This is a genomic window from Paenibacillus sp. LHD-38, assembly GCF_031157315.1.
Classification (GTDB): Bacteria; Bacillota; Bacilli; order Paenibacillales; family Paenibacillaceae; genus Pristimantibacillus.
Map to the genome: position 1 here is coordinate 57,672 of NZ_JAVIFU010000006.1, position 115,343 is coordinate 173,014.

The window sequence follows — 115,343 nt, forward strand, 5'->3', positions numbered from 1 at the left end:
TCAAAAAGGACTAGAAACGGAACTGATTACAGATAGTTTGTATTTAGACGACATAGTTGCACAAATATTAAACTCAACGTATAACAGGAATTTTATCGGAGACAATTATAATGAAGCCTTTCTAGCATTTAAGCAGGTATCAGCTTCTGGAGCAAACAATATATACTTGAAAGAGAAAATATTTATACCTGAAACCGAATATTTTATACCTGAAAAATCAACTATTACGGGTGTTGTAGTAATCGCACAAGGAAAAAAGATAGATGATATAAATAGATTAATGAAAACTTACAAGTTTAAAAACCCTGCTATTGAAGATTGGAAGAAGGTACGTGGAACAGTAATTGTAGAAAAAGGTTCTAAAAGAAAAAAAGCAGAAATACATTGGTATCAATGTAAAAATGTCGGGAAAGTTGAATTCAAAATAAAAAAATGGTATAGCGAGGAGTGATAAAATGAAAGCTAAGTTTTGTGGCTCAAGTGACGAATCAAGATTCATCCATGGTCACATATATGAAGTCCTTGATAAATCAGATGATTTGTATTATATAGTTGATGAAACGGGAGATAAATACTTATATTCCTTAAAAAACTTTTGTATCATGAATGATAATGAAAACAACAATAAATGAACTATTGTTAAGCCTTCGAATATTCTGAAATGCAAAATATCTAAATGTATATACTGAAACAAAATTATAGTACAGAGATAGAACTTTTCGAAATTATTAGTATTTGATTTTGATATTTTGGATTGTGAAATTGATTCTATCTTACAATAAATTAACACTTTTAGTATGAGAGAATATACATTTTATGAGGACGAAATAGATTGTAATTATAAAATTGCGGTTGGACGTTTGATGGATTACGGGACCTCACGACGAAGTACAAGTTGTAGCTTGGCACCATATGCATTGTATAGATGGAAGATCGATGTGGAACATTTCTCAAAGTTATGGCATTAGTAGTACATCTTTGCAAAAGCAACTTCAAAAGCAGGATTTACCGTTTCGTAAATAGTGTAAATTAAGGTAAGGTTATTTGATTCTTATAATTATTTATGAAGAACAAGACATTCCACTTCCCATTATTATTTAACACTTTATAATTCCACCACTTCCCACTTTTATTTAACCATTTTCAATGGGTGTTTCAAAAACTTCAGTTATAATGCGTAGTTTCACTTCCCAGTATTATTTGGCGTCATCAGATGTTTGTCCGGAGACATTAAAGTTTGTGTCTGGACATTATAGTTGGTGCCTTTACACTAAAGTTGGTGTTTTTACAAAAGAGTTGGTATCTGTAGGTTTATGAAACAGTAACTGTTGGGTAAAATGGAAATATGACTGTTTAGGATGACATCAACAAATATTATTTAATGGCTTCGCCCTTTGTTAACAGTGGGTGAAGCCATTAGTCGTTTTTAGGGATAATAGCGAGCTGCTCGCTATAGGCCGTTTTATGGAAACCGAAATGGTGGTAGTATTTTGTCTAAACGAGGTGTAGATGTCCATTTAAGTCCACAACTCCACACTTAAAGTCTGCCACTGATCACTTAAAGTTTACCACTAAGCCGACGAATTTCAGGTATCTCCCGCCTGATTTTCGCTCGGGTTTTCTTTCTTTGGAGCAGGGGAAAGGGCGTAGGGAATAGGGTAGATCCTAAGCCCAACAAGCCATTGCATCACCCTGTGATACCCTGACCCGATCCTCTGTTTCCTCAACCCTTTTCTCAGCCATCAGCCCAAAGGATAACGGCTTAAAGCCTTGATACATAAGGATTCTGCCTCATTAATGCAATGTCTTTTCCTCATTCTTTTCCCCGATCAATTAAAGTGATTGATGCCATTAATCAGCGGTTGTCCCAGGCATTTTCTCAGTCTCTTTTTCTGCTTTTTCCCTTCAACCCTGTGCCCTAAAACCCTGGTCTTCCCCCTGATTTCACGTCAAACTTATTTTGCCTTTTCGGCTCTGATTTTTCTCGATTTTTTGTGATTTGCTCGGTCATTTTGCGGGCTTCAGTGGCAAACTTATTTTGCTTCAGGGATTAGGGCGAAGGGGGGAGGAAGAGCTGGGAAGTCTTGTGGGACATGGGATTTGGGTGGTTGGAGGGGAATGGGAGGGAGGCGTAAACTATAATAGATGTTGACAATGGCTCCGGAAGACCCAGTTATCGATCAGAGTTCATTAACCAACTTCCGCAAACTGCGGCTGAAGGCCGGGGTCAGGCTCATTGATCGGGAGCAACACATTACATTGATGGCGCATCAAGAAGAAAATCGAACCTCTCATTATAGTTTGAACTAATGGGGAATGATAGCTTAAATTAAAAAACACGGCAGCCGGTCAAATGATCGCCGCCGTGTTTGTTTTGCAAATGGTAAGTTATATTTATAGTTCAACTGTGATAAAATGGAATTTGAGATGAAATCAATTATGAAAAGAATTGTGATTACTTCCTCACTACTTATAGGTGCAGTGCTTATCTTTATTGCGACAATACCCCTTTTCTTCGATATCCAATTTAGCGACGCTCCCAATTCTGATATATTAATATTAATTTGAATGAGACTAAATGATTAATGAGAGGTAAATGTTTATGAATATTTGTTATCTGATTACTGAAACTCCTACGGATACCATGATCATTAGATCACTTCTTCAAAAAAAAGGGATTAAAGTTACAGATCTTTACGATTATGATGTTGACCAGGATTCCATGTTGTCTCTAAAAGAAAAGATTCAAAAAGCTGATTTTGCAATAGCAGTATTAAATGAACCGTCGTCTGAGATGTTTTATGAATTGGGACTATGCGAAGGAATGGGGAAACCGATTTTAATATTATCCGAGAAAGATCAAAATCTACTTTATTTACGGATGTATCCTTATGTAAAGGTTAAATTGGCCAATCAAGATATATTAGATATGGCATTAACACAATTTATTAATTCTCAAAGTTCAATCAAACCTAAAAGTAAGAAAGAAAAGAAAAAGTACATTACTCAAAATCAAAGAGCGAAGCTTCAAATGCTATTAGAAAAGCTACCGCGCATAAGAGAAAATGGAACAGGATACGATTTTGAGCTCCTAGTAAATGAGGTATTTGATACTGCAGATTTTGGAGCAGTCAAGAATGATTATTCTAAAGGGGATAATGGAACTGATTTTGCAATCTGGAATGATCAATTAACAGCGATACTGGGCAATCCAATTCTTATTCAAGTGAAATATGGAAATGTTGTAGATAAAGAGATTCATTTTGTAGAAACACTTGCAAAGAATTTAATAAATACTTCTTCCAAAGCAGCGATACTTTTTTATTTAGATCGAAATAACAAGCGTTTGAATTTCAAAGGAAATATAGCACCATTGATATTAGCATGGGATTTTGAAGATTTCCTCAAAATGTTAATTAGAAATAGTTTTGAAGATATTATTATGAAACGTCGAAATCAACTCGCTCATGGAGTATCTAACTAATGGCTATTTATTCTAAAAAGAAAATTCTACAGCTATTAAAAGAATCCGACGAAGCTCCTAACTCAGATATAAAAGGAGATAAGTTAGAGGAACTAGTTAGATATCTTTTTGAAAAAGTCCCCAATGTGAGTTTTTTTGCAAAAAACATTATCGATTCGAACAGAGCTCAAGAGATAGACGTTGTATTTTGGAATTTGCCATTTTCAGCAATTCATTTTCTAGATACAGTTTTAATAACTGAATGTAAAAATACTGCTGAGCCAATTGGAAGTAATGATGTTGGATGGTTTGTTCGTAAACTTCAAGATAAAGCAGCCCAAACAGGTATAATAATATCACTAAATGGAATTACTGGTTCTGCTAATGGTGAACGCAATGCACATAGTGAAATAAGATCAGCAATTGTAAGAGATAGAATTGCAATCTTGTTAATAACAAGAGATGAAATCCTACAACTTAATAATACAAATGATCTTGCAGCAATACTTAAAAACAAGTATTTAAAACTAAAACTACAACAAACTGTTGTATAAGCCACCGAGAGCTAGATGATCAGGTGCTTGTTGCTGGCGTCCCTGTACGCCGCTGGTTAATTGTGCGCGGCGATGTCTCCTTGGTTCGTCCTAAGCAAGACGGTGCTATTGTCAACAAAGCAGCGTACATGGTCATTGGTATTGACCTGGACGGAAGCAAGGATGTATTGAGCATGTGGTTCGGTGAGAACGAGTCAGCGAAGTCCTGGCTCAGCGTGCTGAATGAGCTGAAAACCCGTGAGGTACAAGACATTCCCATCACCTGCGTCGACAACCTAACGGGCTTCTCGCAAGCCATTGCCGCCTGCTATCCGCAGGCCGAGATTTAGAAGTGTATGATTACCAAATCCGCAACTCGACACGCTACGTCTCCTACAAAGACTCGAAGAAGGTGACGGCGGATCTGAAGCCGATCAACAAGGCGACAACAGAAGACGCTGCTCTTGCAGAGATTGATCGATTTGAGGAAATATGGGGTACAAAGTATCCGCTTATTGTCAGTTCCTAACGTAATAACTGGGATGAGCTGGCAATCTTCTTCAAGTACCCACCTGAGATCCGGAAGCTAATTACACAACAAACATCATCGAAAGCTATCACCGTCAACTTCGCAAAGTAACGAAGGGCAAGAGCATCTTTCCTTCGGACGAAGCCCTACTCAAAATGCTCTACCACTCGACCATGGATGTCGTTCGCAAATGGACCGGTCGTGTTCAGAACTGGGGGCAAATGCTGCTCCAACTCTCCGTTTTCTTTCCGGATCGAGTCGGACAGCACCTACGCTAAAAGGCATATTCCCCCTCGGGGGAATTCCTTATAAATGAGTTTACACAAAATTATTGACAGACCCTTGGAAAGTGACTCAGCCAAGCGAAATTGAATTTTCAGTTAAAATGGGCCCAGCCAACCTTGGTTACCCGCCAACAAGACTAGAATGGATTATGGAAGAACTAAAGAAGCGTGGTGTTTACGTGGAGGGGTATACGTCTCTTATTCAGGCACGTGATAATAATATTGATTCTGAGCGATGGCTAGCTCGGTATAAAGGCTGGAAGACAGAACGTATTCATCACACCTTATCGGAGGATGAGAGGTAGTATCTATACTACTGTGAGTGGTTTGATGGAATTGTAGTCCGCAATTTAAGTCTGAATCTATCCCACAAACCCTGCTCTATACCAGTTAAATTTTTTCTATTTTCTGAATGAAACTAAAGTAGCTACTCCTGATTTTCGCTCGGCATTTTCTAGCTCTTTTCCCCAAGCATCTTGTATCTCAGGCTCTTCCTCGAAGTTTTCCCAAACCATCTATCTGCCTTTTGAAGAATGCCGCTCTACAGCTGTATTCTCAAGCCTTTCCGTAGTCTTTTTCCCGGCTGTGAAGAGCCTTTCAGTTGTTTCCTCGACTCATTTTCCCGATTTTTTAACAGATTCATATCTTCCTAGAATCAGTATTTCCCTCAGAGGAGAATGAGCATAGTGGCGAATGCTCATCTTACCTCGCCTTTACGGCGGGGTTATTTAAAATAAGCTGTCACTCCATGGAAGGCAAGGACTTGTAGTGTGATTTGTCGAAATATTACAGAATATGTTTTGTGAGAACATACCTTCAGTGACAGAGTGTCGTCATGTCGGTGTGATTTAATAAAGGCATATTTCAAATTATGGGTATTGTGAAGAAATCTAATTTATTTTGTGGATAAATACGTCAATGACTTTCCATTGGGCTATTAGCTCACACACAAACGCAACTAAAAAGGGTGATGGTTTTTGAAAGACCTGATAGCGCTATTTATCGAAACACATAAACCTAAAACAATCCGAGCAGATGATCTTGAAGTCTTTCTGGTACGTAATCATAAATTACGTTATGAAAGAGAAGGCGGATTTCCAGCTTTTGTTAAAACGATTGAAGATATCTGTAGTGATGGAGTAATATCCCCTGTTATCTCAAGAGGTAAGACAGGCACGAAACTATACAATGTTTACCGGAAAATTGAACAAGCAGCTGAGCCAGTGGAAGAAGCATATGTTCGAATGCTGCTCAATGAGTATCATCCTAAAATGGCGTTATCGTCCTACGCAAAAGATTATGAACTTTTCATCATAGATAAACCGTATCTGGATGAAATTAATAAGTTCCTAAAAACTGGGGATACGGAAGTTATTTCGATTAACGAACGATCTTTCGAACTTTTTTATGATGAAAAGTGGTTAGACCAAAACAGGGGAGCCCTCCAACGAATCAGTATAACTTTAGATGATTTATGCTGTTATCCTACTTATGAGCCTTTTTTTGAATACCGTCGTACCTGTAATAGTAAATCATCTTACCACATTCTGATTGTAGAAAATAAAGATACTTATTACACACTCAAACGGCTCTTTATCGAAGGAATCTACACATTTGGAGAGATTCCCTTCTCCATGCTGATTTATGGGGAGGGGGATAAGATTCTAAGGAGCTTCTCTTATATTAACGAGATCGAAGAGCTGAGAGATATTAATTATCAGGTTCACTACTTCGGGGATATTGATCCTAAGGGGATGAGTATTTTTTCTTCTCTACAGAAAACCGTAGATGTTCAACCTTTTTTCTTATTCTATTTTGCATTGTTAAGCAAATATGAACATAGGGTGCCGCCTCGACGTAAAAAGGAACAGGCAAAAACTAAACCATTATCCTATGCGACCTTCCTTGAATGTTTCAACGAATCCATAAGGACAAGTATTATCTCGATTGTGGAACAATGCAATGGATATCTTCCTCAAGAAGGATTGAATCGTAAAGATTTTATAAAGCTAAGCCATTCCGAAGGAGACTTATAGCATGGATAGTTACGACAATATTTTCGTTGGTTTCCGGGAACGTATGAAGAACTTAGGGGTGTTTTCACCAATTCTTTATATGAAAGATAAGATTCGTTTTCGTGAACTGCCTCTTGTATCGCTGGCGATTGCTGTCATGCTCTACACTTTGGAAAATATGCTGATGAATCGGCCTACCACTACTGATGGTATTCACAGATTCCTAAAAACTACTTTATGGGAACGGTGTGACATCCAATTGAATAACGAGGAAATCGAGGAACTACGGGATGTCCTTGTCGATGAATTCCTCCGAAACTTTGGTCGCAATCATGAATTTGAGTATTTCGATTTGGAACAGAAGAGTAAGGAAATAATATCATTCCGGTTATTTGAGTACGATGAGGACATGAACCTAGACATGCTTCAAGAGCGGAAAATTAGTCTCCGTTTATCAACCGAGGGTATTGAAATGCTCTTTAAAACGAAAGAAATGTATGGTGAGCTTCAAATCTCAATTGCTCAACTATATTTCAAACAGCAAATGCAAAAGGGACTGTTCCATGAAGCGCTAAATGCAATTAACGATATTACAATAGCAATTAAGAAAGAGCGCTTCGCTCTTCGCGACTTACAGGGTGAAATTGTTAAGGATGCCATTTCGGTTTCAAAAAAAGAATTACTGAAAAAACAGCTTGAGAGTGTTCACGACAAATTAACTCGGGAACGAGAAGTTTTCAATAGCTTGAAAAATCTAGTGGATGAAAAAATCCATAGTTACCATATGGGCGAACTTACAGCGAAGGAAATTAAGGGTATTGAGCTTGTGATGCAAATTCAGCGGAAATTGGCGAGTGTAATCGCAGTGCATGAATCGTTGTTTACTGATAAACAAAAGCTGCAGATGGTCATGACTCACTCCATGGAATCGCTAATTCTCAATGCCTTTTCTGTAAAACTAAATTTCGAACGCGAAATTTTGAGTGAAATTTCCGCAAGGCCCATAGATTTAGAGACATTAAAAATCATTTTAAATCCCTTATTACCTTTCCGGAGAAAGCCTATTTTCAATCCTCTTGAAGTATTTCAACCGCAGCGGCGCATTATTCGCAAGCAAGAGCAAGATGTAGAAGTGCATGAAGTCAGTGAAGAGGAAATGTTAATTATTGAAAAAGCTGAAGAGATGCAACGAGTACAAATGGAAGCCAAAGTGGTAGAATACCTTCGTATTTTAGGTGAGCCGATACTTACCAACAGTAGTGTTACAATTTCCGATATCCTTTCAAATATAAAAAATGAGAATTTTGACTTGTATCAGGAACTTACAAACACGATGCATTTTTACTCCTTCCTTGTTGATCTGCATCAAAGCGACTATACGTCATTCCAACGAATTGAACATGAGGTTATTCCTCATTTACCAGTGATTCCTAGATGCTTAGCCCGTGCTGTAGAGGCATATCCGGAGCTTGAAGCCATAGGATACTTTTCTTTCGAGCCGAATGGGAGTGTCATTACTCTTCCGAACGGCTTTGTTCTTTCTGATTTTGCAATACGAAAGGGGAATTTATATGGGAACACTCAAGGATGAATTTGCGGATGCATTCTCCGTCTTTATTGCACTGCAAAAAGAAGGACGTATTACCAAAGATAATGAGGAGATCTACGGTACTTTTAAGCGCGCTGAGATACAAGAAATGATCCGTGATGTTATTGAACCGAATGCACAAGTGAAAATATTTGAGTATGAAGATAGCGGTATTATATATATGGTTCCTACTTTGGAAAATCGAGTACTCTCTTACACGAACGAAGAACTGCGTAAGGAAATGGGACTGAAGAATAATGAGCATCTCTATTTGGCGTATTTCTGTATGCTGGTTTTATTGTCAAAATTCTTTAATAGTATGGACCAGACAGTATCTACACGACAATACGTGCGAATTGAGGAAATATTAGAGACAGTGGGCAAGAGTATGGATTATTTTAAGTCACTGGATGAGGATGACTTAACCTCCATTGCAGAGGATCTTGAACTGGATCTAAAAGGAATTATTAAATCATGGGATTCTGTGCCTGAGTTTAATGAAACGGTTAAAAATCTAAAGAAATCAAAGTACGATAAGCACCATTTTGGATTTTTAAATAAAGTGCTGGTTTTTTTAGAAAAGGAAGAACTTGCCGTTATCATGGAAGGTAAAGAGGTAAGAATTACAGAAAAGCTTAATCATGTTGTTATTAAATATTATTTTAATACTGGACGAAAAGAACGAATTATGCGCTTTATTACAAATTCACAAAAGGGGAGAGGTTGAAATGCCAGTCATAACTCGAATTCGTACGGTCGGCCTGAAGTTTGATGAAGGGAAGAAGATTATTCCCGATAATATTTGGGAGCCGCGAGGTAAGAATACAATTTTTTTGCTTGAGAATGGCGGCGGTAAGACAAGCATCATCCAGACCTTAATGCAAACAGTGCTACCCAATTCGAGTCTCGCTGGGCGAAATATAAAGGATACCTATGCCAAAAAGTCATATGGACATATTGCGGTAGAGTGGTTACTAGACGGAGAGAAAGAAAAGTATTTATTGACTGGTTTTTGCTTTAAGAATGCAGAGACGGATAAAGACAAGCTTGATTATTTCAATTATCTTTTTACTTACGAGAAAGACTCTGAAGTCAATATTGCTACGTTACCTTTTACTACGGATAAGATGGTGACAAGATATACGGAGTTCAGAAAATACTTACTCAGTTTAGATTATCCCTACGTTGAAATCCCAGATTCTAATAAAAAGTATAAGGAAAACCTAATGTTATACGGTATACTCCCGGAAGAATGGGAAAGCATCCGAAAGATTAACGGTGATGAAGGTGGGGTAGAAGGCTTTTTTCAAAAAGCGAAGACAACGGAAACGTTGATCACGAAGTTGCTGGTACCTACCATGGAAAATACTATCTTTCAAACTGAGGAGGATAAAAAGGAAATAATTGAGGCCTTCAAGGGATATAAAGAAAACCTTCTAATCATTCCAGAATATCAGAGTGATATTGAAGACTTTAAAATGATTAAATCTTTGGCTGAAATGGTCGTCTCGAGCGTTCAGGAGCTAGAGAATAAGAGGCAAATACATAATTCAGAACTGGTGAAAATTGAACGTCTTCGCTCTACGTTACAGATGCACCAGGTAAAATCTACAGAAGCCTTGCGGAGGATGGAGGATGAGAAAAAGAGGATTTCTCAAGAGTTTCAGGATTGGAACTGGAAAAAGGATAGTATTAACATTCAAACAAAGCGAGGTGAAATGCAGGAGCTTCAACTAGAAGCAGAACGGTATGAGGAGGAGATTAAATCCCACCGTCAACAGTTGATTGTACTTGAGCAAAAAGAAAAAGAACTTCAATCGTTTATGCATTATGCGTTGTATGACAAGGAGAACCAAGCTGTCATCTCCTACACTCAAGAGCTAGAAATGATGAAAAAAACCCAGCCAGAGTTAGAGGAGACCGTTCGAAATAAGACTGAAGAACTGCAGGATGTCTGGTCAGCAATTCTTCATCAGAAGATGAAAGCAAGAGATGAAGTCTCTGAAAAAATTGGAGATATTAAAATTAAATATGATAAAACAATTGCTGAGCTTAATAGATGTCAGAATGACAAGGGTGAGCTTCAAAATGAAATAGGTTCTCTCAATGAGTACGTACGAAACTATGAGAGTGAGTTGGAACGGACGAAACATATTTGTGATTCGGGCGCTCTTGATAGCCCCCCAATGTTGTTAGAAAACTTTGTTCAGAGATTGGGAGAAATCCAGGCTCAAATTCAAGAATGTTCAGATCATCTTCAAACATATGAGGAAGAACTCTCCACGTGTCACTCTAAGGAGAAGGAACTTAGCTTAGAGGAATCAATAATTCACACTGAGCGCAATGATAATCAAACAGCAACACAGGAATATGAGAACAAGTATGCCATACTTGCAGATACCCTAACCAAGCAGGGGAAAATGGTTTTTGATTTGTTTGCCGAAAAAGACGAAGATCTTGCTTGGCTCGATAAAGAGATTAGTACAAGGGGTTACCAACGGGATGAGCTTAAAGTTGGGATAGAGGAGCTTCGTAGAAAGATTAGACATCTCACTGAGAATGAATACTTTGTTCCCCATCATACTCTTCTTGAGATTAAGAACCGACTATATCGAGGAGGTACGCTTGTTACGCTCGGAAGCGAGTGGTTAGCTGACCAAAACGTTGATGAGGAAACTAAGGAACAATATTTGCAAAATCATCCGCTGCTCCCTTATTCATTTTTAATAGAGGAGGCTCAGACAGCAACGATTGTTCGTGAAATGCAAAGAATTAAGAACAACCGCGAAATGTTTGAAATTCCAGTAATATTTCAACTTAAAAATAAACTGTCTGTGAATACATCTCATGAAGAAGTTATCCTTGCATCTTTCCAAGACGGCCTTATGGCCTTTCAGGCATTGGATGGAAAGCTGTTTACTTCCCGAGAGAAAATCGAATCTATGATTAGGGAGTTAAAACAGGAGCTTAACCGTAAGGAAGAGAGACTTAAACAAGATCAACACGAATTATTTTTCCTTGATGATACGTTTCGAACTGCAAAAGATTTTTTTAAAACCTATGACGCCTTTTCTGCAAGGAGATTTGCTCAATGTGAATCTGAGCTAACAGACAGACTGAATTCCATCGCGTACGAACTTTCAGCTAATACAGAAAGTATAGCTGCTCTACGGAAAGCACAGACTTCTATACAAAACAAAAGAGAAGAATACAGGCAAGAACAACAAAAAGTACATTTCAAAACAGAACATCTAAAAAATTTCATTGATAAATACCCAGAACCGGATGTTAATTTTAAAATATCGACCCTTAAGGCAACGAAGTTTGCGCTTGAAGCCATCACCACAAAAATAAATGAAATTGAAGTTGAATTAGATGGACTTCGTGAGGAAAATTTGCAGCAGTTAGTTCTAATGCAAGAGAAGGAACGAACTCTTGATGAGCATCTTAAAATTGGAAAGGAATATCAGTTAGATCAAGAGTACAGTTTTGAAAGCGATTATTCAGAAGAAGAATTTCAAGAGATTCGAATTATCTTGGATAAGGCACGAAAAGAACTGAACGAAAAGAATGCGGGGTATGAGACTAAGCAAGAGCTTCTATTGAAGTGCATTGAAAACAGGGATAAGGCCAAAAGTGTAATAGAAGATACAGGGCTTGAGTTTACTTGGGTACAACTGAATTACCGAGCAGTTTATCAGAGTGAAAGGGTAGAGCTCAAAAAGAAAACAAATGATAAAAGAGATGTCGTTAGATCTCTTGAAGAATCTTTTAATGATAAAAAGATAGAAGTTGCTAAAGCAGAAGGAACCGTTAATAACATGATTTCTACACTCGGTAACGACTTTGGTAAGGCTCCTTATGGTGATGGAGAAGGGGAGTTACCCTTGACTATCCATGAGATTCAAGAAGCAATAAAGAAAAACCGAGAAAATAATAAAGCGAACGAAGAATGCTTAGAAGCGGAAAACAATGTTATGAAGGATATTCATTCTGCACTCGATCGCTATCAAGCACAGCGAGAATTACCAACTGGTAATATTTCAAGGCCAATATTTAACGAACAAGAATGGAAGACATTTGGAGATACTCGTGTTGAGGCTATAACTGTTGTATCTAGCGCATATTTGAATTCCAAGAATAGCTTGAATTCACAGCGAAACGCTGTGACAAAGGCATGTGAATCCTACGTGAAAACACTACTTGAGACTAACAATTCTAAGGTAAGCCGATTTGCGACCGAGTTTAATTCTGTTGTCATATTGCAAGAGAAGCTATTTGATTATTACTACATTATCGAAGCGTTTGTGAAGGTGTTTGATGCTCTAGACGCGATGGAAAATGACTTACAGAGTAAGCTAACTGAGTTGAGAAAAGATAAAGATAATCTTGTGGATATTGCGCACCGTCGTGCCGTTATTATTCATGAAAATATTTGTGAAGTTTCAAAGCACTCGAAAGTAGATCTATTTGGGAATACGATACAGATGGTGAAAATCAAGTGGGATGCTAATCCGAAGGAAGTATCTCTACATAATACTAACTTGTTTGTGGAGAAGATCATTTATGAACTCAAAAGACTGAAAGGTGAGGGAAAAACCGATGATGAAGTAAATGTATACCTTGAGCAGCAAATGAATAGCATGAATCTCCTTAAGAACATTTCACCTTTGGAGAATTGTTACATTGAAATTTTTAAACCGCGAAAGAAAACACTTCTTGAATTAGGTGTTGAATATTTCTCGTGGGATGAGGCAGCCTCTTGGTCAGGCGGGGAACGATACACCTCCTATATGATTATGTTTATGATAATTGTGACACACATCCGTAAGAAACTACACGGCAAAGAAAGTGTCTGGATAACAATTGTTGCTGACAATCCATTCGGAGCTGCATCATCTGAACACGTAGTCCGACCGATCATTGAGCTTGCACTGAAAAACAAGATTCAGTTATTCTGCCTTACTGCAATTCGTGAAGAAGAAATACGAAGTCACTTTGAGGCTGTTATTAGCAATCGATATTATAACCGTGGAGGAGTAGAAATCTTGAAATCTGAATCGGAATACATGGAGCTCAATAACATTTATGCTATTAAGAATTAATTATCGTCAGGAATCCAGGAAGTTTCCAGCAACGATGACGTACATCGGAGCTTCCGATGTGATGCCGTAAACGTTTGTCAATTCCACTGTCGATTCACCGACTGGAATGCCCCGCGTCGTCTACGACATCACGAGCAAGCCGCCGGCGACGATCGAATGGGAGTAATGAAAGAAACTCCGAAAACCCACTATATTCAAGGGTTTTCGGAGTTCTTTTTTTTAGAGTCAACCTTGCGCAGGGCTGGTCTTCATTTGATAGATTTTTTGGAGCGTATGGACACGCTTCGTCTTCTCGTCATCGTCTTCTGTGTGGAGATACCACTCCACAAGCCTGTACCCGAATACGAGAAGGATCAGCTCGTAGACGCAATGATCGGCGATAGGGGATACATCCGCATACTCCGAAAAGCCTTTGTAATACGCGGGGACACATCGCTGGTAGTATTCGACCATGTGATCGATATCCGCTTCATCCGTAATCAGGCTTGCGAGATCCTCGCCCAGGTAGCCCCATCCGGATGTATCCCAGTCGATGAGCGCGATTTTCCCGTCGGCATAGATCAGGTTGGTCACCCAGAAGTCCCGGTGGCATAGCACGAGGGGCAATTTTTCGATACGGGCGAGTATCTCGTCTGCATGCTCATCGATGTCGATGAGCATTTGCCGCACGTGCTGCGGGAATCCGCAGTCCTCCGAGCGTATATAATCGTAGACGACCGGCCATGACCGGTAATGCAGATACGTATTCTTCATGAGATCCGCATGGCTCAGGTTGGTCAAGCTCTGCAGCACAGCGGGCTGCAGAGCATACAGCTTGCCTTGATAGCGTCCTAACTCCAACGCAGCCTGTTCATACATGTCACCGGTCAAGTCTATACCGGTTACGCCATCGATATATTCCAGCCACAGCTGGAATTCATTTTCTTCGGTATTGATCTCGGCGTGATAACATGTCGGCCAGCGGAAGGCATCCGAGAACGTCGATCCCAAGTCAGACGCATAGAGATCATATTCCCGGCGCCATGAACCCGGATCGCCGTAACGCTCCCATTTCTTCTGGATTTTCAGCACGATACGGTACGGCAATTTTTCGCCATCCGCGGTTTCGGCGATCCCCGTTACCAGGGACACATTTCCCACAGTTCCGCCCTGTAACGGCATGGTTTGGCAGTCGGCTGAGATGATATCCTTCTTGAACCGTCGGCTTAAGGCATAGATCAGCGTTTCGAATTTAATATTCATTTGTTCCATCCTCCGTTTTTCTTCGTTTGCTTGCTCCACATGGCGATCGTTTTGTTTCGAGCCCTCTTGTCGATGAGGTAGCTCGTTTTATCCTGGACATACTTGTTCTCATACTGCTGGGCAACATAATGCTCCCACCGTTCACGCGGCAACGAACCGTCGGCAAGCGCGGCGAGAACGGCACAACCCGGCTCGGCCTGATGGCGGCAATCCGTAAATCGGCATTGCGGGAACCATTCCTCCACATCGGTAAAGCTTGCGCGTATGCCTTCGTCGGCATCAAAAAGCCCAAGCTCACGCATACCCGGCGTATCGATGACCATCGCACCGGAGGGGAGCATGAACAGCTGACGGTGCGTTGTCGTATGCCGCCCCCGGCTGTCGACCTCCCGGATCGCCTGAACCTTCATTACGTCCTGTTCTATCAACACATTGAGCAGAGACGATTTACCGACGCCGGACATGCCGAGAAAGACGACTGTTTTACCAGGCATCAAGTAGGGATCGAGTTCGTTCAGCCCGAGGCCTGTATGACTGCAGATCGCGTGAACCGGCACATCGGGGATGCTTTGTGTGACTTCTGCGAGCGGGAGATTATAATCTTCAACGAGATCAGCCTTGGTCAGAATGACGACCGGCTGGCCGCCGCTCTGCCTGGCTTGTGTCAGGTACCGCATGATGCGGATAACGTTGAAATCCCAATTCAGAGAAGAAAGGATAAACACATAGTCAAAGTTGGTTGCGACGACCTGTTCCAGCACGGTTTTGGCATAGCCTGCGGCATGCCCTGAGTAATCCGCGCGTGAGAACTTGGATCGGCGGGGCAGTACCGTAACGATGAGAGAATCTCCGCTCTCGTTGTAGTGCAGCAAGACAAAATCACCGACGCACGGAAAGTCTACGCGAGTTTCTGCGCTGTGATAGAATGCTCCTTTGAGCACCGCCGTTACTTCGCCGCGCTCGGTCATGACCGTGAAGCGCTCGCGTCGAAGCTCCGTCACCCTGCCGGGCAATAATCCGTCGGGAATTGCTTCTATTTCTGTGTAGCCATAGGTTTTCAAATCCATCATGGTTTTTTTGTTAGCTCCTTTAATGTTGTTTTTTGGACGCAAAAATGCCACGGACAAGCAGCCTCTAAAGAAGCTGCTGTCGCGCGGCATCAGGACGCAAAAAAAGATACGACCTTCATCGTATCCTGCAAACAGCAATATTCACGAAAGGTTACTTTGGATGGCATACCAAATAATACGGGCGTTTTCCCGCTTTCTTCGCGTATGCCTGCTATTCAGTTTTAAGACCAAACCACCATATAAGTAGTTGCCATTAAAACACATCTCCCTTCGTGTCAGGAACTTGCTTATCGCTAAGCTGTCTATAAAATAACCTATTTTGGAAAAAAAATCAATGCCGGACAGCGCAGATTGTGGCGGCCTGCTCCATCGAGTCTGCCGTTAAATCCCAAAGAATTATTGACTCAGCATCAGCACGTACTTTCTTTCGCACTACACTACGATTAAAGAATGGGTTATCGGAGCATCGAGAGAACTGTAAATAAGCTAATCTATGCGATAAATTGTAGGATAATTCACGGTGAACCGTATCACAAGTAACGGCAAGTTTTTTCGGAAAATCTCGCAGCGGGCTTGGAAAGGGGCATTGCCGGGCATGGGTTTGGGATGGGCCACGCTAGGTGGCAAAGTCGGCGCAAACGGGCTTCTGCGAGCTTTTTGAGGTCACAAAACGATGCGGTATCTGGAGGGGGACTTTTGCTTGCGGAAAGCAAAAGCCCCCTCTTGGCGAACAGAAGCCCACGCACCGCGTCCGCATCGTCCTGCGAACCACGGATGCCCAAGATGGAACGGTTGTGACTTGATGATCCTCATTCTTACATCCCTCCTGAAAATGAAAATGACCCCCCGAAAAGGGGTCTTAACGCTTAATCACAGATATGATATATATCTGATTCTCAATTTGATGCGAGAATTGAATTATTGTAGAAAAAAGGAAACCCCCGAAACATGCAGAATTTTATATGCATTGTAGAAATTAATACATTCTACAAGAAAGGAGATATTTATGGAGGGCGTTTTAATAGAGGTTCGAGGAAAACGATTGTATGTGGAAATTCACGGTAATGAAAATGCTCCATCGCTTTTATACCTGCACGGTGGACCAGGAGAAAGTTGTTATGAATTTATGTTACATCAGACACAGCGGCTTTCAGACAAACTTCGATTAATTAGTATTGACCAACGTGGGGTATGGCGTTCTGATATAATTGAGGAAGATGAACCATTGAATCTTCAGGATTTGGTGGAGGATTGTGAGCAACTTCGTAAAAATCTAGGTATTCAAAGATGGTCTGTACTTGGGCATTCATTTGGAGGTTTCTTAGGAGTGCTCTATGCTAGCTATTATCCGAACTCAATTGAATGCCTGATTTTGGAGGGACCATCTTTTGATTTTATTAAATCCTTTAGGAATTGGTTACGAAAAGCTGCAAGTCTATACGAGTCAATAGGGAAAGTTGAAAAAGCACGAGAATGTTTGGCGGTAGCAAACGGGAATCAGCCACCGCACGAAACCTTAAATGCTTTTATTGAATTAGGTCAAGGATTAGGCGAACTAAGAATGAAAGTTTATACACCAAATGACGGTAATAACTACACCAAGATGCTTTATTCAGACAGTCAGATGGAGGAGTTTGGAAGACGTAGCAACATACATTTTTCCAAATTAATTGCCGAAGGGCGTATTTTTGATTCATTACTTCCCAAACTTAAAGACCTGTCAGTACCAGCTCTTTTGATTAAAGGCAGACATGACCCCGTTATTTGTGAAGAGCAGACACAAACATTTGTAAGAGACGTTAGGAACGGGTTTATGAAGATTTATGATGAGAGTGGTCATTTGCCTCATTTTGAAGAACCAGATAGATTTGCGATGGATGTTATTCAATTTGTCCTAGAGCAAAACGACAGTTCAATTTGATGATTTTCGAAAAGGTCATCCAGCAAAGGATGGCCTTAAAACTTGCCGTTACAGACAGCGCGGAGAACCGTATCACAAGTAACGGCAAGTTTTTTGGAAAAAAGCTCGCAGCAGGCTTGGAAAGGCGCTTTGCCGGACATGGGTTCAGGAAGGGGCACGCTTGGTGGCGAAATCGGCGCAAACGGGCTTCTGCGAGCTTTTTGGGGTCACAAAATGTATGACCTGGAGGGGGAATGGAATCCGCCATGCTGTCCTCCAGTTGGCGCTCGACCTCGTTCCTCCGGGACAACAGCCGTTACTGATAGTCTTTCAACTCGCCGAGGCGTACGAAGAACAGGTCGTCATCGACGCCGTTTCCTTCAAACAACTTGAGGAAGCGCTCACGCTGACTTTTGATGCTCGCGAGTTCTTTACGGTAACTTTAATTCAATGCATCATGGAGCAGATTGCGATCCGTAGCTGCTCCATTTTCATTGAGCTAAAGGGTAGGTTACTTTGAATAATCTGGAAGGATATTTAGGGAATGTATCGAATTCTAATTTGTAAATTGGACACAAATAGAGGGGCATTTCTCAATGAATATGGACGAAAAGTTATATAACTATTACCTTGAACTTAAAAGTCCTGAAGCTGGCGAATGGAACTCATCCCCACAATGCATACATACAGAATTGATAACAAGGGATTACATAAGAAGAACATTTACAGTTACTGATGGTATTCAGGTTTGTAATATTGGGATTGGAACAGGAGATTGGGATGATTACCTCGGATATTGGCTAATGGGCAAAGGGAACATAACAAGTATTGATATTAACAACGAAATTTGCGAAATATTCGCTTATAGACAACAACGGGAAGGTCATCCTCATCCTTCTAAAGTGCTGTGTAAAAGTATATTCGATTCTGACTTACCTAAAGAGAAATTTGATATTGTAACCTTATTAGGCTCTGCAATCAACGAGACTGGTGACTTCAAGAGGTGTTTAGATTCGTGTTTTAGCTTATTAAATACCGGTGGATACCTTATGTTTATGGCTAACTTAAAATACTCTTCGTTAGATATGTTAGAAGAATACTTGAAACATACGAATTATCAATTAGAACAAAAGAATTTGTACGAAGCTTTTCATGAGTACCCTTTCTTCATTTGTAAAATCAAAAAATGATTAAGCTCCCTCGGTACGATAGTTGAATGATAACAGCGGCAGTCTAAAACTTATTTTTCAAAAGCTGAAGATTTTTCAATTTTAAATTCGCGTTAAATCAAAGACTCCAGTCTAATACTTTATTTTCACCGAACAGGATTTTTATTTGTCCAGTGACATTAAAGTTAGAACTATTAAGTCCCGAGGAATATTTCTCGGGACTTTTTCTGTACTTAGTATGATGAATGGAAGTAGGGTTCGATTGCTCTTGGTCATCATCGTTTTACGCTTCGTGCAGATTAAGGTCCAGTACGTAACCAGTGGTTGAGTCTATTGAATTTACTGTCCTCGCAGAATGAAATAAGCTAATTACAAAGAGGTTGTCCAAAAGTCATCGATGATGACGGAGGGCAGCCTCTTTTTATTCTTAAGGAGTGGTCTGTTTTAAAAAAAGTCGAAAAAACACTAGTCAAGTTGTCGTTATATCGTTAGTCACCTTTCCTGCATTGCAATATGATGAGGGAAGTGAGTGAAGTTTAATTGAAAGGAGTAATAACATGTTGAGGAAATCTTTTAATGAAAAATGGAGCTTTTCAAAAGGAACGATAAGTTTTTCACTTTCGAGATCGGCTCCGGAAATGGAAATTACCTTGCCTCATGATGCGATGGTTCTTGAAGAAAGAGACCAAGACTGTGGCAACCAGCACAATACGGGTTATTTTCCGGGTGGAAATTATACTTATAAGAAAAAATGGTACGCTCCAAAGGAATGCGAGAACAAAAACATCGTCCTCGAGTTCGAAGGCGTTTATATGAATGCAATGGTATACATCAATGGAGATTTTGCAGGGAAATGTCCTTACGGTTACAGTAACTTCTACGTGAAGGCCAACCGCTTCTTGAAATGGGGCGCGGACAATGAAATCAAGGTTCTTGTGAAAAATGGCGCAGAACCCAATTCAAGATGGTACACGGGCAGCGGAATTTACCGCAATGTAAATATGATGATTGGTGAACTGCTTCACATTAAGGAGGATGGGGTCAGGATTACAACGCCGGACATCGCAGAAGATCAGGCCGTTGTAGAAACTAGTACCGTCGTTCGATACGATGGGATCGCAACGCAGAAAGCATATGTTTTGACAGAGATAAAGGATGCGGATGGCAGCATCGTTGCATCGGACAAGACGCCTTTAACTATTTTTTCTGGAGAGTCAGTGACAGTTAGACAAAGGCTGTATGTTCAAGAGCCCAAGTTATGGTCGGTAGATGAGCCGAATCTATATTACTGCTATTCGAAGATCCTTGTAGATGACAAAGTAGTTGACGAAGATAGGAACCATTTCGGCATTAGAAAGCTGCAGCTGGATACACAGCACGGTCTAAGAATCAATGGCGAAGTCGTTAAACTAAGAGGGGCCTGTATTCACCATGATAATGGCGTAATAGGTGCATGTACGTTGGAGAGAGCAGAAGAGCGGCGCGTTGAAATATTGAAAGAAGCCGGATTCAATGCCATTAGAAGCGCTCACCAGCCTATATCCAAGGCGATGCTTGATGCTTGCGACCGGCTCGGCATGCTGGTGATGGATGAAACCTTCGATATGTGGAATTCGTGCCAAACGGAATATGACTATGGCCTGTATTTCCAGGAATGGTGGGAGAGAGATGTACAAGCGATGATCGACAAAGATTACAATCATCCAAGCGTCATCATGTATTCGATTGGCAATGAAATTCGGGAAGTTGCAACCGGGGATGGAGCCAGCATGAACCGGCAAATAGCCGAGAAGCTCCGTTCCTTGGATGGAACAAGGTTTATCACCAGTTCCGTTAATGGATGGTTGTGTATTATGGATCGACTGGGTGAAATCATGGCCAGCTTCGCCGGGGAAAATAAAGAAGCAGCGGCTAGTGCAGAGCAGCCCGATTCTAACGAGATTAATACGGTGATGACGACTTTAATGGGAAAGATGAACCAAATCGTTAAGCATGAAAGTGTAGGTGCAGTGACGGAAGAAGCGTTTGCAGCAGTCGATTTTGCTGGTTATAACTATATGAATGGCAGATATGAGATGGATAAGGAGCTGTACCCGAACCGGATTATTTGCGGTACGGAGACGATGCCTAATGATATTGATATCAACTGGAGGATGACCAAGGCGAATAGTCACATCATCGGCGATTTCGTCTGGACAGGCTGGGATTATCTTGGCGAAGCGGGTATAGGTAAGATCGATTACACGTTAGATGAAAGCAAAGCAATTTATGGCCCGTATCCATGGTATGTCGCGTACTGCGGGGATATTGACATTATCGGGAATCGCAGACCGGCCTCCTATTATCGTGAAATCGTATGGGGCCTCAGAAATGAGCCTTACATTGCCGTTCAAAGACCGCAGCATTACAATCAGAAATTTATGAAGTCGGCTTGGTCCTGGAGCGATTCGATCTCCAGCTGGACATGGCCGGGTTCGGAAGATAACGCTGTGAAGGTTGAAGTTTATTCGGATGCCGAAGAGGTGGAGCTGCTGTTAAACGGCGATTCTATCGGAAAAGCAGCTGTGGGAGAGGCGAACCGTTTTAAAGCTATTTTCGATACGGTGTATATGCCTGGTGAACTTACAGCTGTTGCTTATGTCGATGGAGAAGAAACAGGCCGTATGGTGCTGAAGACGGCTGGTACAGGGCTCGAGCTGAAGCTGGAAAATGATCGCGATGAGCTGCGAGCATCAGGGGCGGATTTGGCTCATATTATGATTTCCTTTACAGACGAAAACGGAGTCCTGCAGACTGCAGAAGACAGAAAAGTTTCCATTACGGTAGAAGGTCCGGGAACGCTGCAAGGGTTTGGCAGCGCGAATCCGAAGAGCCAGGAGAATTTCTATGATACGGAAAGAACAACGTTTGACGGCAAGGTGCTCGCGGTTGTCCGCTCCATAATGGAAGCGGGTACGATTACGGTAACCGCGTCGGCAGAAGGATGCGCTCCAAAGAGCATAATGATTCAGGTTTTGTAAACAGACGAGGAGGGGGATTATTTATGGAACTTCACGCTTCGCAACCAGTTGCCCCGCTCTATGACGGAACACAAGACCCTCAGTTCCAGCGGCCCTATGTGGACATCGATGAATGGCGGGATTTGCCGGTGCGCCATCGGTACATCCATGGTGGATTCGAGGGGACGGGCACCAGGTTTTCATTCTATTACCCGCCTGAGGAGGGCTATGAGAGACGTTTCTTTCATTTCGTCTCGCCTGTTCAAGGCAGTGAAAACGCAAACCAAGGCAACGATGGCGCAATTGGCTTTTCCGTTTCCAGCGGCGCTTATTTTGTAGAATCCAACATGGGCGGAATGTCATCTGACATTACTCTTGTTTATCGCGCCAGCGCAGCCGTGGCGCAGTATTCGCGGGTCAAAGCAGCCGAGCTGTATGGCCCCCATCGCCCTTACGGCTATATTTATGGCGGAAGCGGCGGCGGATACAAGACCATAAGCTGCATAGAAAGCAAAACAGGCGTTTGGGATGGCGCGGTGCCATTTGTAATCGGAACGCCAATGGCAATGCCTTATAACTTTACGGTACGCGTCCATGCCATGCGTATCCTCAAGGATAAGTTTCCTTCCATTATTGACGCACTGGAGCCCGGAGGAAGCGGGGATATGTATGCAGGATTGAATGAAGAAGAAAGACAGGCTCTTGAAGAAGTGACCCGGATGGGTTTTCCGCCTAAGACCTGGTTCGCCTATAACGAGATTGGTGAGGGTGCACTGTCGGTTCTTTCTCCCGCTGTGTTCCAGAGTGACCCCTCCTATTTCGAGGATTTCTGGACGGTACCTGGTTACCTTGGCGCTGACCCTAGCAGCTCGGCTTCTAGGGTACGCCTTCATTACAAGACCGTCATAACAGAGGTCATTCGGCACGAAAAGCAAGGAGACTCAGATTCTGATCGATCGATGATGATGGGCGTTGACGAGGCCTGGAAATCGCTTCAGGGTGCTTCCGGATCCATGTCCGCTCCGACATTCCGGCTGGAGAGCGCGCCTAGCGGGGATCTATATATAGACGGAGCCTACATCGTCTTTACCAGCGGCGAGGCCGCTGGTCAGAAGGTGCCAATCGGTCAGATCAACGGTGATGTCGTTACGATTGGATCGGCTTTCGGATTTCACGAGTCGGTGCAATATTTGGATAAAATCAAGCCGGGAGACGAGATCATGCTCGATAACTCGGATTATATCGCCCTTCAAACCTATCACCGTCATCAAGTACCGACTCCAGATTTTTACGTCTGGGACCAGTACCTTGATAAAGACGGTCAGCCGCTGTATCCGCAGCGTCCCTTCCTGCTTGGGCCGGCCATCGCTTTCGGCGGAGCCGGCTCGGTTCAAAGCGGCCGCTTCGAAGGAAAGATGATCGTCGTGGAAACACTGATGGACGAAAGCGCGTTTCCTTGGCAAGCCGATTGGTATCGAACCAAAGTCAAAGAAGCGCTGGGCGAGAAGCTGGATGATCGTTTCAGGCTTTGGTATATTGACCACGCCATACATGCTGACTCTTACGATACGCTGGATGATCTGCATATCGTTAGCTATCTCGGCGCGCTGCATCAGGCGCTTCGCGATCTGAGCGCCTGGGTGGAAAGAGGCGTCGCTCCTCCCGCAAGCACCGACTACGAGATCGCCAGCGGTCAGGTCAGCGTCCCTCCGGAAGCAGCCCAGCGCAAAGGGATTCAACCGGTCGTTACCCTAAAAGCTAACGGGGGTCTGCGTGCCGATGTTTCAGTAGGTGAGGTAGTCTCCTTCTCGGCAAATATCGAGTTACCGCCGAATACGGGTAAGATCGTGTCTGCCGAATGGGATTTTGAAGGGGAAGGCACCTATCCGATCGAAGGAACTTTCAGCCGCGTTAATGAAGACGGCTCACAGGTTGTTATCGAGGCGTCGTATGCGTTCTCCAAACCGGGCACATACTTCCCGGTATTGCGGGCTGCGTCGAGCAGAGAAGGAAATGACAAGTACACTCAAGTACTGAATCTCTGCCGTGTACGGGTCGTGGTAACCTAAAGCAATATACTAGCGCTCTAAAAGGTGCATGGGTAAGCAGCGGCAGATTAGGATGGACTTTATCATCCTAGTCCGCCGCTGCTTTTTAAGCATTCATAGCCACTAATTATACCTAATCGAGCATTGCAAACTTAAATATGTATAATAAGGGGACAGGATTTTTTTGCTGCAAGGCCCTGAAAAACGACGAAAGCAGATGAAATCATGCGATTCCTCCCACACAAAAACGTAACCAAAACGTTGACTTTCAAGCTTACGATTGGCTCGCAGCTCATTATCATTCCGCTGATCTTCTTCCTCATCTTCGATAATTGGTATTCCATAAATGTGCTGCACAAGAAAGTATCCGAGTCCAAGAAGGATACTATTGCACTATACATGAACGAGATCGACTCTGAATTGAAAAGTGCGGATGATTACCTAGTCAAAACGTTAAGTTACGATATGAGCATTTCTAATCTGGAGAATAACGATTCCGGCACGAGAGAGATCGCGAAAGTTAATTTAAAAGAAGATATTGTAAGGGCCATCGGTACCTATAAACTGGTTGACGGGATTTTTGTCTATTCAAGCACGACGAAGGACTACTTATATTCCTTTAGTTCACGCACCAGCTACGATGAAAGAATTGCAGTTGCGGAGTATACGTCGGATAAGATGGATAATGGCGGAAGCCTTAGCGGGTTGAAGTGGTTTTCATCACCGGTTGATTCCTCCAATTACATGTTCAGAATCTTAAATATAGGCAGTGTGTTTGTAGGTGCTTGGATAAACCTGGATACTTTTATTCAATACATTAATGATTTGGATCTTAGTCAGAAGGAATCGTTTATTATGGCTTCTTCGGTAGGAGTGCCGTTAAATAACGCTGATTTCATTCGAAGTTATGAGATCGACCTGTCGGGAGATTTAAGCAGCTATTACTTTACCGGTACGAATAAAAACTACATGGTGATTGGGCAGGATTCAAAGAGGGGAGACTTGCGATTAACGGTCGTAGACAGCGAAAACAACATCCTCGAAGGGCTTGACCAAATTCAGATCGTTATTATTAGCATCGCTTTGCTTTCGATTTTGTGTATACCTCTAACCTTCGTCATACTGATGAAATGGATATTCAAGCCGGTAACGAAAATAAAACACGCCATCAAAATGTTTGAAGGCGGGGATCTAAGCTATAACATTAAAGTAGAAGAGCATCCCTATGAATTTATGCTGCTGATTGATACATTCAATCATTTCACTTCACAGATTCAGCAGCTCAAGATTGACGTCTATGAAGAGCAAATTCATAAGCAGAAAGCGGAGCTCCAGTATCTTCAGATGCAAATCAAGCCGCACTTTTATCTGAATGCCTTCAACACTATCTATAGTATGGCTCAAATGAAGGACTATTCGTTGATTCAGGACATGGTCAGGAGTTTGTCGGATTATTTAAGGTATATGGTTAGGGGGAATTTTACGCTTGTCCCATTCAAGGATGAGCTAAAGCATGTCCAAACATATCTTCAAATCCAGAAGATCCGCTCAGGGGAAAATTTGATTTGCCATGTCGATGCCGACCAGCAGTTGATGAACTTGCAAATGCCGCCGCTTATTTTGCATACGTTTATCGAGAATATCATGAAGCATGCCCTTACGATGTACGAACCGATAACGGTATACATTAATATGGCTTTGATTGAACAGGAGAACGGCAAGTTTGCATGCATCACGATCCAAGATAGCGGGAAAGGATTCTCAGCCGAGGCTCTGGACGATATTAATTCGGATAACGATCACCACAAAGATGACGGAGTGAGTATCGGGATCTGGAATATTAAACAAAGGCTCAAGCTGATGTATGGAAACAAAGCCAGCTTAACCGCAAGCAACAACGCCGGTGCACGAATCATGATAATTTTGCCGACAGAAACGGAGCCGATTCAAAATGAATATTTTAATCGTTGATGATGAAATCCAGACCGTCAGAGCTATTAAACACAGCATCGACTGGGACATGCTCAAGATTAATGAAGTCTATACGGCTCACAATATTACGCAAGCCAAGGAGATCTTGTCCACGAACGCAATAGACATCGCAATTTGCGATATTGAGATGCCGCAGGGCAATGGATTGGAGCTGCTTGCGTGGATCAAAGAGCATTCTCTTGATACGGAAAGTATTTTACTCACTTGTCATGCCGAATTTGAATTTGCCAAAAAAGCGATTGAGCTTGGAAGCTTCGATTATTTGGTCAAGCCGATCCCATTCGAAGACTTGGAGCAGGTTATTTACAAAGTCGTGTCCAAGATTTCCTCAACGAAACGGTTAAAAGAATACAGCGAGTACGGGGAGTACTGGATTAACAACCAATCGATGATAGAAGAAAGCTTCTGGTCCGATCTATTGCAAGGACAGCTCCCAAATAACCCTACGGAAATCGCACAAAACGCAAAAAAAAGAAATGTTGAGTATAAAACGGATGAACGGTATAGATTAGTATTGATCAGCAAAAAAAGACTCGTAACGAAGCTGGACGCATGGAACCATCAATTGCTCGATTACGCTTTGAAAAATATTGCGGGTGAAATCATATTCGGAAATGTGAACTCAAGCTCCCTCTTTATATTGAACGGTCAAATGATAGCCATCCTACCGGAGGTTAAGAATAGGAAGCGGCATGAGGAAGAGATAAAGGAGGTATGCAAGGAAGTCATTGCTGCTTGCAATACCTACTTAGGATGCAGTGTAAGCTGTTATATAGGCGACTTCGTTTACGGCGAGCAGCTTTCCGAAAGCTATAAAAAACTGCTGGAAATCGACAAAAACAATGTCGCCTTAACGAGCAAAATCTTTGATTTAAACGAGTGGGATCGTGATGTCGATACTCCAATCGCCGCTTTGGAGACCCTTATTCAAGAGTGTACGGTCATGCTGCACCAGGGCCAAATAGAAAAATTGCAACAGAAAATCATTGGTTATCTTCATGCTTTGGCAACCGAGGAAAAACTCAATCTGGATGTCCTGCGCATTGTGCAGCATGATGTGCTGCAAATGGTGTATGCTTTCCTGCAGCAAAAAGAAGTTCAAGCCCATCAACTTTTCAAGGACCCGCAATCGCAGGAGCTGTACCGGAATTCTGTTAGCAATATCGATCATATGAGAAACTGGATTCACTATTTTATCGGCAAGGCGGTCGGTTACACGGAAGAGATCGCTAAATCACAGTCGGTTATCGGGAAAGTGAAGGAATATATGCAGGCGAACCTGAAGAACGACATCACGAGAGAAGACATCGCCAATCATGTATACCTTAATCCCGATTATTTGACCCGAATATTCAAGAAATCTTCGGGACTATCGATCATCGAATATTTGACTGATGCCAGAATCAAAAAATCGATTATTTTGTTGAACGATTCGAATTTGCCAATTAGTACGGTGGCTAGTGAAGTCGGTTATGATAATCTCACATACTTCTCCAAGCTATTCAAGAAAGCAGTCGGCAGCAGCCCTTCGGAATTCAGAAAACAGAGCGCAAAGTCGGAAAATGAATAAATATGGTCGGATAATAACAAATCCCAGCTATCTGGGGTTTGTTTTTTTGTATGAACGTCTAGCATGTTCCGGATCGTGGTCGGAAAACGTCCAACAGAGGTCTGAGGATTTAAAGAGTAACAGGCGGAAACGCTTATATAATGATGGTAACCTGTCACAGAGAACCTGATTAATCATCAATTCTAGGGTTGTTTGTACGGTAATTGTTAACAAAGGGGAAATCAAGGTGAAAAAGAAAAGAAAAGTGATAACACTGTTAGCCATGGTTGCCTTGCTTGTTTCCGCCTGCAGCGGTGGAAACGGCGGCAGCAATAAAGGCGAAAATGATTCGAAAGAAACAGAAAAAAACGTCAAGCCTGTCGAAATCGTATACGCTTATCCCGTTTTTGGTAACATACCAGCGGACATGCAGCGCATTGAAGACGAGGTTAACAAAATATCGATCAAAGAAATTAATGTGAAAGCAAAGCTGCTGCCGATCAGCGGCGGAAACTGGGGACAGCAAATCAATCTGATGGTCACCAGCGGAGAGAAACTTGACGTGATGCCAACGTTGGGTAATTTCAACAACATGGTAGCCCAGAAGCAGCTGCTGGATATGACGGATTTAATGGACAGTCTCGGTCAGGGGATCACATCTGCTGTGGGAGACAACTTCTTGAAAGGGACAAAGGTTGATGGAAAAGTCTATGGCGTAACCGTTGGAAATGGCAAAGCAGCCGTCCCAAATATTGCGATGAGAAAAGACATATTGGACAAATACGGCTTAAGTATTGACAGCGTGAATACGATTGACGATATTGCCAAGATTTACGAGGTGATATCCGAAAAGGAACCTCAAATGGCTATGCTTATTCCTAACGGGATAGGAAACGTTACATTGTCGCCGGCATCGCTATTGTTTCAATCGACATACGATAATCTGGGCGATGGCTTAGGGGTGCTTCTTGGCAACGATAACCACAAGGTTGTTAATTTGTTTGAGACGGAAGAATATACATCCATCCTGAAAACGATGAATGACTGGTATCAAAAGGGATATATTTTGAAGGATGCGGCAACATCAAACGAGAGTGCTGTTAATTTGCTCAAAGCAGGTAAAGGTTTCTCGGAATTTACGAACGGCGAAGTTGGCCTGGATGCCCAATTGGCGAGAAACACGGGACATCCGTTTGTCACGAAGAAGCTGCAGGACCCTTTGATTACTTCGGGAATCATTCAAGGTCTGACCTGGGTTATACCGGTTACCTCAAAAAATCCGGAAGCAGCTATGAAATTCCTGAATTTGACCTATACGAATGCCGATGTTGTTAACTTGATTGACTGGGGCATCGAGGGCATGCATTACGAGAAGAAGCAGGATGGAACAATAGGTTACCCAAGCGGTGTGAATGCGAGCAATACAGGCTATGCCTTCGGCCAGGATTGGTTGATGGGTAACCAGCTGATCGCCCATGTATGGGACGGCAATGATCCGAATAACTACAATATTCTCGAAGAAAACAATAAAACGGCGCCGATCTCCATCGCTCTCGGTTTCTCTTATGACAGTTCGAAGGTAAAGACGGAAATCGCGAATGTTAATAATGTTATTGATCAATACAGACCGGGGCTCGATACGGGAAGCTTGGACCCTGACAAGTACTTGCCGGAATTTAACGCGAAGCTGAAAGCGGCAGGGCTGGATAAGATTATCGCGGAAAAACAGAAGCAGCTAGATGCCTGGTTTGCCGCAAACGAGAAGTAAAATCATCTTGTCATCAGGTACAACTATGCAGATATTATAGCTGCTTAGTTGTACCCCATTTCATCCAGACATGCAAAAGGAAGGAAGGAGGATTGCTTTGAACACAACGATTAAGAAAAGAAAAAGTATGCTGCCCATGTATGTGATGATGCTGCCTGGGCTGTTGTATCTGTTGATTAATAACTATATCCCGATGACCGGTCTTTTTATTGCATTTAAGAATATTGATTACGCCCAAGGCATCTTTCATAGCGGTTGGGCAGGGTTAGAAAATTTCAAATATTTATTCAGCACATCGGATGCATGGGTGATCACGCGAAATACGCTTTTGTACAATGCGACATTTATTATACTCGGAACGGTGTTTGGAGTAACAGTCGGCATTATGTTAAGTGAGCTTTCCAGAAAATTTCTGTCCCGTTTTTATCAAACGGTGCTGCTACTGCCGCAATTAATGTCCATCATTATCGTCGCGTATATTGCATACGCCTTTCTAAGTGTCGACACCGGTTTGATCAACAAATCGATATTGCCTTTGTTCGGCATAGAACCTATCTCCTGGTATATGGAATCTTCTTATTGGCCCTTTATCCTAGTCATCATCTACCTTTGGAAGGGCTTGGGGTATTCATGCATTATTTATCTTGCGTCGATTCTCGGTATTGATAAATCTCTCTATGAATCTGCAGAAATCGATGGAGCCGGAAAATGGAGACAGATTATCTCTATTACGTTGCCCATGCTTAAACCTACCATTATTACTTTGGTGTTGATGTCGATAGGAACGATCTTCTATGCGGATTTCGGTTTGTTCTATCAGATCCCGATGAATTCCGGAGCGCTCTACAATACGACCAATGTTATCGATACTTATGTTTACCGTGGATTACTTCAGATGAACGACATCGGAATGGCCTCGGCCGCAGGCGCGTACCAGTCCGTGGTCGGATTCATACTGATTCTCCTGGCCAATTTTATTGTCAGGAAAGTAGACAAAGACAATGCGCTTTTCTAAGAGGTGAAGAGATGAAGAAGTTAACCAATAAGCAACCGATATTTCAAATCAGTATTAACATCATATTGTCCATCTTGGCACTGGCAAGTATTTTGCCGTTTTTGCTGCTCGTGATTTCCTCCTTTACGGAAGAGACGACTCTAACCCTTAACGGCTACTCATTTTTTCCCGAGAAATTCAGTCTGAACGCCTACGAGTACTTGTTTCAACAAAGCAACATGTTAGTGAGGGCCTACGGGATTACACTTCTGGTAACCGCTGTCGGCACAAGCTTGGGGCTGCTGTTGACATCCTTGCTTGCCTATCCGCTCTCAAGAAGAGACTTTTCGAAAAGAAATATGTTTTCCTTCATCGTGTTTTTCACCATGCTTTTCAACGGGGGGCTGGTGCCTTCCTATCTGATGTGGACTGGATTTTTTCATATTAAAAATTCGATTTTCGCCTTGATTTTGCCCAATTTATTAATGAACGCCTTTTACGTGCTGCTTATGAAAAATTATTTTTCAAACAACATCCCGCCGGAATTGATCGAAGCCGCGGAGATAGATGGAGCGGGGGAATATAAAGTATTTTTTCAACTCATTCTTCCGCTTTCCTTGCCGATCCTGGCAACGGTAGGTCTCATGGTCGGGATTAACTACTGGAACGATTGGACAAATGGATTATACTACTTGACTGATCAGAATCTGTTTAGTCTGCAGAACGTACTAAACCGCATTCTGAGCAATATCCAGTTTCTCAGCTCAAGCAACGTAGGCCAGAAGGTAACCACCGAGCTGCCAAGCACCAGCATTCGAATGGCGATCGCTGTTGTGGGAATATTGCCAATTCTGGTGCTGTATCCGTTCTTCCAGAGGTACTTTGTAAAGGGAATTACCATTGGCGCCGTAAAAGGATAGAAAGGGTGGATATACATGGATCTGTCTATCGTTAACAGGAAAAGCAAATGGATCTGGACCGCGGGTTCTTATGATCGAGACAGCGCATCATTTCTATACTTTCGGAAAGAAATTCATTTGGATCAGAATGTGAAATCCGCGGTTCTTCGCGTAAGCGCAGACTCCAGATATCGCCTTTATGTCAATGGCGTTTCCATTGCGCAGGGGCCTTGCAAGGGAGACGATCAAGTCTGGTTTTATGACGAGGTGGATATCGGAACAGCGCTTCGGCCAGGTGTGAATGTATTCGCAGCGGTCGTCCTCCGTTACCCCCAGCAGCATGACCGGGGAAACCATTCTATCTGGAGAACGGATATGCCAGGCTTGTATCTGGACGGAGCAATCACGTTGGAGGAAGGGAACGAACTTTCCTTTGAAGCGGATGAGACTTGGAAATGCTTCTATGAGGATCGCATTCAACTAGGGCAAGCGAATCCTTATTTCGACCCGCTGTATATTACGGAAACCGCGAAAGGGAATATTCGCTCGCAGGGCTGGAAGCAAGCAGGCTTTGACGATCGTGATTGGACGGAGACGAAGGCCTATCCGATCAACCAAGTAAGAAAAGCCATTAGTCCAGGCGGGTTGACCCCTAGACCAATTCCTTTCCTTTATGAGAAGCCGAGCAGTTTTGAAAGCGTGGTGTGTGCAAGAACGCCAGATACGAATACCGACGAGTGGGCGAAGCTGATCGAAGCGCAGAGTGTCGTAACGATTCCGCCGTACACAAAGGCGATTGTCGAAATCAGCACGGGCAGCGAGGTAACGGGCTTTCTGGAAACGGCTTTTGCCGGAGGAGCTGGAGCAAACGTGTCTATTCTTAGCACGGAATCCTACGTGTATCCGGCCAAAGATAGGAAAGGGCATCTTCCAACTCCCGCGAAGGGAGACCGGACCGACTATATCCATGGACATCTGGAAGGCATGCCGGATACCTACCGGGTCGGCGGCTTCGGCACGATGGAGCAACCGGAGGAGTACGAACCATTCTGGTTTCGGACTTTTCGATTTGTCCAGTTCACCGTGGAAACCGAAGCGGAGCCTTTGTCCTTCATAAGGCTAAGCTATCGGGAAACGGGGTATCCGCTTGAGGTTCAGACCAAGGTGGAAACTTCGGATGAATCCTTACAAGCCATTTGGGAGATCAGCGAGCGAACCTTGCGCCTCTGCATGCATGAGACCTATGAGGACTGCCCGTATTACGAGCAGCTGCAATATGCGATGGATTCGAGATCCCAAATCCTGTTTACGTATAATATCGCCGCCGATGATCGGTTGGCAAGAAAGTGTATCGATGATTTCTTCCGTTCCCAGCGTTACGACGGTCTGACTAACAGCTGTTATCCGTCTACTGGACCTAACGTCATTCCCGGCTTCGCCATCTATTATATTCTCATGATCCATGACCATATGATGTACTTTGGCGACAAGAAGCTGGTTGAGAAGTATATGCCCTCCGTCGAAAGAGTCCTTCAGTTCTTCGACCAGCGTTTGGGAGAAACGGGATTGACGGCAAGGACATCCGAGGGAGGGATGGGGAACCCCTATTGGTCCTTTGTCGATTGGGTAGCGACATGGAATACCGGCGTACCGAATGCCATCTATAAAGGGCCTGTAACCTTCGATTCTCTTCTGTACCGGATGGGGCTTCAGGCTGCGGCGGAATTGGCCAGATACGTGAATCGATTCGATTTGTCAGTACGCTTCCTGAAGAAAGCGGAAGTCATTAAGCGGGCAGTACTCGAATGCTGCGCGGGCAGAGACGGCTTGATTCAGGATGGTCCCGGCTTGGAAGAGTACAGCCAGCATGCCCAAGTGTTTGCGGTATTGACCGATGTGGTGACGGGAGCGAATGCGAAGGGATTGATGGAAAAAGCATTGACGGATGAAACTTTAGCGAAGTGCTCCGTTGCGATGGCTTACTACCTCTTCCGCGCAGTGGAGAAAGTCGGCCTTTATCACAAAACCGATGAGTTATGGACATTATGGAGAGGGATGCTGGCCAAAAAATTGACGACATGCGTTGAAGATGACGTGATGGAACGAAGTGATTGTCATGCTTGGGGCTCTTTGATTCTGTATGAATTGCCAGCCATCGTTCTTGGAGTGCAGCCGGCAGAACCAGGTTATGCGAGTGTCAAGGTAAGTCCTACTCCAGGCTATTTATCTTGGGCGAGAGGCGAAGTCGTGACGCCGAAGGGGCTGGTCAAAGTGAGTTGGGAAAAGGCAGAAGATAACGACAACATCAATCTCGCTGTTGAGGTACCGGAAGGGATAAAGTATGTGGTTTGATTGAGATTGACAAAGAGGCTGTCCAAAAGTCATTGAAGATGACGAAGGGCGGCCTTTATTTTTATTTTCTATCTAACATGCAATATAATGTCGAGATATCGCTATTCACGATGTCGTGATTTTGTTAGTTGGCAACGAACACTGTAGCTATAATGAAGTTGTAAGCACACACAATCCTATGGGGGGATCATATGAAAAGGAAGATGAAGGTTGTCTCGTTATTGCTAGCCGTTTCGCTTATCACAACAATGGTTACCGCATGCTCAAGCAACAACAAAAACAACAGTAATCCATCTAATGAAGCGAATGCAGGACAAGCAACTGAGAATACTGGAAAGGCTGCATTGGAGCCTTACGAAATTACGATGGCATTGCCGATATTCGGAGCAGAACCGAAGGACATGGCTGAGGTAGAAGCGGCAATCAATAAAATTACGCAATCGAAAATTAATGCTACCGTTGATATATTACCAATCAGCATCGGTGCGTATTCACAACAGATGAACTTGATGTTTTCGGGCGGCGAAAAGCTGGATCTAGGCTTTACATTCGGTTCTGGCGGGATGTACAACGCGGCTGCGGCATCCGGGAAATTGTTGCAAATCGATGATCTACTAAAGGAATATGGACAAGGCATCACTGAGGCTGTTGGTGAACAATATGTAAACGTTCCTAAGGTGAATGGGAAACTCTACGGTGTTCCAATCGTCGACGCCTACGCGAAGGGTACGGATTACTATCTGCGCAAAGACCTAGTCGATAAGCATCAGATTGACGTTGCATCGATCGAAACCTTAGATGATGTAGAGAATGTTCTGAAGACGATTAAGGAGAAAGAGCCGAACATCATTCCGCTTGGCGTATCACCGGGCCTCGGACCTGTTACTTCTTTTGCAGATTACGATGGGTTGGGAGACAGACTTGGCGTCCTTCCGGGTTATGACAATGCTCTGAAAATCACTAACTTATTTGAGACTGAGGAATATGCCGATAAACTGTGTCGGGTACACAAATGGTTCAAAGCCGGTTATATCAATAAAGATGCGGCAACGACAACAGTGCTTCCAAATGCACAAATCAAAGCTGGCCGTACATTTAGCGCAATCTATCCGAGTTCTCCAGGGCAGAAAGAGGGAATCGAGCTCGAAGTGGGCTATGAGCTTGTAAGAGCTGAATTATATCCTCCACATGCAGCGACTGGCAGTGTAATGAGCGGATTGTGGACCATTGCCCAACATTCGGAAAATCCAGAGCGAGCAATGATGTTCCTAAATTTAATGTATTCCGATAAGGATATCGCCAATCTACTCGTATGGGGTATCGAAGGTAAACATCATATTAAGATATCGGACACAACAGCCGATTATCCGGAAGGTCTGGACATCAATACGGTAGGTTACAACATGAAAAGCTTTGTTTGGATTATGGGAAATCAAAGACTCTCTTACCTATCGAAGACGGACAACCCGAAATTGCGTGAGATTGAACTAGGATATGAGGCACAGAGTATCCCTTCCAAGGCAATGGGCTTCTTATTTGACGAAGGACCTGTCAAGAATGAGGGAGTTGCTCTGAAAAATGTCATTGAACAATATGCTCAAAGTTTGGAGACTGGTACGGTCGATCCAGAGAAGAGGCTGAAGGAATTCAACGACAAGCTCAAAGCAGCAGGCATTGAGAAGTACATGGCAGAGAAGCAGAAGCAGCTTGATACTTGGGCTTCGACCAAGTAAAAGAGTAGTGTAGTGAATGCTAAGGCAGGATCTAAATGGTCCTGCCTTTTTTCTAGACACCGTGGCAAAATCTTATATAAAGGAAGGATCTATCATGCAAATATCGATTAAACCGGGACAGGTTTGGCTGGACACCGATGGAAAACGAATCCAGGCTCACGGAGGCTCCATATTCTACGAGAGCGATACGTTCTATTGGTACGGTGAGAACAAAGAGAAAACGACACCTGGCAGCGGGATCTGGCACTGGGGAGTACGCTGTTACTCTTCGAAGGACCTTTACAACTGGAAGGATGAGGGAAACATCATCTTGCCAGAGGAGGACGATATTGCATCTGCTCTTCACCCGACAAGCCATATGGACCGGCCACATATTATTTTCAACAAGGAAACCGGAAAATATGTATGTTGGCTGAAAATCATGGAAAAGGATCATACTCAGACGCTAACTATCCTGACTGCAGATCGACTGCTGGGACCTTATACGATCGTGAAGACAAATTACCGTCCATTAAATATGAGCGCTGGGGATTTTGATTTAGTCATTGCAGAGGACGGAAAGGCTTACTACTATTTCGAGCGGATTCATTGTGAGCTCATATGTGCGGACTTGACGTCTGACTATACCGACGTTACGGGATATTACTCCACTCATTTCCCGAATATTCATCCGCCCTTCGTTCGTGAAGCACCTGCTCATTTTGAACGTAGAGGCCTTCAATATTTAGTGACATCGGGAACGACAGGCTATTATTCGAATCCATCAGAAGTCGCTTGCGCGAGAACCTATCACGGTCCTTTCGAAATTTTGGGCAACCCGCATGTTAACGACACGACGAATACATCCTTCCGGTCCCAGATCTCATCCGTATTTAAGCATCCGCTGAAGAAAGATCTCTATATCTCGTTGGGAGATCGCTGGATTACTAATGAAGCAGGGTTTATTCCTTATGAAGATATTAAGAATGGCTTTGATCGAATGTACAATCCTGATCGAGCGGACGAGCCATTCCCTACCACGCGGACAAGCCAGCCCTATAATGCAGAAGAGAATACGAATAAAGCCGATTATGTATGGCTGCCATTCCGCTTTGACGGGAAAATGGCTTATCTGGACTGGAAAGAAGAATGGCGGACTGAAGATTACGAATAGGAAGCGCAGGCCAGCCGGATTACTTGGTTGGCCTTTCTTATACGCTGATCCCCTCGTTGTTACTTCCATGTTAGGGCAGGTACGGTTTTATAACATAGTGGTCAACATCGATTCCAGACAAGCGGGTATGCAGAATTGTAAAGGGAGGTTATTTTATGGATGCGAGGGAAATGGTTTCGCTTAGTGAAGCACATAAAAAATTTTTTCAGGTTGGTGCCTGTCTTAGTAATGAGAGCATAAAAAGACATGATGCCATCATCAAAAAGCACTTTAATTGTGCAGTTGCGGAAAACGCAATGAAATGGGGCCCAATAGAGCCAAAAGAAGGGATCTTTACATTTGCAGAGGCCGATGAAATTGTGAAATATTCGCATGATAACCAGATGGCACTTCGTGCACATGCGCCAATATGGCATATGATGGTGCCGGATGATGTATTTATGGATGGAGGCAAGCCTGCTTCCAGAGAACATCTTATTGAGCGTATCGACAGCCACACAAAGGCGTTCTGCGAGCATTTCAAAGGACAGTTTTCCAGTTGGGATGTAGTAAACGAGGCAATAAACGATTTTCCCGGGGAAGATTTGAGACAGTCCAAGTGGTTGGAATTAATCGGCCCCGATTATATCGATATAGCTTATCATATTGCAAGACAGTACGCACCCGATGTACAGCTTTTCTACAATGATTACAACGAATTTGTTCCCTATAAGCGTGAGCGCATGTTGAAACTAGTAAAAGGGATGTTAGACAGGGGAGTACCGCTTGATGGTATGGGATTACAGGCTCATGTCAATATCGTAGAATGCAATCTGGATGAATATGAGCGTACAGTGGAAGCATTTGCTGCCTTAGGATTACGGATCCATATTACTGAGATGGATGTCAATCCCTATTCTCTTCGGGACCGTGTATTCCCGCCATCCTCTCCAATTACCGAGGAAATGCATCAGAAACAGGAACAATTATATCGCGGAATATTTGATATCTGCCGTCGTTACTCTGATGTGGTAGACGCAGTATTGACCTGGGGTGTTGCAGATGACATGACCTGGCTAGACCGTGAGTTCTGCGCTGGACGTGAACATCAGCCCCTGCTATTTGATCAGAATAACAATATAAAGAAGTGGACAGAGCAAATTATTGAAGATGCCATGAGGTACAACGGTTAAAAGTGATAAAAAAGCATTGTGGTCACATCCACGAAAAGGAGCGAGTTGTGTATGCAATCGAAACTGTATGATGTGCTAACAGGAAACGAAGATAATTATATTTTGCCATTCTTCTGGCAGCATGGGGAAGAGGAAGAGATTCTCCGGGAAGAAATGGCTCGAATCCATGAGTCGGGAATTCGGGCGGTTTGCGTGGAATCGAGACCGCATCCAGACTTCCTAGGAACCAAATGGTGGAAGGATATAGACGTGATATTGGACGAGGCAAGAACGCGCGGCATGCGGGTATGGATCTTGGATGATGACCACTTTCCAACCGGTCATGCGGCAGGCCGAGTGAAAGAGGCGCCTACAGAGCTTCGCCGTCTCTTTTTGTCAGAAAGCCATGTTGATGCCATCGGACCACGAGATCACTCTTCGTTCATCGTATCCGCTTTGCCTTATGCACCGGGCTACAGCAACGGAGGCACATTGTTTGCAGTCGTTGCGGTTAAGCGTGATCCGGTAACGGGCGTATTAACAGAAGAGTCCATCGATTTGACTCATTTGGTCGAGAACGGAATGTTGTACTGGAACGTTCCAGAAGGGTACTGGAGGATCTTCTCGCTGATCGAAAGCGAGCATGGAGGCGACCCGGACAAGCGCGACTATGTCAATCTGCTTGTTGCGGAATCCGTCCGCATCCTGATCGATACGGTACATGAATCCTTCTACGCACGCTACCGTGATGATTTCGGCGATACCTTGGCTGGCTTTTTCTCCGATGAACCAGGGTTTTATAACGATAAAGATACATGGGACTTTAATTCCAAACCAGGAAAAAAAGGAGTCTCACTGCCATGGAGCAAGGAGATGTTCAGCTTGATGGAGTTGGAGTTCGGCTCCGATTATAAGAAGCATTTACCCCTTCTTTGGCACGAGGGAGGCGAGAGCATGTCGCGAATGCGTTATAGCTACATGAATCTGGTAAGCAGGCTTTATGCGGACAATTTCACCACACAGATTGGCGATTGGTGCCGGGAGCGTGGGGTTGAGTATATTGGTCATGTACTGGAAGATAGCAATGTTCATGCTCGGCTCGGCAGCGGCGCGGGTCACTTCTATCGGGCGCTTGGTGGACAAGATATGTCAGGACTGGATGTCGTGCTCTGGCAGCTCAGACCCGGATTTGATGATATTCCGGCAAGAGGGTTTGTAGGTGAAGGGGATTCAGAGTTTTTTAACTACGGTATGGCAAAGATGGCTGTATCGCTTGCTCATCTGGATCCGAAGAAGAAGGGGCGTACCATGGCAGAGGTGTTCGGCGCTTATGGCTGGGCGGAAGGGCTGAAGCTGATGAAATGGCTAACAGACCATATGCTTGTACGTGGCGTGAATTATTTCGTTCCGCATGCCTTCTCACCTAAAGAATATCCGGATAGAGATTGCCCTCCGCATCTCTATGCCAGAGGTAAGAATCCACAGTTTCGTTATTACAAATACTTGAATGATTATACGAACCGACTGAGTCATCTGCTGTCGGGAGGCACGCATGTTGCGACGGCGGCCGTTCTTTACCATGCAGAAGCAGAGTGGTCAGGTGACTATATGTATTTTCACAAGCCTGTTAAAGAACTGTTGAGAAATCAGATCGATTGTGATGTATTGCCGTGCGACACAATTGTTAACGAAGTTAGCGTGCGGGACGGGAAACTCGTGATGATGAATGAAACCTTTGAATGCTTGATAGTTCCGTACAGCGAGGCACTTCCAGGGAATGTGCTGACTCGTATGGTTAGTTTGGCTGAGCAAGGATTGCCCATCTTCTTCATTAACGGTCTTCCGAGCCGATCGAGCGAGGGGAAACTGAGCCCGGATCAGATTGATCTCCTCACAACGAACGAGAGAGTAGAGGTTGTTCCGCTTGAGGAGCTTGCGGATAGACTGAAAAAATCCGGCTACTACGATATCCAGCTCAAGGACAGTGAACCGTATTTACGTTCCTATCATATGAGACATTCGGACATGGACGTCTTCATGTTCTTTAACGAGCATCCGAGTCTAAATGTGGATACGGAGGTTCATCTGCCCGTTTCCGAATATGTGCAAGTATACGATGCCTATACCAATAAGGTTCTTCATTTGGATAGTGTGAAAGAGGGAGATCGTACGGCATTGAGACTCAAACTGGAGGCTTCAGAAACGATCGTTGTCATTGCAGGAGCACAGATTGGTGAAGTAGATGCACCAAAGCAGATGGTAAATGAGAAGCAAATCATGTCGATCCAAGGACCATGGTCAGTGTCAACGTCAACCTCCGAACAGTACCCGCTATTTATTCCTTGGAAAGAGATAGACAAGGTCACCGATTTAAGCAAACCAGGTCTGCTGCCTTCCTTCTCCGGGACGTTTCGTTATGAAACTAACTTGAGTTGGTCGTCAGCATCCGGTAATCGCGCCGTGATTGATCTTGGGGAAGCATTCGAAACGGCCGAAGTGTTCTTGAATGGCGTATCAGCGGGTGTTCGTATTTCCGCTCCATATCGTTTTGAACTAAGCGATCTCATCCAGGAGGGCAATAATATGCTTTCCATTGAAGTTACCAATACGCTCGTTAAGGAAACGCCTGATTTCTTCTCGCGCCTAGGTCAGCTTGAACCAAGCGGATTGTTAGGCCCTGTACGATTATTTGGTGCTTAAATGTACAAGAGACGAAAGCGCCACATCGGTTGTGGCGCTTTCGTCTGTTACGGCTCGATAGATGTCGACAATTCACTATTGAGAAAGTCGACATACTGTTAGTTACACATCGGATTGTCCCTTATGATGAGAGTATGAAACATAAGATAAGGACAAGGAAGGGATTCGCTTATGGAACAAATCACATCAACTGCCGTCCTGCAGGACACCAAGAAAATGAAAAAGAAGAAGATCAATTACAGGAAATATTCACCGCTGCTGATTATGATGATTCCCGGTCTTCTTTACCTGTTAATCAATAACTACCTCCCCATGCTGGGAATCGTTATTGCCTTTAAAGACGTGAATTTCGCCAAGGGTATTCTACAAAGCGATTGGATCGGACTCGCTAATTTCGAGTACCTCTTCAAGACTTCAGATGCTTTCATCATTACGCGGAACACCATTCTATATAATGTTGTGTTCATTGCGCTCGGAACGACGCTGTCGCTGACATGTGCGATTCTGCTGAACGAGATCAAAAACAAGGTATTGTTAAAGACGTATCAAAGTCTCATTACACTACCGCATCTGATATCCATGGTTATCGTCAGCTATCTAGTATACGCCTTGCTCAGTGCGGATACGGGGTTCATTAATAAAACCGTACTTCCGTGGTTTGGCATCGAGGATGGGATCTTGTGGTACAGCGAAGCGAAATACTGGCCCATCATTCTGTCGCTGGTGAATTTCTGGAAGGGTGTCGGCTATTCCAGCATCGTATTTTTCGCCGCTTTACTGGGGATTGACGAAGAGTATTATGAGGCGGCAAGGCTAGATGGTGCGAACCGCTTGCAGCAGATTCTCCGCATTACACTGCCGATGCTTACTCCTATCATTATTATGCTAACGCTGCTAAACGTCGGCAGGATTTTCTACTCCGACTTCGGCTTGTTCTATCAAGTGCCAATGAATTCTGGGGCATTATTCGACACAACGGCTACTATCGATACTTACGTATTTAGGGGATTAACGGGCAACGGCGATATCGGGATGTCTACGGCTGCCGGTGTTTATCAGTCCATCGTCGGATTCGTTCTTGTCGTGCTGGCGAACTATACGGTAAGACTCTATAACAAAGAAAACGCACTGTTCTAAGGAGGTGGCACATATGAAAACGGAAAGCAGAGCTTTAACATGGTTTAGTCATATCGTAATGTTCTTATTCGCGGTAGTCTGCATCATCCCGTTCATTCTACTCATTTCAGCATCTCTGACGGATCAGGATGCCATTATCGCGAATGGTTACTCTTTTATTCCTAAACAATTCAGCACCGATGCGTACACCTACCTGCTGGAAAGAGGCTCGGATATTGCACGAGCTTACGGCGTTACCATATTTATTACCGTTGTAGGAACGATAATTGGCCTGACGATCATTGCACTTCTGGCGTATCCGCTTGCTAGGAATGAGACGCCGCATCGGAATGTTATTATGTTTATCGTCTTCTTCACGATGCTGTTCCATGGCGGTCTTGTACCGACTTATCTGGTGTATACGCAGCTCTTCGACATTAAGAACACGATCTGGGCACTGATCGTTCCAGGGCTGCTCATGAACGGATTTTACGTCATGCTGATGCGGACGTTCTTCCAGACCACCATCCCGCCGGCATTGATCGAATCTGCACAATTGGATGGAGCGGGGGAATACCGGACCTTCTGGTCGATCGTACTTCCGCTATCAACGCCAGTAGTTGCAACAATTGGCTTGTTCACAACGATTATGTACTGGAATGATTGGCAGAACGGTATGGTCTATATTACCAAACCTGAGTATTTCAGCATCCAGAACTTGCTCAACCGAATTATGCAGGATGTTCAGTTCATCAGCACAAATATGAGTGCATCCGCAGGCGATGCCATGCAGCAAATGCCTTCCGACTCGGTGAAGATGGCAATTGCGGTTATCGGTGTACTCCCTATTCTTGTTGCTTACCCGTTCTTCCAGAAGTATTTCATTAAGGGCATTATGATCGGTGCCGTAAAAGGCTGATCATAGCATGCCATACGTCCGATACGCCATAACTGGAATCATTCCGGTTGTGGCGTTTGGTTTTACTTGCTTGTATGATGAGGTAAAGAGCGAGCGCGACAAGGAGCTGTAGGACATGAATCTCTTTAAATGGAATTTATCCACCAATTCATTGCGAATGAAACTAGCCTTAAGCGTAGTAATTATGACGCTGCCGCTTGTCGGCATGCTTATCTACAACAATTTCTATGCGATAAATGTCGTGCGCGAACAAGTTGCTGATTCCTACAAAGATACATTATCCCTATATATGGATCAAATAGATGTTAGCTTGAACGATGTGGATTCGTATATGAATACGATAGCCTTTGGTAATGACTTGTTGTCGATTGGCCAATCGGTGACGGATGACGAATATTATACGGCGAAAATCTTTATGTTCAAATCACTATCCAAAGACATTGCTTTGTATCGTTCAGTAAACTCGTTTTTTGTGTATGAGGAGAAAAGACAAGAATATATGGATATTCCCAATACCTTCAATTTTTCAAACGAGGAGAAAGAGAGCGTTAAAAATTATATCATCGAATTGATTCAACATCAGGCGATTGTAAAAGGAAACTTAACGAAAAGATGGCAGTATTACCAGATTGGAAATGATCATTACCTAATCGATATCGTCCAAGCGGGAGATGCTTATCTTGGCGCATGGATTAGCATGGATACGTTATTGGCACCGCTCCGGTCTCTTAAAATGGGAAAGGAAGGCGAGATCCTGTTCGCTAATGATCAGGGTGAACCTATTACGGATACGACCATCGTACAAGATTATGGAATTGAGCTCCATCAGAACTTGACGGACTATTATTTGTCCGGTTCGAACAAGAAATTTCTTGTTGTAGGCGAGCACTCCAATCGAGGGAATTTCAGCATGATTACCCTTATTCCTGATAAGAACATCTTAGCTAACCTTCCGTATCTTCAGCGGATTATTTGGATTATTACAATCGGATCGATGTTTTTTATCCCGATTGGTCTTTATTTGATGAGACGAGCGTTCCTGACTCCTATCAGCCGAATGTTGCTTGCCATGAAGAAAGTGCGTGGCGGCAATTGGAGCACGCAGGTCGATATGCAGAAGTCGTCAGATGAATATATTTTGCTGGGCGAATCATTCAACGCTATGATGACCGAGATTCAGAAGCTTCGCGTCAACGTCTTCGAAGAACAATTGAATAAACAGAGAGAAGAGTTGCAGCGTTTGCAACAGCAGGTGAATCCTCACTTCTTCCTTAACGCTTTGAACATTGTTTTTAATCTAGCCAAAGTTAAGAACTTTGAATTAATAATGGAAATGACAGAGGCTTTAATACACTATTTCCGTTTCCTGTTCCGTAGTACGACTTCGTTTGTGAAGCTTAGTGATGAGCTTGAACATACCCGTAACTATCTGAATATCCAGAACTTGCGTTTCCCCGGCCAACTGGCCTGGGTCATCGATGCTCCTTATTATTTAATGGATACTCCTGTACCGCCTCTTATCGTGCAGTCGTTTGTCGAGAATTCCATTAAGCATGCTGTTACAATGGATGACGAACCTATCGATATAGCCATGCGGATCAAGTTCTTTGATGAAGAGAGCGGTTCGAGGATGAAAATAACGATTAAAGATACAGGATGCGGTTTCAACAATCGGGTGCTTGAGGAATTACAAGCAGGAAGAAGCGTCCAGAATGATAAAGGCGAGCATACCGGTATTTGGAACGTTCAGCGCCGTTTAAGCTTGCTGTATGACGAGACCGTATCCGTTCAATATTATAATGATAAGGAAACCGGCGGCGCGGTAGTGGAAATGATCCTTCCTACCAATCCGAAAATGGAGGAAATGTCATGACTTATCAAATGCTCCTTGTTGACGATGAAGTTCATGCTATAGAGGGCGTGAAATCAGATCTTGATCTGAACAAGCTGGGAATCTCGGGATTGTTTACGGCCTATAGTATGAGGAAAGCGATGGAGATCTTCGAGCGAGAGAACATTGATATTATGATCTGCGATATTGAAATGCCTAAAGGCAGCGGCTTGGAGCTGTTAGCATGGGTCCGGGAGCGTCATCCGAATACGGAAACAATCTTTCTGACCAGCCATTCCGATTTCAAATATGCGAAGGAAGCGCTGCAGCTCGGGAGTCTCGATTATCTGCTTAAGCCCGTGCGCGCCGCCGATTTGGAACAAGCTATTCGCAAAGCACAGAGCGTGATCGATCGGAACACCGAAATCAGCAGGAATAGCGTTTCTCATCAACTATGGATGAAACATCATTCCCTGATCATACAGCATTTTTGGCTTAATCTTATCAATCACTCGACAACCATTCACCCGGCTGCGGTCCGCGAACAGATCACGCGTCATCATATTCCGATTTCGGAAGATTCACTGTTTCTCCCCATTTTGATTTCCGTTCAAAGATGGAACAAAGCGCTCAAGCGCAGTGACGAGAAGATTCTGGAGTATGCGCTTAAGAATACGGCCGAAGAAATTATCATTAGCCATCATGCGAACGGCATTTGTTTTCATCTTGACCGTGGGATGCTTCTCGTCATCGTTTCTGCCGATGGCGAGACGAATGAAGCTCTTAAACAAGTACATGAAGCTTGCCGTAATTATATTGATGCTTGTAATCGGTATTTTTACTGTGATTTATCTTGTTATTGCGGTGGGCCCGTCCAAGTCCATGAGATGGCAAACATGGTGGCGGATTTAAGGGCACGGGACCGAAACAACGTCGCTTTTGTTAACAAAGTTCACTTCTATCAGGATGCCAAACAGGCCGACCAGCTTATTTCATTGCCTAATTGGAGCGTATTGTCTTCCCTGCTCAAGACAGGTACGAAGGAATCTGTGATTCATGGCGTTGAAGCGTTTCTTGCAGATCTCGTACGGAATGAAGGGCTGAACGCCAATTTTTTACATCAATTTAACCAGAACTTTATGCAGGCGATTTACTCCTACTTGAACAGTAGAGGGGTTCATGCCCACCAGCTATTTGGAGATGAAGAATCGAGAAGAATCTCGGAAACCGCAGGCCGCACCATAACAGATATGTTGGTTTGGGTTAAACATGCCGTCAGCAAGGCGATGAATCAAGCGGAAGCGGTGAAGGAAACCGACTCTGTCGTTCAGACAGTCAAACGATATATTGCCCTTAACATTGACCAAGATCTGTCTCGAGAAACGGTTTCCGAACAGGTATTTCTGAATCCTGATCATCTGACAAGACTATTTAAGAAGGAAACGGGCCATACCATAACCGATTATGTCCTGTTGGAAAGAATCAAGCTGGCGAAGGAACTGTTGACCCAAACGAACATCCCCATTAGTTCCATTTCATCATCCGTTGGGTATTCGAATTTCTCCCATTTTACAAAAGTATTCAAGAAATATGCGGAAATGGGGCCAACGGAGTACAGAAGCCAATTCCGTGATCATAAGTGAGTATCAAGCCAATAAATGGCAGGTTGTAATAACTATCCAAAACACAAAAGCCGGTAATTCCTTGCGAAGGAAATACCGGCTTTTTTTGTCTGCAAAATTACATGGTTAATCATTTCCATCATTAACGATTTTGAATCTATGTTAAGGCAAGCTATACGGCTAATTTTAATAGATGGTAAAAATATTTCATTTTCACATCATTCTCTCATTTTCATTAGATATAATTGCAAATGACTTCGGAATGATTATCATTATCAAGCAGATAATAAAATATGACCCAAAACGGTTTGCATCGGAGGATGGTGGTGGAGAGTTGGACGTTCAAACTAGGTACAAGTCCGGAAAGTATCATCGAAACGCTAAATTGAAACACCGGTCACAACGAAGCAAATATAGAGTACTCGGAATCCTGATTGAACGAGGAACCCTAACGTCCGAGGAACTCGCGGTGCTTCTGATGATGCCGGCCCCATCCTTGAGCAAAGTGACCCAAAGTCTAACCGTTAGCGGATTAATAGCGAGGGCTGAGAAGGACGACCAATTTATTGTCATTACAGATAACGGAGTACGGGTCTGGGAGGAGGCGAACCGTGATTGGCAAAAGTGGTTGGAACGCTACCCGGATCTCGTTTTCACTCAAGAACCTGAACCGTCGAACGGCGCCAACGCGGGATGATGAGAAAACTCAGCGGATTCGCCGGTCTTATCCTCTTCATTGTTTTTTTGCTGCTAAGCTGGCGGTTGTTCGACCTGCATCAACTGCTTGAACGGTTACGCATTGTACTCGTTCAGCCGGGATGGCTGCTATTCATGTTTGTCGTTTATCTTTTATCTTTTGTTCTCAAAGCAGCAGCCTGGCAGGCGTACACAGGCCGTGAACACGCAATCGGAATGTACTTGCATGGCATTTTTTACAGCTTACTGTTCAATCACTTGCTGCCAATCAAGGTCGGTGATCTTGTACGCACAGGCGTTTTAATGAAGAAGGCGAGTATGAGGTGGGATACTGCTCTCCACTCCGTCGTGATTATGCGTTTGACGGACTTACTTGTGCTAGGAACGATATCGGCCATTGGCATGCTGTGGTTTGGAATGAAGATGTCATGGCTAGCGTTTGCTGTCATGGCAGCATTGGTCATTCTTGCAGGAGTTGCTTTGAGATGGTTTCCGATTCGGCGCTGGCCATTTGCCAATCGGCATTGGGAGCAGCTCAAGTCAATCGTTATGTCAAGGCAAGGCCCTTATATCCTAGGTCTTGTTGCCGTAAGTTGGATACTGGAAGCGGTAATCTTGTTCGGTATTGCCCATATGGGAGGCATACAGTTAAGCGCCGCTTCATCCATTTGGGCCAACAGCGTTACAATCGGAGGCCAAATCTTTCATGTTACACCAGGTGGGATAGGTACCTATGAGAGTACGTTAAGCGGCTCGTTGGCGGTGCTTGGAGTTAGCTGGGAAGAAGCCTATACCACCGCTTTGCTGACACATACATTTAAATTCGCTGTGGCCTTTATTTTGGGTTCCTATTCTTTGATCCGAATGCCGATTGGTTTGCGCGAAGCCAAGGAATGGATCCAAATACAGCGAAAGCCTTCCCTAAATACGAATCATGCGCGTGAAAGGACATCCTTATGAAACAAGCTTCGCCTTTTGAGATTGTAGCGGCTAGATGTTGGAACCTTCTGAATGAGGGCAAACCGTTTACGCCGATTTTTGCCACATCCGTATTCTTGCTGTATCGGTCTGATCAGTGGCTGGACAGTCGTTTTTGGACAGGTACCGGCTTAAGTCTTCTGCTGATATTACCTTTGTTTTTTTTATTCTATTATTTCGATTTCCCGCTTTTTCTAAGGAATTACTTATGGTTGCCGCTTGTAGCTTCTTTACTTTTATGGGAACCCCAAAATCTTTCCCTTCATGCGGCGGCAATCGGATTGTATTTCTTCTTCACCGTGTTCTTCTGGGGAACGTTTTATTACCGAATGCGGATCGGAACGTCATGGTGGAACTTTAAACGCTTCTGGAAGCTTGTGCTCAAGAACAGCGATTCGACAAGCGGTAATGCACAGGAACAACTGCCTAAGCTGCTGCTGCTCTTGTTATTGTGGAATCATTTTTACAGCTTGCTGATTCCTTCGTCAGAAGTCCCTTGGCCCACTGCCGGGTTCGCGGATGCTGTTATTTTATTGGGCATTTTCACAGCGTGCTTGTGGCTATACAGCTGGATTCTGCATGCAAACCTTTTTGATTGGAAACCCAAAGAGACAACATTATACACAGATGGGCCTGATATGACGGGAAAGGCCACCAATGAGAAGGCCATCGTGATTGTCATTGACGGTATGCGCAAGGAGCGCTTTGAAGAAGCCGATGCTCCGTTTCTGAAGAAGCTGCGGTCGGAAGGAACAGAGTATACGCAGATGGAGACGGTCTATCCCGCAAGAACGGTCGTTTGTTTTTCATCCATGTTTACCGGTGCCCATCCCAAAGACCATGGTATACGTTCCAATATGGTTTGGAAGCTGGGAATTCGGGTGGAAAGTATTTTCGATTCGCTGCGGAAGGTTGGGAAGCGGGGGCGCTTGCTTGGTATTGCCCATCTGATTGACTCCATGGGCGACGATGTGGAAAGCGTGACTGCCGTTATGCACAATGACAAAGCTGACCGCAATATCATCGACCGCTCCAAAAAGATAATGGCCGAGCAGAATCCTGATTTGTTCGTCGTTCAGATGATTGCCGTTGACCAAACCGGACATAGCATGGGTGTGCTGTACGATGAATATTTAGAGAAAATCGCCGAGGCTGACAGGTTGGTTGAGGAGTTTGTCGGTTGGCTGACAGATCAAGGCATGATGGAAAATACAACGCTTATCCTTTGCGCCGACCACGGTCAGGCTGACGGTATCGGCGGACATGGCCACCTGGATGAAGGAGAACGGTTTGTCCCTTTCTTCCTGCATGGTCCAACCATTCGCCAAGGCTGCAGAGTCGATGAGAGACACTCGTTAATTTCCATGGCACCAACGCTCGCCTATTTATTGGGAGCACCGTATCCAAGAGCAAGCCGCGGGCGGGTGTTGACGGATGCGTTCAAGCGTTAATACCTCAACCTCAAGGAAATGGCTTAATGAAAAGAGGAATCCCATGAAATCAACAGGTAACAAAAAGCTTGTCGTATTCATACCTGCACATAATGAAGAAGCAAACATTGCAAGCGTCATTGCTCGTGTCCCGAGAGACTTCCATCCTAAGTATGACGTAAAGGTCATCATTATTGATGATGGCTCGACCGACCGGACAGTAGAGGTAGCGAAGGAAGCGGGAGCGGATTATGTACATTCCTTTGGGGAAAACAGGGGCTTAGGGGCTGCCGTTAGAGAGGGATTGAGGCAATCCTGCCTGCTGAACGCGGATATTGGTTTGATGATTGATGCTGACAATGAGTACCCGCCGGAGCAAATTCCTGAGGTGGTCGCCCCAATTATGGATAGGGAGGCGGACTACACGTTCGGTTCGCGATTTAAGGGGAGCATTGCAGGGATGAAGCTGCATCGCAGGCTGGGAAATTATTTTTTCACGCTGCTCCAGTCCGTGCTGCTGCGCAAATGGATTTATGACGGCCAATCCGGCATGCGAGGTTTTTCCCGGGAAGCGATGGAATGCGCGGAAATCATTCATGATTACAATTACGCCCAAGTGTTAACCTTGAATCTGCTGAGGAAGGGCTTTCGTCTGCAAGAGGTTCCTATTGCCTACAAGGTGAGGACACAGGGGCAGTCTTTCATTAAATTCCGGCAATATGTCAATTCCGTCATTCCGGCTATTTATAAGGAGATGAAGCGGCCCGCTCTTCGCGGTGCCTCCCTTGCCCGAAACAGGAAAATGCAGGATACCTCGGGTCAGCAAGCGTAACGGTTATCGCAACGAGAGGGGGTCAGAGAATATTGCATCGGCTCGTTCGCCGTATATCGATAAGCGCTGCTATTATCGCCCTACTCTTCATTTTCTGCTTCAATCTGTTTTTCTCTAGTACCTTTGTACGTTCATGGGATGAGGTTGATTTTGTGCTCGCGGTGGACCGGTACGACCTGCTCGCCATGCAGCCCCATTTTCCGGGATACCCGTATTTTATTGCGGGAGCAAAGCTGGTTCATGAGTGGGTGACTGACCCGGTCCAATCCTTGATTATATGGAATGCGATGCTTGCCTTAAGCGCAGCGTTTCCCATTACGTTGTTAGCCAGGCGATACATCGGGCTGGTTCCCGCAGTATGGGCAGCGGTGGGCGTTCAATCTTTGCCTTATTTATGGCTTATGGGCTCACGGCCCATGTCCGAATGCGCGGGCATCGCCGTGCTCTGGTGGTATCTTTGGAGTGTCCGATGGGCTGCGGACCGTCCTAAATCCAACGCTCGCCTGGGGACCGCGTTACTATTGTTTAGCGTTCTAATGGGGATTCGATTATCCTACTTCCCTTTTGGCATTGCCTTGGTACTGCTGCTTGTTTTCCAATTTACGAGTCTTACGGACAGCCGCAATAGGCTTCGAAGATTGGTTATGGCAATTGCAGCCGCTGGAGGCGCGCAGCTCATTTGGATTGGCGGCCTAATCCAGTCCGAAGGTACGCTGCAAGGTTTCTGGAAGCTGTCCCTAGCATTTGTCTCTGGACATTTCTCCGAATGGGGTGGCGGGGTCGCAGACTCGAAGGTACCCCTCGGCACGCGCTTTGTAACGCTAATCGCCGATCACCTGATTCGCGACGTATGGTTTAGCCGTTCGTCAGCACTGGCTGTGCTTTATTTACTGCTTTTAGCTTTGATGGGCTTTGGGATGTGGAGGCTAAGAGGCTACATACGGGATGCTACTGCGGATAGGAAATTCGGCAAATGGCTGTGGGTTTGCCTGGCAGCATATGGAGTATGGGTTTTATTGGGCCAAAATATTGAAAAGCCTCGCCATATTGCGCCCATTGCTGGTCCAATGCTTCTGGTCCTTTATGCTGCAGCATTAAAAACAGCAGCATTATTAAACAGAGCTTCGGGAGATATCCGCCGGTGGAAGTGGGATAAGACAGCAGCAGCAATCTATCTTGCCTTAGCTGCCGTTATTGCCGTTCAAATCGCAGTAGGAGCTCAATTGCTAAAGCTTCAAGCCGAGCAAAAGCCTGCTGTATATCAATTGAACGACTATATGGAAGCTTTGAACCAACCGTTCGTTCTGTACACATGGGAAGAAACCCGGGTACTCCGCTATTTAAAGGCCGGATATGAGCATCGAAAAATTTTGACATTCGATTACTTTCATTCCTTATCGCAGACGGGGGCTAGGCAGCGGATATTTTTGACGGATCATGTGCTAAATGGTTTTTTGCAGCAAAATGCCAATGCGGGATCACAGGTAATCCCCGTTGCAAAATTTGTGTCAGATGATTTATTTGACCCGGTCTATTCCCGGATTACCCTTTACGAATGGATTGGATCAAATGAGCTCCAAATGGAAAAAGAGTAAGGCAGAAGGAGTGTGTTCAAGTGTCAAGATGGTTTCGAAGCGGGCTGGCGGTGGTTGCCTTATTATTATGGCTATCTCCAGCTCAGGTATCGGCGTACTCCTATGGGGATGCGAATACGGAGGATGTTGCCGAGACTTTTAAGATCATTGTCGGTGCAGCAAGCGGGAATAAGCCGGATTGGAAAGTGGTCGAAGAGACTCACAAAGTAAGACGTTCGGAGATCAAATCGCATTTTGGCGAATCCGTTGCGGTCACGCTGGACAAGAACATTGAAGCGAAGGATAGCAAGCTTCTGACGGCTAATTACAAGGCCGTTCTCGTTATGAATTTGGACCGCCGCTTCACGTATGCGTTGAAGGATGTAAGTGACTATGCCGGAGCCAAGCTGCTTCTGGCCAAAGCAAAGGCAACCTTCGATACGTTAGCGCCCTATATGTCATCTGGTACGGATGACATCAACGGTGCTTTCGAAGAAGCCTTGGAAGCGCTCGGAAATCCCGGCTTGTTCGGCGTAGGGGAGAAGGAGGTCGATCCGGAAACCTTTAAACAAAAGGTAAACTTTATTTACGGGAAGGTTAAACCGCAGTTTCCTTACAAGGCTTATGTCAAGCCGCCGGTTGCGAAGCCAAACGAGGAGAAGTCCGTCAAGGAACCGGCAGCAACGCAGAAGCCTTCTCCAACCAAGGCGCCTACTGCTGCCGTTAAGCCTTCGCCGAGCGTGAAGCCGAGTCCCGCCCAAGAGGAAGAGGCAGCCGCTTCGCCAACGCCTAGCACGGCTCTAAGTCCAGATCCGGAGGAATTGGCATCGGCTAGCCCTGAGGCAGAACCAACGTCTGAGGTGCCAGTAACCGAGGAGACAGGGGGTGAGACAGCGACATCCGCCGAATCTGGCAGTGAGGACGCATCGGAGCAAGTGTTAGAAGAGCCGATATCCTCTGATGGGGCGGTTGCTGCATCTGAACAAGCAGCGCAGGAAGAAGGGCATTCTCCGATGGAGCGAACCGATAAAACAAATTCCTTGGTAACGGTATTCGTTATCGCAGGGGTAATTATCGTTGGCGCTGGTGTCATATGGTTTATTCGCAAAAAGGGCTTAATGTAAAAAAAACTAATTTTAGGAGAGATGAAATTGCGTAAATTATTATCCTTAGTACTCAGTTTGACTTTGGTATTTTCTTCCGTCTTGATGCTGGCTTCCGTTGTCAGCGCAGAATCTAAATTCAAAATCACGGAGGATGCGGATATCGCCGCAAAAATAAAAGCCTTTACGGATATCAAAGCCTTATTCACGGACAAGACGGATCTCAATGCGGTTAAACAATTTTACGTGAATCAGTTCCAAACGGATGTTAAACGCATTGACGCAACAATCAAGCCTGACGATCCTAAGATCGATGAGAATATTTCTTTCGTGTTAGACAATGCCATTAAAGGAACGCTTAACGTGGCCCAAGCGAAGCAAGCCGTAGACAAAGGGCTTCAATGGTACTTCTACTTCAGCCTGCGTGACTTGATCAGCAACAAGGTCAGACCGGCATTGGCGAAAGAAGATTTTAATACCGCTACGACTGAATTCTACAAAGTCGTGCAAATTTATGAGGGAGTTATTCAGAGCACGGTAACCAAACGCGATGGCACTTATGGACTGGACATGACCGGTATTTTGAAAGGCACGATCGAGCAGCTGCTAGCGGATCTTGCAGAAAAAGACGCCAATGATTTCAACGTACACCGTCAAGTTTTGGATAAAACCATTATTAAAACCTACGCACTTGCAACCTTTACTTATGCGACGAATATCCCGACGAAGCCTGCTGCTGATCAGCCTGCTGCCGTTACGGAAGGCTACTTCCTTTACCTCCCTGTATACACCTATTTAAGAGGTGGAAGCGTGGAGGATGCTAATTACGTTTTGAATGTATTCGCATCTGGAGATGCTAGTAAGGTAGATAAAGATAAGATTCAGGCTGCGCTTCAAAGAACGATGATTGGTAAAGTATCGGAATACGTAACGAATGCCTATACGAAATTAGCTGACGGTGATCTGCAAGGCGCACGCGGTTATGCAATGGAAGGGAATATGTTCTTGTCGACGCAGGAAGTATTCTTTACGAAGGAAGAATATGCGGCAGCCGCGGCGCATGCGCAGCAGTTCGCTGAAGCAATCGACATGTCGGATCTTGCGAAAGCAAAAACAGCTTCCTTTAAGATGCTGAAGTATCTTGCAGCCAAAGACGGCACTCAAATTTCAGTCAATGTAAAAACGTATAAAGTTGACGGGCAGTCCCGTACGGCGGCCAGCGCTCCATTCATCAATAAGAAGACTTCCCGCACACTGGTTCCCGTTCGCTTAATTGCGGATGCGATCAATGCAGAAGTTAGCTACGACAATAGCACGAAGACGGTTAGCATTGTGAAAGACGGCAAGAAAACTGAACTGAAGCTTGGTTCTGATCAAATCATCCAAGACGGTAAACTTAACGAAACGCTTAAACTCGATCAGCCGGTCGTCGTGGACAAAGGCAGCTCATTTATTCCACTGCGTGCGGTCGCTGAATTGTTCGGAAAAGGTGTTTTTTATGATAAGGGTGAAATCATTATTCTCAGATAATTCATAATCTCTTTACGGGAGACGCCTGCGCTTAAAACGCAGGTGTCTTCCGCTATTATATTTATCTTATGGAGTGGGGGCTTAAGGATGAATTTGCAGTCCTTTTTAATTACGTTTCGCGAAGCGCTCGAAGCGATTTTGATTGTTGGGGTTATCATGACCTATTTAAAGAGGATCGGCCAGACACAGTGGAACAAATGGGTATGGGTTGGCGTTATCCTCGCGTTGGCAGCAAGTTATGGCACTGCTCTGGTGTTCCAAACGGTGCTAACCGGATTCGCAACGATGGGCAGCCAAAATTACTTGAAAATTGGTATTATGCTCGTCTCATGCGTACTCCTGTCTCATATGGTTTTATTCATGAGCCAGCAGAGCCGCAATTTACAGGGACAGGTTGAGAATAAAATATCTGCAATTCTCACCGTCGGCGGGGTGATGAATATGATCATCCATTCGTTCCTGGTCGTTGTAAGGGAAGGCGTGGAGACCGTATTTTTCTTCGCTGCGATTACCGGCGGAGATATTCAACAGGCGCTTCAAAGCTGGGGAGCATTGTTTGGCCTGATATTGGCCTTCGTTGTCGGTTATTTGTTTTTTAAAGGTACCAAAAGAATTCAGCTTAAAACTTTTTTCCGGATCACCAGCATATTCCTCATGATGATTGCAGGAGGGCTTCTTGTACAGGCTGTCGGGATCATGCAGGATATTGGAATAATGGGCACGGTTTTCAAAACGCCTGGCGGCGAGGTTGGCGAGATCTATAACCTTACGGCTATCATGCCTGAGCATCCTCTGGACGAAACGCAGCATATTCGCGATACCGGCGAACGCCCTTTGATAAACGGACAAGTCGGAATTTTCTTTAAAGCATTCCTCGGCTATACACAGAACCCGTCCGTTGAAGAATTTGTCCTTTACTGGGCATTTTATCTGATTATTTTCATTCTGCTAGGTTTACAGAAAAAGCGTTACATAAACATGCAGTCTACAGAGTCGATAAAGGGAGTGTGAACATGTTGAAAATCGGAATTATAGGTTTTGGCCATGTCGGTAAAGCGATGTATAAGCAATTTTCGAATGCGGTCGTTTATGACGGTCCCTTAGGCATTGGAAGCAGGGAGGAGCTTACCGGCTGCGATGCCGCTTTCATATGCGTGTCTACGCCGGAAGCGCCGGACGGCAGCTGCGACACAGCGCAAGTGAAGGAAGTTCTTTCGTGGCTTGAAGCCTCGGTTATTATTATTCGCTCTACCATCCCTGTTGGTTTCACCGACAGTCAGATTAGGGATACGGGCAAGCGGATTGTCTTCCAGCCCGAATATTACGGAGAAACGGCTGCGCATCCGTTTGCTGACCTCAATGCGAGAAGTTGGTTGACGCTGGGAGGTTCAGCAGGGGATGTCAATTTGGCTGTAAAAGCCTATCAAAGCGTATGTAACGCAGAGGTTAAATTTGTTCTGACGGAGGCCCGTACCGCGGAACTGGCCAAATATATGGAAAACTGCTATTTGGCATTGAAGGTCGCTTTTTGCAACGAGTTTTACGATATTGCCGAAGCCTTTGATGTCGATTACTCCAGACTGAGGGAAGTGTGGCTGGAAGATCCGAGAATAGGCAGAAGCCATACCTTCGTATATGAGGACAATCGCGGTTTCTCGGGGAAGTGTCTCCCTAAGGATTTGAACGCGATTTTGCATCAGGCGGATGAGAAAGGCTTAAATGTAGGGTTAATGCACGCTCTGCGGTCGAGAAACGAACAGTTTATGAAAAACAATGATTGATTGGTGTACGTTTTTCGAATAGAATAGACTCATATATAATAATGATAATCATTTTCAATTAATGGAAATAAGCCCTATAATCATGTCGCGGTCAGCATTAGGACATGGCTTTAGCCTTGCGGGAGGAAAAGGCGTAATGAAAAAAGTATTGCTGATTGAAGACGAGAAAAATATGTCGCGATTTATCGAGCTTGAGCTTCAGTACGAGTCTTTCTCAGTAACCGTTGCTTCTGAAGGCAACACAGGACTGAACTTTGCGATGTCTGAAGATTGGGATATTATTCTCCTCGATATTATGCTGCCTGGGATCGATGGACTCGAGATATGCCGGCGGGTTCGTTCTCTTAAACACACCCCGATTATTATGCTAAGTGCGAGAGACAGCATATCTGAACGTGTATACGGATTGGATTGCGGAGCCGATGATTATTTGCCAAAACCATTTGCCATTGAAGAGCTGCTGGCACGGATGAGGGTAGTCTTCAGAAGGCAGCATGAAGCGTACAAGGAACAGGATAAGGATCGGCTGCCCATCCTGGCTTACCTTGATTTGACTGTAGACCCGAATAGGAGAATGGTTACCCGAGCGGGTTCGCCAATAGACCTGACCAAACGGGAATATGATTTGCTCACGGTGTTTTTAAGCAATACAAACCGGGTGCTTGACCGCGAGACATTGCTTGATAAAGTATGGGGGTTTGAGGTAGCGGTTGATACGAATGTTGTGGACGTGTACGTCAGGTATTTGCGCCGCAAGATTGATTATCCCGGTGAAACCAGCTACATACAAACCTTGAGAGGCATTGGTTACGTGATGAGAAAATGAGCTTGAAAAAATGGACGGGCTTCTACTTTCGAATGCCGATTAAGTTCAAGCTGACTTTATGGTCAACCGTGTTAATCATGGTGCTGTTCGCCGGATATAACACGCTGCAGTACGTGATTATGGAGAAATGGATCATTCACCGCGAGAAAAAGAACGTACAGCACAGCATGAATGAAATTTTGAACTATTTTCTGGAACAGGAAGTGGAGTTTAAGCAAGAGAATTTAACGAAAATAAGACAGTATTTGGACAAAATCAACCGAGACGATCAACGGATCCGTATCATTGGAACCGATAATATTCCTCTTATAACAATAAACGATAATGTGCCGGACGATCGGTTGGAGCACCAATCGATCCCACCGCAAGAAATCGGTATTTACAGGCAGGGCGGTTATTCCCAGTTAATCATGCAAAGTCCGATCACCATTTTCGAGTTTTCCGGATCAGTCGAAATTGTCAAAAGCCTGGCCCAATTCGAGGAAATGAGAAAGACGATTTCACAGGTTATGTTTTATTTCACTTTGGGTGCGGTCGTATTAAGTATTTTGGTCGGTTGGCTGCTCACGCGTAATGTGCTCAAGCCGCTGCAGGCAATGGCTCAGACGATTAGAGACATTAGTAACAAAGGGATGCAGGAAAGAATGCGGCCTGCATTAAATGGCGATGAAATATCAACTTTAATGATCATGTTTAACGACATGATGGATCAGGTGGAAGAATCGTTCCATCAGCAAAGCAGATTTGTCGAGGATGCTTCCCATGAGCTTAGAACGCCGGTGGCCATCATCGAAGGCCATCTGTCTCTGCTTCGAAGATGGGGGAAGGAAGACCCCGTTATTCTAAGCGATTCGCTTGATGCTTCTCTTCACGAGTTTGCACGGTTAAAGGGGCTTGTCTTGGAATTGCTTGCCTTATCTCGGGCGGAGCAAAACACGCATGTCCTCGAATCATTGTTGAAGAACCCTTCGAAAGCAATCGAAAGAATAATAGATCGGTTTGCTTTGATTCATCCTGATTTCTCTCTGGAAACCGATTTAGAACGGATTGACGTTACGAGTTTGAAGATTTCCAACGAACATCTGGAGCAAATTCTACTCATTATTTTGGATAATGCCATTAAATACTCACTACATCAAAAAGTGCTATCCGTCAAAGCCTACGTGAGTGAGAAACAGGTCCATATTGAAATCATCGATTACGGCATGGGAATTCCTGCGGAAGATTTACCGTACGTTACGGACAGGTTCTATCGGGTAGATAAAGCAAGAAGCCGTGATCAGGGCGGCAATGGGTTAGGTCTTGCAATTGCCAAGAGATTGATTGATCGTTATCAGGGCACGCTTGCCATCCGTTCCGAGGAGCTTTCCGGCACAACGGTAACCATCGGCTTGCCATGTTTATTTCACGAATAGAAACCGGGTACGGTAAATGATGGAGGAGGAAGAAGGTTGAAAAAGTTGTCGATCATTTTATTTCTTTCTATAGTCTGTACGGCATGCGGGCTTGGAGGAAGTAGCGGTGAACCTCAAAATCATTCCGAGCCAACGGTTACAGCTATACAAGATACTGGCGATACAGACATGAAAAACGGCGATGTGACGGTATATACAGCTAGGCATTATGAAGCCGATTCCATCCTATTCGAAGCCTTTACGAAGCACACGGGGATAAAGGTCAATGAGATCAAAGGCACGGCGGAGGAATTGGTCGCGCGGCTAAAGCAGGATGGAGAGGATTCCAAGGCGGATCTGTTCTTTACCGTGGACGGAGGCGTATTAAACTATGCCAAGCGAGAGAATGTACTGCAGCCTCTAAGTTCTGAGGTCGTTGACCGCCAGGTTCCGGCCAAATGGCGTGATCCGGATGGTTATTGGATTGGCATTGCTACGCGTGCACGGGTAATCGTATATGCGAAGGATAGGGTTAAGCCGGAGGAGTTATCGACTTATGAAAGCTTGACCGACGATAAGTGGAAAGGCAGAGTGCTGGTTAGATCTTACTCCAATCTATATAATCAGTCATTGCTTGCTTCGTTTATTTCTATTAACGGAGAAGAGCAAGCGGAACAGTGGGCCAGAGGGATCGTGAACAATTTCGCGCGTGTTCCAGAAGGCGGGGATCGTGATCAAGCCAAGGCCATTGCTTATGGCATTGGTGATGTGGCGATCATGAATACGTATTATGTCGGGCAGCTTGCCGCTTCTAAAGATTCGGAAGAATCCCGGGTAGCGGAAGGCTTGGGTGTGTTCTTCCCCAATCAGGAGACGACGGGGACGCATCTCAACATAAGCGGAATTGGGCTGGTTCGTTATTCGAAAAACAGAGAAAATGCATTAAAGCTGGTTGAGTATATGACGAGTAAGGAAGGCCAAACGCAATTGGTGCAGGGGAGTTACGAATTCCCGGTTAATGAAGAGGCCGAAGCAGCAGAGCCTATCAAATCCTGGGGGGCTTTTAAGTCGCAGCAGCTCGATTTCGCAGATTTAGAAGACTACCGGCAAAAGGCGATTGAGATTTTTAAAAAAGTGAATTGGATTTAATGATTTAATTAGGCGATGAGGCCTGTTACTTAATGAAAGAAAGAGCATGTTCCGAATGGAGGCAGGCTCTTTTTTGCGTATCATGATTATTAGTTTCATATTAAAATATGTCTTGGGAGGTGAGTTTGCTTGGTTGATATCGAAAAGAACATTAAACATAACGAATATGCCTCACTCGAAGGCATGTTATTCAAGCTTCGGGAAATTGAACATATCAAGAGCCTTTCGAGTGAATGGAAATTAAGGCTTCAGTTTGTCCAGTCACACATGATTTTTGTAGCGTCAAGCGGTCGAGGATGGCTTACTATTGACGGGCAATTCACCGAGATGCGGCAAGGCGGCGTTTATGTTTGTACGCCCGGTCAGCTCATCGAAGCAGCCGCGCACTCGTTTGATGAACGCGGGTTTTATCATATGCGATTCGATATTATTGAGGATGACGGATCGTCAATCGATTCGATGCGGATTATTAAGCGGAATAGCAAGTTCCCGGTTAAGGGGGAAGTTACCGTCTCGTCTCTGGTTTCCTTTAACACTTTGTGCAAATCCATTTGCCAATGTTTGCAGGACGAGGATCGATTAAAACGATTCCGCGGTCAAATCCTCTTTCAAGAAGTGCTGCATACCATCCTGCAAGATGCTCTTCTTGTAAAAGGAAACGATTCGGAAGCGGCACTGGAATACGTGAAAGGCTATATCGAACAGCATTATCAGCAAGAGCTGACAATTGATCATTTGGCTAAGGTGGCGGGGATTAGTACCCGTCATTTTATGCGATTGTTTAAAAAAAGATATGGTTGCAGCGCGATCGACTATTTGGCCTTCTTTCGGATTAAAGAGGCGCAGCAGTTGATGCGGACGAGCGGGCAAAATCGTCTCCGGGATATTGCACGGCATGTAGGTTACCATGACGATATTTATTTTCGGCGCAAATTCAAACAGGTATCGGGTATGCCTCCAGCGGCATTTATGAAGATCAGCAGGCAAAAAATAGTCGCTTACCATTTCCCTAACATTGGACAACTGATTACGCTTCAAATAAATCCTTTTGCAGCACCAGCCGATCATCCCTGGACTGATTATTACAAGCGAAAGTATCAAATGGATTCAGTGCTCCCGCTAAGTTCAAATCAATCGATAAAGAGAGAAGAAATTCGGCTTGCCGAGCCTGATTTCATTATTGCTATCGACATCCTTGTACCTGCCGAGGAACAGGCCATGCTCAAGGAAATCGCACCCGCGTTTTTTGTACCTTGGTTGGAGAACGATTGGCGTACGCATTTGCGTTTGATTGCACAGTTTCTGGGTAAGTCAGCAGCATCGGAAGTCTGGCTTGAAAAGTATGATCGAAAAGCCCTTTTTGTTAGAGAGCAGATTAAACATGCTTTCAAGGATGAAAGTCTCCTTATTCTGAGAATTACAGGTGATCGCTATCACGTATTGGGCAGCAGGAGCATAGGTACGGTTTTTTATGACGATCTGCATGTTGTGCCCGCTCGTGGCGTCGATCGGATGATAATGGATCAGCAGGTGACACCGGATCAGCTGGCGGATTTTGATGCGGATCGGTTTTTGCTCATCGTGGACGAGGACGCACTATCGCAATCAAGTTGGAGAACTCTCATGAACTCTGAGCTATGGCGCGGTCTGAAAGCCGTAAAGAACAGCCGTGTGGATTTCCTCCCGTCGTATCCATGGGTAGAGTATACGGCATTCACCCATGATCTTATGCTGGATGAAGCGCTGAAGCTTTGGCGTAATCGTGCATAAAAAAATGTCGTTATCGTCGATATTCTAAAATTGAAAATTCATCTATACTCCTCATATGTGATAATGATAATCAATTTTAATAAGCGATTATCATTAATAAATTAGATTTTCAGGAGGATCATCGGAGAATGAAGCGTAATGGAAGATTGTTTGCGGGATTAATTATCGTATTGTTAGTCATGTTAAGTACTGCCTGTGCGGCTAATAATACCGAGTTGAATAAGAACAGCAATGCTGCTGGGAATTCTGGTAAGACGAATGCGGGAGTATCCGATAAAATGCGTGTGATAACAAGCTTGAAAGGAGATATCAGCATTCCAACTGAGCCCCAAAGGGTCATTGGGCTTTCTGTCGTCTACCCGGAGTTTTTATATGCGCTTGGCGTTACGCCCATTGCGGTACAAAACTATCATCAGGATTTCCCATCCTATCTAAAGGAACCGTTTAAAGATACGATGAAGATGGGGATTGCGCAAACGCCTGATTTTGAAGCGATTCTAGCCTCAGAGCCGGATTTAATTATTGCCCCGACTTGGTGGTCCGATAAAGATTACGATCAGCTGTCCAAAATCGCGCCAACCGTGCTATTGCCGCAGCGTGATAATTGGCGCGATGAATTGCGGGATATTGGCGAGGTTCTCGGTAAGAAAGATCAGGCAGAAAAGGTCATTCAGGATTTAGAAGCGGAAAAAGAAGAAGCCAAGAAGAAGCTCGACACCCTTGTTGGAGACGAGACAGTCATGTATATGATGATTATGGCCAAAGAAATCGTTATTTACGGTGAAAATATCGACAGGGGCACTTTCATCCATAAGGAGTTAGGCTTGAAACCAATTAAAGAGTTTCCTCAGAACGAGCCAAGCCTTTCTATTTCCTTGGAAAAAATACCGGAATATAATCCTGACCATATCATCCTGCAGCTAGATGATGAGACCAGCGAAGAAGTCCAGAGCAGGTATAAGCAAATGCTGGATAGCTCATTGTGGAAAAACATGACGGCGGTAAAGGAAAATCAGGTCTACATTATGGGAGGCAAGGAATGGTTTAGCCTGGGCATGTCTCCTTTGGCAGATAGCCATGCGATTGATGAAGTCGTTCATGCTTTTGAGAATAAACAAAAATAAGGGGAGGGTATGCAGTGGGCACGATTGACCTTCGACAGCTGGAAGAGAAGTTTTTCCTGACTTTGTATGAGCCGGAAAACATCGTGCTTACGTTGCCTGCATCGGATCTATTAATAGAAGAAAATTTGATGCGATTGATCGATACGTACGGCCTGCTCATTAAAACAGAAGAACGATCCGCTGCGGCAGCGTTTTTTATGAGTTGGTATGCGGGGATATGCAGTGCGATGCAGCACATGTTGTTTCGCGGCGATGAATTGCTTCTGGATTTATCATTATCTAATGTATCCGTTCAATTATATGCAGGTGACCACTATCCCCTTTTTTCATTTAAAATCAATGAACCGCGTTTCAGGGAAATTCCGATAACGGGCGGCGACGCTTGGCGCAAGAAAGCGCTCGATTCATTTTATAGGGAACACATAACGCCCTTGATCGTAACATTATCCCGACTAGTCCAAATGAGTGCCATTCCTTTATGGGGACAAATTGTTAATGCGTTGTATAGTCAAATGGAAGAAGAGTTGGGCGAGGCTTCGGATGAGAAGAGCAGGAAGATGATCGATTATCCATTTCAAATGTTGAAATGGGGAATCGATGCCAGCGCGTTCGGACTCCGTAAAAATCCGTTTGATATTAAACTACGATACATTGAACATCCGACTATCCCTGAGCAAAAAAAACGATTGAAAACAGCTTGCTGCCTTGCCTATCGCTTGAATTCGGAATTTGACTATTGTTATGAATGTCCGCGATTAAATGAAAAGGATCGGGCATTAAAGAGAGAGAATGGTCACTGTTGAGGCGGCACCCAAATGGAGGGTGCCGCCTTCAGCGTTTTATAAGCAAATCATCATCAATGACAGCCATTAAGCTGGCGGACGCTTAAAGTACACCGCCGCCGTTGACTAGTGTCACTTCCTTCTGGAATATGACCTTTGCCTTCCCGCCGTAAGGATTGACCAGCGATGCCCGAATCACCGCGGTGCCGTTAGCTGAATGATTCGGAATGGATACCTCGCCGTTCGAACGGACAGTCACCGCAGCGTCTCCGGTTACTTTCGACCATTTCAAAATGGCAGAAGGAAGCTCGATGCCGAGTGTCTTGAGCTATTTATTATACGTTTTCACGTTAGTATTCATAAAAGAACCCACAGCCTTAACACCTTTTTCAAGTGTCAGACTGTGGGCAGCGGTTTAATAGTTAGAGCTTCTATTTATTTTAATTTTATTTCACGGACAGCAGGCTTTCCGTTATGAAATCCAGCTGTGCTTCCAATGAGATCGGATCATTGTACGTATCTCAGCTTTCGTGTTCAACTGGAAGACGTTTCCTGCTTCAACCGCAGGCAGGCCATTCCATATTGCGTTATCTTATACGATTTTCGGGTCACTGGAATCACCTGACCATGGACAAGAGATGATGTCCCCAGAGAATTCGGGAAGCTTCTCCAGAGAGATGGAAGTCCAGCCCGTTCCGCTGTCGATGGCTTCTTTTTGCGCTTCTGCCGGAGCTTTCAATCCGAATTCACCGTAAATGATTTCACCTCCACGGCCGTAATTATGTCCAAACACGTACAGTCCCTAACCATTTTATGAATAAAATAAATAGTTCTGACTTTCGAAATAATCTCTCCTGAAAAATGAGAAATCAACTTGAGCATGGTTCATGCTTATCTCGATTAGTGGACGATGGAAGATGCAGTGTTCAAAAGAGGACAGAAAGTGTATACTCGCGTAAATCGTTTTTTCGGCTTTTTATTACACGCGGCGTCCATGTTTGAATTGTATTTGGACCCGGGCCGTCTGGACTGGATTCGCGGACATATTGATGCGGCGCTGGAAGCAGATAGAGAGGAGCAGCGGCGTCAGACGCTTCGTGAGATAGAGGAGCAGCTCCGAGATGAGGCTTCCGTCATTTTCCTCTATCACCGCAAGCTTAATACTTTTTTGCATCCTTCCGTGAGGGGAGTAATTAGCCTCAATTCCTTGGGCTGGATGATTTCAAGGATGTATGGATGGAGCAACTGCAGGTCTAGAGGGAAAGGGGAGAGTCAAACAAGTTGATTTGACTGGCGTGCTCTATCATTTCCATTCAAAAAAAAGGCCGCCGGCTGAATGCCGAACGGCCTTGCGGATGTTATTGAACGGATTGCAGATGCTCGGCCAGACGATCCCAGGTTTCGGTGATGCCTTGCTCCATTCCCATCTCCATGACGGATTTGAGCGCTTCTTCCGAAGCATAGCGAGCACGGTTGACCAGCTTCGTCTTGCCTTCATGCTCTTCAAAAGTCATCGTAACGTGGCAGGAGGGCATGCCATCCGTTTCATTGCCTTCGGCATCGGAGAAATAATCAACATAAATGATTTTCTCACCCTTTACGATTTCCTCATAAACCGCTTTGCCCCATGATTCAAATCCGTAAAAATCGCCTTGGTTCTTATCCATACATTTCATGCAATAGTGCCAGACGCCGCCTGGTCGAAAATCAACATTGCAGACGGTAACCTCCCAGCCGCGAGGACCCCACCACTGCTTAAGATGCTCAGCCTCTGAGAAAGCTTTGAAAACGAGTTCGCGCGGAGCATCAAAAACACGCTCCAGAATAAGTTCTTGTCCCTCTACTTTGGTCATCATTTTGTTCGGCATCGATATTCCTCCTTGAATGTAGGTTTGCGTATTTTCACTGTATTGATTTGTTTGCCGTGTTTATGATTAGAATATACTCGACGAGGAATATACCTGTCAAGGAATATTATAAAACTTTACATTTTTGTTCTTCCGCCCTGGCAATGCGGATAATCCGTTTGCGGCAGCCTGATGGAATTGACCCAAAAGAATGGATTGTGATAAAGTCTGATTAAACGATCAATAAAATGATTGGGCGATCAACTTTGGTGGATGAGGAGTTATTTTATGAGGGAGATCAAGCCGGCAGCACAAGGCAAGCAGTCATTCATAGCGGGAGCAAGACGTGAGCAAATCATTGAGGCTGCCATTCAAACGCTTGATGAAATCGGATACGTGAAAGCAAGCTTGTCAGAAATCGCGAAAAGAGCAGGGATCAGCACGGCGTTAATTTCGTATCATTTTTCGGATAAAAGCGATCTGATGAATCAGCTTCTCATGAAATTGATGGAAGACTCCACCTCGTCTATTATGGCTAAGGTCCGGCTCGTAAACACGCCGAGGGAGAAATTAAGCGTCTTTATTGAAGCCAGCTTGGCTTACCAAGGCACTCATCCCAGCCGTAACGCAGCGCTGCTGGAAATCATTTTTAATGCCAGAACACCTGAAAATATACCGTATTATAAATGGAATGATGACGAAGACGATGATGCGCTGCTGAATGAGCTTCATTCTATTTTGCGCGAAGGTCAGGCTGTCGGACAATTTAGCGCGTTTAATATTAACGTCATGGCGAAAATGATTCAAGGAGCAATAGGGGAATTCATGTCGGTCAGCCCGGCTCATACACAACCGGTAGATTTAGAAACCTATAGTCATGAACTCATAAGAATCGTACTAAAAGCGGCTCTGTAATAGAAGTATGGACAAGAAGAGGAGAATAGGATGCAAACATTAGAGAAAATATTTAATTGGATGGTCGTCATTGGCCTCCTGCTGTTAGTTGGACGAATTGTTACGGCAGTGCTCAAATTTATGGAGATTCCGTTTACGACGTTTTTTAAGGATTACAATGTCATTTCGTTTATTATTTTAATCATAGGCGCGATTGGTTCGCAAATCCTAAAGGATCGGAACAAATAAACCTAAGGGCTGTCGTATTGCTGGTATTCGCTTTCATGGAGGGCGAATATAACAAGCATTTTGGCTAATAAGATAGAAACAATTACGAGAGCTCTATGGAGGAGCTCTCGTTTTATTTGCGGCTTGACTACGAAGTGCGTCCCTCTTTCAGCAATGCTACGGTTTTATCTATCCGCCGCTGCCGGGTTTCAGCCGTCTTCGCGTCCTCGATTGGGATAACCAAACGGCGCTTGTTGCTGTAAGATAATCCATCAAAATAAGATCTTGCTGCTGCTTCACCATTAAGCGCGTCTGACAAATCATCCGGGACAACAATTTCACGAGGCTCCGTATCGAGCTCAATGTCTACCTCTACTTCATCGCCGGCCGCAACGCCGGCGCCTTTCCGGTTCTCAGCGCTAAGGGGAATCATAAATCGCCCGCCCATTGAAGCGACGGTACTCCGGTAGGTGTAAGCGTTGATCGTGATTTTAACAGCCGGTTTCTTGCTTGTGCCGAGGGCTGTAACGACCTCTTCCGGAACGGAAAAGCCTGTAGCCGTTTTGCCTCCAAGCTCGATGATGGATTGAAATTTCATATTAAACGCCTCCATGTGTGGTTTGAACGGCTGATTTCACTACTTATAACATGATATGTCAATGAAAGATTACAAGCAGGAAGGAATCCTACATTGAGTTGTAGGCCCCTTAACGTTTATAATAATACGAGAATATTACAAAAGAAAAGGTGTCATTCATGAGCATATTAAACGTAGAACGACTAAGCCACGGCTTTGGAGACCGCGCGATCTTCAATGATGTATCCTTTCGCCTGCTGAAAGGCGAGCACATTGGGCTGATCGGCGCCAACGGCGAGGGCAAGTCCACTTTCATGAACATTATTACAGGAAAGCTCCAGCCGGATGACGGCAAGGTTGAATGGTCCAAGCGCATGCGCGTCGGTTACCTGGATCAGCACGCGGTGCTGAGCAAAGGATCAACGATCCGCGACGTGCTTAAGGGAGCCTTCCAATACCTGTTCGACATGGAGCAGGAGATGAACGATATGTACGGCCGGATGGGCGATGTCACGCCGGAGGAGCTGGAAAAGCTGCTTGAGGACGTGGGAACCATCCAGGATACGCTGACGAATCAGGATTTTTATTTGATCGATGCGAAGATCGAAGAAACGGCACGCGGCCTCGGACTTACCGATATTGGGCTGGACAAGGATGTTAACGATTTGAGCGGCGGACAGCGTACGAAGGTACTGTTGGCGAAGCTGCTGCTCGAGAAACCGGACATCCTGCTTCTGGATGAGCCTACGAACTATTTGGATGAACAGCATATCGAATGGCTGAAGCGTTACCTGCAGGAATACGAGAATGCTTTTATTCTCATCTCGCATGATATTCCGTTCCTGAACAGCGTAATCAACTTGATTTACCATATGGAAAACCAAGAGTTAAACCGCTATGTCGGCGACTACGAGTATTTCCAGCAGGTTCATGAAATGAAAAAGCAGCAGCTTGAATCCGCGTTTAAACGGCAGCAGCAGGAAATCGCTGATTTGAAGGACTTCGTTGCGCGCAACAAAGCCAGCGTGGCGACGCGGAACATGGCGATGTCCCGCCAGAAGAAGCTCGACAAGATGGAAGTTATCGAGATTGCGAAGGAAAAGCCGAAGCCGCAGTTCAACTTCAAGGACGGAAGAACGTCCGGCAAGCTGATTTTCGAGACGAAGGACCTTGTAATCGGCTACGACAGCCCGTTGTCGCGTCCGCTTGATCTCCGTATGGAACGCGGACAGAAGATCGCGCTCGTCGGCGCGAACGGTATCGGTAAAACGACGCTGCTGCGCAGTATTTTGGGTGAAATCCAAGCGATTTCAGGAACGGTTCAACGCGGTGAGCACCAGCAGGTCGGCTATTTCCAACAGGAAATGAAAGAAACCAACTATAACACCTGTATTGAAGATGTGTGGAAGGAATTCCCGTCTTACTCTCAATTTGAAGTGCGCGCAGCGCTCGCAAAATGCGGCCTTACGACCAAGCATATTGAAAGCAAGATCGCGGTGCTCAGCGGCGGCGAGAAGGCGAAGGTTCGCCTTTGCAAGCTGATCAACAGCGAGACGAATCTTCTTGTGCTCGATGAGCCGACAAACCACTTGGACGTAGATGCGAAGGACGAGCTGAAGCGCGCCCTTAAAGCGTACAAGGGCAGCATTCTACTCATTTCTCATGAACCGGAATTTTACCGTGATGTCGTGACAGATACATGGAACTGTGAATCCTGGACCACGAAGGTATTTTAAACCGTCTTATCAAAAACCTGTCTAATCGTTAAGGATTAGACAGGCTTTTTTTAAATAAAATCAAGTGTACATTTTAATCATATAGGATGTTTAGATTACACCGCGAAACGAGCTTTTACGCTTAGGACGTCGGCCGCCGCCGTTACGCTGTCCAATTTCTATGGCGTAACAAAAGTTTATGGCCTAAGTAATTAACGGGAGAAATGACCCCTAATTTCTCTTCGCAGGTATGACCGTTTTGTTTAACGGGAATTACTCCATCTAATCTCAAGGTTACAGAGCAATTAGAGGCAATAAACGCTTATTAGCGGGAGTTACTCCAGTTAAACGATCAAATACAGTTGAATGAGCAGAATTAGCAGGAGTAATTCCTGTAAATAGCAATCGCTATAGACAGAACTATATTTTGATGGCCTAGAAAGGGCATGGTCTTTGGATGCGGGATGCAGCATGTCTGGTTATGAAGCAAAAATTGAGCAAATTGGGTGATATAGGATGACTAATCGCGATCAGCAAATTTACCGTTTTAGTGAGGCGCCGATTTGGGAGCTGCAGCGTACCTATTTTGAAGAGCAGGGAATTGAGGCTTGGCAGCGGGAGGAAGTGCCGCAATACATTACGAGCAATCCAATCATTGCGACGGCCTATGCGGAGATTATATTTGGATTTCTTCAGGATCGGGCGGCGCATGGGCATACTTCTGAGCCAGTAACGATTGTTGAGCTCGGTGCGGGATCAGGCCAGTTAGCATTTCATGTATTGAAGGAGCTTGCCCTGCTGATTGATTTTGCAGGGATGAGCCTCCCGCCGTTACGTTATGTGATGAGTGATCTACCGGTCAAAAATATAACCTATTGGCAGCAGCATCGCAGCCTAATGCCGTTTGTTCAGCAAGGCTTACTTGATTTTGCGCAGTTTGATGCGGTCAAGGATACTGAGCTGCATTTGACGGAATCCGGCATAACGATAAGGCCGGGCGATTTGGAGCAGCCGCTGCTCATCGTCGCCAATTACTTTTTTGACAGCATCCCGCAAGAGCTGCTCTATGTCGATGAGAGCAAAATTTATGAATGCAGAGTATCCTTGCAGGTGGAGGCAGAAGATGCGGAGGAGAAGAACGGCCTTCTGACCGCTTCTGACAGGCTGGGAAAACTCGTGCCCGAATATCATTATCATCGAGCAGCCGAGTATGAGCAGGAATCGTATCCGTTCCGCGATGTTATTGAGCTGTACAAGCAGAAGCTTGAGGATTCGCATATTCTTTTCCCGGTAATCGGGCTGACTTGCCTGCAGCGGTTAGGGCAGCTTTCGCAAACGGGATTTGCGCTGCTCACCGCGGATAAAGGCGACCACCGTCTGGAAAACTGGGAATTTGCCGAGCCGCCAAAGCTCATTCATCACGGAAGCTTTTCATTAACGGCGAACTACCATGCCATTCAGCATACCTTTGAGCAAAAGGGTGCTTTAGTCTCCTTCACGGAGCATCACTATAAAAACCTGAATGTGGGCTGCATCCTTATGCTGCAAAATCCGCTTAGCTTTGTCCAAACGCGCTTAGCTTACCGCCGTTTTGTCGATCGTTTTGGGCCGGATGATTTTTTTAGCATAAAGCTTTGGTTTGATGAACATGTGGAGACGCTTGAGCTGTCCCAAATCTTAGCCTTTTGGCGGCTTGCGCGTTATGATTCCCAGCTGTTCCTTCAAAGCGCCAAGCGTATTGACCTTCTGCTCCCGGATGGCGGAGAGGAAGAAGCAGAGGATTTGCGCCAAGGCATACATGCGATGTGGACTGGCTATTATCCGTTAAATGAGCAGCAGGACCTGGCACTGGCCTGCGCCATGCTGCTTTATCAGCTGGAGCTGTACGAGGATGGGCGAATCTTCTTTGAACGGTCGCTGGCCGATCATGAGGGGAATGCCGAAGTGTTCTACTTTATGGCAATTTGCTGCTATGAAACCGAGCAGGAGACGGCTGCATCGCATTATGCGCAGCTTGCTTTGGAGCTTGCTCCGGCGCATGAGGGAGCCGCATCGCTTCTAGCGCTTTTATCATGAAAAGTTAAAGGCCAGCCTGGGATTGCTGCTGCTGCGCGGCGATTGAAACCTATTCGCCATATCAAGCGTCTTAACAGGTAAAGGAGGGAATGTTTTGAAAAAAATGATGGTCATACTCGTCGCGGTTTGCTTCATGCTGACAGGTTGCTTGGACCGAGAGAAGCATCTTACGTTAGAGCAAATGCAAGGCATATTTGAAAAACATGAAATTCCTTTATCTGCGGCGAAAGGCGTACATCCGGATAATGTATTTATTAAGACTTTAAATAAGGTAAAGCCTGAGGCTTTTATGATTAATGAAGATCAATTGGTTAGTATTTATGTCTACAATTCTAGTAACGGCGTGAAGAAAGCCATAAAGGATTTCGAGAACAAAACAGCCGCGGCAGACGTAACCGCGCACAAGAAGTACCAGGTTGCGAATATTTTAATGATCTATGACGGGGTCGATGCAAGAGTGGATGAGGTAGTTCAAGAGATGAGAGCCCTCGTTGACGACACGGACTGAGCTTGCCGTTCCGCGTGCAGTGAATCGAGCCGGCTAGGCTCCTAGCTTGCTTTGTACAGAAATAAATGAAAAGAAATTGGCGGTGCAGGGGCTATTCCTGTACCGCCATTTTTCTTTTTTGCAAAAAATATTTAATTTAAATCAAACCTATCATTCCTCCGCAGCGTTATCTCTACATGAATAGACAATAAAGGAGGAATTATTAATGCTTACACGATTTAAGAAACTGTTCTTGATTACTGCAATGTGCACGACAATCATTGCCGCTCCGCTTGGCACGGCGTCTGCGGAATCGTCGCCTGGGATCAAGTCCGATGCCGATACGGCATTTGAGCTTGGACTGCTTATTGGAGACGGCCAGGGCGTGGATGCGGCCTATTTAAGTAAATCGTCAACGCGCTTGCAAGCTGCGATTATCTCGCTCCGCCTGAATGGGAATTTGAAGGAAGCACTTGCCTATACAGGCAAACCTAATTTTTCCGACGCTGCACAAGTTAGCAAAGCCAATCAATCTGTTCTGGCTTACTTGAAGAGCAAACCGGAGCTAGGCTGGCAGGGAGCGGGCAACAATCGTTTTGAACCAAGCGCAGCGATCAGCTCTCAGCAATTTTACAAGGTGATATTAGAGAATCTCGGTTATAAATCCGGATCAGACTTTACATACCAACAATCGGAAACCTTCGCGGCCTCGCATGGCTTGAAAGAGATTGCCGGCAAGTCGTCGCTATTGAATTCACATCTAGCAACCTCTCTTGTCGAGGCGCTGTCTGCTGGTACGAAGGATGGCAAGCCGTTCTTTGATACGCTGCAAGCGAGCGGAGTCATTGCTTCCGGGTCTGCTTTGCCGCAGGGCGAGCGAATTGGTCTTGGGCAAAACGACAAGCTCGGCCAGTATTTTACGGATAAAAACGGGCGCGCGCTCTATTTCTTCACGAAGGATGCGGAGAATGTTAATTCTTGTCTAGGAGATTGCTTGAAGAACTGGCCGATCTATTACGATGCCAATCTGCAAATACCGGCTTGGCTGAATAAAGCAGACTTCGCCGTTATTACTCGGACTGACGGCGCGAAGCAGTTAACGTATAAAAATTGGCCGCTCTATTATTTTGTAAAGGATAGCAAGCCTGGCGATGTAACCGGTGAGGGCGTAGGGGGAGTATGGTTTGCGGCGAAGTCGGATTACGCGATTATGCTTGGCACCTCGAAGGAAGCGGGCAACTATTTGACAGACGATTATGGCAGAGCACTTTATTATTTTGACAAGGATACATCTGGAAAAAGCGTTTGCGAAGGCGATTGCCTCGTCAATTGGCCTGCCTATTCATCATCAAGCGTTAGTGTCCCCTCTACAATCAAAGGAAGCGATATTGGAACCATTACCCGCTCGGATGGAAGCAAGCAAGCTTCATTCAAAGGGTTCCCGCTCTATTATTTTATAAAAGACAAAGCACATGGAGAATTGAATGGACAAGGTGTCAACGATGTCTGGTATATCGTAGATCCAGCCAAATTTGATGGAACGACTGCATCGAAGCCGCCAGTCACACCGGTGGTTAAGACGTACAATATTGACATTAAAGAGTACTCCTTTGGCACGGGAGCTCTTACCGTGGAAGCAGGCTCCAAGGTTGTCTTCACTAACTACGACGAGATGAAGCATAATGCGGTTGCTTTGGATGGCTCCTTCACCACGCCTTTGCTCGCTAAAGGCGAAACCTATACGGTAACTTTCGATAAGCCGGGCACTTATAATTATTTCTGCGAGCCGCACAAGTCTTTCATGACGGGTCAAATCATCGTAAAGTGAGCGTGAAGACATGCGAAAAATAACTTATGGATGTTTGACGCTAATCCTGCTTCTCCTCTTCTTATCGGGCTGCGGAGCTCAGGAGGCAAACGAGGCTGCTGCCCGAAATACAACGGATGTGACAGCTGCTCCCGCAAGCTCTGAAGCTGCTGATGAGAATGCGCATGATGATGGCCATGGGGCGGAAAGTGCGACTCCAATCCCTAGTCCAACGGATGTAGTCACCCCCGAGCAGGAGCCGGTTGAAACGGAAGAGCCGAAGGAGACGGAAAAGGTTGAAGCAACGCAGAAGCCGAAGCCGGCTGCAAAGGAGAAAGCGACAGAAGCGACTCCGAAGGCTACTGCGGCACAGCCTAAGCCAACACCTAAAACACCGGTCAAAACGGAGGCGCCAATAAAAGACAAGCCTTCCGACGCAGTAACCGTTCATACGGTTGAGATTACGAACTTCGCCTTCTCACCGGAAAAGCTCGAAATCTCACAAGGCGATATCGTTACCTTTATCAATAAGGATGAAGTAAAACATTCTGCGACTGCTGATAATGGAGAATTCGATACGGAACTGCTTGCCCAGAATGAAAGCATGAAGGTTACCTTCTCAGACGCAGGCGAGTTCGGCTACTATTGTATTCCCCATCCTGGCATGAGAGGGTCCATCGTAGTGAAGGGGAAATAATTTATCTTTTATTAAAAAGATCAGGAGCAGCTGTTTATAGCTGCTCCTGTTCCTGATAACATAAAGAAAATAACGAGCCTGTTGTGGAGGCGCAAATTGATGCTTAATCTTACCGATCAAGAACTCATGCAGCTAATTAGAAACGGTAAAAATAAAGCGCTGTCCGTTCTTTATGACCGGTACGGCGCTTTGGTGTATTCTTTCGCCATCAAGGCGGTTCGGGATGAGCCAACCGCAAGAGATATTTCACAGGCGGTATTTATGCGTTTATGGACGACAGAATCGGAATATGACCCGGATAAGGGACGGTTTACAAGCTGGCTCCTTACCATTACCCGCAATATAACGATGGACCATATTCGCAAACAAAGAAGAGAAGCTTCCGGTCTTGTGCAACTAACAGAGGAACGATTTAATGAATTGCCTGATCAATCGGGCCTATCACCCGAGGAGCATGTTGTCCGGCATTCCTTAAGGGAACAAATTCAGCAGGCATGCAAGCATTTATCTAAATCACAGAAAACGCTGATCGAGCATTTTTATTGGCAGGGCTTTAGCTTAACAGAGCTGGCACAGCTGTATGATCAGCCGCTCGGAACGGTCAAAAACAGACTTCATCAGACTTTAAAAATATTGCGAAGGCATCTTGCGGCTAAGGGGGATCTTTAAATGAATGACGACACATACAGCAGCGATTGCGATTTCATACTCGATTATCTTTCTGGTGCTTGCTCCGAAGAGCAAAAGGAAGCATTCGAACGTCATTTGACTTATTGTGATTCTTGCAGGCAAGAGCTGGCCGAATTGCAGATCGTATGGGAGGAGCTTCCCTTGGACATGGAACGAATCGAACCTCCAGAGGATTTGAAGGAGCAAATAATGGCTGCTGCCAAAGCAGCGTCTAAACGTCATAAAGCACGAAGTGTAAGAAAGCTATGGAAGCCAGCAATTGGCGCAGCAGCGGCAGTGCTAATTTTTGTCAGCGGCTCGTTATGGGATAATCCTTTCATTAAAAATAAGGATTCGCGGTTAGAAACCATCGAAAATGCTTTATTTGCTCCAGCATCCGAGATTGTCCAGATTATGATGCTAAAGGCGGAAGCCACGGAGAAAGAGCATGCTTATGGCGTCGCATGCATAGTTGACAATGGAAAGAGCAAGCAGTTTGTCGTCTATGTGTTCGGGGCTGAGGAAACAAAAAACGAGGAAGCTTATCAGGTTTGGCTTCTCCGAGAAGGCATTCGAACGAGCGCAGGCACGTTCCGCGTTGACGAGAAAGGGGTAGGGCTGCTCGCGATGGGAATAGAGTCGGAACAATTAACCTTTGACAGCATTGGTATAACCCTAGAGCCTGATGCGAAGGGGGATCAGCCGCGCGGGACTAAAGCTTTCGGAACGGATAACGAGGCTAATTCGGTAAATACACTATAGTTTTTGATGGAATGAGCTGTCTCACAAGGTTATCGGCCTTGTAGGACAGCTTTTTTAAAAATATAAGAAAGTATAAATTTTAACCTTATACAATGCTTATATTTCATCGCGAAACGAGCTTCTGCCGCTAAAGACGGCGTCAGCCGTTTACGCTTGTTTGCGCGCAATCCGTTAACTGAGCATCTGGTGCCGTGATACCCAATTCGATAGCGTGCGGTGGGTTAAACTTGTAAGACTGGGAGCAAGGATAGGGTAGTTGCCGATCAAGCACGGGCAGAAGGACACGGGCCCTTTCCTAAGAAAGCGCGGATCAACGCGGGGGCCCCCCGTGAATACTGGACGTACGGCGAAAAAAGCGGCTGATCAATTGCAAATAAAGACGAATACCTTGGGAAACCCTGGGTATTCGTCTTTATGCTGCCTTTAGCGTAAATATTTGTCCTTAGAACTGGATTACAACCATCTGATGACATGACCATGAGGGAACGGTATAGCTCACCGTACCTTGCTCCTGCGTGAAAGGGAGGGCGGTATTTTGCGGTGCTAAATAAACCTCGCGGACAGGCTCTGAAACCGCGATGGAGACCTTCGTATCCGAAAGGCATGGCAGATCTTCGATGACCTCCACATTTTGCCCTCTCCGAACTGGCGAAGCGTACAGCAGATGATTAATTAAACGGTTTGATCCAGGCTGGGCCTGCAGCGTTGTAATGCCCTGCGCCGGCAGGCTTGCGCGGAGCGATTTATTGGCAAGCAGCCGATCCAGCGCATAACAAATGATCTCTTTGACAGGAAGGCTGCCCTTAACCGCGTAATCCTCAAACATATTCCAGGAAATATAAATGCCGTCAGGTCCTTCCGTCATGCCGGGACCCGCATCCTGCATATCGGACGGCGTATGCTGATGCGAGCAGAACGTAAACAGCTCCCGATTGAAATATGCATTTTCCCGGCTGCCAAAAGCAGTGCCGCTCGGCGTCAGCGCAACCTCCTGTCCCTCGGCATAAAGGACGAAGGAAGCATTTTGGAGGGAGGGCAGCTCAAATGCGGGTTTGAAATAGGAAGGCTTAAAGGCGGAGACCCCTTGCCATTGCGCGCCTAAATCCAATTCAAACCGGGTCCCGTCAAGCGATAGTCCTGAACGTCCGGTTGCCAGCACTTTGCCGCCCTGCGCGAGAAAGGCTGTCAGCTTTTCCTTGATTTGACCGGTTATGACGATAGCGTCGGGTAACAGAATGACCTTATATTTTGCCAAATCAGCTTGAACATCAATGACATCAAAGAGATAATGCCCTTCCAGCAAGATTCTTGCTGCTCCGGTATCGGAATGCTTGTTATGCTCGTCAATGGGACTGCCCCCAGACTGCGTGGATGCTGCTTCGACGGATAATAGGGCGATATCGGCAACGGATGTCGTATCCCGGCACCAATCCTCCTTCTCGGCAACTTCCTTGTAAGCCTCACCAATTAGAACATAGGTTGCGCGGTCCATTAAACCGGCGGGATGAAGCTGGTCGCCTATTGAGCAGCGTGCCCCATTAGCGAGACTAAGCGCCGCTTCATACCGCAAAGCATTCGGATGCTTATACCCCCCGAATTCTCCCCAAGACGTATGAAACTTGCCGGTCATGCCAAGGAAATTTATGCCCAAGGTTTGAGCGTAACGTGCGGAAAGCGGAAAATGGTCATAGCCCCATCCGCCCGTAGGCAGCGATTCGAGCTCCAAATGCGTATTCAAATGGACAAGATCACGACGGCCTCGATCAATGTGTCCGTTATTATGAAAAACAGGCAAGCCGGGCTTGATGGAATGAACAGTCTCGTTCATTCTCGCAGCATAGTTGAAATACGTCTCTTCCCACATTTTTTTCATATCGTCCGTATTGCGCGGGTGGGAGCCTCGCTTGCGAATATCGGCAATGCAATATTGGCAATAACACTCGCGAATGCCCACAATATCAAGGAAGATGCCATCGGCATCATAACGGGTTACTACCTCCTGCACCTGAAGAGCGAGTAAGTCTAAATAGGGTGAATTCATGCAAAATTGATGATAGCCAGGCGTCATGAAATCAGGTGCCCAGTTGGTCCTTTCGTTCTGGTCGCGGATCAGCCATTCGGGATGGCTGCGGGCAAGCTTCTCGTCTAGGCCGGCTGATAAATAAACCGGCGTTTTAACGCCAATCTCATGCGCCGCTTGGATTTGTTCCCCGAGCAAATCGAAGGATAAATGGGGATGGGTTTCATTCGCTTCGGAGGGGTGGTAAGCCCAGCCGTGATGGCATTTGGAGAACACGGTAATGGAATCTACATATCCAGTTCGGAGCATGTCTTGAAATTGCTGCTTGGAAAAAGCATTTCCTATGCCCTTGATTGCTTCTGAGGTATGGAAATCGAGATGAACCTGACGGAAATTCATGTCTTACGTCCCCCTATTAGTAGAATGAAAGAGTAGATGATATCTACCACACTAAAGGAAACAAAGGCAGGATACAGCTGACAATAGCGACTTTATATAGTACCATTTCTGCATCTTTGTTTTGGAGGTGCTAAGGGATGCTCGTGCTTGAAATACAAACGCCGCCAATGCCGCTGCTGGCCGCAATCGGTCATGCGTTTTGGCCTCCGGGCGTGATACATGCCCAACGCCAATTCGAAGTATTTGATTTGCTCGTTTGCGCAAAAGGCGCATTATACATAGAAGAGGATGGTATTAGCTACGAGGTTGAGGCAGGGATGCTGCTTGTGCTTGAGCCCGGAAAAACGCATCGCGGGTATCGGCCAAATGATATAGAGACCGAAGTATACTGGATCCATTTTGACTATCCGCTGCCTTCGGAGCCGATTTTGAAGGAGAAAACAAATTGGCAGCAGCCGCTGCTGCAGCGAACGGACCAAGATATCGTTCCTTATCCCGCAACGCTCCATATTCCTAAATTCGCAGCGATAGATTTACGCACGGTTTTGCCGCTGCTGGACAAGATGCTCAGCTTGCATCAAGTGCTTACACGCCGCAGAGCTTTTGAATTGCAGGTGTTATTCGGGGAGCTGTTGGTCCAATTGCAAAATGGATGGATAAAAAACAGCTCGCAGGCTCGTTCGTATTTTCTTTCCGAAAAGGTTGCCTCCTATTTAGAAAGCCGAATAGAACAACCGTTTGACTCTGCTCGGATGGAGCATGACCTGCATTATCATTTCGATTATTTGGCACGCTGCTTAAAGCAATATACAGGAATGAGCCCCATGCAGTACCGTCATCATTTGCAGATCGAGCGCGCGAAGCGGCTGCTCGCTCATTCCGAGCTGCCGCTTAAGGAGATCAGCGAGCAGTGCGGACTTGCAGACTACACCTATTTCACTCGCCTATTTAAGAGGCAAACGGCGTTAACACCCGGTGAATACCGCAAGCTGAAGCAAGTATTCCGTTTGGATGAAGGAGAGCATTCCAATAAAGATCCGCTCTAAGCTCAAAAAAACTTGTTACGCTTAAACAAAATAGGTTTTGTGGGCGTTTTCTTGTGGATACGCCCCTTTGCGGTTTTTGAACAATTGGTAAAGGAGGCGTATAGTGGGTACTAGTGAGTTAGGATCGGATATTGATCAGCAGGGCAAGGAGGGATGACTAAGTTGCAATCATGGCAGCGTACAATGTGGATTCTTTGGTTCGGCGTATTGTTTTGCAGCTCAAGCTACACGATGTCTGTTCCTTTCCTGCCGTTGTTTCTCTTCGATTTGGGCGTGCCGGAGAGTTCCGTTAACCTATGGGCAGGCGTTGTACATTCCTCGGCCTTTCTTGTCGGGGCCGTGATGGCGCCCTTGTGGGGATTGCTTGCGGACAAGTATGGGAAACGGAAAATGGTCATTAGGGCAGGACTCAGCTTAGCCGTTATCTATTCCTTAATTGCATTTGTGCAGACGCCGTGGCAGCTCGTCGGCGTTAGAATGCTGCATGGCTTCGTAGGCGGCTTCGTCCCGGCATCCATGTCGATTGTAGCCACGGTCGCGCCGAAGGAGAAGCTGGGCTGGAGCCTTGGCATGATGCAGGCGGGTACGATGACCGGCGGTATTCTCGGTCCGCTTTTTGGCGGTCTGCTAGCGCAAGCCTTCGGTTTGAGGAGGTCGTTCGTTGTAGCAGCTATCATCATATTGGCTGCAACAGTGGCAGTCATTATTTGGGTGAAAGAAGGTAAAACGGAAGCGACGGGAGAGAAAAAAGAGAAGCCGGTCACGTACCGTATGGCTTTCCGCAACCGTGCCCTTATGAGCATGCTATTGCTGCTCGCGTTGTTCCAGCTTTCGGTAAATATGATTCAGCCGCTGCTTACCCTGCATATCGCTAAGCTGCAAGGTGGATTGCAAGGAGCGGTATTGTCAGCGGGCTTTGTGCTCTCGCTTATCGGGATCGCCGGCATTTTGGCTTCGCCAATCTGGGGGAGGCTGGGCGAGAGAAAAGGCTATTACCACATTCTCGTCGTATGCCTGCTCTGTGCCGGACTGGTCGTAAGCATGCAGTTTTTTGTACAGGATTTATGGCTGTTTGCGGTTGTGCAGTTCGTATTCGGCTTGTTTATGGCCGGGATATCTCCAATCGTCAATACGCTTGTTGTGCAGAGCACAGATGAGCAGTTTAGAGGCAGATCGTTTGGCCTGACCACGAGCGCCAATCAATTCGGGTCCATGCTTGGACCTCTAATCGGCGGTTTGCTTGGACTGGCAGTCGGTATCCACTGGATATTTGTCGCCACAGGAATGATCATGTTCGCGGCAGGCATAAGCATTTGGCTGCGGCGCCGGCATGAGATTGGGCGAGCAAGGACTGCTGCCAAAAGCTAGGATGGAAAATACATAAAAAAGCTAGTCGGCTCTTATTGGGAGCGGCTAGCTTTTTTTGAAAATATAAGAGAATATAAATTTCAATCTTATACGATGCTTATATTTCACCGCGAAACGAGCTTTTGCTGCAAGGACGGCGTCAGCCGTTTACGCTTGACGCTTGGAAGCAGTTATCTCTTAGGTTTCACCGCTTCTAGCGAGCCGGAGGAAAGTGTGCCTTTGTGCAAAACCGCTTCGCGCTTCGGCAGCCGAGCGACCGTCTCGGCTGAGCAGCTTGCCGCAACAAGCACGGCGGTTGCGGCATCGCCAACCTTAGGCCATACTTGCTTGCCCGACTCGTCTAAAGGAGTAATACCGCCGGTTGCGAGAGAAATAGCTCTAGATAAGTTGTATTCGCTTGACCAGCCGTATAACTGCGCGGCAAGATGCGATTTTTGCAGCGTATCGCCGATGCCGAACGGCGACCAGTGATCGGTGATGCTGTCATTGCCAAGCAGGACGTTAACCTTCTGCTTCTGAAGCAGCGGGATCGGCATGACGCTTTTTCCGATGGGCACGGAGGAAGCGATGGATATGCCGAGCGAAGCCAGGCGATCCGCCATTTCAACATCGGCGCCTGCCGTCAGAGAAGCGAGCGAGAAAGCGTGGCTGACCGTAACCTTCCCTTGAAGGCCAGCTTCCTCGGTCAGTTCGGCCAAGCGGCGGATGGCCTTGATTCCCGTTTCACCTCCCTCATGGAGGTGAATGTCGATGCCAGCTTTATAATCCACGGCGATTTGTACCATCGTTTGCAGCGATTTTTCCATGTCGACGTCAACTAGGGTAGGATCTAATCCGCCGACATGCGTGACACCGAGCTGCATGGCATCGCGCATAATGCTCTCAACATTGGAGCGAAGCAGGCCATGCTGCGGAAAAGCGACGATTTCATGCGAGATTTTATCCGAATAGTTAGCTAAGGCCAGCTTCAAATTCTCTAAATTTTTGAGGCCTACGGTCGGATCGATGTTACAGTGGCTTCGAACGTAGGTTGACCCGTAGCCCAATATAAGCTCTATGAGTTTTTCGGCCCGTGCCTGAGCGGTTGGCAGCAGCTGCGGGAGCAAGGTTTGTTCCTCGATAATCCGGTCAAAAATGCCGTTTTTCGTCGGTCGGACCGCCCGCCATGGCCCTCCGTAAAAGGTCTTATCCAAATGGATGTGCATATCCCGGAAGGAAGGCAGGAGCAGCATGCCCTTTGCGTCGTAACAGTCGATGGTTTTGCCGTAAGCGGCTTTCGTATCGAGTATTTTAGTAATTTTACCTTTGTCGATTTGCAGGTTGCGAAGGACGGTTTCGGTTGCGACAACCTGCCCGTTCTCATATTTATACCCGCTCTCCAGACGTACGTTTAACAGCATATAAGAGCTGTTTTTCCCTGGTTTCTTGGACTTTGAATCCTCTTTCTTCGCTTCGGCGGCTGCGCTGGCGGAATCGGGGGAGAAAAGGCCCATGGTGCCCATAACGCCAATAACGGCAGACGCACCGCCTATTTTGCTGACGTTGCCAATAAACTCTCTGCGGGACAAGCCTTTATTTTCTTGATCCATCTATAATTCCTCCTCTAATCTCTTTTTTTGTTTGCCCATTTTGCAAGGGGAAAGCTCGCTTCGAACAAAATGACTAATGGGATGAGCACGATGAAGGCGGATAAAAAATCGGGCGGTGTCAGTATGGTAGACACGGTAACTAAGATGACATAAGCGAATTTTCTGCTTTTCCGAAGACGCTCTGGCGTAACAAGCCCAAGCCTGGCCAAAAAAATAAGCACGATCGGATATTCGAAGGCAAGGGACAACGGTAAAATGATGCGCAAAAGAAATTGAATGTATTGTGCGGCTCCGTAAGTTTCAACTAAACCCATGGAGCGGGTAACGGAAGACGCGAACTGGACAGCCATCGGAAAAACGATAAACCAGCTGAAGGCAAGCCCGATAAGAAATAACAGAAACGCGAACGGGATAAGCCAGGGAAGTGATTTACGTTCTTTCAAAGTCAAAGCCGGCTTAACGAACAGCCAAACCTGAAGCAAAATAAACGGAATGCAGGCGCCGACGCCTATCACAACTCCAGTTTGCACGTAGAGCTGCAGCGCGTCAAATGGCGAGAAGGCATTCCATAGAATCGGCTGGGCAGGCGAATAGGATTGCTGCAAATAGGCCAGGACGGGGCGGACTAGCGCAATACCGCCGCATAAAGCAAAGGCAAACATAATCAGGATATAAATGATTCTTCTGCGCAGCTCGGTTAAATGATCGATGAGACTCGGTTGTGCCAGCATAGGGTAAGCCCTCCTAACCATTCGCCGCGGAGCTGGTCCTGCGCTTCTTGGCGCTGTGCCTGATCTCCGCAGTCATCCATCCGATCTCCATTTGCTCGCTAATCTCAACCAGCTTCTCAATATCACGGAAGGAATATTTGCGAGTGCCTCCGATGGTTCGTTTAGGGCAAATAAGCTTGCGAATTTCATAGTAACGAATTCGTCTTTCCGATAAACCGGTCAGCTCGCTTACCATTCCGATATTCATGACTTGTTTATCCATAAACGACATGATGACAGCTCCTTTTGCTATGTGTTGGCGTTGCAAAAGCCACTCCCTTCTATTCGTGTTATAATAACTGACGCAAACTAGATGTGTACCTAATGATAATGATGGAGATATAAGCTGTCATTAGATCATGTACCCAACATTTTATAATAGAATTAGACGGATCGTACAACCGGGAATTTGCCTCTATATTATGAAATTTTTCCTTGAAAAAAACCGTGTCATATTATCTGACATACTTCGAGACGCCTCCTAATGGCTTCTGCTATTGTGAAGACATCGCAGTAGATTCCTATAACTAAGAATGAGGTGATGTGCCATGCTGCAAAGTATTGGATTGCCAGGGTTAATCATGATTCTAGTCGTCATTTTAATCGTATTCGGGCCCTCGAAGCTCCCTGAACTCGGGCGGGCGGTTGGCCGTACGCTGCATGAATTCAAAAGCTCCGCGCGCGAGCTCGTAACGGAGAGCAAGGATGAACAGGAAAGCAAAGGCAGCGCATAAGAGAGAGGCTGTTCCTTCAGATTGATGTCTGAGGGGGCAGCCTTTTTTTTGCATGTCAAATGATTTTCAGGTAAAAGAATCCATAAGGGGCGGGCATTCGGAATTATCTTTGGATTAATTTGTAAATCAGGAATTGTGCTCGTTCCTATTTGATCCAAAGTCTGTTATTCTACTGAATGATGGAACTTTGGACGAAGGAGTGTGCCGCTATCAAGCCGGTAACTGTCTATGATATTGCTAGGGAAGCTAACGTCTCGGTAGCCACTGTGTCGCGTGTAATCAATAACACGGCACCGGTTAAAAAATCGACGAGAGACCGTGTGATGGAGCTGATAACGAAGCATCAGTTTCAGCCGAATGCGCTTGCGAGAAGCTTGTTCAAAAAGGAAACAGGGATGATTGGCGTCATATTGCCGGATATTACAAATCCTTTTTTTCCAGAGGTGTTGGCTGGCCTCGACCAGGAGGCGCGCAGCAAAGGGTATACGTTTTTTTTATGCGATACGGTATCGACTAATGGCGACTCAGCAGAGCAGTATGTGCGGGAATCGCAATATTTGAGCATCCTTATGGAGAAACAGGTAGACGGCATTGTGATGATTGGTGGAAGAATCAATCTAGCCAAGCCAAGCAAGGAGCTGGTTAGCGAGGTTGTGGAAGCAAGCAAGCGGGTACCGCTGCTGCTCATTAACGGGAGCCTGCCCGGGGAGGGCATGACCCGCGTGTATACCGATGAGCTTGAGGGAGCAGAGCTTGCGACGCAGCATCTCATCGATCTTGGGCATAAGAATATTGCTTTTGTCGGCGGGTATAGTCATATGTCCAACACGGCGCAGCGCATACGGGGCTTTGTCAAAACAATGGAAAAAAACGGGCTGCGGACCCGCAAGGAATGGATAATCGGCGGAGGCTTCTCCGTAGAGAACGGCAAGCTGTTCATGAATCAGCTGCTTGAGCTGCCGGAGCTTCCAACCGCTATTTTTTGTGCGAACGATCTATTAGCCATCGGTGTGATGAAGACGGCCCATAAAGCAGGAATCCGCGTGCCGGAGGAACTGTCGCTGATTGGCTTTGATGATATCCCTTACGCCTCGAACAGCATACCGGAGCTGACTACGATTTCTTTGAAATGCTATGATGTTGGGCGGACTGCAGCCGAGCTGCTCCATCAGATGATTACCAAAAACAAGGTGAGCAAAAGCACGAAATTAAGGCCTGAGCTGGTTGTCAGAGAGTCTACGGCCCCGCCGCGAGAAACGAATAACGCTTAAGAATCAGTTTTAAAATAATGATTGACAACGCTTACATTTGTGAATAAAATCAAGATGTCGAAAGATTATATGGTGTCGCCTTTAAGAATGTAACCCGTTACATGATCAGCTAGGCCTCTTCCTACAAAATAGTTATCCCATTGATACACATCAGAGTACCGTGCAGATTCACGTTCTGTTTATACCGGTCATTGAGAGTGTATTTATTTTTATCTAAATATGTAACCCGTTACATGAAACGGGTTACATATTTCTAGCTTTTAACCTATTTTGTTGGAGGTTATAACATGTTCATGGATATTGAAGCGAGAGCAGCCGTGCAATTTGATGCGGATGCCGTGAAAATTGGGGACACCTCACATATTTTGCTTTGCGCATCCTTGTTTTACTTCCGCATTCCAAGGGCGCTTTGGAAGGAACGGATGGCGCAGCTCAAAGCATTCGGTTATAACAGCATCGATGTTTACTTTCCGTGGAACTATCATGAAACGGCGGAAGGGAAATGGGATTTTAGCGGAGAGCGCGATGTATCTGAATTTTTAGCGGCGGCGGCGGAAGCGGGCTTATATGTCGTTGCCAGACCGGGGCCTTATATTTGCTCCGAATGGGATGGCGGCGCCTTACCAGCTTATCTGCTGACAAAGGAGCTGAAGCTTCGCGATAACGATGAGGGCTTCCTCAGCTATGTTGCGAAATGGTTTGACCGCATATTGCCTTTGTTGAAGCAATACCAAGCAGGAGAGGGCGGAACAGTCATTGGCGTTCAGCTCGATAATGAGCTCGATTTCTATGATTGCCATGATCCTAAAGGATATATCAGCGCATTGCGCGATATGGCTTTGAGCCACGGAATTACAGTTCCGCTGTTCGCTTGCGCGGGCCAAGGCGGCATCCTGCAAGCATCAGGGCTGGCCGAGAACGTTGTTCCAACCTGCAACTTTTATCCGGATAATCGTGAACTTGATTTCGAGCAGAAGGTGCTGCATTATAACGGAACCTTAGCGGGACTCGGCTACCCGCTGCTCGTAACGGAGACAAATCGGGCGCATTACCTGCTTCGCAGATTGCTTTCCTGCGGGGCGAAGCTGCTCGGTCCTTATCTGCAGGTGTCAGGCACGGATTTTGGGTTTACAAACGCCACGAACAATTGGGGCAAGCCGCTCGCATTCATGACCTCGGATTATGATTTCGGCGGAATGATCTCGCCGGAAGGACATATTCGCGAGGAAGCCTATGAGGGTCGTTTGCTTAGCAGATTGATTACGGCTTATGGGGCTCCGCTCGCGGAGGCGGCAGCCGGAAATGGACTATCCACCGAATGGGTCTTAGCTGGTGACCGCTACCGGGTAGCAGGCCCCTACGCCCTGCAGCTAAAAGGCGGCGGAAGCCTTCTGTTTGTAACGAATTTGGATGAGCGTGATAAAGAAGTAGCCATGATGGCTGCCGATGAAGCGAATGCTCCCGCGGAAGGCGGATTTACGCTTAGAGCGGGGCGGTCGCTGGCGCTTCCTTGCCAGGTTCCGCTAAGCCTGTGGGGCTTTGAGGGGCTGCTCGTGTCTTCGACCGCAGAGCTGTTTCTGGCGGAACAATCAACCGAAGGGGCTAATCTTGTCTTTCACTCGGAGGGAAAAGGCGTCATTACGCTTCAGCTCGATTCGAAAGCTGAGCTGAAAGCGGATCATGCAAGGGCCGAATGGTCGGAAGGGCGGCTAACGATCGCGTTCGACGGTGAGGAGGACAGCTGCTGCTCGATTCTTATGGGGGATGGGCGTGAGCTAAAACTTTTTATAACGGATAGAATGAAAGCGCTTTATATAGAGGGTATCGACGAGAACGGCGATATTCAACTTGGGGGGCCGTTCAACTATCCAGACATGCCGGAGACTGCGGCAGGAGAATGGAAGCTCAGCGTCTTGGACGCCGGCGCAGGACCAATGAACGTAAATCCGGATAACGGGCGAACAATACTGGAGCAGGCGGGTTACTTGGAGCAAACAGGGATATACCGCGGGTTTGCCTGGTATGAAGCGGCTGTTCGTCTGCCGGAAGGCAAAGCGGTGCAAGGCTTTATAGTACGGCAGGGCAGTGATGTTGTATCGCTTTATGCGGACAGTCAATATGCAGGTACGCTAACGCCTGGCGGGGGCAGCGCCTTCATTCCGTTCAGCAAAGAGCTGCATGACGGAAAGCTGCTTGCCCGGGTGGAAATTTGGGGCCATTCAAACTTTGATGACGCGAGGCTTCCAGGCCTTCGTCTTCATGCGATGAAGGGCCTCGGAGGGGTGTCGGCGATAACGGAGACGAGGGACCTCAGCCGCAGCTGGAGCGTATACCGCGCGGCGGATCGGGCTTTGCGCAAGGAGCTCGTCGAATCACCCGATGACAGCATGTGGCCGATCGTTAATTTCGGAGGCTGGATGTCTCCGGACCATCCCGCATTCGAATATTACCGGAAGAGTTTCCAAGCTTCTGCGGACGCGAGCTCGTGGACGCTGCATTTCAAGGGCTTACAATCCCTTGCCCGCCTATTCATAGACGGCAAAGAGATTGGAGCCGTTCATCCCTTCGATCCTTATATTGATATTTCGGGGCATGTAACGGCGGGAGAGAAAGTAGTGCTCACTGTTTATGTTGAGCGGGTGCTTGGTCTTCCTTCCGGGCAGGTTCTCCTCTATGAGGGCCATGAGGCTGAAGGATGGACGGTAAGCGCTGCTGAAGAAGCGGAGCTGTTCGAGCATGCGGAAAGCGAACAGACAAATGCATCAACGAAGGAATTTCCTATCCTGCTTGCGCCGGGCGAGACGGCATGGCTCTTTACTTCCACGGTGAATTCGGAGGCCGGCGCAGGCTGGCGGGCAAAGGCTGCCGGAACGGGGCTTAAGCTGACCGTATTTCTGGAGGGACGGATCGTCGGACGAATTTGGCTTCCGAGCGATGCGAACAGGCCCGTGTTAACGGGCGGCAGTCCGGATTCCTTTTATTTACCGGGAGCTTGGTATGAGGCGGGCAAGGGAAGCTTGGCGATCATGCTGGAAGCTGTAGACCGGGAGCGGCAGGGACGATTGGAATCGATTCAATTTATATCCGTCTAGTTACGAGGGGGAATTAGCATGGAAACAACCATAGTCGAAAGGGAGCCGCAGAGGAAGCTTCAACGAATGAGCGGAGGCAAGATGAAACGCTTCTGGAACAACAAAACGCTTCTGCTCATGTGCTTGCCGGCCATTGCCTTTTTTGTCATCTTTGCATACCTGCCGATGCCTGGCCTGTATCTAGCGTTTATTAACTACAATTACTCGGATGGTATTTTCAAAAGTCCGTTCGTTGCCTTCGATAACTTTCGTTTTCTCGTTATTAACGGTGATCTATGGCGGCTTTCGTTCAATACGGTGGCCTACAATCTGGTATTCATTGTTTTGGGGAACGTGCTGCAAATTTTCGTTGCCATACTGCTGAACGAGATCCGCCGCAAATGGTTCAAAAAAGTTACGCAGACGCTCATGTTTCTACCGCATTTCATATCGGCGGTGCTTATCGGCCTGATCGCCTATAACATTTTGAGTTACGATTACGGGATTTTGAACAGCATACTGGAATCATTCGGCATGGAGCCTGTAAAAACGTACTCCGATCCCAAAATATGGCCATTTATTATCGTGTTGACCTTCCTCTGGCAATCAACCGGTTACGGCTCCATCGTTTATTTCGCGGCAATCATGGGACTCGATAATGAGATTATCGAGGCATCGGAAATCGACGGCGCGAACGCGTTCCAGCGCATCATTTACATCGTGCTTCCGTGGCTGAAGCCAACCTTCATCATTCTGATGCTGTTCTCGCTCGGCGGCATTCTTAAAGGAAATTTCGGTTTGTTCTTCAACCTTGTTGGAGCCAACAATACGGCCTTGTATCCGACGACCGATATTATTGAAACGTATGTGTTCCGCTCGCTAATGACGAACTTCAACTTCTCGATCGGCAGCGCTGTGAGCCTCTATCAATCCGTATTCGGTTTTGTGGTCGTCTTGACCGCGAACTGGCTTGTGAAAAAGACTTCGCCCGATAACTCGTTATTTTAGGAGGTGCCAGATATGGAAAACAAGGAAGAATCACGCAGCATTCGTACAGACGTAAGCGGTTTAATTGTAAAGGTATTCGGATATTTGTTCATCTCGTTTTTTTCGCTATGCTGTCTATTACCTTTCTTGCTCGTTCTCGGCACTTCGCTGACGGCGGAGGGGACGATCAAGAAATACGGCTTCAATTTTTGGCCGCGCGACTTTAGCTCCTTTGCTTACAAAATCGTATTTGAGAATCCTGATCTCATTATCGGCTCCTACCTGGTTACTATGGGAATTACGATAGTAGGGACGGCCTTTGGGCTCTTCCTCGTAGCGATGACCGGCTACGCGCTGCAGCGTCCGGACTTTGGCTATCGGAACGGCATTTCCTTTTTCATTTATTTTACGACGCTGTTCTCAGGCGGGCTTGTTCCGTTTTACCTGCTCATGACGCAGTATTTGTCGCTAAAAGACAACTATTTGGCCGTGCTGCTGCCGGGACTGCTTAGCCCGTTTCTTATTATTATGATGAAAAGCTTCGTTCGCTCCATCCCGCATGCGATTACCGAATCCGCCAAAATCGACGGAGCAGGCGATTTTACGATTTTCCTAAAGCTCATTCTGCCTATGACGACGCCGGCTCTTGCTACAATCGGTCTGTTTATCGCACTGGGGTACTGGAACGAATGGTACAACTCGATGCTGTTCCTCTCGCCGGATATGAAGTACCGTCCGCTCCAGCTGTTCTTGTATAACGTGGTGACGAGCGCCGACTTTATCCGCAATTCCTCGGCAGCGTCCAATGTGCAGCTTCGGGATATGCCGCTGGAATCCATGAAGATGGCTACCGCGGTCGTAGCGACCGGACCGGTCATTCTGTTTTACCCATTCGTGCAGCGTTATTTCATCAAAGGAATTACGGTTGGCGCTGTAAAAGGCTGATGTGCCGAGGGCCGCTAAAAAGGCCACTTCACATAACGGGCAATGCCCGATTTATGAAAACAAAGGGGAGAAGTGCGATGATGGGTTTCAAGAAGGTTTCCGCCTTGCTGATTGCCATGATGATGATCATCAGTCTTGCAGCTTGCTCAGGTAATAACGGGGAGAAAAACGAAGGCGGTAAAAATGCCGGAACAGGCAATAACGGCAGCACAAATACGGCGGATGGAAACAAAGGGGCGGATACGTCCAAGTTCGTCAAAGTCAGCTACGTTGTACTGGGCGACAAGCCGAAAAACGGGCAGTTCGAGAAGGTTTTAGCTGAAGTTAACAAAAAAATGAAAGAAAAAATCAATGCCGAGCTCGAGTGGAAATGGGTGGAGTGGGCAGATTGGCAAACCAAATACAACCTGCTGCTGGCGTCCGGCGAAGCGGTCGACCTGATTACGATCGGGACCGACTGGCTGGATACTTGGGGCAATGCGCAGCGCGGCGCATTTATGAACCTGGATGATTTGCTGCCGGAATATGCGCCGCAGACATGGAGCTCTATTCCTGAGGAGGACTGGGCAGAGAGCAAGTATAACGGCAATATCGTACTGATTCCGGAAAACGATTACACGCAATGGGTTAACCACGGCTTCTTCTACCGCGGCGACTGGGCGAAGGAAGCGGGCATTACCGATCCGATCAAGGATTGGGAAGGCATCGGCCAATACCTCCAGTTCGTAAAGGATAACAAAGAAGGCGTCGTTCCATGGGATGCGGTTGCATCAACAAGCACTTTTGGAGGCTATGCACAGTCCTACACGGATCATCTGGAGCTTCCGATCTCAACCGGTTATTTGCCGGTATTCACGACGAAATCCTATGATGAGAAATTTACGGTAGTTAGTCCGGTGTTCGAAGATACGTTCCTGAATTTCGCTACGCTGATGAAGGATTGGGCGGATAAAGGCTACTGGCGCGAGGATGTGCTGAATAATAAGAATGATAACCGCTCTGCACTGCGTGCCGGCTTGTCAGGCCTTGATCAGCATCATACTCAAACCTTCGGCGGACTGCGCGTGCAGATGGATAAGGATCAAGCGGGCTCCGAGCTGCAAATGTTCCCATTTAACCGCACGGGCGGCAACAATTTGACTGAGCTTTCCATCACGCATGGCGGAACCTCCGTCGGAGCGCACAGCAAAAACCCTGAACGTGCACTTATGGCTTATGATCTCATCCGCAATGACGAGGAAATTTATCACCTGATCAATTACGGTCTGGAAGGCGTTCAATACGAAGTGAAAGACGGCAAACGCTTGCAGCCTGAAGGCTATGACGAAGCTAAGGATGCTTTCTACGCTGACTTCTGGGGCGGCCGCGTCGACAAATTTGAAATCCCTAGCATAACGACATGGGATCAGTTGGAAGAAACATTGTACGCGGAATACGACAAAATCAAAAAGCCTTATCCTTATGGCCAATTCGTGTTTGATAAAACACCGGTTGAGGCCGAGCTTACAGCGATTACGCAAGTAACGGGCGAGATGGGCCCTGCGATTACGTACGGCAAAGCAGGCGATCCGGCGCAGGCTGTCGAGCAATTCCGCAGCAAGCTGAAAACTGCTGGCTACGACAAAGTGCTTGCCGAGCTTCAGAAACAAATGGATGCCTACAAGAAGCTGATCGAAGGTTAATAATGATTTAAGCGATGCAGCGCAAGGGGAGAGCTTCATGCACGATAGTGTGCGTCTCCGCTTGCGCTGTTTGGCGTTTAAACCCACTTTGGTCAATTATAATCAAGTGGCGGCCTATGGTTGGTTAACCTCAGTAAAGTAGCGCTTTCAGCTGTAATGCTACAATAAACCTATGAAAAGGTAAGCCAATCCTATTAAATTACGAAGGCGGCGAAGGCATGAATTTATCGAATATTGCTGTACAGCTGTACACATTGCGGGAATACTGCAAGACGGAAGCGGATTTGGAGCAGTCGCTGCGCAAAGTGAAGGAGATAGGTTATCAAGCGGTGCAGGTATCAGGCATCGGCCCCATTGCTTCGGAGAAAGTAAAAGAATTAGCGGACGCGGCGGGACTTCGGATCTGCGCGACGCATGTCAGTCTGGATTCGCTGGTTAATGATTTTGATAACACGGTTAAGAAGCATAAGCTTTGGGATTGCAAATATGTTGGGCTTGGAAGCCTGCCGGACGAGAACCGCGGCAGCGCGGAGGGTTATTTAAGCTTTGCCAAGACGGCAACGGAGATCGGGCAAAAGCTCAAGGAGCATGATTTGCAGTTTATTTATCATAATCATCAGTTCGAATACCAAAAGTTCGAGGGCAGAACCGGCATGGCTATTTTGCAGGAGGAAACGGATCCGGCAGCCGTAGGCTTCGAGCTCGATACCTACTGGGTGCATGTCGGCGGGGTAAATCCGGTAGATGCTATCCAACAGGTGAAGGGCCGTATGGGGGTTGTCCATCTCAAGGATTTGGAAATCGTGGATTACCAGCAGGTATTCGCGGAGATCGGCGAAGGCAATTTGAATTTCAAAGCAATCATTGCCGCATGCCGGGAAATAGGCGTGGAATGGTACGTTGTGGAGCAGGATGTATGCAGACGCGATCCGTTTGAAAGCTTGGCGATCAGCTTCCGCAATTTACAGCAATATCTATAACCGAAGCGGCAGGAGCGGCTCGGTCATTGGGAAAAGTCAGATGCAGTCTTGCGTCTGGCTTTTTTTTCTATAAAAGAGTTGACACAATTCAATAAATTTATTATCTTTAATTTAAGATATTTAAATTAAAGATTATGGCGCGCAGGCAGCAATGTTCATTGAGACATTGTCCCTGCGCAATCTCTGGGAGGAGCCCGTGAACTGATGCATGAAAAAAAGGTAACCTGGCTGGAACTGTTCTATGATTTGTTGTTTGTGGCCGCAATCTCGAAAGCTACGCATGTATTATTGCATGTCGAGCATGGGACTATTTCATTGGAGCATTTGTCCAAATTCATTCTCATTTTCATTCCGATCTGGTGGGCGTGGGTCGGTCAAACGGTATATAACAATCGTTTTGGCCGTGACCTTTCCTCGCATCGGGTATTCATGATCCTCCAATTGTTTTTTGTCTTAATTATGACAGCCAGCTTAAACGTGGATTTTGATGCTTATTATATTCCTTTCTTTGTCGGCTATATCGGCTCTAGAGTGTTGACCGTCGTGCAATATGTGATCACTCAAAAAGTAGAAGTATCCAACAGGAAGGACACTGCTCGTTTCTTTGGAACCTATTTCTGGCTCGGCATTATTATCTCTGCTTTCTCTCTCTTCTTTGATTCGTGGATTCGCTATGCTATTTTGTATGCAGGTATTGCCGTCGATATCCTCGTTCCTTTGATCGGAAGAAAGCATTTGGTGAAAACGCCTGTGCATACGGCTCATCTGTTAGAGAGATTTGCGCTTTTTACGCTGATTTTGCTTGGTGAATCCGTAATCAGCATGCTTTCGGTGCTGCAATCCGCTGAATTAACGGGATCCTCCATTCTGTTTGCCGCGATGGCGTTTGTATTGGTTATAGGCATATGGTGGCAGTATTTCGAGAACGTGGAGAAGAATGTGGATAAAGCAAAACGGACGGCAGGTCAGACCATCATGTACGGGCATCTGTTCATCTATTTGTCGCTAAGCATGATTGCGGCTTCCATTCAGCTCTTGTTTCTGAACCAGCTCGAATATTTCTTTATGCTTGGCTTTGTCTTCGGATCCGTGCTGCTATATTTCGGGTCGGTTATGTTCGTCCTGTATGCTTATCGTTTCGAGCATCTTAAGCCAAAGCTTAGCATGGTTCTTTCGTTAACGGGATTGCTTGGCGCGTTGTTTGCCTTGAATTTTTTTATGACAGCCTCTCCTCATGTCATCCTGGGCGAAATCATGGTTTTCTTTATCGTTTTTGCCAAAGCAACGCATCGGTAAGAGGAATAGTAATTGTTTTTAAGGGAAGCTATATGCCTTGAAAACGTTTATAATTTGAAGAAACACAACTGTAGAAGCGAGGAAAAGAAAATGATGAAGGTTGGCGTGATTTGCGATGATTATTGGCACCCGGGAACGCTCATTAAAGAAGGGTTGGAGCCTCTAAGCGAGCTTGGATTTAGCTTTCATTATATCCATCATGCTTCGGAGTGGTCGCTTGCGTGGATGGGTCAGCAGGATGTTATTGTGCTTGCCAAATCCAATCAAATTTCGGCCTCGGATAAAACGCCATGGCTGACCGAGGAAATTCAACAGCAGTTCCACCGCTATGTCGAGGGCGGAAAGGGACTGCTCGTTTTGCATGCAGGTACGGTAGGCTATCGGGATCAGCCTGTATTTTTCGAGCTTGTAGGGGGCGTGTTCCAGCATCATCCGGAGGCATGTCCTGTGAAAATTGCCTATACGGATAAGGCATTTGGGCTCGCAGAAGAGCAAGAAGGTTTCTCTATGCATGACGAGCATTATTTCATGGAGGTTATAGAAGACCGCATTAAGGTATTTATGACTTCCGAGTCGGAGCACGGCACGCAGCCGGCAGGCTGGCAGAGAGATCAGGGCAAAGGCCGGGTATGCGCGCTTACGCCAGGACATTTTCTGCCCGTGCTGCAGCAGCGGGAATACCAAACAGCCATTAAGCATGCCCTCAAGTGGGCCGGCGGCGCTCAAAGCTAGAATTGGCATGCTTGCATAACGGCCTATACATATAATGAATTCGCTTTCTTGCTAAGATCAACTGTATAATTAAGGATAGAAAAGATATAGTTTCATTAACAGAGCATAAGAAACGAAGGGGAAGTTTGGAACTGGAGGAGCGATAGCGTCCGCCTTTGTCTCCAGATTTCAACCGTGTGAGCGGTATAATAAAAGAAATCTGGAGACAACAGCGGCCGGAAGTCCAAACATTCCCCGTAGTTGCGAAAGGCATCTGAACTGAAAGTTGTAATCTGCATAATTTTATTATTTTATTCTGAGGAGTGAATGGAGTAATGTCTCTACAAACGATTAAATGGGGAATTTTGGGCCCAGGCTGGATTTCATCAAAGTTTGCTAAAGATTTGGCTTTTGCCGCAGGTGCAGAGCTCGTTGCCGTAGGCGGAAGAAGCTTGGAGAAATCAGAGCAGTTTGCTAAAGAGTTTAACATTCCCCGCGCCTACGGCAGCGTGGACGAACTTGCTCAAGACGCTGATGTAGATATTGTATATGTAGGAACCTTGCATCCGATACATAAAGAAAATGTACTGGCTTTATTGCGCGCCGGCAAAGCTGTGCTTTGCGAGAAGCCGTTCACGATGAACGCGGCTGAAGCGAAGGAAATCATTGATTTAGCCCGGGAAAAGAAAGTCTTCCTTATGGAAGCGATGTGGACGCGGTTCCTGCCGCCGATTCGTAAAATAATGGAATGGATCGCGGATGATAAAATTGGCGAGGTAAGATTGGTCAAAGCCGACTTTGGCTTCGATATCGGCTGGGCGCCGCAGAGCCGTCTGCTTGATCCCGCTCTTGGCGGCGGAGCGCTGCTGGATGCGGGTATTTATCCCGTTTCCTTTGCTTCTTTAATTTATGGCGAGGCTCCGGCAAAAATTATGAGCAGTGCCCGAATTGGCGAAACAGGCGTAGACGAGCAATTCTCGCTGTTGTTTGAATATGAGGGCGGACGTACCGCGGCGCTGAATGGAGCGGTACAGCTGGGGATGGTCAACGATGCTTACATTTACGGTACAAAAGGATATATTCACGCTCCGAACTTCTTGTTTGGCAAATCAGCTAGTCTTCATGTGAACAATACGGATGCTGAATCACTCGTGGATGAACGTGAAGCCGAGGGTTATGCATTCGAAGCCGAAGAAGCGATGAACGCGCTCCGCGAGGGAAGACTCGAGAGCACGGTTATTCCATTAGATGAGACGCTTGAGATCATGACAACACTCGATACAATCAGGAAGCAATGGGGCTTGCGTTACCCCGCTGACCAATAAGGGGATTTATTCCTAAAAGAATAGGAGCTGTCTTTCAAGGTATTGTACCTTTTAAGACAGCTCCTATTCGGTGTATAGAGCTAGTTTGGCTTTTATTAAGCCTTAACAGCTTTCAGCCACGCATCGGCAATGAGTGCTGCGCCGGCAGGCGATGGATGAACGCCGTCGGGAGCCCAGTATGCAGGGCCCGTCTGTGTCGCTGCCTGAGCGAATAAGCCGTCGAGCGGCACGTACAGCGTTTTGAACTCTCCTGCAAGTTCGCGAACCGCTTGAATTTTCGGGTCTAGATCCTCGCGCCATTGCTTTTGGCTGTTATTTACGGGCAGTACAAAGGGTTCGATCAAAATAAGCTTAGCGTTCAGATGTTCCTTTGCACTCGTGAGCAAGCGGCGGTATGTCGTGTAATATTCCTCGGTAGTCAATGGATTATTGCTGTCATAACGGCGCCAAGTATCATTAATGCCAACATAGATCGACAGCCAGGCAGGCTTCAAAGCCAGACAATCCTCTTCCCATCTCCGCTCAAGATCTACGACACGGTCACCGGATATGCCCCGATTGAGGAAGGAGGCCTGCTTCTCAGGATACTTGCTCGTGAACAATGCCGTTACCAGGTTTGCGTAGCCCGAACCTAAGCTTGCTCCGTCATTTCGATTGCGACCAGCATCGGTAATACTGTCACCTTGAAACAAAACAACTGCTTTTTGATCGATAAGTGTCATCCGTAAGCCTCCAATACCATCATTTCATCTGCAGCTTCATAATACATACGAATAACGTTTATGGTCAATATGGATTCGCAAGAAAAAGAGACGAATTCCCATACTTTCAAATCTTAAGCACTCTATGTAATAAAATAGGAAACATTTACTTCTGAAATTTCTATTTATATTTATTCTTTTTTCCTATTTAATAGAGGTAGGAGAATAGATAGACGGATTCGCGGTTAATCACCGCCTCCGCCGCAGCTCGAATCTCCTCCGCTGTCACTGCTGCAATCTCCAGCTGATGAATCACCGCCGTGATGACTGTTCCTTTTGCGGTCAACTGGTGTTGTAATCGCTTTAACGGCTGCTAGGATGACGAAAAGGATGAGAATGACCAAAACGATTGCTCCCATTGCGCATGCCCCCATTCCAGTTAGATTACCCACATCATAGCAGGCGATTATTAAGGGTGTGTAAACTATTTCGGGAATATTCTGAAAATTTGGAAATATACTTCAAGTAACCAATCTGCTAGATTGTTTTAACTTTTGTTCATAGAATTCTCATAAAAGATTAATGTTCGTGATTTATAATCGAATTAAGGGAGTGATGGGAATGACCTCTTCTTACTTCAATGAATGGCTGGATGAATATAATGATTATATGCGACTGTACATGCTTTTTGGTGATGAGCACTATTTGGTGCATGCAAGAGAAACACTGGCTGCTTTAAAAGCAATGATTATAAGGGCTGAGCGTCATAAAAGCATTGTATGTAAAATAATGAGTAATACGGTTCATGCTTATTGAGAGTCTATGTAGCTGATGAGAAAATATTGCAAGGATCCTAAATGTGATTAAAACTAATGAGCGTTTAGTTTTAACCACATTTAGGATCCTTTTTTTTGTCGCTGTCTGTGCAGTAACGGGAAATTCCATGTACCGCAGTGGGAAGTATTTCAAAATTATAAGCCGTCTAAAGAATCCAAGCGGTAGTTTAATGGTATACTGATAAGTAATGATAACGAGGATCAAGATTCTGATAGATGCTTTAGCTGCATTTTATGAAGTTTAACTCGGATAGAAGACATGATGGAGTGATGATATGAGCAGCACAAAAGGTAAGGGCGGAACGGGAAGAGGAACGGACAAGAAGGGTTGGAACCGCTGGCAAGCGGGGGAAAAGAAGAAGTTAGCGAAGAAGGTATTTGGCAGAAACCAAGGCGCTAAAGGCGCTGAGGGCGAAAAGGGCGAAAAGGGCGAAAAGGGCAAAACCGACGCCGGTAATACGGCAAACGCTAGAAGCGCCAACATGACGAAAGGCAGCACTGCATTTAAAGGCGGCAGCGCAGTCAAAGGCCGAAATACAACGAAATGATGACAAGCTTTAAAGCTCTGAACCAATGAGATAGCCCGCACTTCGCTGAAAGGTGAAGCCTGCGGCTTTTTTTAAAATATAAGAAAGTATAAATTTTAACCTTATACGATGCTTATATTTCACCGCGAAACGAGCTTCTGCCGCTAAGGACGGCGTCAGCCGTTTACGCTTGTTTAAGAAAGTATAAATTTGGACCTTATACGATGCTTGTATTTCACCGCGAAACGAGCTTTTGCCGTTAAGGTTGGCGCCAGCCGTTTACGCTTGTTTTGGTGAGAAAGCCTGCAATTTGCTATTCCATTATGCCAGCTTTCGTTTAAAATAATAATAACGCTTTCAAACGCGAAAGCAGAGCCCATTATTGTTCGACATTCATAGGAGGTAGTTGAAATGCCGTTAGTTGACATGTCTTTGGAGCAATTAAGTAGCTATGAGGGAATAAGTCCGCGCCCAGCTGACTTCGATGCATACTGGGAGAGAGCGCTTGCTGAGATGAGAGCGGTAGACCCCCAAATCGAGCTGGTGCCAAGCAGCTTTCAGGTACCTTATGCGGAGTGCTTTGATTTATACTTTACAGGAGTACGCGGCGCGCGTATCCACGCAAAATACATAAAACCCAAAAACGTAGCGTGGCCGCATCCTGCGGTATTGCAGTTTCACGGTTACTCGGGCCATTCCGGCCAGTGGCAGGATAAGCTGGGGTATGCCGCGCTGGGCTATTCCTTCTTTTCACTGGATTGCCGCGGTCAGGGCGGCTACTCGGAGGACACTGGCGGCGTCAAAGGGACTACGCAGCAAGGGCATATTATTCGCGGTTTGAATGATCATCCCGACCAGCTATTATTCCGGCATATCTTCCTTGATACTGCGCAGCTTGCAGGCATTGCCATGCAAATGCCTGAGGTTGATCCGGAGCGTGTGATGGCAATGGGAGGCTCACAGGGCGGAGCTTTAACGCTGGCCTGTGCGGCGCTTGAGCCGAAAATTAAGAAGCTTGCGCCCGTTTTTCCATTTTTGAGCGATTACCGCCGCGTATGGCAAATGGATTTGGCTAAGGACGCCTATGCGGAGCTGCGCACCTTCTTCCGGCATTTTGATCCGCAGCATAAGCGGGAAGAGGAGATTTTCACGAAGCTCGGTTACATCGACATTCAATTCTTGGCATCGCGTATTCGCGGGGAGGTATTGTTTGGAACGGGCTTAATGGATACGATCTGCCCGCCATCCACGCAGTTCGCGGTTTACAATAAAATAACTGCCGCGAAACGCATGGAGATTTATCCGGATTTCGGACATGAGGATTTGCCTGGTTTTTCAGACATGACCATGCAGTTTTTCTTGGAGGATTAATCGCTTTTTTAAGCGGAATCATATAGAAGAATAGGAACAAGGACGGTTAAACAGAGAAATCTCTGCGTAATCGTCCTTTTTTCTTGGTCAAAAGGCCCGCTGGTTCCTTCCGGGTATTTGAAGGCAGCAGCCTGATTGTTTATCGCTCTCTTGCTGGCTGAAGGGTTAATTCGCTATATGAAGCAATATTTCGATTATGTGTTAATAACGATGGGTTACGCGTTTGCGCTGGTGATTATGTTTGCCTTCGGGGAAGATATTAATGGGCTTTATATGAGTCTCGATATTCCAATCATTGTCTCTTTGTTTTATTTCAGCAAGAAGCGCTTATGGTTCTCGATGCTGCTGACCCTCGAAAGCTATTTCGTTCTTCTATGCTTTATTGACTCGCTAAAGGATCAAGTTAATCTATATGATTTAATAACCGTAACCGGCATGATTTCCGGAAGCGGTGTCATTGGCTTTGCCATTTTGAAGCGCGGAAATGAACTGCAGCAATCACTGGAGCGGGCTGTAAGCTCCGAAATGGACGCATTCGTAGATTCTATTGCCACCCAAAATGCCTCCAAATACGATCATTTAACGAATCTATACAATCATATTACATATCAGGAATACCTAACCGCACTCACCCGCCAGCATGATGCTTATGCTATGCCGCTGCAGCTCGCCGCGCTTGATATTGATAATTTTAAAAGCATAAATGATAGATTTGGGCATCATGTCGGAGACATCGTGCTGCAGGAAACGGCGTTGCTTCTAAAGTCATCGATTTCCAGCGAGGATGTAGCGGCCAGGTATGGCGGGGAAGAGTTTGTTCTGTTATTAACGGGAAAAACAATCAAGCAGAGCCACGAATTGCTAGAGCGGATCCGAGAGCGGCTGGCAATGACCGTCTTTCCGGAGCTTGATCATGAGAGCGTGACGATTAGCATCGGAATGGCGGAGTATACGACCGAGCTTGGGAAAGAAACCTTGTTTAAGCTGGCAGACGGTTATTTGTACGAAGCGAAGCGTGCCGGCAAAAATCAGGTCGTCTCTCCGATTAGAAGGAGGGATGAGAGTGCTGCGGAAATTACTCAATGCTCCTGATCATCTATCAAGCTGGAACAAGTTAATGAGACGGGCTTACTGGGCGATAAGCCTGGTATCCGCACTAGCGGTTTTGACGACATGGGCCGTGGTCTCGAACGATGAGTCCAGCCATACACAGTCATTTTTTGAGAAGCAAGTCGTTGTTAGAAACATCCTGATCCTCGGGACGCTGCTTGCCGCCGAAATAATATACCGATTAAAAAGCAGGCTCCAGGATTACATCATTATTATGCTGGGTTCCTGCTTTGGCGCGATTACGCTCGCCTTATCCCCACCGGAGGTTCAGGGTACGCAAATCGTTATGATATTGCCGATTCTTGTATCGATTTTACACTTTAACTATGGAAAGGTTTTATTCTCTTGCTTTATAGCGATGATAACCTATCTGTTTGTTCTGAACCTTGTGCCGGATTACCGCTACGGGGTTCCCATCTACCAGAAGGCTGTAGGTTTTTCATTCCTCATTATCGTCACGCTTGCCGTGCTGGGTATTGTGAACCGCGGGCTGCAAATGATGAGGGACGAGAAGCATGCCTTCCGGAATGAGAAGAAGCATCGCATACTGCAGCAAGCCGTCCAAGAAGCATCAAGCCTGGATGCGCTTACCGGGTTGGCAAACCATAAGACATTCCAAGAGCGGCTGAGGATCATGCTTGCCGATGAAGAGGAGCGTCCTCTGTATCTTGCGATTATTGATATTGATAATTTTAAATCGGTTAATGATACGTATGGCCACGCTGTCGGGGATACCGTACTGCGCAAAGTAGGTAAGCTGATAAGGGACCGCACACAGGAGGGCGGCTCGCCGTCACGCTATGGCGGAGAGGAATTTACGATTATTTTCACGAGGATGAATGCAAAAGCGGTTGTCGAATGCTTAGATCGGCTGCGGGCCGAAACGGAGCAGCTTCAGTTTCCGGAAATGGAAGGGCGTAAGGTGACCATAAGCATTGGCTGTCATAAACACCAAGCAAATGAGAGCCGCGATATCCTATTTCAATTAGCGGATGAGGCGCTTTATTCGGCCAAACGTAATGGTAAAAATAGAATTTCCTGGTGAATGCGTCTATCCTTTTTCATACATACAAGCGAGGTGGCGACATCGTATGAGCGATAATTAATGCATAAGGAGAAATGCGGTACATGTCGAGAATCGCCTTGCATCGCTCACGACCTGTTTGCTCGCGCTAATGATTTTCTTTCAATATCTTCAGCAGCTGTTAACCACAGAGTACACGTTGATTATTGCTGCTTATCTGGTCTATCCGGCGTCCATGGCTTCTGCGGGAGCCAGCGTATTGTTCCATCTTACGGCAGCGAGAAGCTATCACCGAATCTCTCGAACGCTGAGCATAAGCATTGCTTCCGCTCCGCTGCTCGTCTATTTTTTCCTCTTACTCGTAAAGGGAAATACCTTATTGTTTCAAGGCGTAAAAACGGAGGAGCTGTGGAAGAAGTCGCTGAAAAAGCTGTGGTGGCGGATCGGTCTATAGGGACCGTAACCAATCCGGGGCATGTTCCCATAAGTAAGCGAGCCGTAGAAATGCGGCGTGGCAGAAACAACTCCTGGGAGCCGTTCCCCAATGCGTGACGGCCGAGCCATTCTGTACATCGCACATTTAGGCTGATTATATTTTTTTTTCAGCCTATCGGGATAAGGTGACCTGTGTCCATCACGCACGATCCATTCTGGCTCCGGCTTCGCTATGCGTCAAGCATAATAGATCTAAAAACTGCGACTGTAAACAGTTCACCGATAATGTAGGGGCGGGCGAGGGGAGGCTGATTTAATCAGTAGCAAGCGAATGCTTGCTACCTTTTGTATTGAAAATTCTTTCTATTGAACTTACAGGAAATGAACTTATGGTTAAGACTGGGAGAGGGTTGTAACCTTAGTATCTTTATGAGAGGGAACTAAAGATGATTTAATCGATTGTGGATATAGCCGTGAAGTGAGTCGAGGTTTGGGGGAAACGTGTTTTTTATTGTCCCCATTCAATGGCTTCAGCTGCCCAATGGTCAACTGTCATCCGAGAACGGCGGCTGCGTAACCACCGGAACTGGAATCTTCTTGGCTTTGATACCGAAGGCTTTCACCAAGCCATTGACGTGTCGAGGGCAATCTTCTCCAAGAAATCAGAATTTTTCAAATATCTGGCATCCCTCGCGTTATCGATAAAGAGGTTCTCCGGCCGCAAAAATGACCAGTTTCTTCCCCAGTCGATAATACCCGCGTAGGTTGACCGGTAGATTTCGGAGGGAATGACATTTTAGGCGTCACGTGTATCCGGCCCTATACCACCATTCTAAAACCGGATACACCGCTGCCGCCCGCATTGATATGAACGGAATGAAATAATCAGCTCCCACCGGTTCGCAATATTGGTCCGATCGTCCAGCTCGATAAAGGTATCGACGTTGCGGGAGCCACGCCCTCATATTCCCGAAATGCGCGACCAAACGAAAATAAGAACCTTCCGCGCAATACCCCGCAACCAATATCGCTGTTGACTTTTCATTGCAAGTCCGCCTTCGTAAGCCCGGTAATGAAATCGACCATAACAAAAACAACCAAGATTTGAATGGCCTCATCCTAATCTACGTTTTAGTTATACATACTCAATGTTAGCTTAGGTGTGGTGGGCAACTGTCTAAAAAACGATCGTTTTTTAGACTTTATAAACATCAACTTAAAATACCCCAAAATGATCATTGTTTCAGTCTATTAAATCGTCTATTAACATCACACTGGGAGTAGATACCAGCACGCCGGCAGGCAAGCTTTTTTTCGCTATTATGGCAGGTTTAGCTGAAATGGAGGCAGAGACAATTCGAGAAAGAACCCAGGCCGGCTTACAAGCCGCTCGGCTCGAGGTAGAAAAGGAGGAAGACCGCCATTGGATAAGAGCAAAGTTGAAATGGCGTTGCTTCTGTATGACAGTCGGAAATATACCATAAAAGAAATAACCGAGCAGACCGGAGTATCTAAAGCAAAGTTATATCAAGTTCTCAAGAACAAAAACGCTTGAATCGGAAATTTTACTTACAGGCAGATAACGCTATGACGAATGTGGATTGTCTGATTACCCACGACTCATGTCCTCTCGAATATTGTCAAAAAAACATAAACCTCTTTCTATTTCCGTCCATATCGAGTTCATTCAATGCAAATATACCGATGTTTGTGTTGATATTTTTGGTAGATTTGTTTTGTAATAGTGCAATGAGCACATTCATAGATTTTGGTAATATGGTAGATTTAAGGAAAAAATAATGGAGTGAAGATTGATGAGACCACGGTTTATGCTTTTAGTTTGTGGATTTTTGCTGCTGACGCTGCTTCTGCCCTTTCAGGCAGCAGCAGAGTCCGGTTCCCCGGTGGTAGCAGAGAGTTTGAATTCGGGTGTAACGATGGTTGCAGGAGGAACGGGTCATACTCTCGATCTAAAACAGAACGGAACCGTCTGGGCGTGGGGAAACAATGAATATGGTCAACTGGGCGATGGAACTACGACAGACCATCATTTTACTCCGGTTCAAGTGCAGGGTCTCGATTCGGTGTCCGAAATCGCGGCGGGTGATTCACATAGTTTGGCACTCAAAAGCGACGGAACCGTCTGGGCGTGGGGATCGGTGTGGGGAATGGGCAGCAAATATTCCCCCGTTCAGGTAAGCGATCTTAGCTCCGTGGTCGCCATTGCTTCAGGGCATTATCATAATTTGGCGGTAAAAAGCGATGGAACGGTATGGGCGTGGGGGCGGAATATCTACGGTGAATTGGGCGATGGAAGCAGGACAGACCGTAATACTCCTGTTCAAGTACAGGGTCTCGGCTCGGTGGTCGACGTTGCTGCGGGTCATCTCCATAGTTTGGCGCTTAAAAGCGACGGAACCGTCTGGGCGTGGGGAATCAATGAATCAGGCCAAAACGGGGTGCCCGGCGGCTTGACCTTCTACGATGGACCCTACACAACCAACTACCGTCATACTCCTGTTCAAGTAGAGGGTCTCAGTTCGGTGGTAGCCATCGCGGCGGGTTATTCGCATAGTTTGGCGGTGAAAAGCGATGGAACCGTCTGGGCGTGGGGAGATAATTCTTCTGGCGAACTCGGCGATGGAAGCACAACAACCCGTTATACTCCCGTTCAGGTAACCAATCTCGGTTCGGTGACCGACATCGCTGCGGGCTCTTCGCATACTTTGGCGCTCAAAAGCGATGGAACCGTCTGGACGTGGGGCCATAATTATTCTGGCCAACTGGGCGATGGAAGCACGACCAGCAGTTCTTCCCCCGTTCAAGTATCCGAGCTCGATTCGGTGTACGCCATCGCGACGAATGATGGTTCGCATAGTTTGGCGGTGAAAAGCGACGGAACTGTTTGGGCGTGGGGGAATAATTCGTTAGGCCAACTCGGCGATGGAACCACGATAAACCGTTATACTCCCGTACAAGTTGCCAATCCTGAAGCCCCACAGTGGCCTGAGTACGACGTGCTGACGGTTACCGATGTGACCTATAACAGCGTACAACTGAATTGGCAGCACGCCACGGATGAGACGAGTATAGACAAGTACTTGGTATACCAAGACAACACGCTGCTGGCTACCCTGAACGGGGACGTGATCAGCTATGAAGTGAAGGGGCTGTCTCCAAATTCGTCCTACCTCTTTTCACTGATCGCCGTCGATGCCGATGGCAACCAAAGTGTGAAAAAAGAAGAGACGGTCACTACTGCTGCAAATAATCCGGTACCAGAAGCAGAAACGCTGCTTTACCGGTTTAACGGAACCATTCTCGACTTTGACCAAAGTCGTATTATTTGGAAAGAGACCGGCGATAAATCGCTCTGGATGTACAACCGTGCTGATAAAAGCCAAGTAAAAGTTTACGATGCCAACGGGTCCAATCGTACCATTAGTACTGCGAAGTTATCCGCTGACGGCGTTGTGTATTCCATATCCGGCACTGGGACTCATTATTGGAAGGACGGCGCGGTTCAAAATAGTTGGGACACATTGGACACGGCGAGACCGTACGAAGTAAAAGGGAATTTTGCGGTATTTGGCCACAACGTTGTGAATGTAAAGACGAGAGAGTCCCGATCTTTGCTAAATTCGAGTTTTAAAAATAGGAACTCATTTGATCTGTCGGCTGACGGAACGGTAGTTTATGAGTTTATTAACGGCATTCGCTACCACCTCCCCGACGATACGTTCACGACGTTTAATCCGCCTTCGCCCGAATACCCTAATACATACAACGGGCCTTTGACGGACGGAAAAAACATACTCTACAACGCATACACGGAATATGAAGGTTATTCTAAGTGGTCGCTCCAAGTTCGCAGCGCCGATGGCCAGGTTACCAAGATAGCCTTGAACCCTATTGATAGTGCAGATTATTATAATACCGACCCGAGAACATCGTACCAGATCAATAACGGATGGATTGCCTATAAGGAGTATAACAAGGAAATAGCTCGTTGGACCTTGAAAGTCCGGTCGCCGGAAGGCGAGACAAAACAAGCTTATACAGCCCCTAAATGGTGGCAGTTGACCGGCGTGCCTCTCTCCATCAAGCAGTTGGGACCGGACGGCACGGTAGCGTTCACGTTCAAAGACACAACTTACCTTTATTCCGCCCAAGAGGGCAAACTCTTGTATTCTTTCAGTGGTCCGGGAGAGTTGCACTACCAGGATGGCATATGGTACCGGATTGACGGCGGTTCATTGTATCAGGTTGATCCGAACCAACTCCAGCTTTCCGATTCCAAAACTTATCAAACCGGCGGATCCAATTATGAGTATTCGTTGTATTATGGGTACATATCGTCCCCAGGACAAGAGTTGAGCGGATCTTGGAGCCCCCCTGAAGGTTTCCATGGAGTCGTTAAGGTCTCCATGGTTTCCCCGGAAGGGGAAGATTATGACCTCAGTCTGGAGACCGTGGGCGAGGGTAACCGATTGCCGGAAGATACGACGTTACTCACAAATGGTACCGAGTACAGTGCTACCGAGGTGCCCGGAGGTTACAGAGCAGAGTGGAGAGTTAAGGGGCATACGGGCAATGATTATAGTCGGGATAAGAAGGTTTTCGTCTATGTGAGCATCAAATATGACAATCACTGAAGATGTTGACGGAAGCTTAATGGCCGGCCGCGGGGTCTCCCCGCGGCCTTCTTTGCACCCGCGATTTGTTGATAAGGCCGGAAGCAGATCCTCGGGCCTCCAGAAGCCTTTCCTTCATGAGGTCCCTCCCCCTCTTCGAACATCCGAAACCGTTCGGCAGCCTGCTGAACTATCGGGCAGGTTAATTGTAATAACTGCTAAATTGTTTAAGCATCATAAGGTGGAACTTTATGGAGTCCCTTACGTCTAAAAAGCTGTATGGGTAATTTTAAGGGGGACTTATCAAATGTCCAAAATTTTTTTGTTATTCTTGATGGCAGTTTTTTTGTAGAGTGGGTGCTCAATTGATAAAGAAAAAGTTATTAATGAAATGCTTCCTGAAGAAGGGAAACATAGCCTGTATGTATTTAGTAAATTTATGTCTTCACAAGTAAAGGATAAACTTTCGAAGGACTTACTTGAATTCGTTAACGCAGAAGAAACTCAAAAGAAATTAGATATAAGGAAAACCCAATTTGTTGATGTTGAATATGAAAAGGATTATGTAAAAGCACTAAATATCAAGAAACATCCTTTGTTCGTTTTGCTAAATAAAGAGGGAATTGTCCTACAAACTAATGATATAAATCAAGTTTTAAATTATGTACATGAAAAATGATTGAACTAAGCCAGGGTGCTCAAGGACAGCCAATACTTAGGTAAGGTATCGAATATCAGCAATCCTTATTATGGCTATAGATTCTGGGACGAAACCAAAAACAGGTACATCACAGCTTTATGGGATGCCAGCTGGACGACAGCAAACACCACGGCCAAAATCGCAACCCTCTCGACTGCCGATGCAGCTGTAACGGCGGTGGGGATTGACGGAAGCTATAAGAGCCTGGAAGCGAGTGCAGGAGCTGTCAATGTGACGCTTACGGGCGCCCCCATATTCATTTATTCTGACCATAAAGTGAGTGTGTCTTCGGTTAATTGACGGAATTCGCAGGGAAAAAAACATGTCGGACAAGAGAACAAAAGAGTTCTCTTCGCCCGGCATATTTTTTTCCCATTCGGGGAAGTGACCTATTAACGGATTAGGTTACATCTTTTAAGATGCTAGTGTGGAAGACGCTCAATCCTATTCGTCCTGCGTAGGGATCGCAAGAAATGACATGCCCAGCAAAAACTGTCTATTGAGGTTTTATTTGCTTTTGATAAGGTTAATTTCAACATCCGATGACATAAGGAATCGGGACGGGGGTGTGAGATAGCGGGATGTCTTTGTACTTGAATCGAACGGAGTATTGAGTCAGGACAATTATATGCGGGAAGGGAGTTCTGAGATGAAACAACAAATCAAGATAGGTTCTATTATTATCGCAATGTTATTGTTCGTTCAATCCATAGTTATTGTGCCGACTGATGCCATCATTACGCATGCGGCCGAATCGGAATCGGATGCGCGAAAACTGCTAAGCGGAAATACACGAGGCGTTTTGTTCCCGAACGATACACCGTTTATCGAAACCGGAGCTATATATGTTTGGCAGCAAGAAGGGCTTTATTCAACGTATTCCGAGCTTGTCGCTGCAGATCCTGGCGAAGGTTCAAAAATGACGGATGGATCTGTAACCGCTGTCATTCCAACGGCCAGTCAATCAGGTGCAGCTTACGGAACGCTTGTTTATGACCTGCAGGACGTATATAGGGTATCCGCCCTGCAGGTTTGGTCCGAATTTTCCGTGGAAAGCGGCTTGAAGCAGGTCGAGATTTATGCAAGTATCGACGGCGTTAATTACAACCGCTATTCCAAATAGCATCATTCCTGGTATTTCTACTGTTCTCCAAATTGGGCTTGAATTAACTTCAAATAGAAGAACTATTTGGTTTACTCGAAGCTGTGTTACCAAGAAGAACTCCTGAAATCTTCCTAGTGATAATTTTAAACGAATCGATTTTCAGCCCTGTCCCGGATTCCGAGAAAGTCTGGGTCGCAATCCCCATTTACGAACTGTAAATCTCGGCTTCTATCCTGACTGGAGAAGGAATTTTCAACGGGAAGCCCCGTTAAGGTGAACACTTTCTAATCCGGCATGTGCCGTCTTCATGATGTTGACCATATCCGCATACGGCTGATCCTGCTGATTGACCAGGCCAACGTTGTAGCTCTCGCCGTCCGGACGCCCGGTAACCGGCTGATCATAGTAGGAATACCAGCCTGAGCCGACAAACAGCGGATGCGCGGCCTGGCTTTCCGCAAAAGCTTGGTATGCCAATCCTCTTTCCTTTATGCTTGTTGTCACCGTAGCCGCACTGATATAGGAAAGACCGCGTTCGGACGAGCCGAATGAATGCTCCAGATTCAATAGGGGTTTTCCGTAACCTTCGTATCTGGAAATCCAGCTCGCGTTCCTTGAATAGCTGTCAACGGAAAAGACGTCTACAAAATCCATGGCCGCATGATCCCAATCCAAGCTGGTTCGCCAGGTAGGAACGATAGACGTGCCCAGGAAGAGATGGTTCGGATCGTATTTTTTAATAATGTCCCTGATCAAGGAATGGTAAGTTCTGGATGCCAGCCTGATATATTCCGATACATCGGCCGCGGGAACTTTGGCGATTTCGACCGGGATATCCTTCAAAGCGTCAAACGATGCAGCGTTCGTGCCCAGAACCTGATTGACCGCGGCGAGGTTGCCATTATATCTTGGCGCAAGAAAATCAACGAATGCGCTTTTCGCCGGTGAGGACGAAGAATAAGTCAGCACCTGTTTGACGATATCGGCATTCCAACCCGCTTCATTATCGTAGGTATAGCCGATCAACCACTTGCTGTATCTCGCATTTTGAAGCTGTGCCTTCAGCGCGTTCTCGATGATGGGCCCGCTCTGCGGATCAAAAACGTCGTACGTCCATTGTATCCTTCTCAAATTCGAGGGGTCTTGCAGCGATTGAATGTACGGAAATGTTATGTTTTTCGGTTTGGTCCACTTACTGAAGGTGTTAAAGCCCCACTGGATCAAACGCTTCTTCGTAATATCCTCCCATTTCGACTCAAATCCGCTTCCGTATTTTTTCATGACATTGGCGACGATGAAACTGACGTATTCGCCGCCCGCATCTCTGGTGTAGGCGGGAGCGTAAGCGGTACGATCGGGCAATTCCTCAAAAATTTGCTTGAGGGTGCCTTCCGGTTTCAGGATCGGCGTCTTATATCCGGACTCCCACAAACTTGTCGCATCCACTCCTTTAACAATAAAGGGATATCCGTCCGGCGTAATAAACCACCATTTTCCGTTAATTGTTTGAAGCCTGAAATACCCGGTGCTAGCTTGCTTTCCTAAGCTTTTCATGCCTCCATATTGATCATAACTTGTGGGATCCAGCGAAACGTTCGCCAAGGCAGCGGCCTCACTGGCATATTCCATCCGCAACTGAGCGTCGGTTGTAACCTTTCCGGGCCAGGTTTCGTTCATCCATTGACCGAACTTGTCCGCCAGCAGGGCCTCCTTCTTTAATTCAGCTTTCAATTCTTCCGCGGTAAGAGCGGGACTCGGCTTTTGCAATTCAACGCCCGTACCGATACCGCTATAAATCTCAACTTCCGTCAGCGGAATATGTTGATAGGCTTGGGTACGTCTAATGTTCAGTACGATAAATCTGGCCGTCTTGTCTGACATCGGAACGGTTACCGAATAGTTTAAGTCGGTACCCGTTCTTACGTGTCTGGTTGCAATGTAATAACCCGTCGCCGACTCGGGACGGTACTTTACGGTAATGTCCTTAAATCCCCAATATTTGTTGGGTGAATTCAAGACCACGCGGATCTGGTGCAAAGGGTAGTCCTTCAACAGATCAATTACTACGTTTACGGTTGAGTGAGAGGTTGCGCTACCCATCCAGCCTGCGTAAGCCGGGGTACCGTCGAACAAGACGCCGTCCGCCGAGGATATAACCCCAGACTCGTTCCAGTCGGGAGAGTTCCCTGCGTTCGGAACAGGGCTATGAATATAGTTTCCTGTCTTTAGCATAGTGTCTTCACCTCTAACTTTACCGATTGGGACAAAAACGGTTGTAACGACAAATGCCAATAAGAACGTCAAAATAGCGCTGCGATTAAACTTGGATTTTTTGTTCATATTTATGTAGAGCCTCCAGTTAGTGATACTCCCTATATCGTCATCTCGAACGGTTAATATTAGTGTTAAGTTTTTAAATTTTTTACGTGTAACACTGGAAGAGCTGTGAATGAGAAGCCAGCACCACTGAGTTAGCAGAATTGTTGCGGCCGTACCTCAATCACACGGGCATCACGGAAGCGATAATGACCATCATAATCCGAAGCACAAAAAGAAGAAGCACACCGTGTTCGATGTTTTCGATGAACGTTGCTAGAACTGCCGGACGAAAGAACAGTCTATGGACACTCGTACACCGCGGAAAGGGATTCATCACGGCTTCCGTTACAGATCCATTTGGTAACGTTCTTGGCATTATGTATAATTCTCACTATTTAGAGATGCTGAATTTCAGAATTCAGGGACGGAAAGAATAATTGAAATAGAAAAATTAGTAAATTCACACACCTATAGAATGCTTTAAACAACGGGCACGTTAGTTTTGCCGCGGCAGCTGCTCCCTGTTTTCATTGAACCAATTGGAGAATTCGTTTAACCAAAGGTTGGATAGGTAGCGAATTGCTGTGTTCCCTTTTATCATATTTCGATAGCCACCAATCGGCGGTTTTTTTGTATCAAAACAGGGGAAATTAACCTCAAAATGTTCCTGGAGGGCCCCGATGTTAAAAGTCATTCTTGCCACTTGCATACTGTTTTTCAATCAAACACCGCCGCTACATGAAGACAAAGTTATACAATTTGTAAATGAGCAATACGGAATAATTATTCGAGGTATATATTCGGAACATCGCGATTACATTAGTAATTTCACTGTTGCTTTTAATGGAAAACAGTCAGAAATTTTTCAGTGGCGTAGGAGCAAGGCTGGGATGATTAATGCTGTCGGTCAATGTCTCCTCAAGACAGTTCATGCAGCCGGATTTCGTGAACAAGGTGCAGCATATTTTACGCTCAAGCGGCTTGGTGCCTGATCGTTTATGCTTGGAAATAACCGAGAGTATGGTCGTCAACAATTTGAATGTAGCTAGAAAAATGTTGAATGAGCTTGTTGCGTTAGGCATTCACATCGCAATAGATGATTTTGGCACGGGCTATTCTTCGTTAAGCGTCTTGAGACAGCTGCCGATCGCTATTATAAAAATCGACCGTTCTTTTATTAATGACATGGACGCGTACAAAGACGGGCTTTCGATTGTGAAGACGATTGTATCCATGGGAAATGACCTGCGGAAGCAGGTTGTAGCCGAAGGCGTGGAAACGCTGGAGCAATGCGAGCAGCTGAAGGGTCTGGGCTGCGACAAGGCGCAGGGCTTTTATTATCACAAGCCCATTCCCCTAGCCGAACTTAATAAATTGCTTATAAAGAAGTAAAAGGGTTTGAGCGAAATTTAGATAAGCAGTTCCAGCCAATTTTCTTCCGTTACCGGGCCGAAATAAAACGGTAAATCAATGCCGGCGATCAGCTGCTTCAGCGCGGCGGCTTCATAGCGTGTACCAATGAGTTTAAGCGCAACCTCATTGCTGTCGCCACGTCCGAAGAAATCTCCGTATATGGCAGCGCCGGCGATCAGCCCTTCTTCAACCTGGAGACGGACATCAAATGTTCCTGCACCCTCGATCCGCTTCTTCTGCTGCACGTTAAAGGCAGGGGACCGGCCATAGTTCCATTCCCAGCTGCGGTATCGCTCATTCGCAAGCTTCTGCACCTTTGCCCAGTCTTCCCTGGTCAGCTCATAGAACGGAATTTCTTCGGACTGGCCGAAGATGGATTGAAGCAGCCTTTCCCGAAATTGCTCGATGGTCAGAGGTTCCTTCAAAAATTCAGCGATATTCGCAACGCGGCTGCGAATGGACTTCGTTGATTTCGATACGTACTTCTCGGCGTTGACCTTGAGCGCGGATACGACATTCTCAATCTCGGAATCAAACAGCAGCGTTCCGTGGCTGAACATCTTGCCCCGCGTCGAAAACTGTGCGTTGCCGGATATTTTTCGCTCGCCGACCTGAAGATCATTGCGGCCTGTCATTTCGGCATCGACGCCGAGCTCTTGAAGCGCGCGGACTACGGGCTCGGTGAATTTCTTGAAGTTATGAAAGGATTTTCCGTCGTCCTTCATAATAAAGCTAAAATTCAAGTTGCCTAAATCATGATAGACGGCCCCGCCCCCCGATAGCCTCCGAACGACGTGAATCCCGCTGCTCTCCACGTATTCCGCATTAATTTCTTCAACGGTGTTCTGATTTTTACCAATGATTATGGACGGCTCATTAATATAGAAAAGCAGATAATCATCGTCGTCAGGTAATGAACGCAATATATATTCCTCTAATGCCAAATTAAGTGACGGATCGGTAATGCCGTTATTGCTTACAAAGCGCATAAACGTATTCCTCCTGTGTGAATGCTCATATGGGCATTATACCTGCACGTGAAGCTGGTTTTCAAACCATGCCAAAGAAGCATTCGAGCGGAATGCTTCATGATCATCGTAATGGAACGTTTATGCTCTATGCAGCGGATGAAATAATTCGTATAATCTGATGAGACAAACGCTTAATACAGAGGTGAAACAGGTGGAAGCTAAATTTTGCATGGCATGCGGTGATGAGCTTGAAACCCGCGATGTAGACGGGACGATGAGAAGAGCATGCAGCAGCTGCAGCTTCGTTCATTGGGGCAATTACAGTATTGGTGTCGGAGCGCTTGTCGTCAAGGACGACAAAATTTTGCTCGTTCGCAGAGCACAGGAGCCGGGAAAAGGGAAATGGACTAATCCGGGCGGTTACATTGAGCAGCTTGAGGCGATACAAGATACGGTGCAAAGAGAAGTTTTCGAAGAATGCGGCGTGCAGGCTGTTGTCAAAAACGTAGTGGCCCTGCGTGACCAACCTAGAAGCATACATAATCTTTATGTGGCATTTGAAATGGAATTTGTGAGCGGAGAGCCTGTTCCGGATCAAGTAGAGGTGGATGCTGCCGGCTTCTTCACCTTGGAGGAGCTGACGTCCATGGACGTCGCAAGCTTTACGCAATGGCTTGTTGATGTCGCGTTTCATGGACGCTCGGAGGGTTTGCGGGTAGATTCGGCCCCGGTGGTTCCGCTTGCTGGTTATGGATTGTTCCGAGTATAAAAAGAGGATGACATCATGCGCGAGACCTCCCATTTGGAAGGTCTCTATTTTTTATTTAAAATATCCAACTTACCCAAAAGGACAATACGACTAATGTGAAAATGAGCGTAAGGGGAATGACGAATGCCGTTACCTTTATATATTGGCCCCAGGTGATCTCGACGCCTGCTTTCCGCACGATATGCATCCACATCAGGGTGGCGAGCGTACCGATTGGCAGTAGGAGCGAGCCAATATCGCTGCCAATGACACTAGCTAAATAAGCAATTTTCAAAGTTAAAGGATCGAGACCCATGCTCATTAGAGTCAGTGTTCCGACCATAAGAGCGGGATGATTGTTGAATAGATTGGACAGCACGCTGAGTAATCCGCCCATTAAGACGCTGGCATGCAGCAGGCTGCCGGAGACAAGAGGCTGCATGAGATGAATCAGCCAATCCGTTAAGCCGATGTTGTTCAGGCCGTAAATGATCACATACATGCAAAAGGCAAATATTAAAATATACCAAGGTGTTTTTTTGAGCATATCGGTGGGTGGAATTTTCAAGTAGATCCAACGCCAGCCGAGCAGAAGGGCAGATCCGATGACAGCCGTGGCAGGAACGGAAAAGTGGATATAGGAAGCGGCAAACAGGCTGATACGGACGAAGAATACGAAAATAAGAATATTGACCATGAAACGGTTGCGGTTTTCCTGCGGCACGGACTGCTGGAGCGGATGGCTTCCTGGAATAAGGCTCCACCTGGCAATTGGTGGAAGTTTTTTTGGGAGTATGCGATAGAAGGTCATAAATAGTAGGAAGGATAGGAGAAGGAGCCCAAGCGAAGCTGGCACGAACATCATTGCGGTATGCATGTAGAGGTCCATATGAACGATTTTTAAAGCGATGAGATTGACGATATTACTCACGCCGATAGGCGCGCTGGATGCCGTGGCAATTAATGCGCCGGATAATAGATAAGGGATTTTTTGAGCATTTTTGAGGCCCATATTTTTCAGCAATAATAATAGGATGGGTGTCGTAATTAAGATGCTTCCGTCATTGTTGACAAAGAGTGTCATTAGAAAACAGAATAGGTTCGTCAGCCAAAACAGGCGGATACCGGACCCTCGGGCTTTTTTGGTAATCAACTCGGCTGCCCAATAGAAGAATCCGAAGCTTTCGAGCACGATGGCCATGACGATGGTGGCGATAATGGTGACGGCGGCGCCGCTTATCGTTTCCGTAATTTGGCCGAGATCCTGCAGCGAGACACTGCCGCTGAGGAGAACGATGGCAGCGCCAACCGTTGCGGGTATCGCCTCATTGACATGCGGTCGCCAAAAGATGAAGCTGAGCGTGAATAGAAATGCGCAGACGGTCATTATGATCATTAGATCTTGCATGGTTTAACCTCTCCTTAAGGATGAAGCTCACTTATTCGTTATGCACAGCACTCCTTTTCTCAAGTAGGCTTAAAGCTGTTGGCAGGCTATGAGCCTTAAGAGTCCTTGCACCTCCATTCCTCTCATTTTTTATTAATAGCTTTGTAATGTAAGTATACGTGCGAGATAGAGCATACGTACTGGTTAATGTCCCTATCTCTATTAAAATCTGCTAGTGTCAATTGATGATGAATGCCTCCTAATGATAGATACCGAGAATGGATATTGACCTATAAAAAGGCCTCCGAACGACTTCCGTCCGGAGGCTTATTGCTCATTTCCCCTTACTCTTTTGTAATATTGCGTAGGGGAGATACCGACATATTTTTTGAATACTTTGCTGAAATGATAGGGATCGTTGATACCGATTAAATAGCCGATTTCGCCTATGCTCAGCGGTGTTGTCTCGATCAGCTCCTTCGCTTGGTTCACGCGTACCGTATTGATGTACCTGCTTATGGATTGGCCGGTCACCAGCCTGAAGGCACGATTCAAATAATCGTAATTGCCCTCAAACGCGAGCTCGATGTCATGCCCGGTTATTTTCTGCTGGTAGTTTTGATGAATATAATCAAGAAGTGCATTCACCTTAACAAATGATTTCGAGTGGAGGCGGTCATTACGCTTCAGCTCATCCATAAAATGCTCGCGTGACAGCTCGATGAGGAGCTGTATAAATCTTAAAGCGGGCAGGCTGCGATTATAATGCCTGCGCTTGTAGAGCTGCTGCATTTCATGCAAGGCATGCAGGACGAGGTTAAATCTTGTTTTGTCCGCAATCGTATGATGCTTGGGAAAATAGCATGCGAAAGGGTTAATCGTTGGAACGGACGGCGTATGCTCGATGAACGGCGACTGCTCATGCTCTACGATAAAATAGTGGGCAAGAGAAAGAATATTCTCCATGTGGACGGATTGGATATCCGGATGCTCGAAATGAATATAGTAATAATCGCATAAATGCTTTGCGGTGCCTTCATGGGTCATATTGGGCTCAAGGATAAGCATATCACCTTTGCGCAGCACATAATGCCGATCTTCTTCTTTAAGATGAAGCTCTCCGCTCCGGACAAAATAGAGCACGTATTCGTTAATATTGCGCTTAAAATGAATCCACGGGCTTTTGTAAGCAATGAACCCCAAAATTTTAAGGCGAGGCACCATATCCACGTTAATGGCCAGCAATTCCAATCTCTCCTTCCGCAGCTTAAAAAGTCGCTTTTGTACAAAAAGAGTCTTGATCCGACATTCCCGTTCATTCTAACACAAACTATACTAGGTTTGTAATTGAAGCGACTTTAGGGATGGGATGATGCGTATGAAGAAGCTGAAAATCGGCGTTATTGGGCTAGGCGG

97 protein-coding genes and 4 pseudogenes (2 of these 101 cut by a window edge) are annotated in these 115,343 nt (G+C 45.9%); 84 read left to right on the plus strand and 17 right to left on the minus strand.

What is annotated here, in order from left to right; translation table 11 throughout:
• The 10 genes and pseudogenes from RCO25_RS07030 to RCO25_RS34785 all read left to right on the plus strand — a co-directional run.
• Positions 1-451 carry the 3' portion of a hypothetical protein gene (locus RCO25_RS07030; protein ID WP_308995429.1) on the plus strand. 161 nt of this gene lie to the left of the window's left edge, so 451 of the gene's 612 nt are visible here — the last part of the coding sequence; its start codon lies off the left edge, out of view; the stop codon is at positions 449-451.
• A 4-nt stretch (positions 452-455) separates the two neighbouring features.
• Positions 456-632: a hypothetical protein gene (locus RCO25_RS07035; protein WP_308995430.1), complete on the plus strand. Its 177-nt coding sequence runs from the start codon at positions 456-458 to the stop codon at positions 630-632.
• 1,970 nt (positions 633-2,602) lie between these two features.
• Positions 2,603-3,484, plus strand: a complete 882-nt coding sequence (locus RCO25_RS07040) for a restriction endonuclease (protein ID WP_308995431.1) — start codon at positions 2,603-2,605, stop codon at positions 3,482-3,484.
• The gene (locus RCO25_RS07045) at positions 3,484-4,017 is read left to right on the plus strand and encodes a restriction endonuclease (protein ID WP_308995432.1); all 534 of its coding nucleotides are present in this window, start codon (positions 3,484-3,486) and stop codon (positions 4,015-4,017) included. Before RCO25_RS07040 ends, RCO25_RS07045 begins: the two co-directional genes overlap by 1 nt.
• Positions 4,018-4,106: 89 nt before the next feature.
• Positions 4,107-4,803, plus strand: a pseudogene (locus tag RCO25_RS07050) (IS256 family transposase); the annotation flags it as partial.
• Positions 4,804-5,786: 983 nt separating this feature from the next.
• Positions 5,787-6,845: a Wadjet anti-phage system protein JetD domain-containing protein gene (locus tag RCO25_RS07055; protein WP_308995433.1), complete on the plus strand. Its 1,059-nt coding sequence runs from the start codon at positions 5,787-5,789 to the stop codon at positions 6,843-6,845.
• Between the two features lies 1 nt (position 6,846).
• Entirely contained in the window at positions 6,847-8,415 is a 1,569-nt protein-coding gene (locus RCO25_RS07060) for a hypothetical protein (RefSeq protein ID WP_308995434.1), read from the plus strand.
• Complete coding sequence (locus RCO25_RS07065; RefSeq protein ID WP_308995435.1) at positions 8,396-9,139, plus strand: DUF6063 family protein; 744 nt, start codon at positions 8,396-8,398, stop codon at positions 9,137-9,139. Before RCO25_RS07060 ends, RCO25_RS07065 begins: the two co-directional genes overlap by 20 nt.
• A 1-nt stretch (position 9,140) precedes the next feature.
• Positions 9,141-13,517, plus strand: coding sequence for a hypothetical protein (locus tag RCO25_RS07070; protein ID WP_308995436.1), 4,377 nt, complete (start codon positions 9,141-9,143; stop codon positions 13,515-13,517).
• 100 nt (positions 13,518-13,617) lie between these two features.
• Positions 13,618-13,683 (plus strand): annotated as a pseudogene (locus RCO25_RS34785) (GMP synthase (glutamine-hydrolyzing)); the annotation flags it as partial.
• 59 nt (positions 13,684-13,742) lie between these two features.
• Here RCO25_RS34785 and RCO25_RS07075 read toward each other — a convergent pair.
• A complete protein-coding gene (locus RCO25_RS07075) occupies positions 13,743-14,759 on the minus strand; it encodes a phosphotransferase (protein WP_308995437.1) in 1,017 nt (338 codons plus the stop codon).
• Positions 14,756-15,880 (minus strand): ribosome small subunit-dependent GTPase A, encoded by a 1,125-nt coding sequence (rsgA, locus tag RCO25_RS07080; protein WP_308995438.1) that lies wholly within the window; start codon positions 15,878-15,880, stop codon positions 14,756-14,758. The genes RCO25_RS07075 and rsgA overlap by 4 nt, the downstream gene beginning before the upstream one ends.
• A 469-nt stretch (positions 15,881-16,349) precedes the next feature.
• Between rsgA and RCO25_RS07085 the strand changes: the two genes are divergently transcribed.
• A complete protein-coding gene (locus RCO25_RS07085) occupies positions 16,350-16,490 on the plus strand; it encodes a hypothetical protein (RefSeq protein WP_308995439.1) in 141 nt (46 codons plus the stop codon).
• A 2-nt stretch (positions 16,491-16,492) separates the two neighbouring features.
• On the opposite strand, the gene RCO25_RS07090 is transcribed toward RCO25_RS07085, so the two are convergent.
• Entirely contained in the window at positions 16,493-16,642 is a 150-nt protein-coding gene (locus tag RCO25_RS07090; protein ID WP_308995440.1) for a hypothetical protein, read from the minus strand.
• A 193-nt stretch (positions 16,643-16,835) separates the two neighbouring features.
• Between RCO25_RS07090 and RCO25_RS07095 the strand changes: the two genes are divergently transcribed.
• The 34 genes from RCO25_RS07095 (at position 16,836) to RCO25_RS07260 (ending at position 62,714) form a co-directional block, all read left to right on the plus strand.
• Complete coding sequence (locus tag RCO25_RS07095; RefSeq protein WP_308995441.1) at positions 16,836-17,750, plus strand: alpha/beta fold hydrolase; 915 nt, start codon at positions 16,836-16,838, stop codon at positions 17,748-17,750.
• Between the two features lie 160 nt (positions 17,751-17,910).
• Positions 17,911-18,249 (plus strand): hypothetical protein, encoded by a 339-nt coding sequence (locus tag RCO25_RS07100; protein WP_308995442.1) that lies wholly within the window; start codon positions 17,911-17,913, stop codon positions 18,247-18,249.
• Between the two features lie 76 nt (positions 18,250-18,325).
• Positions 18,326-18,919: a class I SAM-dependent methyltransferase gene (locus RCO25_RS07105; protein ID WP_308995443.1), complete on the plus strand. Its 594-nt coding sequence runs from the start codon at positions 18,326-18,328 to the stop codon at positions 18,917-18,919.
• A 536-nt stretch (positions 18,920-19,455) separates the two neighbouring features.
• Positions 19,456-21,918, plus strand: a complete 2,463-nt coding sequence (locus RCO25_RS07110) for a glycoside hydrolase family 2 TIM barrel-domain containing protein (RefSeq protein ID WP_308995444.1) — start codon at positions 19,456-19,458, stop codon at positions 21,916-21,918.
• 23 nt (positions 21,919-21,941) lie between these two features.
• Complete coding sequence (locus RCO25_RS07115; protein WP_308995445.1) at positions 21,942-23,966, plus strand: Tat pathway signal sequence domain protein; 2,025 nt, start codon at positions 21,942-21,944, stop codon at positions 23,964-23,966.
• 204 nt (positions 23,967-24,170) lie between these two features.
• A complete protein-coding gene (locus RCO25_RS07120) occupies positions 24,171-25,916 on the plus strand; it encodes a sensor histidine kinase (RefSeq protein WP_308995446.1) in 1,746 nt (581 codons plus the stop codon).
• Complete coding sequence (locus RCO25_RS07125; RefSeq protein ID WP_308995447.1) at positions 25,897-27,507, plus strand: response regulator transcription factor; 1,611 nt, start codon at positions 25,897-25,899, stop codon at positions 27,505-27,507. Before RCO25_RS07120 ends, RCO25_RS07125 begins: the two co-directional genes overlap by 20 nt.
• Before the next feature lie 226 nt (positions 27,508-27,733).
• Positions 27,734-29,254, plus strand: coding sequence for an ABC transporter substrate-binding protein (locus RCO25_RS07130; RefSeq protein ID WP_308995448.1), 1,521 nt, complete (start codon positions 27,734-27,736; stop codon positions 29,252-29,254).
• Positions 29,255-29,345: 91 nt separating this feature from the next.
• Positions 29,346-30,269, plus strand: coding sequence for an ABC transporter permease (locus RCO25_RS07135; RefSeq protein ID WP_374992075.1), 924 nt, complete (start codon positions 29,346-29,348; stop codon positions 30,267-30,269).
• Between the two features lie 11 nt (positions 30,270-30,280).
• Positions 30,281-31,168: a carbohydrate ABC transporter permease gene (locus tag RCO25_RS07140; RefSeq protein WP_308995450.1), complete on the plus strand. Its 888-nt coding sequence runs from the start codon at positions 30,281-30,283 to the stop codon at positions 31,166-31,168.
• A gap of 15 nt (positions 31,169-31,183) precedes the next feature.
• The gene (locus RCO25_RS07145) at positions 31,184-33,499 is read left to right on the plus strand and encodes an alpha-L-rhamnosidase-related protein (protein ID WP_308995451.1); all 2,316 of its coding nucleotides are present in this window, start codon (positions 31,184-31,186) and stop codon (positions 33,497-33,499) included.
• A 191-nt stretch (positions 33,500-33,690) separates the two neighbouring features.
• On the plus strand, positions 33,691-35,232 hold the full coding sequence (locus RCO25_RS07150) for an ABC transporter substrate-binding protein (RefSeq protein ID WP_308995452.1): 1,542 nt from the start codon (positions 33,691-33,693) through the stop codon (positions 35,230-35,232).
• Positions 35,233-35,326: 94 nt separating this feature from the next.
• Positions 35,327-36,385 (plus strand): family 43 glycosylhydrolase, encoded by a 1,059-nt coding sequence (locus tag RCO25_RS07155; RefSeq protein ID WP_308995453.1) that lies wholly within the window; start codon positions 35,327-35,329, stop codon positions 36,383-36,385.
• Between the two features lie 155 nt (positions 36,386-36,540).
• Positions 36,541-37,557 (plus strand): endo-1,4-beta-xylanase, encoded by a 1,017-nt coding sequence (locus RCO25_RS07160; protein ID WP_308995454.1) that lies wholly within the window; start codon positions 36,541-36,543, stop codon positions 37,555-37,557.
• A gap of 51 nt (positions 37,558-37,608) precedes the next feature.
• The gene (locus tag RCO25_RS07165) at positions 37,609-40,236 is read left to right on the plus strand and encodes a glycosylhydrolase-like jelly roll fold domain-containing protein (protein WP_308995455.1); all 2,628 of its coding nucleotides are present in this window, start codon (positions 37,609-37,611) and stop codon (positions 40,234-40,236) included.
• 216 nt (positions 40,237-40,452) lie between these two features.
• On the plus strand, positions 40,453-41,373 hold the full coding sequence (locus tag RCO25_RS07170; RefSeq protein WP_374992076.1) for an ABC transporter permease: 921 nt from the start codon (positions 40,453-40,455) through the stop codon (positions 41,371-41,373).
• 13 nt (positions 41,374-41,386) lie between these two features.
• The gene (locus RCO25_RS07175) at positions 41,387-42,271 is read left to right on the plus strand and encodes a carbohydrate ABC transporter permease (protein ID WP_308995457.1); all 885 of its coding nucleotides are present in this window, start codon (positions 41,387-41,389) and stop codon (positions 42,269-42,271) included.
• 115 nt (positions 42,272-42,386) lie between these two features.
• Complete coding sequence (locus RCO25_RS07180) at positions 42,387-44,144, plus strand: sensor histidine kinase (protein ID WP_308995458.1); 1,758 nt, start codon at positions 42,387-42,389, stop codon at positions 44,142-44,144.
• Positions 44,141-45,745, plus strand: coding sequence for a response regulator (locus tag RCO25_RS07185; RefSeq protein ID WP_308995459.1), 1,605 nt, complete (start codon positions 44,141-44,143; stop codon positions 45,743-45,745). Before RCO25_RS07180 ends, RCO25_RS07185 begins: the two co-directional genes overlap by 4 nt.
• 241 nt (positions 45,746-45,986) lie before the next feature.
• Positions 45,987-46,421, plus strand: a complete 435-nt coding sequence (locus RCO25_RS34790; RefSeq protein ID WP_374992072.1) for a MarR family transcriptional regulator — start codon at positions 45,987-45,989, stop codon at positions 46,419-46,421.
• Complete coding sequence (locus RCO25_RS07195) at positions 46,418-47,380, plus strand: lysylphosphatidylglycerol synthase transmembrane domain-containing protein (protein ID WP_308995461.1); 963 nt, start codon at positions 46,418-46,420, stop codon at positions 47,378-47,380. Before RCO25_RS34790 ends, RCO25_RS07195 begins: the two co-directional genes overlap by 4 nt.
• Positions 47,377-48,849 carry an alkaline phosphatase family protein gene (locus tag RCO25_RS07200; RefSeq protein ID WP_308995462.1) on the plus strand — a complete coding sequence of 491 codons (1,473 nt, stop codon included), beginning with the start codon at positions 47,377-47,379 and terminating at the stop codon, positions 48,847-48,849. Before RCO25_RS07195 ends, RCO25_RS07200 begins: the two co-directional genes overlap by 4 nt.
• A 43-nt stretch (positions 48,850-48,892) precedes the next feature.
• Positions 48,893-49,660: a glycosyltransferase family 2 protein gene (locus tag RCO25_RS07205; protein WP_308995463.1), complete on the plus strand. Its 768-nt coding sequence runs from the start codon at positions 48,893-48,895 to the stop codon at positions 49,658-49,660.
• Between the two features lie 32 nt (positions 49,661-49,692).
• On the plus strand, positions 49,693-51,255 hold the full coding sequence (locus RCO25_RS07210; protein WP_308995464.1) for a nucleoporin-interacting protein: 1,563 nt from the start codon (positions 49,693-49,695) through the stop codon (positions 51,253-51,255).
• A gap of 20 nt (positions 51,256-51,275) precedes the next feature.
• The gene (locus RCO25_RS07215; RefSeq protein ID WP_308995465.1) at positions 51,276-52,358 is read left to right on the plus strand and encodes a hypothetical protein; all 1,083 of its coding nucleotides are present in this window, start codon (positions 51,276-51,278) and stop codon (positions 52,356-52,358) included.
• A 27-nt stretch (positions 52,359-52,385) separates the two neighbouring features.
• Positions 52,386-53,867 (plus strand): stalk domain-containing protein, encoded by a 1,482-nt coding sequence (locus RCO25_RS07220; protein ID WP_308995466.1) that lies wholly within the window; start codon positions 52,386-52,388, stop codon positions 53,865-53,867.
• A gap of 87 nt (positions 53,868-53,954) precedes the next feature.
• Positions 53,955-54,878: an FTR1 family iron permease gene (locus tag RCO25_RS07225; protein WP_308995467.1), complete on the plus strand. Its 924-nt coding sequence runs from the start codon at positions 53,955-53,957 to the stop codon at positions 54,876-54,878.
• Positions 54,879-54,880: 2 nt separating this feature from the next.
• Positions 54,881-55,648: a Rossmann-fold NAD(P)-binding domain-containing protein gene (locus RCO25_RS07230; RefSeq protein WP_308995468.1), complete on the plus strand. Its 768-nt coding sequence runs from the start codon at positions 54,881-54,883 to the stop codon at positions 55,646-55,648.
• Between the two features lie 136 nt (positions 55,649-55,784).
• A complete protein-coding gene (locus RCO25_RS07235; RefSeq protein ID WP_308995469.1) occupies positions 55,785-56,474 on the plus strand; it encodes a response regulator transcription factor in 690 nt (229 codons plus the stop codon).
• A 2-nt stretch (positions 56,475-56,476) separates the two neighbouring features.
• The gene (locus RCO25_RS07240) at positions 56,477-57,889 is read left to right on the plus strand and encodes a HAMP domain-containing sensor histidine kinase (RefSeq protein WP_308995470.1); all 1,413 of its coding nucleotides are present in this window, start codon (positions 56,477-56,479) and stop codon (positions 57,887-57,889) included.
• 36 nt (positions 57,890-57,925) lie between these two features.
• Positions 57,926-59,017: a Fe(3+) ABC transporter substrate-binding protein gene (locus RCO25_RS07245; RefSeq protein WP_308995471.1), complete on the plus strand. Its 1,092-nt coding sequence runs from the start codon at positions 57,926-57,928 to the stop codon at positions 59,015-59,017.
• Between the two features lie 129 nt (positions 59,018-59,146).
• Positions 59,147-60,787: an AraC family transcriptional regulator gene (locus RCO25_RS07250; protein WP_308995472.1), complete on the plus strand. Its 1,641-nt coding sequence runs from the start codon at positions 59,147-59,149 to the stop codon at positions 60,785-60,787.
• Between the two features lie 128 nt (positions 60,788-60,915).
• Positions 60,916-61,911: an ABC transporter substrate-binding protein gene (locus RCO25_RS07255; protein WP_308995473.1), complete on the plus strand. Its 996-nt coding sequence runs from the start codon at positions 60,916-60,918 to the stop codon at positions 61,909-61,911.
• Positions 61,912-61,925: 14 nt separating this feature from the next.
• Entirely contained in the window at positions 61,926-62,714 is a 789-nt protein-coding gene (locus RCO25_RS07260) for a hypothetical protein (RefSeq protein WP_308995474.1), read from the plus strand.
• Positions 62,715-62,796: 82 nt separating this feature from the next.
• On the opposite strand, the gene RCO25_RS07265 is transcribed toward RCO25_RS07260, so the two are convergent.
• Both RCO25_RS07265 and RCO25_RS07270 read right to left on the minus strand, forming a co-directional pair.
• Positions 62,797-62,952, minus strand: a complete 156-nt coding sequence (locus RCO25_RS07265; protein WP_308995475.1) for a hypothetical protein — start codon at positions 62,950-62,952, stop codon at positions 62,797-62,799.
• Positions 62,953-63,285: 333 nt separating this feature from the next.
• Positions 63,286-63,486 (minus strand): TroA family protein, encoded by a 201-nt coding sequence (locus RCO25_RS07270; protein ID WP_308995476.1) that lies wholly within the window; start codon positions 63,484-63,486, stop codon positions 63,286-63,288.
• 150 nt (positions 63,487-63,636) lie between these two features.
• Between RCO25_RS07270 and RCO25_RS07275 the strand changes: the two genes are divergently transcribed.
• On the plus strand, positions 63,637-63,978 hold the full coding sequence (locus RCO25_RS07275; RefSeq protein ID WP_308995477.1) for a hypothetical protein: 342 nt from the start codon (positions 63,637-63,639) through the stop codon (positions 63,976-63,978).
• 73 nt (positions 63,979-64,051) lie between these two features.
• Here the strand turns inward: RCO25_RS07275 and RCO25_RS07280 are convergent, their stop codons facing one another.
• Entirely contained in the window at positions 64,052-64,561 is a 510-nt protein-coding gene (locus tag RCO25_RS07280; RefSeq protein ID WP_308995478.1) for an SRPBCC domain-containing protein, read from the minus strand.
• Positions 64,562-64,828: 267 nt separating this feature from the next.
• On the opposite strand from RCO25_RS07280, the gene RCO25_RS07285 reads away from it, so the two are divergent.
• Together RCO25_RS07285 and RCO25_RS07290 are read left to right on the plus strand one after the other, a co-directional pair.
• Complete coding sequence (locus tag RCO25_RS07285) at positions 64,829-65,455, plus strand: TetR/AcrR family transcriptional regulator (protein WP_308995479.1); 627 nt, start codon at positions 64,829-64,831, stop codon at positions 65,453-65,455.
• 30 nt (positions 65,456-65,485) lie between these two features.
• Entirely contained in the window at positions 65,486-65,683 is a 198-nt protein-coding gene (locus tag RCO25_RS07290; RefSeq protein WP_308995480.1) for a hypothetical protein, read from the plus strand.
• 127 nt (positions 65,684-65,810) lie between these two features.
• Here RCO25_RS07290 and RCO25_RS07295 read toward each other — a convergent pair whose 3' ends face one another.
• Entirely contained in the window at positions 65,811-66,260 is a 450-nt protein-coding gene (locus RCO25_RS07295) for a YdeI/OmpD-associated family protein (protein ID WP_308995481.1), read from the minus strand.
• A 158-nt stretch (positions 66,261-66,418) separates the two neighbouring features.
• On the opposite strand from RCO25_RS07295, the gene RCO25_RS07300 reads away from it, so the two are divergent.
• The 7 genes from RCO25_RS07300 (at position 66,419) to RCO25_RS07330 (ending at position 74,452) form a co-directional block, all read left to right on the plus strand.
• Positions 66,419-67,975 carry an ABC-F family ATP-binding cassette domain-containing protein gene (locus tag RCO25_RS07300; RefSeq protein ID WP_308995482.1) on the plus strand — a complete coding sequence of 519 codons (1,557 nt, stop codon included), beginning with the start codon at positions 66,419-66,421 and terminating at the stop codon, positions 67,973-67,975.
• A gap of 495 nt (positions 67,976-68,470) precedes the next feature.
• Positions 68,471-70,030, plus strand: a complete 1,560-nt coding sequence (locus tag RCO25_RS07305; protein ID WP_308995483.1) for an SAM-dependent methyltransferase — start codon at positions 68,471-68,473, stop codon at positions 70,028-70,030.
• A 103-nt stretch (positions 70,031-70,133) separates the two neighbouring features.
• The gene (locus RCO25_RS07310) at positions 70,134-70,538 is read left to right on the plus strand and encodes a hypothetical protein (protein ID WP_308995570.1); all 405 of its coding nucleotides are present in this window, start codon (positions 70,134-70,136) and stop codon (positions 70,536-70,538) included.
• A 205-nt stretch (positions 70,539-70,743) separates the two neighbouring features.
• A complete protein-coding gene (locus RCO25_RS07315) occupies positions 70,744-72,345 on the plus strand; it encodes a plastocyanin/azurin family copper-binding protein (protein ID WP_308995484.1) in 1,602 nt (533 codons plus the stop codon).
• Between the two features lie 10 nt (positions 72,346-72,355).
• A complete protein-coding gene (locus tag RCO25_RS07320) occupies positions 72,356-73,021 on the plus strand; it encodes a cupredoxin domain-containing protein (protein WP_308995485.1) in 666 nt (221 codons plus the stop codon).
• 99 nt (positions 73,022-73,120) lie between these two features.
• Entirely contained in the window at positions 73,121-73,690 is a 570-nt protein-coding gene (locus RCO25_RS07325) for an RNA polymerase sigma factor (protein WP_308995486.1), read from the plus strand.
• Positions 73,691-74,452, plus strand: coding sequence for an anti-sigma factor (locus RCO25_RS07330; protein WP_308995487.1), 762 nt, complete (start codon positions 73,691-73,693; stop codon positions 74,450-74,452).
• Between the two features lie 442 nt (positions 74,453-74,894).
• Here RCO25_RS07330 and RCO25_RS07335 read toward each other — a convergent pair whose 3' ends face one another.
• Positions 74,895-76,871: a beta-galactosidase trimerization domain-containing protein gene (locus tag RCO25_RS07335; RefSeq protein ID WP_308995488.1), complete on the minus strand. Its 1,977-nt coding sequence runs from the start codon at positions 76,869-76,871 to the stop codon at positions 74,895-74,897.
• A 137-nt stretch (positions 76,872-77,008) separates the two neighbouring features.
• Between RCO25_RS07335 and RCO25_RS07340 the strand changes: the two genes are divergently transcribed.
• Both RCO25_RS07340 and RCO25_RS07345 read left to right on the plus strand, forming a co-directional pair.
• Positions 77,009-77,917 (plus strand): helix-turn-helix domain-containing protein, encoded by a 909-nt coding sequence (locus RCO25_RS07340; RefSeq protein WP_308995489.1) that lies wholly within the window; start codon positions 77,009-77,011, stop codon positions 77,915-77,917.
• A 153-nt stretch (positions 77,918-78,070) separates the two neighbouring features.
• Complete coding sequence (locus RCO25_RS07345; RefSeq protein ID WP_308995490.1) at positions 78,071-79,285, plus strand: MFS transporter; 1,215 nt, start codon at positions 78,071-78,073, stop codon at positions 79,283-79,285.
• 170 nt (positions 79,286-79,455) lie between these two features.
• Here the strand turns inward: RCO25_RS07345 and RCO25_RS07350 are convergent, their stop codons facing one another.
• The 3 genes from RCO25_RS07350 to RCO25_RS07360 form a co-directional block, all read right to left on the minus strand.
• On the minus strand, positions 79,456-80,685 hold the full coding sequence (locus tag RCO25_RS07350; RefSeq protein ID WP_308995571.1) for an amidohydrolase family protein: 1,230 nt from the start codon (positions 80,683-80,685) through the stop codon (positions 79,456-79,458).
• A gap of 203 nt (positions 80,686-80,888) precedes the next feature.
• Positions 80,889-81,605, minus strand: a complete 717-nt coding sequence (gene tatC / locus RCO25_RS07355; RefSeq protein ID WP_308995491.1) for a twin-arginine translocase subunit TatC — start codon at positions 81,603-81,605, stop codon at positions 80,889-80,891.
• A 13-nt stretch (positions 81,606-81,618) separates the two neighbouring features.
• Entirely contained in the window at positions 81,619-81,876 is a 258-nt protein-coding gene (locus RCO25_RS07360; RefSeq protein ID WP_308995492.1) for a MerR family transcriptional regulator, read from the minus strand.
• A 316-nt stretch (positions 81,877-82,192) separates the two neighbouring features.
• On the opposite strand from RCO25_RS07360, the gene RCO25_RS07365 reads away from it, so the two are divergent.
• From RCO25_RS07365 to RCO25_RS07410, 10 genes are all read left to right on the plus strand, one after another.
• Positions 82,193-82,378 (plus strand): twin-arginine translocase TatA/TatE family subunit, encoded by a 186-nt coding sequence (locus RCO25_RS07365; protein WP_308995493.1) that lies wholly within the window; start codon positions 82,193-82,195, stop codon positions 82,376-82,378.
• A 209-nt stretch (positions 82,379-82,587) separates the two neighbouring features.
• A complete protein-coding gene (locus RCO25_RS07370) occupies positions 82,588-83,649 on the plus strand; it encodes a LacI family DNA-binding transcriptional regulator (protein ID WP_308995572.1) in 1,062 nt (353 codons plus the stop codon).
• A 287-nt stretch (positions 83,650-83,936) separates the two neighbouring features.
• Positions 83,937-86,741 carry a beta-galactosidase gene (locus RCO25_RS07375; RefSeq protein WP_308995494.1) on the plus strand — a complete coding sequence of 935 codons (2,805 nt, stop codon included), beginning with the start codon at positions 83,937-83,939 and terminating at the stop codon, positions 86,739-86,741.
• 66 nt (positions 86,742-86,807) lie between these two features.
• A complete protein-coding gene (locus RCO25_RS07380) occupies positions 86,808-87,728 on the plus strand; it encodes an ABC transporter permease (protein ID WP_308995573.1) in 921 nt (306 codons plus the stop codon).
• 12 nt (positions 87,729-87,740) lie between these two features.
• Positions 87,741-88,652 (plus strand): carbohydrate ABC transporter permease, encoded by a 912-nt coding sequence (locus tag RCO25_RS07385; protein WP_308995495.1) that lies wholly within the window; start codon positions 87,741-87,743, stop codon positions 88,650-88,652.
• A 77-nt stretch (positions 88,653-88,729) separates the two neighbouring features.
• A complete protein-coding gene (locus tag RCO25_RS07390; protein ID WP_308995496.1) occupies positions 88,730-90,334 on the plus strand; it encodes a DUF3502 domain-containing protein in 1,605 nt (534 codons plus the stop codon).
• A 218-nt stretch (positions 90,335-90,552) separates the two neighbouring features.
• On the plus strand, positions 90,553-91,314 hold the full coding sequence (locus RCO25_RS07395; protein WP_308995497.1) for a sugar phosphate isomerase/epimerase family protein: 762 nt from the start codon (positions 90,553-90,555) through the stop codon (positions 91,312-91,314).
• A 204-nt stretch (positions 91,315-91,518) separates the two neighbouring features.
• Complete coding sequence (locus RCO25_RS07400) at positions 91,519-92,610, plus strand: low temperature requirement protein A (protein WP_308995498.1); 1,092 nt, start codon at positions 91,519-91,521, stop codon at positions 92,608-92,610.
• Positions 92,611-92,700: 90 nt separating this feature from the next.
• Positions 92,701-93,342: a ThuA domain-containing protein gene (locus RCO25_RS07405; RefSeq protein WP_308995499.1), complete on the plus strand. Its 642-nt coding sequence runs from the start codon at positions 92,701-92,703 to the stop codon at positions 93,340-93,342.
• Positions 93,343-93,656: 314 nt separating this feature from the next.
• Entirely contained in the window at positions 93,657-94,646 is a 990-nt protein-coding gene (locus RCO25_RS07410) for a Gfo/Idh/MocA family protein (RefSeq protein WP_308995500.1), read from the plus strand.
• A gap of 95 nt (positions 94,647-94,741) precedes the next feature.
• Here RCO25_RS07410 and RCO25_RS07415 read toward each other — a convergent pair whose 3' ends face one another.
• Together RCO25_RS07415 and RCO25_RS07420 are read right to left on the minus strand one after the other, a co-directional pair.
• Entirely contained in the window at positions 94,742-95,368 is a 627-nt protein-coding gene (locus RCO25_RS07415; RefSeq protein WP_308995501.1) for an SGNH/GDSL hydrolase family protein, read from the minus strand.
• A gap of 224 nt (positions 95,369-95,592) precedes the next feature.
• The gene (locus tag RCO25_RS07420; protein ID WP_308995502.1) at positions 95,593-95,766 is read right to left on the minus strand and encodes a hypothetical protein; all 174 of its coding nucleotides are present in this window, start codon (positions 95,764-95,766) and stop codon (positions 95,593-95,595) included.
• Positions 95,767-95,968: 202 nt separating this feature from the next.
• Here RCO25_RS07420 and RCO25_RS07425 point away from each other — a divergent pair, with 202 nt between their 5' ends.
• The 12 genes and pseudogenes from RCO25_RS07425 to RCO25_RS07470 all read left to right on the plus strand — a co-directional run bounded on the left by RCO25_RS07425 (position 95,969) and on the right by RCO25_RS07470 (position 107,107).
• The gene (locus tag RCO25_RS07425) at positions 95,969-96,163 is read left to right on the plus strand and encodes a hypothetical protein (protein WP_308995503.1); all 195 of its coding nucleotides are present in this window, start codon (positions 95,969-95,971) and stop codon (positions 96,161-96,163) included.
• Between the two features lie 295 nt (positions 96,164-96,458).
• Positions 96,459-96,543: pseudogene (locus RCO25_RS07430) on the plus strand (DUF3934 family protein); the annotation flags it as partial.
• Between the two features lie 578 nt (positions 96,544-97,121).
• A complete protein-coding gene (locus tag RCO25_RS07435) occupies positions 97,122-98,081 on the plus strand; it encodes an acetylxylan esterase (protein ID WP_308995504.1) in 960 nt (319 codons plus the stop codon).
• A 135-nt stretch (positions 98,082-98,216) separates the two neighbouring features.
• Positions 98,217-99,173, plus strand: a complete 957-nt coding sequence (locus RCO25_RS07440) for a GGDEF domain-containing protein (RefSeq protein ID WP_308995505.1) — start codon at positions 98,217-98,219, stop codon at positions 99,171-99,173.
• Positions 99,145-100,236, plus strand: coding sequence for a GGDEF domain-containing protein (locus RCO25_RS07445; protein ID WP_308995506.1), 1,092 nt, complete (start codon positions 99,145-99,147; stop codon positions 100,234-100,236). The genes RCO25_RS07440 and RCO25_RS07445 overlap by 29 nt, the downstream gene beginning before the upstream one ends.
• A gap of 130 nt (positions 100,237-100,366) precedes the next feature.
• Entirely contained in the window at positions 100,367-100,669 is a 303-nt protein-coding gene (locus RCO25_RS07450) for a hypothetical protein (protein ID WP_308995507.1), read from the plus strand.
• Positions 100,670-101,888: 1,219 nt separating this feature from the next.
• Positions 101,889-102,134, plus strand: a complete 246-nt coding sequence (locus RCO25_RS34795) for a recombinase family protein (RefSeq protein ID WP_374992073.1) — start codon at positions 101,889-101,891, stop codon at positions 102,132-102,134.
• On the plus strand, positions 102,074-102,205 hold the full coding sequence (locus RCO25_RS34800) for a hypothetical protein (protein WP_200961625.1): 132 nt from the start codon (positions 102,074-102,076) through the stop codon (positions 102,203-102,205). The genes RCO25_RS34795 and RCO25_RS34800 overlap by 61 nt, the downstream gene beginning before the upstream one ends.
• A 259-nt stretch (positions 102,206-102,464) precedes the next feature.
• Positions 102,465-105,305 (plus strand): RCC1 domain-containing protein, encoded by a 2,841-nt coding sequence (locus tag RCO25_RS07455; RefSeq protein ID WP_308995508.1) that lies wholly within the window; start codon positions 102,465-102,467, stop codon positions 105,303-105,305.
• 370 nt (positions 105,306-105,675) lie between these two features.
• Complete coding sequence (locus RCO25_RS07460; RefSeq protein WP_308995509.1) at positions 105,676-105,963, plus strand: hypothetical protein; 288 nt, start codon at positions 105,676-105,678, stop codon at positions 105,961-105,963.
• 15 nt (positions 105,964-105,978) lie between these two features.
• Positions 105,979-106,284 (plus strand): hypothetical protein, encoded by a 306-nt coding sequence (locus tag RCO25_RS07465; protein ID WP_308995510.1) that lies wholly within the window; start codon positions 105,979-105,981, stop codon positions 106,282-106,284.
• 349 nt (positions 106,285-106,633) lie between these two features.
• Positions 106,634-107,107, plus strand: a complete 474-nt coding sequence (locus RCO25_RS07470; RefSeq protein WP_308995511.1) for a hypothetical protein — start codon at positions 106,634-106,636, stop codon at positions 107,105-107,107.
• Positions 107,108-107,341: 234 nt separating this feature from the next.
• Here RCO25_RS07470 and RCO25_RS07475 read toward each other — a convergent pair whose 3' ends face one another.
• Positions 107,342-109,429: a hypothetical protein gene (locus tag RCO25_RS07475; RefSeq protein WP_308995512.1), complete on the minus strand. Its 2,088-nt coding sequence runs from the start codon at positions 109,427-109,429 to the stop codon at positions 107,342-107,344.
• Between the two features lie 296 nt (positions 109,430-109,725).
• On the opposite strand from RCO25_RS07475, the pseudogene RCO25_RS07480 reads away from it, so the two are divergent.
• From RCO25_RS07480 to RCO25_RS07490, 3 genes and pseudogenes are all read left to right on the plus strand, one after another.
• Positions 109,726-109,845: pseudogene (locus tag RCO25_RS07480) on the plus strand (VOC family protein); the annotation flags it as partial.
• Positions 109,846-110,088: 243 nt separating this feature from the next.
• Entirely contained in the window at positions 110,089-110,400 is a 312-nt protein-coding gene (locus tag RCO25_RS07485) for a hypothetical protein (protein ID WP_308995513.1), read from the plus strand.
• Positions 110,354-110,800, plus strand: a complete 447-nt coding sequence (locus tag RCO25_RS07490) for an EAL domain-containing protein (protein ID WP_308995514.1) — start codon at positions 110,354-110,356, stop codon at positions 110,798-110,800. Before RCO25_RS07485 ends, RCO25_RS07490 begins: the two co-directional genes overlap by 47 nt.
• Before the next feature lie 17 nt (positions 110,801-110,817).
• Here the strand turns inward: RCO25_RS07490 and lplA are convergent, their stop codons facing one another.
• The gene (lplA, locus tag RCO25_RS07495; RefSeq protein ID WP_308995515.1) at positions 110,818-111,810 is read right to left on the minus strand and encodes a lipoate--protein ligase; all 993 of its coding nucleotides are present in this window, start codon (positions 111,808-111,810) and stop codon (positions 110,818-110,820) included.
• Positions 111,811-112,003: 193 nt separating this feature from the next.
• On the opposite strand from lplA, the gene RCO25_RS07500 reads away from it, so the two are divergent.
• Complete coding sequence (locus tag RCO25_RS07500; protein WP_308995516.1) at positions 112,004-112,561, plus strand: NUDIX domain-containing protein; 558 nt, start codon at positions 112,004-112,006, stop codon at positions 112,559-112,561.
• 55 nt (positions 112,562-112,616) lie between these two features.
• On the opposite strand, the gene RCO25_RS07505 is transcribed toward RCO25_RS07500, so the two are convergent.
• Together RCO25_RS07505 and RCO25_RS07510 are read right to left on the minus strand one after the other, a co-directional pair.
• A complete protein-coding gene (locus tag RCO25_RS07505; RefSeq protein WP_308995517.1) occupies positions 112,617-113,948 on the minus strand; it encodes an ArsB/NhaD family transporter in 1,332 nt (443 codons plus the stop codon).
• Positions 113,949-114,254: 306 nt separating this feature from the next.
• Positions 114,255-115,172, minus strand: coding sequence for a helix-turn-helix domain-containing protein (locus tag RCO25_RS07510; RefSeq protein ID WP_308995518.1), 918 nt, complete (start codon positions 115,170-115,172; stop codon positions 114,255-114,257).
• A gap of 133 nt (positions 115,173-115,305) precedes the next feature.
• Here RCO25_RS07510 and RCO25_RS07515 point away from each other — a divergent pair, with 133 nt between their 5' ends.
• A protein-coding gene (locus RCO25_RS07515) for a Gfo/Idh/MocA family protein (protein WP_308995519.1) crosses the window boundary here: on the plus strand, positions 115,306-115,343 show its beginning. The gene runs 1,024 nt beyond the window's last position; only the first 38 of its 1,062 coding nucleotides appear in the window; its start codon is at positions 115,306-115,308; its stop codon lies off the right edge, out of view.

Excerpts from the sequence above, each read along its gene's own strand:
- RCO25_RS07125 (WP_308995447.1), top strand. The coding sequence starts at position 25,897 with ATGAATATTTTAATCGTTGATGATGAAATCCAGACCGTCAGAGCTATT.
- RCO25_RS07145 (WP_308995451.1), top strand. The coding sequence starts at position 31,184 with ATGGATCTGTCTATCGTTAACAGGAAAAGCAAATGGATCTGGACCGCG.
- RCO25_RS07375 (WP_308995494.1), top strand. The coding sequence starts at position 83,937 with ATGTTCATGGATATTGAAGCGAGAGCAGCCGTGCAATTTGATGCGGAT.
- RCO25_RS07090 (WP_308995440.1), bottom strand. The coding sequence starts at position 16,642 with ATGAGGATCATCAAGTCACAACCGTTCCATCTTGGGCATCCGTGGTTC.
- RCO25_RS07180 (WP_308995458.1), top strand. The coding sequence starts at position 42,387 with ATGAATCTCTTTAAATGGAATTTATCCACCAATTCATTGCGAATGAAA.
- RCO25_RS07150 (WP_308995452.1), top strand. The coding sequence starts at position 33,691 with ATGAAAAGGAAGATGAAGGTTGTCTCGTTATTGCTAGCCGTTTCGCTT.
- tatC (WP_308995491.1), bottom strand. The coding sequence starts at position 81,605 with ATGCTGGCACAACCGAGTCTCATCGATCATTTAACCGAGCTGCGCAGA.
- RCO25_RS07410 (WP_308995500.1), top strand. The coding sequence starts at position 93,657 with ATGTCTCTACAAACGATTAAATGGGGAATTTTGGGCCCAGGCTGGATT.
- RCO25_RS07330 (WP_308995487.1), top strand. The coding sequence starts at position 73,691 with ATGAATGACGACACATACAGCAGCGATTGCGATTTCATACTCGATTAT.
- RCO25_RS07320 (WP_308995485.1), top strand. The coding sequence starts at position 72,356 with ATGCGAAAAATAACTTATGGATGTTTGACGCTAATCCTGCTTCTCCTC.
- RCO25_RS07395 (WP_308995497.1), top strand. The coding sequence starts at position 90,553 with ATGAATTTATCGAATATTGCTGTACAGCTGTACACATTGCGGGAATAC.
- RCO25_RS07485 (WP_308995513.1), top strand. The coding sequence starts at position 110,089 with ATGTTAAAAGTCATTCTTGCCACTTGCATACTGTTTTTCAATCAAACA.
- RCO25_RS07175 (WP_308995457.1), top strand. The coding sequence starts at position 41,387 with ATGAAAACGGAAAGCAGAGCTTTAACATGGTTTAGTCATATCGTAATG.
- RCO25_RS07295 (WP_308995481.1), bottom strand. The coding sequence starts at position 66,260 with ATGAAATTTCAATCCATCATCGAGCTTGGAGGCAAAACGGCTACAGGC.
- RCO25_RS07195 (WP_308995461.1), top strand. The coding sequence starts at position 46,418 with ATGATGAGAAAACTCAGCGGATTCGCCGGTCTTATCCTCTTCATTGTT.
- RCO25_RS07335 (WP_308995488.1), bottom strand. The coding sequence starts at position 76,871 with ATGAATTTCCGTCAGGTTCATCTCGATTTCCATACCTCAGAAGCAATC.
- RCO25_RS07425 (WP_308995503.1), top strand. The coding sequence starts at position 95,969 with ATGACCTCTTCTTACTTCAATGAATGGCTGGATGAATATAATGATTAT.
- RCO25_RS07105 (WP_308995443.1), top strand. The coding sequence starts at position 18,326 with ATGAATATGGACGAAAAGTTATATAACTATTACCTTGAACTTAAAAGT.
- RCO25_RS07385 (WP_308995495.1), top strand. The coding sequence starts at position 87,741 with ATGGAAAACAAGGAAGAATCACGCAGCATTCGTACAGACGTAAGCGGT.
- RCO25_RS07255 (WP_308995473.1), top strand. The coding sequence starts at position 60,916 with ATGAAGCGTAATGGAAGATTGTTTGCGGGATTAATTATCGTATTGTTA.
- RCO25_RS07280 (WP_308995478.1), bottom strand. The coding sequence starts at position 64,561 with ATGCCGAACAAAATGATGACCAAAGTAGAGGGACAAGAACTTATTCTG.
- RCO25_RS07415 (WP_308995501.1), bottom strand. The coding sequence starts at position 95,368 with ATGACACTTATCGATCAAAAAGCAGTTGTTTTGTTTCAAGGTGACAGT.
- RCO25_RS07435 (WP_308995504.1), top strand. The coding sequence starts at position 97,122 with ATGCCGTTAGTTGACATGTCTTTGGAGCAATTAAGTAGCTATGAGGGA.
- RCO25_RS07360 (WP_308995492.1), bottom strand. The coding sequence starts at position 81,876 with ATGTCGTTTATGGATAAACAAGTCATGAATATCGGAATGGTAAGCGAG.
- RCO25_RS07205 (WP_308995463.1), top strand. The coding sequence starts at position 48,893 with ATGAAATCAACAGGTAACAAAAAGCTTGTCGTATTCATACCTGCACAT.
- RCO25_RS07310 (WP_308995570.1), top strand. The coding sequence starts at position 70,134 with ATGATGGTCATACTCGTCGCGGTTTGCTTCATGCTGACAGGTTGCTTG.
- RCO25_RS07380 (WP_308995573.1), top strand. The coding sequence starts at position 86,808 with ATGAGCGGAGGCAAGATGAAACGCTTCTGGAACAACAAAACGCTTCTG.
- RCO25_RS07350 (WP_308995571.1), bottom strand. The coding sequence starts at position 80,685 with ATGCTGTTAAACGTACGTCTGGAGAGCGGGTATAAATATGAGAACGGG.
- RCO25_RS07185 (WP_308995459.1), top strand. The coding sequence starts at position 44,141 with ATGACTTATCAAATGCTCCTTGTTGACGATGAAGTTCATGCTATAGAG.
- RCO25_RS07405 (WP_308995499.1), top strand. The coding sequence starts at position 92,701 with ATGATGAAGGTTGGCGTGATTTGCGATGATTATTGGCACCCGGGAACG.
- RCO25_RS07315 (WP_308995484.1), top strand. The coding sequence starts at position 70,744 with ATGCTTACACGATTTAAGAAACTGTTCTTGATTACTGCAATGTGCACG.
- RCO25_RS07235 (WP_308995469.1), top strand. The coding sequence starts at position 55,785 with ATGAAAAAAGTATTGCTGATTGAAGACGAGAAAAATATGTCGCGATTT.
- RCO25_RS07065 (WP_308995435.1), top strand. The coding sequence starts at position 8,396 with ATGGGAACACTCAAGGATGAATTTGCGGATGCATTCTCCGTCTTTATT.
- lplA (WP_308995515.1), bottom strand. The coding sequence starts at position 111,810 with ATGCGCTTTGTAAGCAATAACGGCATTACCGATCCGTCACTTAATTTG.
- RCO25_RS07075 (WP_308995437.1), bottom strand. The coding sequence starts at position 14,759 with ATGAATATTAAATTCGAAACGCTGATCTATGCCTTAAGCCGACGGTTC.
- RCO25_RS07200 (WP_308995462.1), top strand. The coding sequence starts at position 47,377 with ATGAAACAAGCTTCGCCTTTTGAGATTGTAGCGGCTAGATGTTGGAAC.
- RCO25_RS34790 (WP_374992072.1), top strand. The coding sequence starts at position 45,987 with ATGATTATCATTATCAAGCAGATAATAAAATATGACCCAAAACGGTTT.
- RCO25_RS07160 (WP_308995454.1), top strand. The coding sequence starts at position 36,541 with ATGGATGCGAGGGAAATGGTTTCGCTTAGTGAAGCACATAAAAAATTT.
- RCO25_RS07225 (WP_308995467.1), top strand. The coding sequence starts at position 53,955 with ATGAATTTGCAGTCCTTTTTAATTACGTTTCGCGAAGCGCTCGAAGCG.
- RCO25_RS07300 (WP_308995482.1), top strand. The coding sequence starts at position 66,419 with ATGAGCATATTAAACGTAGAACGACTAAGCCACGGCTTTGGAGACCGC.
- RCO25_RS07475 (WP_308995512.1), bottom strand. The coding sequence starts at position 109,429 with ATGAACAAAAAATCCAAGTTTAATCGCAGCGCTATTTTGACGTTCTTA.
- RCO25_RS07450 (WP_308995507.1), top strand. The coding sequence starts at position 100,367 with ATGATTTTCTTTCAATATCTTCAGCAGCTGTTAACCACAGAGTACACG.
- RCO25_RS07155 (WP_308995453.1), top strand. The coding sequence starts at position 35,327 with ATGCAAATATCGATTAAACCGGGACAGGTTTGGCTGGACACCGATGGA.
- RCO25_RS07140 (WP_308995450.1), top strand. The coding sequence starts at position 30,281 with ATGAAGAAGTTAACCAATAAGCAACCGATATTTCAAATCAGTATTAAC.
- RCO25_RS07325 (WP_308995486.1), top strand. The coding sequence starts at position 73,121 with ATGCTTAATCTTACCGATCAAGAACTCATGCAGCTAATTAGAAACGGT.
- RCO25_RS07035 (WP_308995430.1), top strand. The coding sequence starts at position 456 with ATGAAAGCTAAGTTTTGTGGCTCAAGTGACGAATCAAGATTCATCCAT.
- RCO25_RS07285 (WP_308995479.1), top strand. The coding sequence starts at position 64,829 with ATGAGGGAGATCAAGCCGGCAGCACAAGGCAAGCAGTCATTCATAGCG.
- RCO25_RS07095 (WP_308995441.1), top strand. The coding sequence starts at position 16,836 with ATGGAGGGCGTTTTAATAGAGGTTCGAGGAAAACGATTGTATGTGGAA.
- RCO25_RS07120 (WP_308995446.1), top strand. The coding sequence starts at position 24,171 with ATGCGATTCCTCCCACACAAAAACGTAACCAAAACGTTGACTTTCAAG.
- RCO25_RS07110 (WP_308995444.1), top strand. The coding sequence starts at position 19,456 with ATGTTGAGGAAATCTTTTAATGAAAAATGGAGCTTTTCAAAAGGAACG.
- RCO25_RS07505 (WP_308995517.1), bottom strand. The coding sequence starts at position 113,948 with ATGCAAGATCTAATGATCATAATGACCGTCTGCGCATTTCTATTCACG.
- RCO25_RS07290 (WP_308995480.1), top strand. The coding sequence starts at position 65,486 with ATGCAAACATTAGAGAAAATATTTAATTGGATGGTCGTCATTGGCCTC.
- RCO25_RS07365 (WP_308995493.1), top strand. The coding sequence starts at position 82,193 with ATGCTGCAAAGTATTGGATTGCCAGGGTTAATCATGATTCTAGTCGTC.
- RCO25_RS07400 (WP_308995498.1), top strand. The coding sequence starts at position 91,519 with ATGCATGAAAAAAAGGTAACCTGGCTGGAACTGTTCTATGATTTGTTG.
- RCO25_RS07420 (WP_308995502.1), bottom strand. The coding sequence starts at position 95,766 with ATGGGAGCAATCGTTTTGGTCATTCTCATCCTTTTCGTCATCCTAGCA.
- RCO25_RS07170 (WP_374992076.1), top strand. The coding sequence starts at position 40,453 with ATGAAAAAGAAGAAGATCAATTACAGGAAATATTCACCGCTGCTGATT.
- RCO25_RS07460 (WP_308995509.1), top strand. The coding sequence starts at position 105,676 with ATGCTTCCTGAAGAAGGGAAACATAGCCTGTATGTATTTAGTAAATTT.
- RCO25_RS07045 (WP_308995432.1), top strand. The coding sequence starts at position 3,484 with ATGGCTATTTATTCTAAAAAGAAAATTCTACAGCTATTAAAAGAATCC.
- RCO25_RS07390 (WP_308995496.1), top strand. The coding sequence starts at position 88,730 with ATGATGGGTTTCAAGAAGGTTTCCGCCTTGCTGATTGCCATGATGATG.
- RCO25_RS07470 (WP_308995511.1), top strand. The coding sequence starts at position 106,634 with ATGAAACAACAAATCAAGATAGGTTCTATTATTATCGCAATGTTATTG.
- RCO25_RS07455 (WP_308995508.1), top strand. The coding sequence starts at position 102,465 with ATGAGACCACGGTTTATGCTTTTAGTTTGTGGATTTTTGCTGCTGACG.
- RCO25_RS07340 (WP_308995489.1), top strand. The coding sequence starts at position 77,009 with ATGCTCGTGCTTGAAATACAAACGCCGCCAATGCCGCTGCTGGCCGCA.
- RCO25_RS07305 (WP_308995483.1), top strand. The coding sequence starts at position 68,471 with ATGACTAATCGCGATCAGCAAATTTACCGTTTTAGTGAGGCGCCGATT.
- RCO25_RS07070 (WP_308995436.1), top strand. The coding sequence starts at position 9,141 with ATGCCAGTCATAACTCGAATTCGTACGGTCGGCCTGAAGTTTGATGAA.
- RCO25_RS07165 (WP_308995455.1), top strand. The coding sequence starts at position 37,609 with ATGCAATCGAAACTGTATGATGTGCTAACAGGAAACGAAGATAATTAT.
- RCO25_RS07230 (WP_308995468.1), top strand. The coding sequence starts at position 54,881 with ATGTTGAAAATCGGAATTATAGGTTTTGGCCATGTCGGTAAAGCGATG.
- RCO25_RS07345 (WP_308995490.1), top strand. The coding sequence starts at position 78,071 with ATGACTAAGTTGCAATCATGGCAGCGTACAATGTGGATTCTTTGGTTC.
- RCO25_RS07060 (WP_308995434.1), top strand. The coding sequence starts at position 6,847 with ATGGATAGTTACGACAATATTTTCGTTGGTTTCCGGGAACGTATGAAG.
- RCO25_RS07115 (WP_308995445.1), top strand. The coding sequence starts at position 21,942 with ATGGAACTTCACGCTTCGCAACCAGTTGCCCCGCTCTATGACGGAACA.
- RCO25_RS07040 (WP_308995431.1), top strand. The coding sequence starts at position 2,603 with ATGAATATTTGTTATCTGATTACTGAAACTCCTACGGATACCATGATC.